Origin of the sequence: Virgibacillus ihumii (assembly GCF_902726655.1) — a bacterium.
Taxonomy (GTDB): Bacteria; Bacillota; Bacilli; order Bacillales; family Amphibacillaceae; genus Lentibacillus; species Lentibacillus ihumii.
The window spans coordinates 1441786-1557128 of sequence record NZ_CACVAN010000001.1 but is presented as its reverse complement, the minus strand read 5'-3'; the positions used below and the strand labels follow the sequence as shown (position 1 = coordinate 1557128).

Below are 115343 nucleotides of genomic sequence, written 5' to 3'. Positions count from 1 at the left end.
ATCGTCCTCCGGCAAACGGGAAGTACTTTGAAAACGTCAGCCCGGTAACAGGTAAAGTATTTTGTGAATTGGCCAGGTCAACAAAGGAAGATGTTGAAGCGGCTGTTGAAGCAGCGCATGCAGCTAAAGATGCTTGGGGGAAAACTTCCGTAGCGGAGCGGGCCAATATATTAAATAAAATTGCCGACCGGATGGAAGCGAATCTGGAAACACTTGCCGTTGCCGAAACGTGGGATAATGGAAAAGCGGTCCGGGAATGTTTGAATGCGGATATACCACTTGCAATCGATCATTTCCGCTATTTCGCGGGGGCAATCCGTGCACAGGAAGGCGGCATCAGCCAGATTGATAATGACACTGTTGCGTATCATTTCCATGAGCCGCTTGGGGTTGTCGGACAAATTATTCCATGGAACTTTCCGATATTGATGGCAACATGGAAACTTGCACCAGCTCTTGCAACCGGAAACTGTGTTGTGCTGAAACCGGCGGAACAGACACCGGTATCGATTCATGTTTTGCTTGATTTGATTAAGGATTTATTGCCAAAAGGTGTTTTGAACATTGTTAACGGCTTTGGTGTGGAAGCCGGGAAACCGCTGGCATCGAACAGTGGTATTTCCAAAATTGCCTTTACAGGTGAAACAACGACAGGCCGGCTAATTATGCAATATGCATCCGAGAACATCATTCCGGTAACATTGGAGCTGGGTGGTAAGTCGCCGAACATTTTCTTTTCAGATGTCATGGACAAGGATGATGGATTTCTGGATAAAACAATCGAAGGTCTCGTTATGTTTGCTCTGAATCAAGGAGAAGTATGTACGTGTCCTTCCAGGGCTCTCGTTCATGAATCAATATATGATGAATTCATGGAGCGGGCAATTGAGCGGGTAAATCAAATCAAAATCGGTCATCCGCTTGATACCGATACAATGATGGGTGCACAGGCGTCTATAGAACAGATGGAAAAAATCAAATCATATCTGGATATCGGAAAGCAAGAAGGTGCAGAAGTGCTTGTCGGCGGGAACGTGAACAAGCTTGACGGTGAGATGGCTGAAGGCTACTATATCGAGCCAACCATTTTTAAAGGTGACAATAAAATGCGTGTTTTCCAGGAAGAAATTTTCGGGCCGGTATTGTCGGTCACTACTTTTAAAGATGATGAAGAGGCTATGGAAATCGCCAATGATACGTTATATGGACTGGGTGCAGGCGTGTGGACCCGGAACATTAATACCGCATATCGTTTCGGACGCGGTATTGAGGCGGGACGTGTATGGACAAACTGTTACCATCAATATCCTGCACATGCTGCATTCGGCGGCTACAAAAAATCTGGAATCGGCCGCGAAAATCATCTGATGATGCTTGATCACTACCAGCAGACGAAAAACTTGCTGATCAGTTACAGTGAAGGTGCAGCAGGATTCTTTTAAGATTGGAATCTGATAATGTGGTATTGCATATACTGTAAAAATAAATAGAAAGGGTGTGAAAAATGGTTGAACGTGTAACAGCTACGGATGAAGCACTTCAACTAATCAACACGTTAATTGAAACACACGGACCGCTGATGTTCCATCAATCAGGCGGATGCTGTGACGGCAGCTCACCAATGTGTTATCCGCGAGGTGAATTTCGTGTTGGCGAATCAGATGTGCTTCTCGGAGAAATCGGCGAAACACCTTTCTATATGTCCAAAGATCAATATGAATATTGGAAACATACTCAGCTGATTATTGATGCTGTTGACGGCCGCGGCGGGATGTTTTCGCTGGAGGGACCCGAGGGAAAGCGGTTTCTAACCAGATCCAGGGTGTTTACCGAGAAAGAACGAGCGGAACTAGTATAAAAAAAAGAAAGCCATGCAGATGTGATGGTCTGTGTGGCTTTTTTAGTGTCAAAAACGGTCTGAAGAGATCATCAGTCCCAAGACGGAGAAGAAAAACATCAATTGACTGATGTATTATTCTGATAAGTCTATATAATGAAAGTAAGAAAGCAGGGAAGGGGCATGACAATGGAAGATATTATTAAAATTGACAGTGTAATGAAAAAGTATAAAAAACGAAAAGCAAAGGAAGAGTTTGTTGCCGTAAAAGGTGTTTCATTCAGAGTTGGAAAAGGTGAGATTGTAGGGCTGCTTGGACCAAATGGTGCCGGGAAGACGACAACAATCAAAATGATTTGCGGGCTCCTTGTACCAGACGAAGGATCTGTCACGATTAACGGATTTGACAGCATTAAAAACCGTAATAAAGCACTTAGGCATATCAGTGCTGTGCTGGAAGGTAACCGGAATCTATACTGGCGCATGACAGTCCTGGAAAATCTCCAATATTTTGCCGGTAATAGGGGAGTTCCCAAAAAAGAAATCAAATCACGTGTCGAGGAACTGCTGACACTATTTCAGTTGCAATCGAAAAAGCATGAACTTGTCAATAATTTATCTCGCGGTATGCAGCAAAAGCTGGCAATCTGTGTGGCAATGCTGGCAGATACAGACGTTATTCTTCTTGATGAACCGACATTGGGACTTGATGTGGAAACAGGTTATGAGGTAAGAGGCCTGTTGCGGAAAATTGCCAGCGAACAGGGAAAGACAATTATTATCAGCACTCATGACATGCCGGTTGTACAGGATTTATGTGAACGTACAATTATCATAAACGCCGGCAGGGTAATTGCCGATGAACGTGTGGATCAATTACTCCGTTTGTTCGAAACAAGCGCATACCAAGTACACCTGAAAGACGAACTGACAGATGAACAATTGGAAATGCTGAAGGTACAGTTCCCAATACATACCCTGGATGGGTCGAAATTGGAAGTGAGTTTTGAGCAGGAGCATGAGATCTATAGTTTGATGGACATTTTAAACAAAAATAAGACGTCCATTGAAGCGATAAGTCGCACGGAAATCAATTTTGAGCAGGTCTTTATGAAACTGGTAAAAGAGGAGGCAGCATCATGACCACATTTTGGAATGTATTACAGGTGAATACGATGTTGGAATATCTTGAATTGAAACGGTATAAAGCTAACACCATCAGTTTGCTGCTTACGTTTTATATTATTTTTGTTGGAATGATGTTCGGGATTCACATAATTGGTGATCCCGCCCAGGCAAGTACCAATACACAATATATCATTGTAAACTACATTTTCTGGTACTTAGGCATGATGACACTGCAGTCGATTGGCTGGACCATTTCGGATGAGGCAATGAAAGGGACACTGGAGCAATTGTTCATGTCACCAGTTAAACCATGGAAGATTTTACTTGCCAGATTGTTTGGATCAGTGTTTAATCACTTTGTTCTTGTTATCTTTCTATTGTTTCTTTCGATGGCAACAGCAGGGGAATGGCTTAACTTGAATCCGTTGGCAATTATCCCTATTCTGGTGTTGACTCTCGCCAGCATGATTGGAACAAGTTTTGTCGTGGCAGGCATGGCGCTTATTTTCAAGCAAATCAATGCATTTTTGCAAATCCTGCAATTTATCGTAGCCGGATTGACGTTTGTGCCACTATCTGTTGCACCGTACCTGGTGGTCGCCCCCTTTGTAAAAGGAGTCGACATGACACGGATGGTTATGATTAAAGGCTACACATTGTCGGACTTTACAATCGGGGATTACGCTTGGCTGATCGGAAACGCTGTAATTTACGGCATTATTGGTGTAACGGTATACATTGCTTGTGAACGGCACGCAATGAAAAAGGGGCTGTTGGGTCAATATTAAAAGTGTAGAGTACTGTTCAGTGTACATTCATTTAAATATTCACATTTCCTTTTCAGTTGAATATACTTAATTGGGCAGCAAGTATACTTAAAAAGGAAGTGTTTGCTATGTCTGATCGTAAGTATTATGTAACGGGCAACACTGCTGAGGGATTGGTTAATTTTTTGGATACAAACATGCAAGGGATTCAGAAAATTTACTTATTGAACCATTCGTCCCCATTTTTTAAATCAAAACTTTTACAAAATCTATTGAGTCACTTTAAGTCGGATGCAGAATTACTGTTAAGTCCGTTGGGCCATGAATATCTGGATGGATTCATTATTCGTGAAAAATCACTGGCTGTATTGGATGCAAGCATTACAGAGACAGGTACAGTTGTTGAATTGGAAAAACAGTATCCGGTAGGTCACGACACACAAGGGGCTGATCACGTGTTCAAAGCATATCAGTGTTTCGAGAATGGGTTACGTTTTCACGATGAGTTGGAAAAAATTTATATAGATGAAATGGATTTTGATCATGCAAATGCATTTGGCGATAAATATATTGATGACTTATTAAAGAGTGTGGAGAAGCGTGATTCTAAAGGACATATATATCACAGATTTTTTGGCACAAACACCCCCGATGGTATTGTAAATGAGGTGCCACATCTGATTAAAGACATAAAAAATGTTGATTACATCAAAGGACGTGCCGGAACAGGAAAGTCAACTTTTATGAAAAAAATCGCCAAAGCGTGTGCGAATCATGGTTTTGACACAGAAGTATATCATTGCAGTTTTGACCCGAACAGCCTGGATATGGTCCTTGTTCGTGACCTGGAATTTTGTATTTTTGACAGTACGGATCCACATGAATTTTTTCCGAATCGTGAGGGTGAAAGAATAGTGGATTTATATAAGGAATTTGTAACTCCTGGGACGGACGAAAAATTCGCCACGGAAATTGATAAATGGAACAACCGATATAAATCGTGTATGAAAGAAGGGGTTCAGTATTTGAAAAAGTCTGGTGAGATGTTTGACCAGGAAAAAATAAATAAATTTAATCAAAAGAATATCAAAGAAGCTACTGAACATGTACTGCAGGATTACATCCGCTGATCGTTACAGATTAGCGGATTTTCTTTTTTTTCAAAATTTCCACTTGTAATTTTGTACGTTATATAGTAAAATTAATTAACTGAAAATTACGATAAGGATTTCGGGAGGTGGAAATATGGTTACTGTAAAGATGTTAAAACCCTACTATATAAAAGCTGATAATGATTTTATCCGGGTGATTCTGGCCTACCAGTATTTTTCAGTGTTAATTGATGAGCAGGTTTATCAATTTGTTCCGACTGAAGCAAAGGAAATAAGAATTAATCGTAAAACACAAAAAGTGGAAAATATGGGGGCAAGATTTGCTTTTCAAAAAGGTAAAGACATCGTTTACCTGACTATGTCTGAGTTAATTTCCCTTCCGGATTTTCTGCTCCAGTTGGAAACTATTGCCCAACCGTATTACTTTAAAGGAGAAGAAAATACAAATAATCATAATAATGAAACCGCTGTCACAATTCGTAAGCTGGAGAAAATGAACCTGCAGAGGCTCATTGATAAATCACTCGATGAACGAGATGAGGAGCTATTTCATTCACTGACAAAATTGCTTTAAGAATAATAGTGGATGGGACTTCCGGGTCCCATCCACTTTAAGTTATTTGGACTGTTTTTTCTGCTGTTCCTGCATTTTTTGGAGCTGCTCCATTGATATTGTCTTAGCATTCTTCTTGATTTTTTGAGGGATAGTAATAGCCTTATCAACTTTTCCGGTGACTTCCATTGTCATATCCTGATCAATGGTCATTTTGATTTTGTTCATCGGCATTTCCATTTTCATTTGTTGCTCCATTTTTTGCTGTTCAAATGTTTCCTGATCAATGTAAAAAGTTTGTTTCAGATGTTTAATCTTCATGTTATTTAAAAATTTCGCAATACCCAATTGTTTTAGAGAACTCATTGAATTTTTAATTTGTTTCATTCCCTGTTCAAGTACCTTCTGTGAAGCCGTCTCATTTAAATCCATGGTGATAACATACATGCCATCCTCTTTTTTCATCGTAATGAATTTATCGGACTTTTCGTTACCGGAAAACTGGTTCAAAATATTTTTGAATTGATTCAGTGTTTTTGAAGGACTTTTGCTCTGACTTTGTTTTTGAAGTTGTTCCAGTTTCATTCCTTTTCATCGTCCGTTCTCCTCCCTGAGTGTAAATATTTTTCCAATAGTTCGTTCTACGGATAGACAACAAAATAGTTTCAAATTTGAAGCAAACTTTTTTGATTATCAATTGTAAAAAAATTTTAAATTGAAGAAGCGTTTATGATATTCTAGTGGCTGATAATGTTATGCAATAATATTGTCGATTTAGGGAAGTGTACATGTGAAGGGGGACACACTTCACAATCAACCAGAATATTCAAAAGGAAGGTGTTTATAGTGTCAAAGGAAAATCCGGATAACGGGTTTAAACCGTATATTCCGGCCTCCAAGAACCCGCCTGAATTTACAATTATCTCCATGATTGTTGGTGCATTTCTGGCCATTATATTTGGCGCTGCCAATGCTTATTTGGGGTTAATTGTAGGTATGACAGTTTCTGCATCGATTCCGGCTGCCGTTATTTCGATGGCGATACTGCGAATTATTATGAAACGTACATCGATATTAGAGAACAACATCGTTCAAACAATTACGTCAAGTGGTGAAGCACTGGCTGCCGGTATTATTTTTACGTTGCCAGCATTATTTATCTGGCAATTGGAACCAAGTTTGACCACTATTGCCATTATTGCGCTGGCCGGTGGTATTCTTGGCGTTGTTCTAATGATTCCGCTTCGCCGCGCGTTAATTGTTCAGGAACATGAAACATTGCCATATCCGGAAGGTACCGCTTGTGCTGAAGTTTTGCATGCTGGAGAAGAAGGCGGGAAAGGTGCAAAGCTGGTATTTGGCGGCCTTGGAATTGGTGCAGCATTCAAATTTTTAACGGATGCTGTAAAAGCGTTTCCGACGTCTGTGGAATGGGAAATTTATAAATTTAAAAATGCGGCGATTGGTATGGATGTAATGCCTGCATTGCTTGCGGTCGGATATATAATTGGCCCGCGTATTGCAGGAATCATGTTTGCTGGCGGTGTGCTGGGCTGGCTGGGGATAATTCCGTTGATCAGCTATATCGGAGAATTTGCCACGACACCAATTTATCCCGGTGAAGTTCCGATAGGTGAAATGGGCTATCATGACATTTGGAATAATTACTTACGTTATATCGGAGCCGGTGCCGTTGCGTTCGGGGGAATAGTGGGGCTGCTGAAAACGCTGCCGACCATTATTTCATCGTTTAGCGGGTCCATACGAGGATTTTCTTCTGCTGGTGATACAGCTGACCTGCGAACCGATAAGGATATTCCATATACATTAATTGTGGTGTTAATGGTTGTGTTTATGGGTATTCTGATGTTTTATCCTACGATAAATCTGGGGATTATTGGTGCCCTTCTGCTATTCATTTTTGGTTTCTTCTTTGTAACCGTGTCATCCAGAATTGTCGGTATCGTCGGAAGTTCATCAAACCCTGTATCCGGTATGACAATCGGAGCGCTGATTTTTATATCGCTTATTCTTGTTGCTATCGGGCATACAGGTGAGGCTGGAATGATAACAGCTATCACAATAGGCTCCGTTGTTTGTATCGCAGCTGCCATTTCAGGTGATACGTCACAGGACCTAAAAACAGGTTATATTGTTGGTGCTACCCCAAAATGGCAGCAGGTTGCCCAACTATATGGCGTTCTAATTACCAGTATTGTCATCGGATTCGTTTTGATTCTACTTGATAATGCATATGGTTTCGGGTCTGCTGAGCTGCCCGCACCGCAAGCAGTTCTGATGTCAATGGTAGTCGAAGGTATCATGGAAGGAAATCTTCCATGGAATCTGATCTTCATTGGAGCCGCTGCCGCTGCGACGGTTGAATTATTTGGAATTGGTTCATTGCCGTTCGCAGTTGGCTTATATTTACCGATCCATTTGACTTCCCCAATTATGGTGGGGGGAATTGTACAAGGCATAATCAAAAGAATTACGAAAAGTAAAGAGGAATTTAAAGCGAAAAATGAAAGAGGAATACTGATGGCATCCGGTTATATTGCTGGTGAAGCATTGATGGGCGTGTTTGTCGCAATTGCTGTTACCGCAGGAATTACCATGCCGACAGATGCATTCTTTGGGCCAATAGTATCATTGATTGCTTTTGCATTGGTTACCTGGTATCTATTCCGGACAGCTAATAAAAAAATAATGAAATAAGTGAGCTTGCTATACGATGAGTCATCCATTTATAGGGTGGCTCTTTTTTGTTGTTGGCAGTTAAGTAACTTTCTTACTGTATAAGTGCACCGGTAAGGTTGATTATTATTTATTGGGTTAAAAAAGTGGCTTGCAGACACCTGCAAGCCACTTTTAATCTTATTGTTTTACATCCATTAATATATTTGTGACCTTATCTACTACATAGCTGCTGCCGCCATTATCTTCGGTATGCTCAACCATCATGGAAATCAGAATGTCTTTGGATTTCGATGGATACCCGACAAACCAACCGTTTTCCGGACCTGATTCCACATCAAGTGATTTTTTCAACTCAGCGGTACCAGTTTTGCCAGCGATCGGTAAGTCAGCACGCTGGGCCCCATTTGCTGTTCCTTTCGGCGAAGAAACAACTTTACGCAATGCATCCTGCAGGAGGTTTGCCTGCTTCTTAGAGATCAAATTCTTTTTCCAAGCCTGACCATCCTTGGCATCAAGCAGAAGGGTAGGTTTGATCATTTTTCCTTTGTTCAGAATCGGTGTATAGGTCATTGCCAAATGCAGTGCGCTTACCTGCAATTCACCTTGTCCGTAGCTCGAATTAGCAAGCAGTACTTCATCATTTATGCTGCCGCTCGAGGAAACAGTTGACGACTGGATTGGATATTTAAACGGAAGTTTCTTCCCAAAGCCAAATTGTTTCATGCCGTTCACATATTTTTCAGCGCCCATTTCAACTGCCTTCATGGCAAAATAAATGTTGTCGGAGCGAATCAGGGCGTTGGTAACGTCAACGGGCTGGCTTGACGTGGATACACGCGTAACTTCATAGTCTCCCCAGCCCGCGCCTCCGCTCCATGTAAGACCATTGATTTTAACACCTTCACCAGGCTTGATAGTTCCATTATTTAAACCGATTGCCGCAGTTACTGGTTTAATAACAGATCCAGGTGTAAATGTTGCTGCAAACCGATTGATTAATGGTTTTTGCGGATCATTTTGCAATTCATCCAACTTGGATTGGGAAATGCCGTATAAAAAATCATTCGGATTAAAAGCTGGACTGCTGACCAATGCCAGTGTTTCACCGGTTTTTGGGTCTATTGCAGCGGCAGTTCCAGCTTTCCCCTCGTAACTTTGGAAAATTCGCTGCTGCAGTTCTGCATCAATTGTTGTTACAATATTTTCCCCGTCTTGGACAGGCTTTTCGGCAATTACCGTTGTTTCGCCACTTTCTTTTGTAACGGTTATCTTTACACCTTCTTCACCTTTCAGTCGCTTATCAAAGCGCTGCTCAAGTCCGCGTTTTCCGATCATATCATTTGGGCTGTATACATCTGAGTCAAGTTTCTCCAGTTCTTCTGCTGTGATTTTTCCGACATATCCGATAAGATGTGCAGTCGCTTTTCCATATGGATATACTCTTCCTGTTACATCCCGTTTAACGACAGAGCTTAGTTCAAAAAGTTGGTTCAGTACGCTTTCATTGGATGTCGGAACTTTTTTAACCGGTACGAACATGCCTGATTTTACCCAGTCTGCATTCAGGCTGTTGTTGATTGATTCAACTGATATGTTGAGCAGGTCAGCTATTTGTTGTTTTTGCTGTTTAGCGTTCGCTCCGAGTTTACCGGGAATAATACCAATCTCGTAAACAACATCATTAATGGCAAGAGGCATCCGGTTACGGTCAAGGATTTCTCCACGCCGGGGTTCTTCGGTTTCCAATCCGATTTTTCCGCCGTTTTTAATTGCCGGAAAAATAAAACCGGGATTCCAGTTAACATACCAGTTTTCCTTATCCTCTTCACCTTCTTTAACTAAAGTTGCTTTGTAATCAAATTTAATGGGACCTGCAATGCTGTCCATTTTTACTGTAAAGGGAATAGTAGCTTTACCTTTTTCCATCGCTTTTTCCGTTTGTTTCTCCGAAGGTTTCTTATAGGAAATTTTCACGTTGTTGATTTCCAAATCCTTGTAAATATCTTTGTATCGTTTCACATAATCCCCGGTCGGGTATTTTTTAGTGGATTTTTCCGATGACATCTCGTACATTTTACTGAATTCCTGCTGGTTCCAATGGCTTACATATTTATCAAATCGTTCCTGCGGGGTAGTTTCATCTTCCGAACATGCGGAAATGAGAAGTAACAATAATACAGGCAGCAACAGAATTAATTTTTTCATAAGGACCCCCCTCATTTTCTAATAATCTATTAGTATTATCATATCATTTTCCATTCTGAAATTACATGCGTTTTATCTATAGTTTCGTAAGGTATGTGTACGAACTGTTGCAGGTCGGACCGCAGTTAAAACTAAATTTTTTCAAAAGATGTTCTTAATAACGAATTTATGTTATAATAAAATTAAGTGTAAGTCATTAGACCTATGTCGGCAATAATTGATCTGACAAGCACAAAACTAGTTGGTTTTTGACAAAAGTAGACACCCAAAATATATTGCAACTGTTGTATAGTGGTATTATTGAACTAAATATTCTTATTAAAGAACAAACTTGTGGCAAATTTAGTTTTAAAAGTAGCGGGTATAAAGATTCATATAGCGGGATACTGTTTTGATATTTGTTAGGAGGAATGTTACATGCAAAATACAGTGAAACAAGTTTCTATGGATGATGAGTGGCTGCAGTTAATAAAATCGGCAAAAACCCTGGGGTTGACGGTGGATGAAATAAGGACGTTCCTTGCAGAAATGCAGCGGAAGGACTAATGATGGGAAAAACTGTACATTATATAGAACCATGCACCTTTTTGTGGTATAATCTGTTTGAAAGAAGGTGTGCGGCTTGATAGGTGAAACGATCAAACAATTACGAAAGACTAAAAAATTGTCTATTTCCGAACTTGCGGAGCGGGCTGGTGTTGCTAAATCATATTTGAGCTCGATTGAGCGGAATCTTCAGTCAAACCCATCGATTCAATTTATGGAAAAAATAAGTGCTGTACTGGGTGTGTCGGTGAATGAATTGATTGGTGAAGATGATCAGAAGAGCAAACAAGAGAAACTGGACGGTGAATGGATTGAAATTGTTCGGGAAGCAATGGAGTCCGGGGTTACCAAGGAACAATTTAAGGATTATCTTGAATTTACAAAATGGAGAAAAGAACAGGATAAGTAAGAGGTTACCGTACAGCTGATAGGCTTGCGGTTTTTTGATGTGCGGATACGTCGGATTTGGGAGTGGTAGTGGTGCGAAAATATTTATATTGGCTTTTGCCTTTGTTCTGGATGGGCGTAATATTTTATTCGTCTGCACAACCTTATGGGGAACAGGATATCAAGCCGTTTTTGGGGAATACGCTGAATGTAGCTTTTTTGAAACCGTATCTTGATTGGATTTCGTTTACATATCATCATTCTGAGGTCAGTGTGGAAACATTGGGTGTCGCTGGTCTGATTGAATTTTTTGTCCGAAAAGGAGCCCACTTTGGCGTTTATTTTATATTGCTCTGTTTGTTTTTCATTGCTTTTGTTAAAACGTCTAAATGTAAATTTTGGACTGTTATAGCCTTGTCATATATGCTAACTGTTACATATGCTGTTACAGATGAATTTCATCAAAGCTTTACGGCTAATCGGACACCGTATGCGGGGGACGTCGTTATTGATGGAATTGGAGCGGCATTTGCCGCGCTGTTTCTGATATTTTTGAAACGGAATAAAAAATAACGGCACAAAAACAGAAAATTAAGCAGAAAGTTCCGTTGAACGACATAATTCGACAGTCTTTTTCGAGTGAATATGGTATGATTGGCATATAATTTTAGAAAAGGCGGTATTGTAAATGGTAGAACAGGAACGTTTTAAGCATATGCTTAAAAAGCTTATTGAGGAAACAGAAAATGCCAAATTTCAATCGTCGGAAGAACTGATTAACGCACTTATTCATGAACTGAGTGCAGGGAATAATAACTTACAGACAAAGTAAAATAAAAGGATTGAATACGAATTGGATACCAGATTGTATATTAAAGACGCAGTTATCTATACAGAAGATCAGGGGATTGTCTCAGGATCCCTGTTTATTGAAAATGATAAAATCAAGGAAATACATGCAGAAACTGATCCGCCGCCCGGCGCTGAGGTTATTGACGGGATGGGGCTGCATTTGTTGCCAGGCTTTATTGATGGACACATTCACGGTGCGGCCGGTGCTGATGTAATGGATGCGACTGAAGAGGCACTTGATACAATGGCAAGTGTATTACCTGCTGAAGGTACAACCGGTTTTTTGGCAACAACGATTACACAGTCGCGGGAAAACACTGAAAAGGCACTTGAAAATATTGCGGCGTATCATTCGAAAACGGGACAAGCTGAAGTTATTGGCGTGCATCTGGAAGGTCCATTTATTGAGAAGAGTAAAAAAGGAGCTCAGCCACTTGAGTATATTTTGCAGCCGGATCTTGACCTGTTCAGAAAGTGGCAGACGCTTTCGGGCAACAGCATTAAGACCATCACGATGGCACCTGAACATGATGTAGATGGCGAGTTTATCCGGGCACTGTCAGACTCCGGGGTAAATGTTTCAGCCGGACATACAGCAGCAGAATTTGAAGGTATAAAAAAAGCTGTTTCGCATGGTCTTCGTCAGGTTACACACCTTTGCAACGCAATGACTGGGATTCACCACCGTGATGTTGGTGCGGTCGGTGCTGCATTCCAATTAGAAGAGCTGCGAGCCGAATTGATTGCAGATGGGATTCACGTTGCACCGGAAATGCTTGAACTGATTTATGCGAATATGGGCAGAGAGCGGTTGATTTTAATTACAGATGCAATGCGTGCCAAGTGTTTGCAGGCTGGTGATTATGAACTGGGCGGCCAGCCTGTTACGGTAACGGATGACCGTGCTGTATTAATGGATGGGACATTGGCAGGAAGCATTCTGAAAATGTATCAAAGTGTACAGCAAATGTTGCGCCTCAAGGGTGTTACCATCAGTGATATCACAGAAATGGCATCAGCTAATCCGGCAAAACAGCTGGGTATCTTCAACAGGAAAGGAAGCATTAAGGAAGGGAAGGATGCGGATCTTTTGCTCGTTGATGATAATGCAGCGGTCAAATATACCATTTGCCGGGGTGTTGTAGCGTACAGGGAGGAAGCATGAATGGAAATATTGAAATGTAAAGACTATACCGACATGAGTCAAAAAGCTGCTGAATTGGTAATAAAAACAATACACGGGATGCCAAAACCGGTTCTGGGCTTGGCTACAGGTTCTACTCCGGAAGGAATGTACCGTTATTTAATCAATGCGTACAACAGGAATGCTGTTTCATTTGCCAACGTAACAACATTTAATCTGGATGAATATGTCGGCCTTCGGGAAGATGATCCGAACAGTTATAAATTCTACATGCGTGAAAAATTGTTCGATGCAGTTGATATCCCAACTGGACAGGCACATGTGCCGAACGGAGATACGGCGGAACCCGAGAAAGAATGTGCAAGCTATGAAAAACAGATTCAGGATGCCGGTAATGCTGATTTACAGGTGCTGGGGCTCGGATTGAACGGCCATATCGGGTTTAACGAACCGGGAAGCAGTTTTAAAAGTATGACACATACCGTTGAATTGGACGAGTCAACGCGGAAGGCAAATGCACGTTTTTTCGATTCATTGGAACAGGTGCCGATTCAAGCAATTACGATGGGAATCGGTACCATTATGCATAGCAGAAAAATACTTCTGCTCGTTTCAGGTGTAAATAAAGCTGATGCGGTAAAAAAACTGGTACATGGTGAGGTCACCGAGGATTTTCCTGCGTCTGTACTGCAGTTGCATGATGACGTAATTGTAATCGGGGATGAAGCAGCACTATCCAAATTATAGAATAGTGCCGGCCTGTGGAAACGATGTTGATCAGACATCGATTTCCACATAGGCGCTTCCCTTTTTTGCCACCAATGCAGTGTCACTGGTCAGGTTTGTAATCCAGTCCAGGAAATCCTCCTCAACTCCATCTCTGACAAAAACATAAAACTCCACTTTCTCCAAATAATTAATTGACTCAAGAATATGATGAGAGTTACGCAGTTCGTTTTCCAATTTTCCCAGCATTGGATAATCAACGGTTACCGAAAAGCCGGTCATTAATCGGCGTTCCACTACACCTGCAGCTTCTATTGCCCGGGATGCAGCACTTCCATATGCGCGGATCAAACCGCCGGCACCCAGTTTAATTCCGCCAAAATATCTGGTGACGACAATTACTGTATCTTTCAGATCACGTTTTTTAAGAACTTCCAGCATCGGTACACCGGCTGTACCGCTCGGTTCGCCGTCATCGCTGGCTTTTTGTATTTGGTTATTTTCACCAATCATATACGCTGAACAGTTATGGTTGGCATCATGGTGCTTTTTCTTTGTTTGCTGGATAAAGGTCTGTGCCGCTTCTTCCGATTCAACTCGTTTCACATAACCGATAAATCGTGACTTTTGAATGATAATTTGATTTTTTTCTTCGTTTTTTACGGTATAATAAGTAGATAACATAAATAAATTTTGCCTCCTGTGAATGCCCGTATAATATAGGGAGATAACTACCCGCAAATTTAAAAAAGTTTTCGTAAAGCATGCTGAAAGACCCTATTAAAGAAAAATATGGATACGAATAATTATATCATAGGCTGGTGGAACTGTATGTCAGAAAAACTGGAACAGAAAACATTGGACTTTGTAATCGATGAAATGTTTGACGTAGTACAAAACAGTAAGGACGAAATATTCAATATCAGTGAAGAGACTAGAAATGAATATGAGACACTTACTGTTGAATTGAAAAAGACTAAAGAAGAGATGGCACAGCACATTACTGACGGTGACCAGCTTGAACAGAAAGTGCGTTATTCCAAGGAGCGTCTTTCAGAGGTCAGTGAATATTTTGACCGTTATTCTGAAACAGAAATCCGCGAAGTCTATGAAAATACGCATAAGATGCAAACACAATTAGCAGTGCTTCGACAGGAAGAGAAAGAATTAAGGAATAAGCGGGATGATCTGGAACGACGGCTGGTTGCGTTGGATCAGACCTTTGATCGTGCAGATGGGTTGGCGGGAAAAATATCTGTTATTCTCACATATTTAAATGACGACTTTCGGCAGGTCAACGAGATGATCGCCGAAGCAAAGGAAAAGCAAGAATTCGGGTTGAAAATCATTGAAGCACAGGAAGAAGAACGCAGAAAAATCTCCCGAGAAATCCATGACGGACCTGCCCAGATGCTGGCCAATATCCTGCTCCGATCTGAGTTGGTTGATCGGACATTTCGAAATGGTCCTGTGGAAGATGCAATTAAAGAAGTAAAAAGTATGCGTAAGATGGTACGTTCATCACTATATGAAGTGCGCCGGATTATTTATGATTTGCGCCCAATGGCTCTGGATGATTTGGGGCTGGTTCCAACCATCAGAAAATATATAGCTACCATCGCAGATTATAATGATGCTGAAATCACATTTTCATCAGCCGGCGAACAGAAACGATTGAACCAGAAATACGAAATCGCTATTTTCCGGCTCGTTCAGGAAGCAGTACAGAATGCAATCAAGCATGCTGATTCGACATGTATTAAGGTAAAAATAGAAATAAATGAGCAAAATATTTCGGTGGAAATTAAGGACAACGGAAAAGGTTTTGACCCGGACATGAAGCGTGATAAGTCATTCGGATTAATCGGTATGCGGGAGCGAGTAGAGATGCTCGATGGAAATTTGTCGATTGATACGGGGGTAGGGAAAGGGACAATGATTCAGATAAGCGTTCCTTATGATCCATCTTAAAGGCATACCATTTTTCAACAGATTTATGTATACTAATATTTAAATAGATATTTTGCCTTCATAGATAATGTAATAGGGTAACTTAACATAAACAGAAAATAATCAGGGAGGAACAATACCGATGAATACGAAACGAACAAGAATAGTATTGATTGATGACCACAAGCTTTTTCGCGAAGGGGTTAAAAGGATTTTGGAGTTTGAACCAGCTTTTGAAGTTGTCGCAGAGGGCGATGATGGACTGACAGCATCGAAAATTGTCAAGGAAAATAACCCGGATGTTGTGCTGATGGACATTAATATGCCGACAATGAACGGTGTGCAGGCAACAGCAGATTTGGTACGCCATTTTCCGGATACAAGCATTATTATTCTGTCTATTCATGACGATGAAAGCTATGTGACCCATGCACTAAAAACCGGTGCGCAAGGATACCTGCTGAAAGAAATGGATTCGGATTCGTTAATTGAAGCGATCAAAGTGGTTAGTGAAGGCGGTTCTTATCTTCATCCGAAAGTTACGCACAATCTGGTGCAGGAATATCGACGTCTCGCGCAGGAGAACATGTCGAGAGCAGCTGAAAATAATCTCGAATACCGCAAGCCATTACATTTGCTGACACGCCGCGAATGCGAAGTTTTGCAACTTCTAGCCGACGGTAAAAGCAATCGTGCAGTTGCAGAATCGTTATATATAAGCGAGAAGACTGTGAAAAACCATGTCAGCAATATATTACAGAAAATGAACGTTAACGATCGTACACAAGCAGTTGTATCGGCAATTCGCAAAGGCTGGGTCGAAGTAACGTATTAAGTTGGAGTTTTGTTCCTTAACACTGAATACTCTGTCACTGTGATTGGTGGCAGGGTATTTTTTATTTAGGAAAAGCTGAGGGCGAAGGGGAAATTGGCAGCAGAGTCCTTATATCGATTCAACAGGAAATATATTAAGAAAAGAATGGGAGAAGGATTAATTTAACGGGAGAAAAACGAATTTATCGGTAGAAGAGAAAATATATCAACAGATCAGGAGTAGCTCTATCATCGTCACCTCTCCAAAACAAATGCATTTTTCATAGTATTAATGTAAAATAGTAATACAAAATTAGAAGAGGAGAAGGGTAGATGATGAAGGTTGCTATAATGACTGACAGTACGGCATATCTTCCGGAAACGTTGCTGAAACAGCATGATATCCATGTTGTTCCGCTTAGTGTTGTATTTGATGATACTTCTTATCGTGAAGGAATTGATATAACAACGGAGGAATTCTATCAAAAGGTAAAAGCTGCCGATAAACTTCCCAAAACCTCCCAGCCTTCAATTGGAGAAATTTCTGAGAAACTTGAGGAGCTTGCCAACGATTATGATGCTGTCATCTCCATTCATTTATCCAGTGGGATCAGTGGAACATATCAGGCAGTTGCAAGTGCCGGTGAAATGGTGGTAGGCATTGATGTATTTCCGTATGACTCTGAGATCAGCTGTATGGCCCAGGGATTTTATGTTTTGGAAGCTGCCGAGATGGCTAATGATGGGAAAAACCCGGATGAAATTGTTAAACAGCTTGATCACATTAAAGAGAGTATCCGTGCCTATTTTATGGTTGATGATCTCAGTCATCTGCAACGGGGAGGCCGTTTAAACGGTGCTCAAGCAATTGTTGGAAGTTTGCTCCAGGTCAAGCCGATTCTGCATTTTGTAGATAAGGTAATTGTTCCCTTTGAGAAAATCCGTACACGGAAAAAGGCAATCAACCGGATTTTGGGATTGCTTGAAGAAGATGCCAGAAGAGGAAAGGATATGAAAGTTGTATTCATTCATGCTAATAATGAGCAATCGGCTGTTGAACTGAAAAACAGCATCGATCCTGAGTATCCGAATATGGACAGTATGATCAGCTACTTCGGCCCGGTAATAGGGACCCATCTTGGTGAAGGCGCAATTGGTGTATGCTGGTATATGAAATAGATATGATTTATTACCTATATTCTGCCAGTCATTCGGCTGGCAGCTTTCTATCATTTTAAAGGAGCATGAGGCGATGCAATTGGAACAAGACTTTATTGCCCGTTACGATGGAAAATTATTATTGCGACGGGAAATCCCCATAACGGAATCCACATTTAAACAACTACTAGATACTAAGTATTTTAACCCTGTACCATCTTTTCAAAAAACTTTCCATCAAACGAAATGCCAGCGTTGCGATAACTACAAAAAATCTCTATTGGGAAAAATACCATGCCAGACCTGTGATCAACTCCATGTATACTGCCGTAAATGCATTGAGATGGGTAGAGTAATGGAATGTGAATCACTATATGAATGGAGCGGTCCGCAGGTTGAGTGGACGACATATGCCAATGCATGTACATGGCATGGTGAATTGACAACGGTACAGCAAAAAGCGGCAGAACGTATTATATCAGCAATCACCGCCAAAGAATCTGAACTGCTTGTATGGGCAGTTTGTGGAGCTGGGAAAACGGAGATGCTTTTCCCGGGTATTACGGAGGCATTACGCTTAGGAAAACGTATTTGTATTGCTACCCCGCGAACGGATGTTGTAAGGGAACTGCTGCCAAGAATGCGTGCTGCTTTTTCGGATGTGTATATTCAAGGGATGTATGGCGGCAGCAGGGAAAGTGATGGAACAGCTCAAATGATAATTGCAACGACCCATCAATTACTTCGTTTTAAACATGCCTTTGATGTGATTATTATTGATGAGATTGATGCATTTCCATATCATGCGGATCCATCATTGGCGTTTGCATCCAACCGCGCCAAAAAAGTAACCAGCACCACGATTTATTTGACAGCCACCCCCCGTCCCGAGCACCGGAAACGTATTGCAATGAAAAGACTTCCACATATTTTTGTGCCCAGCAGGTTTCATGGACATCCGTTACCTGTTCCATCATACAGCATGACGTTTTCACTTCAAAAAGATCTTAGACAATCCACTGCTCCTAAAACTTTTCTGGACTGGGCGAAAAAGCGGGCAAATCCCAACAGACAGCTGCTCATCTTTGTACCCACCATTTCTTTAACTGAAAATCTCATACCAAACCTTATAACTGTCCTGAGGGATACGAATGTAACAGCAGTGCACGCATCCGATAAGGACAGAGAGGAAAAGATAAACCGGTTCCGGAATAAGCAAATCCAAACACTTGTAACAACCACGATTTTGGAGCGTGGCGTAACCTTTCCATCAGTCGATGTTGCCGTTCTGGATTCCGGACATACAGTGTTCGATGAAGCCGCGCTTGTCCAAATTGCCGGCAGAGCCGGGAGAAGTCCTGCCGATCCGACCGGTGAAGTAGTATTCTTTCATGATGGCAAAACGGAAGCAATGATTGATGCTGTACGCTCGATTAAGAAAATGAACAGACGCGGGGGTTTTAACTGATATGAACTGTTTGTGGTGTGATAATGAAATTATCCCTGTAATTAATTGGAGTAACTTGTTTCTGCTTCCTGAGCCGGAGAAATTATGTGAACCATGTCAGGGGAAGCTGATTGTATTGGACGGACAACGATGTAAAAAATGCAGCCGTCACAGCAATCAGTCCGTCTGCGATGACTGCCGATGGTGGGATAAGCATAAGGATCCGCTTATTTTAAATTATTCCATTTTCCAATATAATGATTTGATGCAGGAAATGATTGCACGGTGGAAATATCGGGGAGATTACTGTTTCGCAGAGGCTTTTCACAAACAGTTCCGGAAGGGATTTCAGCAAAAGTTTTCGTTTTTGTCAAAAAATGCTGTTGCTGTCCCAATTCCATTGAGTCCTGAACGGCTGATGGAACGGGGATTCAATCAGGCTGATCTGCTTGCCCGGTTTTTGCCACTTGAAACAAAAGAAGCATTATCAAGAGTTCATGGTGAAAAGCAATCCAAGAAGACCCGTCATGAACGGATATCCGCTGTCAACCCATTCAGAATACTGAAGCCTGTCGACAATCCGGTAGTATTAATCGACGATATTTATACAACAGGCACAACAATACGACATGCTGCTTCTATTCTGAAAGAAGGCGGCTGCACGGAGATTTATGCGCTCACACTTGTTCGTGGCTGACTTTTTTTTCCGGGATCAGTGACCAGCTTACGGTTAAAAAAATCGAATTTTGCAGAATGCTCGAATAGGTATTTTTCACTATTTTTTAAATTATTATAATTTCTGTAACGCGCCAGTGACAGCGCTTACACACCTGATTCGACATTCTTCGATATAACCTGACGGATTTTTTTAACGGTTTAAGCAGGAAAAGTGACGGGAAACGTAGTATAATATACGCATAAGGATGAAAGGAGGACACAATTTATGAAGTACAACATCCGTGGTGAAAATTTAGAGGTGACAGGGGCTATACGAGACTATGTTGAAAGAAAGATTAGTAAACTGGAACGATATTTCGATACACCACCAACTTCTGATGTACACGTAAATTTAAGTGTCTATAACGATGAACAAAGGATTGAAGTTACGATTCCGATGACAAATTTGCTATTGAGGGCGGAGGAGCAACATATTGACTTATATGCAGCTATCGATCTTGTAGTGGATAAATTGGAAAGGCAGATTCGTAAGTACAAAACAAAAGTGAATCGTAAATTTAGACAGCAAGGTTCTCCAAAACATGTTTTTGCTGAATTGGAAAAAGAGGCAAATATCCAAGTGGCAGAAGCGAATGAGGATGATATTGAAATTGTCCGCACAAAACGGTTTGACTTAAAGCCAATGGACTCGGAGGAAGCAGTCATGCAGATGGATATGCTCGGCCATGCTTTCTATGTCTTTACCAACGCACTTTCCGGCGATACCAATGTGGTTTACAGACGGAAAGACGGCAGGTATGGATTGATTGAGCCCAACAGCTGATGATGATAAAAACAATTTGGACGGCGCCGGTTTCCCGGGGCCGTCTTTGAATTTGTTTGAGAAGATTTTAAGAAAAAGCATCTGTCATAATTTGTCGAATGGATTGCCGAATTTTTATTTTAGGTCTGAAATACATATTAAAATTCCTTGTTGGTTCTGCAAAATATAAAAACAGGCGGATTTTTTAATCGAAAATTGTCGAAAGAATCGCCAAATAAGAAAAATAGCAATTCGCACATTTTACATGCTTCGTGGTATAACTGAATCATCAAAGCGAAAGGGGCTGATTATGTGAGTGAGTTAACCAATAATGAACTAGCGAAAAAGGTGCGGCAGCACGAAGAAACGATTACGCAACTCGTTGAGATAGTAGCTTCAACAAACCATAGGCTGACTGAATTGGATAAAAAGTTAAGCGAAAACACACATACTACTGTACTCACATAATGGTTGCTGTTCGCTTGAGTGTCCAATTTCCCACGGGTCTTCCTCACACTTACCTCATAAAAAGGATTGTCCACCCCCGGACAGTCCTTTTGCCTTTCCTCCGGTTTCATCCGCAAACAGTTGTCATACGTGTTTAGATAAGTTATTATTAATGTTGGATTATGGTAATTCAAGAGTGATTTTTCAATCATATGAGGAGCGTTTTAAATGGCAGGATTACTGACAAAGATATTTGGTGATGGTACGAAACGACAACTATCCAAACTTCAGAAAAAAGTTGATCAGATAGAAGCACTGGAAAATGATATAGAAAAATTGAGCGATGAAGAACTTAAACAGAAAACAGATGAATTTAAGGAGCGTTATGCAAACGGCGAAAGCCTCGATGATTTGATGGTCGAAGCATATGCAGTAGTCCGCGAAGGCTCGAAGCGTGTGCTTGGAATGCGTCCTTTTCCTGTTCAGCTGATGGGTGCGATTGCGTTGCATGAAGGTAATATTGCGGAGATGAAGACAGGTGAAGGTAAAACCCTTGCCTCAACAATGCCTGCATACCTGAATGCTATTGCTGGAAAAGGCGTTCATATTATAACTGTCAATGATTACCTTGCAGACCGGGACGCACGTGAAATGGGTGAATTATATGGATTTCTTGGTTTGACAGTTGGTCTGAACGGTAATGGCTTGTCAAAAGAAGAAAAACGGGAAGCATACTACAGTGATATTACGTATGGTACAAACAACGAATTTGGGTTTGATTACCTGCGGGATAACATGGTTCTGTATAAAGAGCAGATGGTGCAGCGTCCGCTTAATTTTGCCATTATTGATGAGGTGGACTCTATTCTTATTGATGAGGCGAGGACCCCGTTAATCATTTCAGGTTCTGCACAAAAATCTGCACAAATGTATATGCAAGCCAATTCTTTCGTAAACACGCTCAAACATGAAACCGATTATACGTATGATGAAAAGACCAAAGGGGTTCAATTAACGGAAGAAGGCATCAACAAAGCAGAATCCTACTTTAATATCGAAAATCTGTTTAACCTTGATCACGTTTCCCTGACACACCATATTAATCAGGCTTTAAAAGCACATGCGTCTATGCATCGTGACACCGATTATGTCGTGCAGGAAGGTGAAGTGATTATTGTTGACCAGTTCACCGGACGTCTGATGAAAGGGCGCCGCTACAGCGATGGTCTCCATCAGGCAATTGAGGCTAAAGAAGGACTGCAAATTCAGAATGAAAGCATGACACTGGCATCCATAACATTCCAGAACTTTTTCCGGATGTACAACAAACTGGCTGGTATGACCGGTACGGCGAAAACAGAGGAAGAGGAATTCCGTAATATTTATAATATGGATGTTGTTGCCATTCCAACGAATAAACCAATCGTTCGTGATGATAAAGCGGATATGATTTATAAATCAATGGAAGGTAAATTCCGGGCAGTTGTAGAGGATATTAAGGAAAGGTACCACAATGGTCAGCCGGTTCTTGTTGGTACAGTTGCCGTGGAGACTTCTGAACTGATCTCCAATATGCTGAAAAAAGCCGGTGTGAAACACAATGTGTTGAATGCGAAAAATCATTTTAGCGAGGCGGAAATTATCGAAAATGCCGGTCAGCCTGGTGTAGTGACTATTGCAACCAACATGGCTGGACGCGGTACCGACATTAAACTCGGTGATGGTGTAACAGAAGTGGGGGGACTGGCTGTTATTGGTACGGAGCGGCATGAGTCCCGCCGAATTGATAATCAGCTGCGTGGACGTTCAGGGCGTCAAGGAGATCCTGGTTTGACTCAATTTTATTTGTCCATGGAGGATGAATTGATGCGTCGCTTCGGTTCTGATAACTTGAGGTCAATGATGGAACGTCTAGGAATGGACGACTCCCAGCCGCTCGAAAGTAAAATGGTATCCAGAGCTGTCGAATCCGCACAAAAACGTGTGGAAGGAAATAACTTTGATGCACGTAAGACTGTACTTTCCTATGATGACGTACTCCGCCAACAGCGGGAAATCATATACAAACAGCGGTTTGATGTTATAGAAGATACCGAAAATCTTCGGGAAATTATTGAGGGTATGATTTTGTCATCCATACAACGCGTTGTGGGGGCAAACACGCAGGATGAACTCGATGAAAATTGGGAATTGGAATCCATTGTCGAATACGTACATGGAAATCTGCTTGATTACAATGACATTTCAGTTAATGACATTAAAGGTATAGAACCGGAAGAAATAACTGAATTCATTATGAATAAAGTAAAAGTACGCTATGATGAAAAAGAGGAAGAACTTTCACCGGAGCAAATGCGTGAATTTGAAAAAGTAATTGTACTCCGGACAGTGGACACCAAATGGATGGATCATATTGATCAGATGGACCAGCTTCGTCAGGGTATTCATTTACGTGCATATGGTCAAACCGATCCGTTACAGGAGTATCAGGCGGAAGGTTTCCGTATGTTTGAAGAGATGGTTGTTGCTATTGAAGAAGAAGTTGCTAAATATGTAATGAAAGCCCAAATTCGTGAGAACTTGCAGCGCCAGGAAGTTGCGAAAAATACGCAAGCTGTATCCGGTGACCAGGAAGAAAAGAAAAAGTCGCGTAAACCATACGTTAAAACGGAAGATATCGGACGTAATGATCCGTGTCCATGCGGAAGCGGCAAAAAGTATAAAAACTGTCACGGTAAATAAGAAGGGCCATCCTTTTCGAGGGTTCTTCCAGTGAAGAAGGCAACTATGAATTAAACAGGATTACCGCTAATCTGGTATGCCGATTGGCGGTTTTCTGAACAGTTAGGAATTATTTGTATTTTAGGAGTGGTGAATAATGGATCTTACAGAAATCGGACAGCAACTTGAAAATATGGAAACAAGAATTGATGATTTCAGGGGGTCTCTTTGACTTAGATGCCAAAAAGGAACGAATTCAGGAATTGGAACTGGAAATGGCTTCACCGGGTTTCTGGGATGATCAGGACAGCGCCCAGAAGGTGATCGGAGAAGTTAACGGACTGAAAGAGTATGTCGTTAATTTCGAACATCTGGTGGGACAACTCGATAACCTCCATGTATCGTATGAACTCGTTAAGGAAGAAAATGATCAGGAATTATTTGAAGAATTGGAAGCAGATGTAAAATCCCTGAAAAAAGACATTGGGAATTTTGAATTGCAAATGCTTTTAAATGAGCCGTACGATGCGAATAATGCAATTCTGGAATTACATCCCGGTGCCGGCGGGACTGAATCCCAGGACTGGGCAAGCATGCTCTTGCGAATGTATCAACGTTGGGCTGACGGCAAGGGTTTTTCGGTGGAAACGCTTGACTATCAGCCAGGTGATGAGGCAGGGGTGAAAAGCGTAACACTGTTAATTAAAGGTCATAATGCATACGGTTATTTGAAGGCGGAAAAAGGTGTGCACAGGCTTGTTCGGATTTCGCCGTTTGACTCTTCCGGAAGACGTCATACATCTTTTACATCATGTGATGTTATGCCGGAAATGAACGACGATGTTGATATTGAAATCAAAACCGAAGATATTAAAATCGATACGTACCGGTCAAGTGGTGCCGGCGGGCAGCATGTCAACACGACTGACTCTGCTGTGCGGATGACTCACCTGCCGACAAAAGTCGTGGTTACTTGCCAATCAGAGCGTTCCCAGATCCAAAACCGTGAACGGGCGATGAAAATGATGAAATCAAAATTATATCAATTGGAACTGGAAAGACAGCGTGAGGAAGTTGAAGCGCTCAGAGGGGAACAAAAGGAAATTGGCTGGGGAAGTCAAATCCGATCGTATGTTTTCCACCCGTATACGATGGTTAAGGACCACCGTACAAATGTTGAAGCAGGTAATGCACAAGGTGTTATCGATGGTGATTTAGGTCCTTTTATTGATGCATATTTGCATGCGCATATGAACTAAACAGCACACATGTCAAAAAGTTTTCAATAATTTGACACAAACAGCTTCATCTCAACCTCCTGATATGTTTATGGAATTTACAAGGTTAATTTTACCAGCGTCGAGAGTTTTAATATTTTTTAGTTGGGTTATACTAATTATGAATAATTCACATTTTACGTTAGGGGGATTTTAAGGATGAAGAAATTATTGTTCACAGTTATTTTCGGCACAGCGCTCGTGCTCGGCGCATGTGGCGGTGGCGGCAGTGATGAAGGTTCTTCTGGCGGATCATCTGACGGTGGTGAAACAACCGACACTGCTTCTGCTGATCAAATATTTCAAAATAACTGCGCTTCCTGCCATGGATCGGATTTGTCCGGCGGAATGGGACCTGATTTGACAAAAATAGGTTCTGAGTATTCTGCTGACGAAATTGCCGACATTATTCAAAACGGTAAAGGCCAGATGCCTGCCCAGAAACAGGTATCAAAAGAGGACAGACAGACTGTTGCTCAATGGCTCGCCAAAAAGAAATAAGGATACTTAATCCAAATCCAGGAACACTTCATTAATTGCAAGTGTTCCTGGATTTTTTGGCAAGTAAGAAAGTGTGAAATCCTTTCTTACTGCATAAGTGCAACTATGGTTGTCACCCAAAGGCTTGGTGACAACCAATTTTTTTATATGTACCTGATTATCATCTCCACTCCAATCACTCCTGCCGCCGTGTATATCATGATAAGCGGCGTATTACTCCTAAGCCTCTGAAAACTTCCGACGTGTTTATCAAAAAATAAAGAGGATTCAGTGAAAATAGTGATATTCCATCAGAGTCGACATTTTTAGAAGGTTTTCCTGTTGACTGATTCTCAAAAATAACAATAACACGACAAAATATTACAAAATAATGGGTTTTATACATAAATTGAAATGAAAACGTAATATAATTAAGTCTAATTTTTGTGCCGAAAAATGTTATAATTACTATTAATTCTTCAAAAAAGAACCTGCTTCTACAAAAAGAGAAAATGGTTGCAGGTAAGCTGCATCTTGCAGGGGAGATTCGACAACATGATCCGACAACAAATACGAGTAAAGGTGATACATTCATGATAAATATGAAGGACGTTTACAAAACGTATTCCAATGGGGTTACGGCACTGAATGGAATTAATATAGATATTGACCAAGGAGAGTTTGTTTACATAGTCGGCCCCAGTGGAGCTGGGAAATCCACATTCGTTAAACTGATATACCGCGAAGTAAAACCCTCAGATGGAACAATTATCATCAATGGAACGAATACCAAAACAATTAAAGAACGGAAAGTTCCTTTTTTGCGAAGGCAAATAGGGGTTGTTTTCCAGGATTTTAAATTGCTTCCAAAACTGTCAGTTTATGAAAATATTGCTTTTGCGCTTGAAGTAATAGAAGAGCAGCCAAGAAATATCCGTAAACGGGTTATGGATGTTCTGGAACTTGTTGGTTTGAAGAACAAAGCACGTTTTATCCCTGATGAATTATCAGGGGGGGAACAGCAAAGGGTATCCATTGCACGTGCAATTGTTAATCATCCAAAGATTGTAATTGCCGATGAGCCTACCGGTAACCTTGACCCGGAAACATCATGGGGAATCATGCGGACGTTTGAAGAGGTTAACGCGCGGGGGACGACTGTCATAATGGCCACCCACAGCAAAGAAATTGTTAACACCATTAAGAAACGTGTAATCGCTGTTGAAGACGGTTTGATTGCACGCGACGAACAGCGGGGTGACTACGGCTATGAAGTTTAGGACATTAAGACGTCATTTCAGGGAAGGAACCAAAAACATATTCCGAAACGGCTGGATGACAGTGGCTTCAGTTGGAGCGGTGACGACAACATTGATTCTTGTTGGTGCATTTCTGGCATTGATGTTGAACCTGAATAATATAGCCGAAAACATAGAGGAAGATGTAAAAATTGAAACGTTGGTTGATCTGACGGCAAGTGAAGATCAAATTATGGAGCTTGGGCAGAAAATCAAACAAATTGATGGAGTGGGAAGTGTTCAGTTTTCTTCCAAGGATGAACAGCTTCAGAATCTGATTAAAAGCATGGGTGAAGAAGGTGATGCATGGAAGTTATTTAAGCAGGATAACCCGCTTAACCATGCATATATCGTTCAGGCTGCAGACCCTGCCGATACGATGGACGTAGCGAAAGAGATTAAGTCTTTTGATAATGTTTACCAGGTCAATTACGGAAAAGATGTTGTGCAGCGTTTGTTTCAATTTAATGATTATGCACGCACCATCGGCCTGATTTTAATTGTAGGGTTGGTTTTTACTGCGATATTCCTTATTTCCAACACGATTAAACTGACGATAATGGCCCGGAGCACTGAAATCGGCATCATGAAGCTGGTAGGAGCCACGAACGGATTTATCAGATGGCCATTCTTCATCGAAGGGTTGCTGCTGGGGATACTTGGTTCAGTTCTGCCAATTGCGGCTGTGCTGACAGGATATTATTACCTTGCGAATAATATAAGTGAGCAAATAACATATAACTTTGTGACGATATTGCCGTTTAACCCATTTGCATGGCAACTTTCTCTAATCATTCTAGCAATTGGGGCACTAATTGGGGTTTGGGGAAGTGTTATGAGTGTCCGCAAATTCCTGAAAGTATGACACAACTTTTATATAAACAATGAACCAGTCTTATAGAGGGAAAGGGGAACGAGCATGAAGAAAATTGTTACGTATACCATAATGGCTGTCCTCGTTATGGGAACAGCAGCTATGAATTGGGATTATGTATCGGCTGCTTCTGTTGATGGTTTAAATAATAAAATCAATGAACTGGAAGAAAAGCAGGATAAAATAAACGAGAAGCAAGGGAATTTAAACAATAAAGAGGAAAATACGGAAGAAAAGATTGCCAAAAACAAGGACAAACAAGCCGAAGTCAATAATGATATCGATTCAATTGATCAGAAGTTGACGAATACCCGAAATAAAATTCAGGCAAAAGAAAATGAAATAGCGGAGACGAATCAGGAAATAGAAGATTTAACCGGTCAGATACAAGCGATGAAGAAAAAAATTGAACGCCTGAAAAAAGAAATTAAAGCCTTAAAAGAGCGTATTGAACAACGGGAAAAATTATTGAAAGACCGTCTTCGGGCAATTCAGTCAAATGGCGGAGACATGCGGTACATAGAAGTAATTCTTGGTTCTCAAAGTTTTGGCGATTTCATCAGCAGATCAACTGCCGTTAATACGATAATGGACCAGGATAAGGATATAATGGAAACACACATGGCAGAGAAGCGGGAAGTTCAGACTAAAAAATCTGAAGTTGAGAACAAAAAGAAACAAATTGAGCAAAAGAAAAAAGAAGTGGAGCAGAAAAAAGCATCCCTTCAAAATCAAAAACAGGACTTGGAATCATTAAAATCCAAGCTAAATGATCAAATGTCTGAAAAAGAGCAGCTCATGGGTGAATTGAAGAAGAAACATGACGAATTGGAACAATACAAGATGAGCCTTGCTGAAAAGCAAAAAACATTGAGCGATCAGGCTGCGGTTATCGCTGCTGCCAAAGAAAAAGCAGCGAATGAAAAAGAGCGATTGAAGCAGCTTGCTGAAAAAAGAGAACGTGAGGCCCAACAAGAGGCGCAGCAAGAAAGTAGCAGCTCATCGTCAGGATCAGCTTCTGCATCATCATCCGGCAATACATCTGCATCAACCGCAAGCGCTGGAGGCAGTGGAATATTCATTTGGCCGACTTCCGGAGGCATTTCATCCGGTTATGGCGGCAGAGATTTGGGGTATCATTATGGTATTGATTTAGCCCCAGGATATGGTGCACCTGTTCAGGCTGCAGCCAGTGGCGTTGTAACGCGATCTGCATATTCCAGCAGCTACGGAAATGTTATTTACATTTATCATCCGCAATACGACAAATCGACCGTTTATGCACATTTGTCAAGCAGATCGGTAAGTCTTGGGCAATCGGTTTCAACCGGTCAAACAATCGGTGCAGTCGGTAATACCGGTAATTCATATGGTGCACACTTGCACTTTGAAGTGCACAATGGACCGTGGAGCTATCACAGCGGTATCAATCCATTTCCATACCTGCCATAAAATGAACGAATGTATTTGCAATTTGATTGCATAAACTATAATATTAAAGGCATCGCACATACGGTGTGATGCCTTTTCCGTATTATTGGCGGTAATCGCCAATTAACACTTTTGATGTAGGGGTGAAACTATGAATCTCCGTAAACAGCATATCGTTCTTATTTTGCTTGCTGCACTAGTTCTTGGATTTGCAGGCGCTTATTTTGGAGTGCAATTGGCGCAGGATCAAACATCCGGTTCCGTTACCCAGGAATCAGCTGATTCATCCGGCTCTTCAGATAAACGGCAGGCTAATTTAATGGGGGACGTTAGTAAAGTTGCCAATGCTTACAATTTAATAAAAGATAATTATCTGCATGATGTGTCGGACAAGCAGCTTATTGAAGGTGCAATTCAGGGCATGCTCAATTCATTGGACGATCCATACAGTACATATATGGACGCCGAAACAATGGAGCAGTTCAGCAATACAATCGAATCCTCCTTTGAGGGAATCGGTGCTGAGGTAAGCATGATTAATGGCAAGGTAAATATTGTTGCCCCAATTAAAAATTCTCCCGCAGAAGAAGCAGGGCTACGGCCGAATGATAAAATCCTCAGTGTTGACGGAAAAAGTGTAGTCGGAATGGATTTATTTGAGGCGGTTGAGCTTATCCGTGGGGAGAAAGGATCTGAAGTTGTTCTGGAAGTACAGCGCGCAGGTGTTAAGGAGCCATTCAAAGTAACAATTGTGCGTGATGATATCCCGCTTGAAACGGTGTATTCGGAAATAAAAAATATTAATGGCCAGAAAACAGGAGTTATTGAAATCACTTCGTTTTCCGAGAATACTGCCCAGCATTTTTCCAAGCAGCTTAAAGACTTGGAGGAAAAAGGGATTGAAGGACTGGTTATTGATGTCCGGGGGAACCCTGGTGGTTTGTTGAGTGCTGTCGAAGGAATATTGAAGAATTTTATTCCTGAGGACACGCCAATGGTTCAAATTGAAAATCCGCAAGGGAAGACATCAAAGTCATTTTCGAACCTTAAAGAGAAAAAACCTTATCCTATCAGTGTTATTATCAACGAAGGCAGTGCATCCGCATCTGAAATCCTGGCTGTTGCCATGAAAGAAACTGGATATGAGGTTGTCGGTGTGACAAGTTTCGGTAAAGGAACTGTCCAGCAGGCTGTACCGCTTGGAGATGGGAGTACGCTGAAGCTTACCTTGTTCAAGTGGCTTTCTCCGGAAGGTACATGGATTCACGAGAAAGGTGTTAAGCCGACAATAAAAGTAAAACAGCCGGAATACTATTTCACCAATCCGGTTCAGGTAAAAGAACCAATATCGTATAATCATACGGGCGATAAGGTGGAAAATATGCAGGTTATGCTGAAAGGTCTCGGATATAATCCGGGACGAACGGATGGCTATTTTAATAAAGAAACCGAAGAGGCCGTCAAAAAGTTTCAGAAGAAAAATGATTTAAATGTAACCGGAAAAATTAATGCTAAAACTGCTGGTAAGATTGAAACAGCGATTGTTGAAAAAATCAGGGGTGGAAAAGAGGACCGGCAAATGGAAAAAGCATTATATGTATTATATAAATAAAGAGGCTGGAACAAAAAGGGTTTTATCAAAAGAAAAAACGAATGAAAGTTGGTGGGCTCAGCCGCTCCGGAAATATACTTCGCTTTCCGCGGGCGGCTGTTAAGCCTCTTCGTGCTACGCACTCAGAGTCTCATCTAGGCATGTCCTCCCGCAGGAGTCTACGTATATTTCCTCCGCTAGTCTCTGAATTGTTCGTTTTTGAATTACACTTTTTGATTTGTTCCAGCTTCTTCCAATCAAATCGTAAAATTTGATACGGAAGCAGGAAATAACCCTGCGAATATCGAATATTACTGTAATAGTTAAGGATTTGCTTCGATGGTGGAAGGTGATTATATGGCAGAATCATGGTTGATTGAATTGGCAAAAGGAGTGGGAAAAATATTTTTTAATCCACTTCTATATTGGATCATATTACTAATATTCCTTGCCGGGATAAAACGGATACAAAAGGAAAGGAATAATTTTGGATTTAAGCTGTTTGATGTATTTTCGGAATGGAAAAACACTTGGACTGTTGGTTTGTTATCCGGTCTTTTTATATCCATCATTTTTCTCGGCGCCGGGGTTGTTTTTTCATATGAAACCATTCTTGTATTAAGTAGTCTTGCAATTATACTTAGTATTACGTTACGGTTCACACTGTTGTCTGCTAGTTATACGGTTGGTATAGGCTATCTGATTCTGCTTGTGCTGCCGTTTATCCCGTCAAGTCAAAACGTAATTGACGGCGGGTTGTTCACGGAGACCAATTTTACCGGATTGGTATTTTTGCTTTCCATCATGCTGTTTACGGAAGCTGTATTAACAAAACGTGTTCAAAATAATACGTCATTCCCAGATATGATTTCGGGCCGGCGCGGAATGCTTGTTGGAGCTCATCATATAAAGAAATTGAGCGTTATTCCATTTTTTGTGCTGGTGCCATCCGGGCTGATTACATCGTTTGCCCCGTTTTGGCCTTATTTTTCCATGAACGGTGAAACGTACAGTCTGTTGCTCGTTCCGTTTCTGGTTGGATTTGATTATACGGTAAAAAGCAGTTTACCGGAAAAGGCTGCTGAGCGAATATCCAAGTCGGTCTTTATACTGGGATCTATGGTGTTTCTTTTAGCAGTCGGGAGTATTTATGTTCGATGGCTGTCTATTGCAGCGATTGTGCTTGGAATCATTGGAAAAGAGTTTATCAGTTACAGGCACCGGGCATTTGAAAACAAACACAACGCTTACTTCAGCCGTCAAACCAGAGGCTTTAAAGTGTTGGGTATCGTCCCTAATTCCCCCGCAGAGCGGCTGGGTGTGGTGGTTGGCGATTCCATCGTAAAAGTGAATGGACACCATGTAAACAGCCTCCATGATTTTTATTATGCATTGCAAAAAAATACGTTTTTCAAACTTGAAATTGTTGATGAACATCATGAGGTCAGGTTTGTGCAGAGTCCCTTATATGAGGGTGATCATCACGAACTGGGAATTGTAACAACAACTTTCCGGAATTATGAAACGGAGCAAAAGGTTAACCAATAGTAAGAAAAGGCAGTAAGGTGTCAAACCACCTTACTGCCTTTTATCTGCATTTATCTTAAAAACATTATGATAATGAATGTCGCCTTTTTTTACATGAACTTTTATCTTATAGGTTCCACTATTTTTAAATGTTGTCTTAGCTTGATAGGTTCCCGCATTTTGTTCAGTCATTGTAACCCAATCATGTTTTTCATCGCTTTCCTGCCAAATTTCCATGGTAACGGATGCAGCTGATAATGGTTCTTGTTTAGTCGAAACGGTTGCTGTAAACGCTGCACTTTCATCCGCAGTGATTTTTTCAGGGGGATGGAATTTTACAGTTGTTTGGGAATGGTGATGTCCCTGTTCTTTGTCGGTTTTATCCTTACTTGCTTGTGCATTGCCGATATTTATTTTCGCTTTCGGCATAGTGTGCATTTGTTTGGCGGTAACATGGGATTGAATATAATAGATGCCTTTTCCGGTAAATGTGTTCTCAACCGTGTATGCACCGTCCTTCATGTTGTTTGCCTCGATCATTTCACTGTCATCTTTAGAACCTTCGCGCCAGATTTCGAATTTGACTTCATCTGCATCTTTAACAGCTTTGCCATCTTGGGTAACAGTTACTTTGAAAGTAACGGTCTCGTCTGTATCACCTTTTTCCGGCACGTTTAAATCAGCTCTGATCGGCTGAACAACTTCACTATCGGAACTGCTGGTATCATCCGATTGCCCGCATGCTGCAAGTACAGTTGCTGTGAGAATCAGCATAATCATTTTTTTCATTGTCTACATCCTTTCCCATTCCTTCTAATTTGATTATAAGCGAGACCGGTTCGTGTATCAATCAGAGGAGATGCGTTCTTTTTGACGGATTTATGTCTGAATAGAATGGGTAGAATGTATATGTAAAAATGTTAAGCATATTAATCGAATATTTGTTCGCAAATCTGTTAAAATTACATTAAAACTATGGTAAACTGGAATGTAGACCGATGAACGGAGGATTGCCCTGTGAAAAATCAATTTGATCTTGTGGCACAGTACGAGCCAAGTGGAGATCAGCCGAAAGCGATAGAGGAACTTATTGAAAAAGTAAGGGCCGGACAGCGCCACCAGACACTGCTTGGTGCAACCGGAACCGGCAAAACGTTTACCGTATCAAATGTGATTACGGAAATTAACCGACCTACACTGGTGATTGCCCATAATAAAACTCTGGCTGGACAGCTGTACAGTGAGTTCAAAGAGTACTTCCCGAATAATGCAGTTGAATACTTTGTCAGTTATTACGATTACTATCAACCGGAAGCATATGTGCCGTCAACTGATACATTTATTGAAAAAGATGCTAGCATTAATGACGAAATCGATAAATTACGGCACTCTGCGACATCATCGCTGTTTGAGCGTCGTGATGTACTGATTGTTGCGAGTGTCTCATGCATCTACGGTTTGGGTTCGCCGGAAGACTATGAAAGCCAAGTCCTGTCACTAAGAATGGGCATGGAAAAAGATCGGGATCAGTTACTGAGGGACCTTGTGGATATTCAGTATGCCCGTAATGATATTAATTTTCAGCGTGGAACGTTTCGTGTCCGGGGTGACTCTGTGGAGGTTATCCCTGCCTCAAAAGAGGAACACTGTATGCGAATTGAGTTTTTTGGTGATGAAATAGATCGGATTCGTGAAGTCGATGCACTCACTGGTGAAATTGTCGGCGACCGTGAACATGTGGCTATTTTCCCGGCTTCTCACTTTGTTACCCGTGAAGAGAAATTAAAGCAGGCCATTAAAAACATTGAGCAGGAATTAGCTGATCGGCTGAAAGAATTGCGGGATGAAGATAAGCTTCTCGAGGCACAGCGGCTGGAACAACGGACAAATTACGATATCGAAATGATGCATGAAATGGGTTTTTGTTCTGGAATTGAAAATTATTCACGTCATCTAACATTTCGTTCACCAGGTTCAACGCCATATACACTGCTCGATTATTTCCCGGATGATTTTCTTGTCGTTGTTGATGAGTCGCATGTTACCCTGCCACAAGTAAGGGGAATGTATAATGGAGACAAGGCACGGAAACAGGTGCTTGTTGATCACGGATTCCGTTTGCCGTCAGCGCTTGATAACCGGCCGCTTACGTTTGGAGAGTTTGAAACAGCAACCAATCAATTGATTTATGTCTCAGCAACACCCGGACCGTATGAAAATGAGCATGCACCGGATGTAACAGAACAAATTATCCGGCCAACCGGGCTGCTTGATCCGAAAATTGATGTTCGGCCGATTGAAGGTCAGATAGATAACTTGATTGAGGAAGTCAATAAACGGTCCAAACGGAACGAACGTGTGCTTGTGACCACGCTGACGAAAAAAATGTCAGAGGATTTAACCGATTATTTGAAGGAGATAGGCTTTAAAGTTGCCTATTTGCATTCCGAGATTAAAACACTCGAGCGTATTGAAGTTATTCGGGATTTGCGGGTTGGTAAATATGATGTGCTTGTCGGTATTAACCTGTTGCGTGAAGGACTTGATATTCCGGAAGTTTCATTGGTTGCAATTTTGGATGCCGATAAGGAAGGCTTTTTGCGGTCTGAACGCTCGCTGATCCAGACAATGGGACGGGCTGCACGTAATGAAAACGGTGAAGTGGTCATGTTTGGAGACCGGATTACAAATTCCATGCAAGTTGCGATTGATGAGACGAATCGCCGCCGTGAGAAGCAGATGGCTTACAATGAAGAACATAACATTACACCAACCACCATCAAAAAGGATGTCCGTGATGTGATTCGAGCTACGGTTGCAGCAGAGGATACGGAAGAATATGAAAGTAAATCTGCCAGCCTTGCCAATCTGTCAAAACCAGAGAAAGCAAAAACGATAGAAAATATGGAAAAAGAAATGAAGGATGCTGCCAAAGCGCTTGATTTTGAGAAGGCAGCCGAACTTCGTGATATAATACTTGAATTAAAAGCAGAAGGTTAAATAACGATATTATTTGAGCAAAGACGATATCGAAAGTGGAAGGATGAGCCGTTCATGCCCAGTAAATCAATCAATATACAAGGAGCGCGTGCGCATAATCTGAAAAATGTTGACGTGACGATTCCAAAGAATAAACTTGTCGTGTTAACCGGGTTATCAGGGTCTGGAAAGTCATCGCTTGCCTTTGACACAATTTATGCAGAGGGACAGCGGCGTTATGTCGAGTCCCTGTCTGCCTATGCCCGTCAATTTTTAGGTCAAATGGACAAGCCTGATGTCGATGCAATTGAAGGGTTGTCACCGGCAATATCGATTGATCAGAAGACTACAAGCAGAAATCCGCGTTCGACAGTTGGTACGGTTACTGAAATCTATGATTATTTACGGTTATTATACGCCCGTGTCGGCCGGCCGACATGTCCGAAACATGGGATTGAAATTACGTCACAGACTGTCCAGCAGATGGTTGACAGGATTTTGGAGTACCCCGAACGGACCAAAATGCAAATCCTTGCCCCGGTTGTTTCCGGGCGAAAAGGAGAGCATGCAAAAACTTTTGAGAAATTGAAGCGTGAAGGCTATGTCCGGATCCGTGTAGATCAGGAAATGCGTGAAATTACCGAGGAAATCAATCTTGATAAAAATAAAAAACATTCCATTGAGGTGGTTGTAGACCGAATTGTTGTCAAGGAGGGTGTTGCTGGCCGATTAAGCGATTCGATTGAGACTGCCCTTGCATTGGGTGAAGGAAAAATTATTGTGGATGTAATCGGGGACGAAGAACTTATGTTCAATGAAAATCATGCCTGTCCGATTTGTGGATTTTCCATCGGTGAGCTTGAGCCAAGACTATTTTCATTTAACAGTCCATTTGGTGCCTGCCCAACGTGTGACGGGCTTGGGACCAACCTGGAAGTGGACTTGGATCTTGTTATTCCCGACTGGGACAGGACGCTGAATGAACATGCAATTGCGGCTTGGGAACCAATCAGTTCGCAGTATTATCCGCAACTGCTCAAAAGTGTTTGTGACCACTATGGAATTGATATGAACATCCCGGTTAAAAAAATTCCATCCAAACAAATAAATAAAATACTGTATGGCAGCGGAAATGAAAAAATTCATTTCTATTACAAAAATGATTTTGGCAATATCCGTGATAATGATATTTTCTTTGAAGGTGTTCTGAATAATATTGCACGCCGCTACAAAGAAACATCATCAGATTTTATACGGGAGATGCTTGGGAAATATATGGCACAAACCAAATGTCCTGACTGTAAGGGATACCGGCTGAAGGAAGGTGCGCTGGCAGTACTGATAAACAATATGCACATAAGCCAGGTTACCGATTATTCCATTGTGGAGGCGCACGATTTTTTCAACAATCTGGAATTGACGGAAAAAGAAGAGAAAATTGCCAGAATGATTTTGAAGGAAATCTCTGACAGGCTCGACTTTTTGAATAATGTCGGGCTGGAATATCTGACACTTTCCCGGGCTGCCGGTACATTATCCGGCGGAGAAGCACAGCGGATCCGACTAGCCACGCAAATCGGTTCGGCACTGACCGGCGTCCTCTATGTTCTGGACGAACCGTCGATTGGCCTGCATCAGCGGGATAATTACCGATTGATCAACACGCTGAAACAAATGCGTGACCTGGATAACACGCTGATTGTTGTGGAACATGATGAAGATACCATGCTTGCTGCTGATTATTTGGTTGATATCGGTCCAGGCGCCGGTGAGCATGGCGGTGAAATAGTAGCCAGCGGGACACCTGAAAAAGTGAAGAAAAACAAACAATCACTGACAGGAAAATATTTGTCCGGAGATGAGTATGTCCCATTGCCGGTTAAGCGGCGAAAACCATCGAAGCGGAATATTGAAATTGTTGGCGCTGAAGAAAATAACCTGAAAAACGTCGACGTTAAATTTCCGATTGGACTCATGACAGTAGTAACAGGGGTTTCCGGCTCGGGAAAGAGTACACTGGTCAATGAGATTTTATATAAATCCCTGTCAAAACAGTTGCACCGGAGTAAACTTAAACCGGGAAAATATGAAAAAATGAAGGGACTCAAACATCTTGAAAAGGTTATTGATATTGATCAGGCACCGATTGGAAGGACGCCACGCTCCAATCCGGCAACATACACCGGTGTGTTTGATAATATCCGGGATGTGTTTGCCCAGACAAACGAGGCAAAAGTCCGCGGATATAAGAAAGGCCGGTTCAGCTTTAATGTAAAAGGCGGACGCTGTGAGGCATGCCGCGGCGATGGCATTATCAAAATTGAGATGCATTTTCTGCCGGATGTATATGTTCCGTGTGAGGTTTGTCACGGTAAGCGGTACAACCGGGAAACACTGGAGGTAAAATATAAAGGCAAAAGTATTGCTGATGTGCTTGATATGACCGTTGAAGAAGCGCTGGACTTTTTTGCGAATATCCCGAAAATCAGGCGAAAAATTCAGACCGTCTTTGATGTGGGTCTCGGCTATGTGAGACTGGGGCAGCCAGCAACTACTTTGTCCGGTGGGGAAGCACAACGGGTTAAGCTGGCGAGCGAACTACACCGTCGTTCAAACGGCAAGTCATTTTATATTTTGGATGAACCAACGACAGGCTTGCATACAGACGACATCCGCCGGTTATTGAATGTACTGCAGCGGCTCGTGGAAAATGGTGATTCTGTGCTGATTATCGAGCATAATCTGGACGTCATCAAAACTGCCGATCATATTATTGACCTTGGTCCTGAAGGTGGCGACCGCGGCGGAGAAATCATTGCAACGGGAACACCGGAGGCAATTGCTGATACAGAACAATCGTACACCGGCCGTTATCTGAAGCCAATTCTTGAACGTGACCGAAAACGAATGGAAGCGGACCTTAAAGAGCACGAAAAAGTAGGCACGAAATAGAATGGAAGCAGTGAGTCTGAGAGTGGATTCACTGTTTTTTTGGCATATCAAAAAGTATAAAACTTTCTTACCGTATAAGTGCAACTAAGGCCGTGACCTAAAGGCTTAGTGACAATCAGGTTTTCTAAGCAGAAGAATGGCTATATCGATAGAACAGCAATTATATCGCCAGGTACGTGGGAAGCGGACAACACTCGTTTTCCGGACAGATTTTTTGACGCATGACGGGTGTTTCGGTAAGGTGAAAAGAGACGGGGAAGCAGGGAGGAACAAACTGATGAAACCAATTCAACAAACGGAAGTGCAGGAATGGCTGGAGAGTTTTGTAAATAAGGATGTATATGTTCATCTTGAAACGACAAACGGAGCTTATGCCAGTCATTTTGATGATAAAGCATATACAGTAGGAGCGTATATTCGTAATGCGAAAGTGAAATTTTCGCAGGCAAAGATCGTTGGAAATGGCAAAACATATCGAGCAGGGTTAAAAATGGATATCGGATGGATTTATGCGGAAGGTCTGACGGACTGGACGATTCATAATGATAATCAGTTATTGCTTGCAGGACATGATCGGGAAGGCCGGCTGATGGTATCACTCCAGGTTAGTGAAACACCATTTCGGTATTAATGTGAAGGGATAAGGTGATACAGGTGGAAAAACATGTTGTTGTAATCTATCCGCACCCGGACGATGAATCATTCGGAGCTGCTGGAACGATTACTAAATTTCGTCGGGAAGGTGTACCGGTGACGTATTTATGCGGGACACTTGGTGAAATGGGCAGAAATATGGGGAATCCTACGTTTGCCAACCGGGAAGTCCTTCCGGAAATCAGAAAAGAAGAACTTCTGGAAGCCTGCAATAAATTGGATATTGACTTGCGTATGCTCGGTTATCGTGACAAAACCATTGAATTTGAAGACAGGGATGAAGTCGCCAGACATTTAAGAAATATGCTGGAGGAAATTAAACCAAGTCTCGTTATTACACATTACCCGGAGCATGCGGTACATCCGGATCATAATGCGCTTGGAGCAGCTGCTGTAGAAGCTGTACGGCTGATGGATTCGGAAGAACGTCCGACTGTTTGGGCACAGGCTATAACCAACAGTTATTATGATGAAATTGGGATTCCTGAAGTTCAGAATGATGTTACCATGTTTTTTGATGAAAAGATGGAAGCGATTCTTTCCCATAAATCCCAGGCAAGCGGTGTGCTGAACAATATCCGAAACAGTCGCAATAAAAATGGTGAACTGCGTGAAGAAGCTAAAAAGCACTTGGGAAAAGAACATTTTTTCATATGGAACTATGAAAAATAACGTATAGGGAGCGTATTTGTATGTCTAAACGACTTTACCGGTCAGAATCGAAGCGAATACTGGCAGGTGTCTGTGCAGGCATCGCAGAATATTTTCGTATCAATCCGACTATTGTCCGGCTGTTGTTTGCAGCAAGTATTTTACTTGGTCCGTTGGGTATTATAATGTATATTATTTGCATTTTTGTTATACCAAAAGAGCGGGAGGTAAGTTGATGCTGCTTCGGTGGTTCATATCGATTTTACTTAATGCGGTTGCATTGATTGCCGTTGCTCAATTATTTGATGGCTTCCATGTTGATGGTTTTGGAACTGCATTGCTGGCGAGTGTCATTCTGGCCGTTTTGAATATAATCGTGAAGCCGATCCTGATTGTTTTGACGCTGCCGATTACGGTTGTGACACTTGGCTTATTTTTGTTTGTCATCAATGCAATCACATTAATGATTACACAGGGAATAATGGATGAATCGTTTGTGATAGAAGGGTTCTGGACTGCGTTATTTGCAGCAGTCATCATTTCCATACTGAATTTACTGTTGAACCGGTTAGTGCGGGATACAGTAACGGAACGATAAATCGCATGGCAGGGCCTGCGATTTATTTTTATCAAAAGAAAATACGAATTAACTTAATTGAGGAATTTAGCCGCTCCGGAAATATACTTCGCTTTCCGCGGGCGGCTGTTGAGCCTCTTCGTGCTACGCACTCAGAGTCTCATCTAGGCCTTTCCTCCCGCAGGAGTCTACGCATATTTCCTCCGCTAAAATAGAGTATTGTTCGTCTTTTCTTATACATATATTTGTTTTGTCCCAGCCCCTTACTGCATAAGTGCAACTAAGGCTTTCGCCATAATGGCTTGGCGATAAGCCAAGTTTCCTATTATTTTCATACCTTTTCTGCCCGAACAACATCCATCAGAACTTTGCCTGTATTGACATGACCAAAAATATGCTACAATAAACATCAGTATCTGGGAATCAACTGGAGGTTACAAAAATGGCAAAAGTTCGGACAAAAGATTTGCTGGAAAATTTTAATTTAACCCTTGTTGCAGGGGAAGATGGAATACATAGAGAGATTACCACAAGTGATATTTCGAGGCCGGGAATTGAGATGACCGGTTATATTGATTACTATCCGAAAGAACGTCTGCAACTAATTGGAAAAACGGAGATGGCGTATTTTTTGGATTTAAACGATGTACATCAAAAAGAGCGTATGGAACAGTTATGTACGGATGTTACACCGTGTATTGTTATTTCACGAGGTATGGAGATTCCACATGTTATGCTCGATGCGGCGAATGAATCCGGTGTACCCATTTTACATTCTCCGCGAACAACGACCCGCGTCATCAGCAGACTGACAAATTATCTTGAGGCAAAATTTGCACCATTTACAGCAATCCATGGTGTGTTGGTTGATATTTACGGTGTGGGCGTATTGATAACCGGACAAAGTGGCGTCGGTAAAAGTGAAACGGCGTTGGAATTGGTTAAACGTGGTCACAGATTGATAGCTGATGACAGTGTAGAAATTCGACAGGAAGATTATGACAGATTGATTGGGAATCCTCCGCCTTTGATTGAACACCTTCTGGAGATTCGGGGGCTTGGAATTATTAATGTTATGACTCTGTTTGGCGCAGGTGCGGTTCGCAGTCATAAGAAAATATCCTTGATTATTAATTTAGAACTGTGGGATTCGAATAAGCAATATGACCGGCTTGGTCTTGATGAGGAAACGATGAAAATAATGGATGTCAGCCTGCCAAAAGCAACCATTCCGGTCCGCCCGGGAAGAAACCTTGCCGTTATTATTGAAGTTGCGGCAATGAACTTCAGATTGAAGCGGATGGGAGTAAATGCTGCAGAAGAATTTTCCGAACGGCTGACAACTATGATCGATCAGGGAAAAGATGAAACGGAATAGGAGCTGGTTTTATTGAGTTGTAATGCACCTTCACTGGACCGCGTGTTTCTCGAACTCGGTCCATTAACTATTTACTGGTATGGCGTAATAATAGCTTTTGGTGTTTTTATAGGTTTGTATTTAGCAACTAGAGAATCGGATCGGCTTGGACTTGATAAAGATTTGGTTATTGATTTGATTGTGTTTGCCATTCCGGCTGCCATTATATTCGCGCGTATTTATTATGTGATTTTCGAATGGGACAGGTATGCCGGTGCACCATGGTGGGATGTTTTTGCGGTCTGGGAAGGCGGTATCGCGATTCACGGAGCACTGATTGGTTCTGTGTTAACGGCAATTATTTATACACGCGTTAAAAACGTATCATTCTGGCAATTGGCTGATATTATTGCACCAAGTCTGATTCTCGGTCAGGCGATTGGGCGCTGGGGTAATTTTATGAACCAGGAGGCACATGGTGGTCCGGTCTCAGAAGCGGTATATAATAATTTCCTTCAGTATTTGCCGGATTTCATTATGAATCAAATGTGCATTGAAGGTACGATGTATCATCCGACATTTTTGTATGAGTCACTTTGGAATGTACTGATTTTCGTATTTCTGCTCGTATTGCGCAGATACAATCCAGTACGTGGTGAAGTGTTCCTTAGTTATGTGATTGCTTATTCAGCTGGTCGTTTCTTTATTGAAGGAATGCGAATGGATAGCCTGTATGTTCCAGGAACCGATATACGCATGGCCCAACTTATTTCTATCGTTCTGATTATTTTTGCTGCCGGTCTGATGATTTACCGTCGTGCATCAGGAATGGCTAAACGTCGTTATGACGGCAAAAAAATCAAGAAATAAGCAATTACAGAAAGAAGGTTGATCACTTGAAAGGGATATTATTTCGTGGTTTACAGCAGGGAATAAAAGTGACATGGGCATTGGGAAAGGTTATTTTTCCGGTGACCCTGATAGTAACCATTTTACAACATACACCAGTATTGCCTTGGATGATTGAGCAAATAAGTCCTTTCATGGCGCTAATTGGGCTTTCCGGGGAAGCAGCTGTGCCGCTTGTACTGGGAAATGCATTAAACCTGTACGCAGGGATTGCAGCCATTGTTTCGTTTGATTTTACAGTAAAAGAAGTCTTCATTTTAGCTGTTATGATGTCATTTTCCCACAACCTGTTTATTGAGTCGACCGTGGCGTCCAAAGTGGGTGTCAATGGGTGGCTGATTACCGGAATTCGGATTTCATTGGCCATATTTTCTGCCATCGTGATTAATCTGTTTTGGAATGGCGGAAAGGAAATGGCGGAATATGGCTTGATATCCAAATCAGGAGTAGTCCCCGACGGATGGAGTGAAATTATCATTCAAGGGGTGCAGACAGCATTTCTTGCAGTGGTGCAACTCGCGCTTATTGTTATACCGTTGATGATGATCATGCAGTTTTTCCGGGAAATCGGCTGGCTTGATGTGATTTCTGATAAACTTGCGCCGTTTACAAAATTGCTTGGCATGGATAAGAATACTTCGATGACACTTGTGACCGGTCTGACGATTGGACTTGCCTATGGGGCCGGGATGATGATTCAGGCTGTTGAAGAGGATGGTGTTTCCCGCCGCGATATGTATCTGGCATTGATTTTTCTGGTCTCGTGCCATGCGGTTGTTGAGGATACACTTGTGTTTATACCCCTTGGAATACCTGTCTTGCCATTACTGCTGATTCGGCTGGTGACGGCTATTTTGCTGACGATGGTGGTAGCATATGTCTGGAAACGGATCGATAATCGAAAAAGGAAGGAAACATCACATGAACATTCGTACAATACTCTTTGATCTTGATGGAACATTGATCGATACAAATGAACTAATCATAGAATCCTTTATGCATACATTCAAACAATATGGAAAAGAACTCTCACGAACGGATGCAGCTGAATTTATCGGACCGCCATTACGGGACTCTTTTCTGCAGGTTGATGCGAACCGTGCTGACGAAATGGTTGCAACGTACCGGCAGCATAATCTGCATCACCATGATCATTTTGTAACGGCTTTTCCGAATGTTGCAGCAACGCTCGAAGCATTGCAGGAACGTAATAAAAAAATCGGTATCGTAACAACAAAAATGCGTCACACTGTTGATATGGGATTGAAGGTAACCGGTTTGGACCGTTATTTTGAAACCATTATTACATTGGATGATGTTACAAATGCCAAACCGGATCCTGAACCGATTAAAATGGCAATGCAGGAAATGAATGCAGATGCCGACTCAACGTTGATGGTCGGAGATAATCAACATGATATTGATGCCGGAAAAAATGCCGGTGCCCGGACAGCCGGGGTGGCCTGGTCAATAAAAGGCAAGGAGAAACTGCTGACGTACAATCCAACATACATGCTGGATGATATGCTGGATCTACTGAAAATTGCAGGAGTGTGACACATGCGTAAAACCGAGCGTTACCATGTCAAAAATGCCAATTCATTGTGGCAGATCTATAAGACGGTGCCATTTTTGAAAGTGGCCAAAAACTTTATTTTTATTCAGGTTGCCCGATACACGCCATTTCTTGCAGCCAAGAATTGGATCTACCGGACATTTCTGCGTATGGCAATTGGTCAAAAGACATCGTTTGCCTTGATGGTGATGCCGGATATTATGTTTCCCGAAAAAATAACTGTTGGCGCCAACAGCGTTATTGGCTACAATACAACCATTCTGGCACATGAATATTTGATAAAAGAGTATCGGATTGGTGAAGTTATTATTGGGAATGAAGTAATGATCGGGGCGAATTCGACAGTGCTCCCCGGAGTAACAATCGGTGACGGGGCAATTGTTTCGGCCGGAACACTGGTGCATAAGGATGTGCCAGCAGGTGCATTTGTTGGCGGTAATCCGATGAAACTAATTTATACAAAAGAGGAAATGGAAAAGCGGATGGAAGAAAATTCGCTGTAAGGTGGTTTTTAAAATGGATGTACCAGCGGGAATTATTCCGGCAATACGGAGGATGAAGGATTTCGAAAAAGCACTCGAATCCGAATATGAGTATGTCATTTTTCTGGAAACGCGGCTTTCACGTCTGCAAAGTCTGGTGGATTACACCAAGCGTGCGGGGAAGAAGGCGTTAATTCATGTTGATCTCATTCAGGGTTTGAAGGCTGACGAATATGGAATGGAATTTCTTGTCCGTGAAATCAAACCGCATGGTGTGTTGTCAACAAGAGGCAATATTATCAAGCTCGCCAGGAAACATAAACTTTTGGCGATTCAGCGTGTCTTTCTGCTGGATAGCCATGCACTTGAACAGAACATAAAAATGATCAACCGGTTTCAACCGGATTGTATTGAGGTATTACCCGGTATTATTCCGGATGCCATACAGGAACTATCAGGACAGACGGATAAACCAGTTATCGCCGGAGGGCTGATCCGCTCATCTGAAGAGGTGAAAAATGCGTTAACCCAAGGGGCTGTTGCTGTGACGACCTCGAATAATAAATTATGGAATTAGTTAAAAGCAGACTGCCGATTTGATTTTGGCAGTCTGTTTATTCTGGAAGGCACGGAAAAATTAAAGTTGACAGCGGTTACACTTTAAGATAAAATAGTTTTTACAAGTTAAGAACGTGGTGGAGATACGGAGACCCACACTTTAATAGAACCTCCAGGACGAGGTCTGTCTATTAAGTGTGGGTCTTTGTTGTTCTTGCTTGAATAATTGTCAGATTGAGAGAATTGAAGACAGCGTTCTGGATGAGATAGTCTCATGTTCTTTTCAATCGCATCATATTCTTAAGGGAGATGATCTGCTTGCCGGAGTTTTTAGCAGAATTAGTTGGAACCATGATTCTCATTATTTTAGGTGGAGGTGTTGTTGGAGGAGTAGCTCTTAATCAATCAAAGGCTCAAGGATCCGGATGGATAGTTATTACCATCGGCTGGGGCCTTGCTGTTACAATGGGGGTATATGCGGTCGGTAAATTTACCGGTGCCCATATTAATCCAGCTGTCACACTGGGCTTTGCTGCAGCCGGAGACTTTCCATGGTCGAAAGTTCCGATGTATATTTCTGCACAGATGATTGGTGCATTCATTGGGGCTTGTATTGTTTTTCTTAACTATTTACCGCATTGGAAAAAAACAGATGATCAAATAGCGATGCGGGATGTGTTTTGTACAACCCCTGCCATCCGCAGTCCTTTTTCTAATTTGGTTAGTGAGATAATCGGTACATTCATCCTGTTGTCAGGGCTGATGTTTATTGGTGCCAATGAATTTACAGAGGGACTTAATCCGTTAATTGTCGGTCTGTTGATTGTTGCCATTGGAATGTCACTCGGCGGAACCACTGGGTATGCGATTAACCCTTCCCGTGACCTTGGACCGAGGATAGCCCACGCTCTCCTGCCAATACCAGGGAAAGGCGGTTCTGATTGGGGATACAGCTGGATACCGGTTGTTGGTCCGATTCTTGGCGGTGTTTATGGCGGCGTTTTCTATAAGGCAATTTTTGAAGGAAATTATACTGTGTTTTTTTGGATAATGAGTGCAATTATGCTTATCATTATGATAGGTGCCGCAAATTCTGAGCTTAAAAAAGGCAGAACCGTAGCGGACAAAGTGGAAGAACAAATTAATTAAATGGGAGGAATTTGATTATGGCAAAACAGTACATTTTATCGTTGGATCAGGGTACGACAAGTTCACGGGCAATTTTATTTGATCAGAACGGATCAATTGTGGAAACGGCACAAACCGAATTTGAGCAGTTCTTCCAAAAACCTGGCTGGGTGGAGCATGATGCAAATGAAATATGGACCTCCGTCTTGTCATGTATTGCCGAGGTGCTGCGGAAATCCGATATTGACCCAACCCAAATTGCCGGAATCGGTATTACCAACCAGCGGGAAACAACTGTAGTTTGGGATAAACATACCGGAAAACCAATTTATAAAGCGATTGTCTGGCAGTCACGCCAGACCGAAGACATCTGTAAAGAGCTGCGTGCCCAGGATTATAACGATTTGTTCCGTGAAAAAACCGGGTTACTGCTTGATCCATATTTTTCCGGAACAAAGGTGAAATGGATTCTGGATAATGTGGAAGGCGCAAGGGAAAAGGCGGATAATGGTGAATTGTTGTTTGGTACCATGGATACATGGATTGTTCATAAGCTATCCGGTGGCAAAGCGCATATAACGGATTATTCAAATGCATCCAGAACACTGATGTTTAACATATACGACTTAAAATGGGATGATGAGCTGCTGGATATTTTGGGCGTGCCGAAAAGCATGCTGCCGGAAGTCCGTCAGTCATCGGAAGTGTATGCCAACACGGTTGATTATCACTTCTTTGGTCATGAAGTGCCGATTGCCGGAATTGCCGGTGACCAGCAGGCAGCATTATTTGGTCAAGCGTGTTTTGACGAAGGTATGGCCAAGAACACATATGGTACCGGCTGTTTTATGCTGATGAACACTGGCGAAGAAGGGGTTAAGTCCGACAACGGGCTGCTGACGACATTGGCATGGGGTGTTGATGGCAAAGTGGAATATGCCCTGGAAGGAAGTATTTTTGTTGCAGGTTCGGCGATTCAATGGCTTCGCGATGGCTTGAAACTAATTGACTCGACATCGCAAAGTGAAGATTATGCTGCAAAAGTTGACTCAACAGAAGGTGTTTATATGGTTCCTGCATTTGTTGGACTTGGTACACCGTATTGGGACAGTGATGCACGTGGGGCTGTATTCGGGCTCACACGAGGAACAACAAGGGCTCACTTTATTCGTGCGACCCTTGAATCACTTGCGTACCAGACGAAAGATGTGCTGGATGCGATGATCGCTGACTCCGAAATAAACCTGAAAACATTGCGTGTTGATGGTGGTGCTGTCAAAAATGACTTATTAATGCAATTCCAGAGCGATGTTCTCGGGGTTCCGGTTGAACGACCGGTTGTACAGGAAACAACCGCACTGGGCGCAGCTTACCTGGCAGGACTGGCTGTCGGCTATTGGAAAGATAAGAATGAGATTGCTGCACAATGGAAGACTGACCATACGTTTAAACATGAAATGGAAGAGGAAAAACGTAATGAATTGTATTCTGGGTGGCAAAAAGCGGTAGAAGCTACGCGGAAGTTTAAATAATACTTTATTTAAGAGGGAATGAATGAGGCTAATCAGGAATCCCCTCTTTCATATATCCGAAAGCGAGGGATGATATAATGAAGAAAATCATCAATAACGCCAATGAAGTTGTCCGTGAGATGGTGGCAGGTATTGCTGCTGCTTATCCTGATGCGGTAAAGCAGATCCCGGAGACATCGGTTATCGTCAGAAAAGATTCCCCTGTTGAGGGAAAAGTAGGCATTGTAAGTGGTGGAGGAAGCGGACACGAACCTGCCCATGCCGGTTATGTCGGTAAAGGGATGCTTGATGCAGCCGTATCCGGGGAAGTTTTCACCTCACCAACCCCTGATCAGGTATTGGAAGCGATTAAAGCTGTCGATAGTGGAAATGGCGTATTTTTAGTTATTAAAAATTACACAGGTGATGTTCTTAATTTTGAAATGGCTGCCGAACTTGCCGAAACGGAAGGCATTGACGTGGAACAAGTGGTGGTAAATGATGATGTGGCTGTCGAGGACAGTTCGTTTACAACAGGGCGAAGAGGAATTGCCGGCACTGTACTTGTCCATAAAGCTGTCGGTGCGATGGCTGAAAAAGGAGCCTCACTAAAGGAAGTCAAAGCTGTCGCGGATAAGGCAGTTGCAAATATACGTTCAATTGGCATGGCGCTGACATCATGCATCGTTCCTGAAGCAGGTAAGCCAAGTTTTGAACTAGATGAAAATGAAATGGAAATCGGTATCGGTATTCACGGCGAGCCCGGAATTGAGCGGGAACCTCTGAAATCTGCTGATGAAATTGCCGAGCGTCTAACGGGAAAAGTACTAAGTGATATGGATTATTCGGGATCTGAAGTTGCTGTCATGATAAATGGCTTGGGTGCGACGCCCGAGATGGAATTGTACATTGTAAATAAAAAAGTTCAGCAAATACTAAAAGATAAAGGTATTCATGTGTACCGGACATATATAGGTGAATATATGACCTCACTGGAAATGGCAGGATGTTCGGTTACGTTAATGAAACTTGATGATGAACTTAAAGCATTATTGGATGCAGAGACTATTGCATCAGCATTTCGCTCATGAAAGGATTAATGCAATATGGAACTGACCGTAAAAGAAGTTGTTGCATGGCTGGAAATATCCAATACGACTATACAGGAAAACAAAGCATATTTAACTGAACTTGACCAGGCAATTGGTGATGGTGACCATGGCATTAACATGGCCAGAGGTTTTCAGGAAGTGGTCAATAAAGTCACAGGACAGGAGTATCAGACAATAGCGGATGTATGGAAGGACACCGCGACGACATTGATATCAAAAGTTGGCGGTGCATCCGGTCCGCTTTTGGGAACTGCATTTCTGAAAATGTCCTCCGCTGTCAAAGGACAAGAGTCACTTGATCCTGCCGATTTTGCGTCAGCACTTGATGCGGCGGTAAGAGGCATTAAACAGCGGGGAAAAGCGACCGAAGAAGAAAAAACAATGCTGGATGTCTGGTCACCGATGAAGGATTATTTTTCAAGCGCGGAACAGTTTTTACCTGAAGCGATTACTGAAACTGCTGGACAAGCGATGGAGAAAACAGAGGATATGATGGCGACGAAGGGAAGAGCTTCCTACTTCAAGGAAAAGTCAATCGGACATATTGACCCTGGTGCTGCAACATCGTATTATATTTTTTCCGGTCTGGCGGAAGCAGTTAAAGGAGGCGAACAGTGATGGCCTACACTGGATTGGTGTTGATATCACATAGTCCGAAGATTGCAGAAGGGATTTATGATATGATTCGCCAGGTTATTCATGATGTGCCTGTTGAACTTGCCGGCGGGACTGAAGACAATGAAATCGGTACAAACGCCGGTAAAATTCAGGAAGCAATCGAACGGGCAGATCACGGAAACGGCGTTTTGCTTTTCTATGATATCGGCAGCGCCAAAATGAATGCGGAACTTGCAATGGAATTAGCCGAGATTGAAAATGTGCAGCTGATGGAAGCGCCAATTATGGAAGGTGCTTATCTTGCTGCTGTTGAATCCGGCATGGGAAAAGGATTTGCGGATGTATCGGCCGCCGTTGTAAAAAAGTATGGTGAGGGAGTCAAATAACTTTACGGGCTTAAGCAGCTGTGATATCGTAGAGCTAAGTTAATAAATGTGTCGGAGAAATGGAGAAACCACAAATTGCTGAGGACCAAACTGTGTCATCAGTCCTGTTTGTGGTTTTTTTGTTGTGAAGACTAGGTGTTGCGATCTTAAATCAGCAGTTAGAAGGTGTTCTTTTTTGCATAAGCACAATTAAGCTACAGGCGAAATATCAACCGTACGGGACGAACATCAACCGTACAGGCAAAACATCAACCATACGGGGTCGAACATCAACCGCACAAGTGAAACATCAACGATATGTGTATGAACATCAACCGATACAATATAAGGGGTTCCAAGAAAACGAAAGCCGCTTTCATCAGAACCCCTTTCAACGAAAAACCACGTTACAAAGGAGCCAAGCTCCAATGACACATGAATCAAGCAAGAAATGGGTATTGATATTAAGGGAGGTCTGAACGGAATATGACTATTTTTTCAAGCTATCACAGAGATAAGATTTATCAAAATTTAACCGACAAACAGTTGGATGTACTGGTAATAGGCGGCGGTATCACTGGTTCCGGGATTGCACTTGATGCGGTTACCCGCGGGCTGAATACCGGAGTGATCGAAATGCAGGATTTTGCAGCGGGGACATCGAGCCGCTCAACAAAACTTGTGCATGGAGGACTGCGTTACTTGAAGCAATTTGAAGTAAAAATGGTAGCTGAGGTTGGCAAAGAGCGTGCGATTGTTTATGAGAACGGACCACATGTGACCACACCCGAGTGGATGATGCTGCCATTTTATACAGGAGGTAACTTTGGCCCGTTTACAACAAATGTCGGTCTGCGTGTCTATGATTTTCTGGCAGGCGTGAAAAAAGAAGAACGTCGAAAAATGCTCAGTGCCGATGAAACCTTGAAGAAAGAGCCACTTGTAAAATCAGAGGACTTAAAGGGAGCAGGTTACTATGTCGAGTATAAAACGGATGACGCCAGACTGACAATTGAGGTTATTAAGAAAGCTGTTGAACGCGGCGCGCATGCCATTAACTATGCAAAGGCTGTTGATTTAGTCTATGAATCGGGTAAAGTTGTCGGCGTGGTTGTGGAAGATCAGCTAACCGGAAAACAGCATACGATTTACGCCAAAAAGATTGTCAATGCAGGCGGACCCTGGGTGGATGATTTGCGGGAAATTGATGGTTCCAAGACCGGAAAATCACTGTACCTGACGAAGGGTGTGCACCTTGTATTTTCCAAGGAACGTTTTCCGCTGAAGCAGGCGATTTATTTTGATGCTCCGGATGGCAGAATGGTTTTTGCCATTCCACGTAATAAAAAAACGTATGTAGGTACAACGGACACAAGTTATGACGGTAATATTGCCCATCCGGTAATGACCGAAGCTGATCGTGACTATTTGATTGATGCGATAAAATATATTTTTCCGTCCCTGGAAATAACGACGAGCGATGTGGATTCGAGTTATGCCGGATTGCGGCCGCTGATTGCTGAAGAAGGAAAAGATGATCCGGATGAAATTTCACGAAAGGATGAGATCTTTATTTCTGATTCCGGCCTGATCTCCATGGCAGGCGGCAAGTTGACCGGATATCGCAAAATGGCTGAAGATGCGGTAGATACAGTCGTTGGGCAGTTGAAAAAAGAGGAGGATATTCTCTTTTCCGAATCGGTGACAGAAAATCTGCCAATCTCGGGCGGTGAAGTAGGCGGATCACAAGGGTTCCGGAAATTCAAAGAAGCCAAAATTTCCGAAGCGGCCGAGCTGGGAATTAACGAAGAAGCTGCCATATTCTTAGTTCAGAAATATGGTGCCAATACTGATAAAATTTTTCAGCTGTATCAGGAAGAAAAGGTCAATGCGGAAAATGCAGGGATTGATCCGACTGTGTTTGCGGAATTGACATATGCCATTGAATATGAATTGACGTACAAACCGGTTGATTTCTTTATCCGGCGGACCGGAGCACTGTTTTTTGACATTGGCTTTGTGCGCACGCATAAAGATAAGGTGATTGCTTACATGTCGGATAGACTTAAGTGGAGCGATGAACAAATGAAAAACTATTCTGACGAGCTTGAACAACTGCTTTTTGAAGCAGTACATCCGGTGGAAACAAATAATGGCTAATCGCTGTGTGCGATTAGCCTTTTCCATTTAATCATCTGTTCTGGTTTTCCTGAAGCAAACGTACATAAAGAGCGCTGCAGCAAGCAGCCAAGTCAGGACGATTCCCAATGGCAGCCATGACTCTGTTTCATGCATCTTAATCAACTGTGGGAGCGGGAATACTTCAATCATTTTTGTTATAATACTGTCTTCGTCAATCCCCAGCATTGTAAACATTGGCGTGAATCCGAATAAGAACATCACTGGCATCATGTATGCAGATGTAGATGCGACGGTCTTTGCAAAAAGTCCAATCCCAATTCTGAGGAATAAAAAGAATAGGAATAAAAGTGCCAGACCTATAATTGGTTTAATTGTCAGAAATGGTTCAATTCCGACAATCAGGAGTGAAATGACCAATGTAATCATTGTCACCAACCCTGTTACAAGGCTTTTTCCCACCAGAATATCAATAAATGACGCGGGTGACAGGATAAGTCCGCGTAACGTTCTCTTTTCGTTTTCCTCCGCTATCATCGTCATCATAGCAGTAGATGTTACCGTCGAAAATACTACGCCAACAATTACGTACAGCATAAACAGTGGAAGTTGCTCTTCACCACCAAGACGGGAGTACAATAATGCCAGGATAACTGAAATAACAGGCATCATTAACAACATCATATTTTTCATAAAATCTTTAATATCTTTTTCAAAAATTGCCTGGATACGCTGAACATTCATTATACAAGCTCCTTTCCGGTTACTTTCAAAAAGATCTGCCCGAGCGTAGGCTTATCAGTATGCATAGACCGGATTTGCTTATCCGTAATTAGAGTTCTGATCTGATCCGCATTTTCGGGGATATTTTCGATGATTAACTTTTCACCATCAATTGTTTCCACATGAAAAGCATGAGTCGAATATTTATGGCGAAGTGCTTCCGGTTCATCCAGCTCCTGCAGTTTTCCATTGTTTAAAAAGGCGACCCGATCACACAATTCAGTAGCTTCCTCCATGTTATGCGTGGTTAAAAAAATGGTCGTACCGGCTTCGTTGAGTGCTTGAAGCCCCCGATGGATTTGTGCCATATTTCCCGGATCAAGCGCTGAAGTCGGCTCATCCAGAAAAACAAGCGCAGGTTTATGAATAAGTGCCTTGGCAAGCAGAATACGCTGTTTCATGCCTTTTGATAACTTTGAAACAGTTTTGGTTCGTTCCTCTTCCATGTTTACATCCTGCAAAATCGCATCAATTTGTTCAAGTGGTGCATGGTACAGTTTGCAGAATAGTTTCAGATTGTCATAGACTGACAGCCGTTCATATAAAGCGCTGTTATCTGACAGAATGCCAATTTTTGATTTGAAGTGTGATGAATTAAATTCCGATGACGGTTCACCTAAAACGGAAATATCTCCATCCGTTTTGTTCAGTTCTCCGGTTAAAATTTTGATGGTCGTTGTTTTACCGGATCCACTCGGTCCAAGCAATCCAAAAATTTCCCCTTTTCGGACATGGAAACTTAAATCATTAATGGCGGATTTCTGTCCGAAATTTTTGTGTAAATGGTCTGCTTCAATCACATTTTCCACTGTAATACCTCCTTGTTCGTGTCTGGATTCATATTATCCTGAAATGCCTGTAATTGCAGCAATAATACGGTGAAATGAGTCACAGAAAAGCTGAAATGTACCAATATCGCATTGAAAAATTATACGCTGGACAGTTTATTACATGCTTTTTGCGATGAATTGTACCGTTTTGATATTGAATGCAATGGTGTTTTGGCAAAATGTACTTATTTCAGGTTAAAAATATGCTGGATCTCCTGCACCTTTGTCCGTGAAAGTGGGATAGTCGATTGACTTTTATTGTTAATGCGAAGTGAATATGTATTTTTTGACCAGGTTATGATCTCACGTACTTTTTGCAGATTTACAACGTAGGAACGGTGACATCGGTAAAAACCGTAAAATTCCAGCCGTTTCTCAATTTCAGCTAATGTGGAATCCATCGTATATGATTCATTATTGATTACAATTTGGGACTTTCCATCCTGACTTTCAATATAATCGATTTCCGGTGGGTCAAATAATATAACCTTATCATCAATCTTTGCAGGAACTTTGAATAATTTTTTTACCGATGGAGATGCAGATGAATTATCTTCAACAACATCCATCTCCTCGGTTTCCATCTGGACCTTATGTAACCCGTGGTCGCGCAGACTGTATGGAGAATTACTGAGCAAAATCGCATGCTCCATGTTTGAAACCAGGATAAGTACCGGTGTTCGATCGCCAACCAGTTCCTGCAGCATATTCATAAACGTATTTATGGTCAACAGGTTAACTCCCTGAATTGGTTCCCGGAAAACGATAAGAGCTGCAGACATCATATATTGTTTGGCAAAATAAACGCGCCGCAATTCTGAAACTGAACATGTTTTAAGTGGATGGCTGGCGGAACGGTGCAGTTCAAACATGACCAGGATCTCCGGAAGCGGCTTACTGCATCCGAACCATTTATGGAAAAAGGAGACATTTTGTTCTACAGTCAATCGTTCGTATAACCCCTCGCCCATATCAAAAATAGTTACATCCCTGTTTTGTTGTAGCCTGCTAATAAGCTGCCCCTGCATTTCGGAATCACTATGTACAACAGCCGGATTCGTACCTTCAATTGTAAGGGAAATCCCGGGCAGGGACTCATTCTCTCCGCCAACCATATCAATTTTATACTTTGTCATAATCATACTCCCCAGTTTATGAATAATTCCAAGGTATAGTATATCATGATTTAACCGGGGGAGGATTTGTTGATTAAAATTTAGGATTTTTCATCTTTAAGAGATGAAGGTACAGCTTCAAGAGTTAGCTCTGCATATTCGAGAGAGTTTGAAGCATAACCTCGAAAGTTAGCCTGGCATATTCGAGAGTTTGAAGCCCAACTTCGAAAGTTAGTCTGGCATATTCGAGAGTTTGAAGCCTAACTTCAAGAGTTAGCCCTGCACATTCGAGAGTTTGAAGTCTAACTTCAAGATTCAACCCATCACATTCGACAGATGAAGGCACAACTTCAGGAGTTTGCACAACGACCCATAGTTCGGGAATCAATAGTAGCCTTCAGAATGTTGTTGCTGTATATATTTCGTTACCTTTTTCGGAATGTAAGACTTTTGTGGAAAACCTGTCAGACTCGGGGAGAGATATTTTCGTGAGCTAGTATTTCCGATTACCTCAAGGTTCATGGATTTCAACAGAGAGTTGCAAGTTATGGATGAGTCGATTTTTAAATAATTTCAGCATTGTTTATTAGTAATCGTATCCCCATACAGTAGGAAGTAATCAAGAATGTCTTGTATGTGCGCTTTTGAATCACTTGCATTACAGCGGGGACAAGTCCAGCCATGATATGTCCGTTCCATCGGACAGAAATGGCACTTCTTGCAAATAACGCCTTTGACTAGGTGATGATCCTGGATATTCAATTTTCCACGGACATCGGTACGGAGTGGATCATTTTTTTGGTGGATGATCGAGGCAATCTTTCTAATGGTGGAATTATTCAGGACAGCCCGTTGGTATTTGTTTTCGATCATTTGAATGCGCTGGTGCAGGCTGGCAGTGTGGATGATTTTCTCATATGCAATTGGATCCTGATGAATATTTTCGATTATAGTGGATGGATAAGCTATCACAACGAGGGTTTCAATTGGAATGCCAGTAATTCCAAACTGCTGGAACCACGTTTGCAAATGCAACTTCTGGGCTTCTGCCTGCATGATCGGATCTTTGTAAGCCTTGATCTTTCCATCAACCACTTGTGTTAATTGCTTCTGTTTCGAATCATACTGCAGTGTTCCCATAACGTTTTTAGTCTCGAGAATCAGGAAAAAATTTATGGACAGGATAAGAGTATCAATCTGGAAGTGAAATGGGGGATTTTTCAGTCGCAGGCCCCGTATAATAACAAAATTATCCCGGGGAAAGGTGGAAAGAGCATAGTCTACATTTCTTTCGCCGTCATACCCGGCCTTTTCTTTTCGTTAAACCAGTATTTTTCCTGAATCCTCCGCAAAATTGCTTCTAGAATAAGTAAATCATAAGTTTTTGATCTAAAATCATTCAACAGTGGAATCACCTCTTTATAAAAGTTTAATTTATATATTCGACAAATTTTGTAAAAATCCTGCTTAAATCAATTTAAATTACTTCTGCACAAAATATCGTGATTACGGGTAAACTAATACTAAGTAAAAATCATCATAAAATGTACACACACTTTTTGTTTTTCATGTATGATTGTTCCAGTATTTATGATATACTTTTGTCGATATAAATCGAGTTAAGGGGGATAAACATGCATCAGAATAAAACATATCAGCAACAGGAGAATGTTTTCCCTCTTATTCCGGAAGGCGATTTTTATTTTCAAAAAGGTGTTGAAGCGTTCCAAAAGCGGAAGTTCGAAGGGGCTATTAAATGGCTGCGGAAAGCAATTGAAATGGCACCCGACGACCCGCTTTATCAGTGTCAGATGTCCATTATTTATACAGAAATTGGTGCGTACCATACGGCAAATCAATTGTTGACAAAAGTTCTGGAATCGTCCGGCAGTGATTACACAGATTGTTATTATTTGCTGGCAAATAATTATGCACATCTTGGTCTGTTGAATGACGCTAAAAAGTATGCCAAATCCTATCTTGATAACGAACCGGATGGCGAGTTTCAGGAAGCGGCAGAACAGCTGATTGAAATGGTTGATATTGATGAAGATGATGAATGGCTGAATGATGAGGAAGATGAGCTTCTTGTTTATCAGGAGACCGTTTTTTATCATATGGAAAACGATGATTGGGAGAAGGCCCTTCCATTACTTGAAGATATGATTAAACTGTTTCCAGGTCATCCGTTAGTAAATCATGACTATTCGCAGGCATTATTCTATTCCGGATACGAGGAAGACGCAGTTGCGATGGAATCGGAGTTGCTGGAACAGGATGCGGATTCCTTGTACAGTCATATAAATCTTGCTATATTTTCGTATGAATTGGGAAATATAACGAAATACCAACGCCATATTCAGGCACTGGAAAATGTATATCCGCTTCATGAACAGCTGCAGCTGCGGATTGCCATCACCTTTGCGAGAACGGAAAGGTATCAGGAAGCTTATACAAGATTTCGCCGCTTAAATAAAAGTACGGCCAAAAATTACTTATCCTATTACAAGTACTACAGTATTGCTGCTTACCGGCTTGGCGAACCATCCAAAGCACTTTCATTGTGGGAGGAAGGATGTAAGCGGCATCCGGGATTATCCGATCAGGATGGTCCTTGGGTATAATCAAGCAGAAAAGTAGACTTCATTCGGTAATTTTAATACGATGAATGTGGTTTGAATAATTGTTAAAGAAAGGACTGAGAATCATGTCCGAAGAGCGTATGTATGATGTAATTATAGCAGGTGCAGGCCCTGCTGGAATGACCGCTGCAGTTTATGCATCAAGGGCAAACTTGGATACCCTGATGATTGAACGTGGGATTCCGGGCGGTCAAATGGCCAATACGGAAGATGTTGAAAATTTCCCCGGTTTCGACCATGTACTGGGACCGGATTTATCCAATAAAATGTTTGAGCATGCAAAAAAATTCGGCGCGGAATATGCGTATGGTGATATAAAAGATGTTGTTGATTATGGTGATTACAAAACCGTTATTGCCGGGTCAAAAGAATATAATACACGGGTGCTCATTATAACTACCGGTGCACAATATAAGAAACTCGGTATTCCTGGTGAAGAAGAACTGGGCGGACGTGGTGTATCTTATTGTGCTGTTTGTGATGGTGCATTTTTTAAAGAAAAAAATCTTTTCGTCATTGGTGGTGGAGACTCTGCTGTTGAAGAAGGAATATATTTAACACGCTTTGCTGATAAAGTGACGGTTGTACATCGTCGTGATAAGCTGCGTGCGCAAAAAATTATCCAGGATCGTGCGTTTGACAATGAGAAAATTGAATTTATCTGGGACACAGAAGCGAAAACTATCAACGGCCCAGATGGAAAAGTCAGCAGTGTATCCTTGTTCAATAATAAAACAGGTGAGGAGATGGAAAAACCAATTGACGGGGTTTTCATCTATATTGGAATGGTTCCGCTTAGTGAGCCGTTTAAATCACTTGGAATTACGAATGAAGAAGGATACATTCCGACAAATGAAAATATGGAGACATCGATCCCAGGCATTTATGCTGCCGGAGATATTCGGGATAAAACGCTGCGACAAATTGTGACAGCAACCGGAGATGGCAGTATAGCAGCTGAAAACGCACAGAAATATATTGAGAACCTGATGGAAGAGTTGAAGGCCGCCAAATCGTGATTATGTTATTGAAAAACTGAATTTATTCAGAAAGTAATTGCTTTTTAACCCTGTTGTAACACGCATGCAATAAAGTTTGGGTATAATATAATTAACTAATTGACCCCCTTTTAATAAATAAATTAGTTCTTGTGCAGGTGAATGTTATTTCACCTGCATCTTTTTGATGTCTTTGAAAACCCCTGGCTATGCCGGGGGTTCCAGAGAGCTTCCAGCGTGGGATCAAAAAAATGCCTCTCTTCATGGTAAGATAAGGTTGGTTTCCCGACCACCAAATCTCGCCATATAGGGAGGCATGTCCAATGAAGGACAAGAATAGTTTAGCACATACCCAGTGGAGATGTAAGTATCATCTTGTTTTTGCACCAAAATATAGAAGGCAAATTATATATGGAAAATATAAAAAAAGTATAGGAGAAATAATAAGGGAGCTTTGCGAAAGAAAAAATGTTGAAATCCATGAAGCAAATGCATGCAAAGATCACATTCATATGTTAGTCAGTATACCACCAAAGTTGGGTGTGTCCCAATTTATGGGATATTTAAAAGGGAAAAGTAGTTTAATGATTTTTGACCGTCACGCCAATTTAAAATATAGATATGGCAACCGCAAATTCTGGTGTCGAGGCTTCTTTGTAGATACGGTGGGAAGGAATAGAAATCAAATTCAAGAATATATACGGAATCAGCTCAGAGAAGACTATATGAGCGATCAGTTAACTTTATTTGAAGAATACGACCCTTTCACGGGGAAGAAAAATAAAAAGAAATAAGGGATTCTTTTAGAATCAGCGAGTGAGTGTGGTGCAAAAGGGAAAACCATTCAGTGGGCCTTTTAGGCCGAGGCCGGTAATAGAGGCTTTCAGCCGCAGAGCAAACCACCAGTTCACACTGGTGGTTTTGATTTTTTTGTCTTGTCCAAAGGTGTCGAACTCAAACTGATTTCATGCAAAAAGAAAGCAGATATTTTCGCATCGAAGACTTTGGGTTTAAAGATTGGCGATAAGCCAAGATTTTTAATATAATAGTAATGATGGTGAATAATCCCTCTTCAATGAGAGGTGAAACAGGAATGCAGCGTGTAACGAATTGCATATTAATAAATAATAATCATATTTTACTGTTAAAAAAACCGCGTCGGGGCTGGTATGCAATACCCGGCGGCAAGATGGAACAGGGTGAATCAATTAAAGGGTCGGTGATCAGAGAATTTTGGGAAGAAACTGATTTAAGACTGAAAAACCCTGAACTTGCCAGTGTATTTACCTTTACAGTATACAATGATATTGCATTGGTTCAGGAATGGATGATGTTTACGTTTGTATGCAGGGAATTCTCCGGTGAATTGACCGATTATTGCAATGAAGGAGAGCTGGAATGGATTCCATTTGAAGAAATCGGCAACATTCCAATGGCGGAAGGAGACCGGAAAATATTCCACCATGTATTATCATCTGATGAATTGCTGTACGGGTCATTTGTTTATACGGAGAACTATGATCTGATTGAGTATCATTTGGACCAGTAGTTTTAGGGAGGGGGAAACATGATGGCAGCAAGTGAACAGGAAACAAAATTGGTCGTTATAACAGGAATGTCCGGTGCTGGAAAAACGGTTGCAGTACAGAGTTTTGAGGATTTGGGGTATTACTGTGTTGATAATCTTCCCCCGGCATTACTTCCCAAGTTTCTGGAATTAATGCGCGATTCAACCAATAATATCCACAAAGTGGCGTTAGTGATGGATCTGCGCGGCCGCGAGTTTTTTGATTCATTGTTCGAAGCGCTTGACATTTTGGGTGAAGAAAGCTGGCTTCATGAACATATTTTGTTTCTGGATGCGAAGGATGAAGCACTTGTTACAAGATATAAAGAAACAAGACGCGCACATCCACTTGCGGTGGGCGGTCTGCCGCTCAATGGGATTCAGCAGGAGCGTCATATTCTAGATGAACTAAGGGGACGTGCGCAGCGGATTATCGATACGACTAATTTGAAGCCGAGGGAACTGCGGGATAAAATCCTCAAGGCATATACAGAAGACAAGCAGGAAATTTTCTCTGTTCATACCGTTTCATTTGGATTTAAGTACGGCATACCGATTGATGCCGATCTTGTATTTGATGTGCGTTTTTTACCAAATCCACATTATGTGCCGCATATGCAGCCTTTGACCGGGCTGAATCCAGAGGTGTCCTCTTATGTGTTTAAATGGTCTGACACCCAGAAGTTTAACGAGAAGGTTCTAGATATGCTTCAGTTTATGCTGCCGCAATATAAAAAAGAAGGTAAATCACAACTGGTAGTGGCAATCGGCTGTACGGGCGGTCAACACCGGTCAGTCGCACTTGCTGAATATTTTGCCAAGCAGCTGTCGGCAAACTACATTACCCATGTAACACATCGTGATATTGACAAAAGAAAGGGACATTTATAATGCAGAACAACGGTAAACCCAGGGTTGTCGTAATCGGTGGGGGTACAGGCATGCCAGTACTGCTAAGGGGATTGAAAAATTTACCGATTCATCTTACTGCACTTGTGACAGTGGCAGATGATGGCGGAAGTACCGGCAGGCTCCGCAATGAAATGGCAATTCCGGCACCTGGTGATATTCGTAATGTGATTGCTGCTTTATCAGATGCTGAACCAATGCTCCTGGAACTTTTTCAACATCGGTTTGCCTCAGGAAATGGTTTGTCCGGCCATTCAATGGGAAATTTATTGCTGGCTGCGATGACATCAGTTACCGGTGACTTTTATAACGGAATAAAGGAAATTTCCCGGGTATTGAATGTGAAGGGTAAAATTTATCCTATTTCCAACGAAAATATGTCCCTGCATGCAGAAATGGCAGACGGCTCGATTATTTCCGGTGAGTCAAAAATTCCGTTAGCCAATAAACGGATTGAGCGTGTATTTTTAAGCCCTCAGCCTGTGCAGCCGTTTCCGAATGCGTTGAAAGCAATCAGAAATGCGGATTTGGTTGTAATCGCACCTGGCAGCTTATACACAAGTATTTTGTCAAATTTGATTATACCGCAAGTAGATCAGGCACTGCAGCGTACAAATGGAAAAGTAGTATATGTCTGTAATGTCATGACCCAAGCGGGGGAGACAACCGACTATACAGCATCAGACCATGTGCAGGCGATCTGTAACCACATAGGTAATGAAGCGGTTGACTCGATTATTGTGCATAATGAACCAATTAATAAAAGTGTCCGGGATGTGTATGCAGAGGAAAATGCTGAACCGGTTGTCTATGATACAGACCGGTTATTGGAGATGGGGCTCCAGATTATTGAAGGAGACATCATCAATCATTCCAAATCGACACTCAGGCATGATACACATAAAATAGCAAAACTGCTTTATTCGATTATTGAGCAATAATGGTTTGACAGAAGGGGGTGGCAACTTGTCATTTGCATCGGAAATAAAAAAAGAACTTACCGGGATCGAAACGGATACTTGCTGTCAATACGCGGAACTGTCAGCACTTATTCGAATGAATGGCGTAATATCTATGTCACAGCGAAAATACACATTGGATGTACAAACGGAAAATGCTGCGATTGCCCGCCGCATTTATACATTAATCAAGAATCTGTATGATTTGCCAGTTGAATTACTTGTTCGAAAAAAAATGAAGCTGAAGAAAAATAATGTGTACATCGTACGTATAAAAGAAGGTGTAGAAAACCTTTTGACAAAGCTGGAAATTTTGCAGCAGCCGCACACGTTTGTACGGACGATTTCCAAACAGTATTTGAAAAAATCGTGTTGTCAAAAATCTTACCTGCGGGGAGCGTTTCTGGCAGGAGGCTCCATTAATAATCCGGAGACATCGTCCTATCATCTGGAAATTTTTAATGCATATGAGGAACATAATAATGCTTTGTGTAATCTATTGAACAAGTTTGATCTGCGTGCACGAAAACTGGAACGGAAAAAAGGCTATATCACATATTTGAAGGAAGCGGAGAAAATTACGGAGTTTCTGAGCATCATTGGTGCACATAACGCGTTATTTAAATTTGAGGATGTACGGATTGTTCGTGACATGCGGAATTCTGTAAACCGGCTGGTAAATTGTGAGACAGCAAATTTGAACAAAACAATTGGAGCGGCATTCCGGCAAATTGAGAATATTAAGCTGATTGAGCGGACTGTCGGACTTGAAGCATTACCGGAAAAACTGCAGGAAATTGCTGAGTTGCGTGTTAAACATCAGGATGTTTCCCTGAAGGAACTCGGTGAACTTGTATCCACCGGAAAAATATCCAAGTCGGGTGTCAATCACCGTCTGAAAAAGATAGATGAATTTGCCGATAAAATCCAATTTGACACAAAATCTTTGAAATACAAATAGGCTGGCGTATTACGAAAAATTTTTCTTTAGCAGTTAAAAAAGTATAAATACTTTCTTACTGCATAAGTGCAACTAAGGTCGTCATCTAAAGGCTTGGTGACAATCAAGTTTTCTAATGATATACTAGCGTTAATTAAATTCGAATTCATTATTATATGATAAAAGGCTACCATTATATTATATTTGGATGGCAGCCGGATTTTTAATATAATCTGTAAACGATTTCAGCAAGAAAGGATGAGGAGATTGATTGAGAAATCAGTTAAAGTTGAACTGGAAAGTGGGCTTCAGGCAAGACCGGCAGCAATGTTTGTACAGGAAGCAAACAAATTTGCATCACATATATTTCTCGAAAAGGATGGAAAACGTGTCAATGCCAAAAGCATTATGGGGTTGATGAGTTTGGCGGTAACTACTGGCGAAACAATTACACTAATGGCGGAAGGTTCCGATGAAGAACGAGCACTCGACAGCTTAACTGAATTTTGTGTGAATGATTAAAAATGTCTCTGACGTGAAGAGGCATTTTTATTTTGGTTTCAGATCATTATATGTAACGGGAGAGGATCGAATTTATCGACAGAAAGATTGGATATATTGATGGTACAGTGGCCCACAGAAGAAAATTATCGCTGTACATTAAAAAGGCTATCCCAAAACGGAATAGCCTCTGAAACATAACATTATTTCTTTTCTTTATTGTTGGTCAGGATTTTATCAATCAAGCCGTATTCCACTGATTTTTCGGCAGTCATGAAATTATCCCGGTCTGTATCACGGTCGATTACTTCCATTGGCTGACCGGTGCGCTCAGATAGAATCTGGTTGATTTTTTCACGCATTTGAATGATACGTTTTGCATGGATTTCAATATCTGTTGCTTGGCCTTGTGTACCGCCTAATGGCTGGTGAATCATTACTTCACTGTTTGGCAGTGCATATCGTTTTCCTTTTTCACCGGCGGCAAGCAGGAATGCCCCCATTGATGCTGCCATACCTGTGCAAATGGTTGATACGTCAGGTTCAATGAATTGCATCGTGTCGTAAATTGCCATACCGGCTGTAATCGAGCCACCCGGAGAGTTGATGTACAGGGAAATATCCTTATCAGGATCTTCTGCTGCCAGGAAAAGCAATTGTGCAACAATGGAATTGGAAACATTGTCATCGATACCGCTGCCCAGCATAATAATGCGGTCTTTTAATAGACGTGAGTAAATATCATATGCGCGTTCTCCACGGTTTGTCTGTTCAATGACTGTAGGTATTAAATTCATAACGTAGGGTCCTCCTTATTTCATCTTAAAATAATCCAGTTATTTTTTGGATAGTTTCATCATAACTAATAGGTCAAAAAAGGTCAAACAAAAACGTTCAACAAATTCCGCACAAAAATCACATTCTCCATCATTCCCTTTCCGTGATAATATAAACCTGCTGTCAAACAAGTTTATACGTATTTGTCGGACGGCCCTGTTTACCGTATTGTGAAATGATTTCGACTTCCCCCTGGTTTTCAAGATAGTATAAATACCGGTGGACTGTCTGGTAGGCAATGGGCAATGCCTGTTGAATTTCCTTAATCGATGACGGAGCATCCTGATGTACAAGATAATTTTTAATCGAGTTCAAGGTAGTTTTCCGTATACCTTTTTCAACAAAAACATTCTCTTTTTCGGCTGTCAGCCTGGCGATTTTTAAATTAATGCGGATCCGTGAAATAAGATCAGGTGCTTTAATTGGTTTGAGGGCAAAGTCGGTGGCCCCCGCCTGCAAAAATGTGTTGGCAATTTCCTGTCGTTCATCAACTGTTAAAATAATGATTGGCGTATTTTCGTCAATGTTGCGCAGTTCTTTCGTTGCTTTTAATCCATCCCAATCCGGCATATGATAGTCAAGCAGAACAAGGTCAGGCTGCATCTTTTCGAATAATTCCGCCCCCTCTTTTCCGGTGCTTCCTTCGACGACGTCCCAGTCAGCCGATTTGCAAATCTCTGTGAGTGTGAAGCGAATGTCTTCATTATCATCAACTATTAATATGGTAATACTCATCGGTATTTTCACCTGCTTTACTGATAGGTAATTTAATATTCAGTTGTGTATGGTTTCCAGGAATACTTTTGATGTCAATTGTGCCATGATGGTTTTCTATGACGCGTTTCACAAATGAAAGTCCCAATCCGGATGAATTTCTGGTACTGAATCCTTCTTTCCAGATTTCCTTCAAATGGGCCGAATCGATACCAGGTCCATTATCCTGGATTCTTATTAAAATTCTTGTATCTATACTTTTGACAGTGATGTGGATATATCCTGCTTTTCCGTCGAATGAATGGATGGCATTTTCCAGTATGTTGGAGATCGCCCTGGAAAAACGGATTTTGTTCACAACAATATACGGTAAACTTTCATCCAGATCGATAATTAATTCTACCTGCTGCTCATTCATATTAAGGTGGCTTGTTACATACTCGAGCAATTCTTTGACAGATAACTTCTGTTTCATTTGATCATGAAGAATTTCGGAAATCATGTCCTTCATCTTTGAAATGGAACGATCAATTCTGTTGACATAATTTTTCAGTGAATGGTCATTTTTTGCCTGCATTTTCATCTGAATGAGTGAGATTAACCCTTCGACCGTAACCAGTGGTGTTTTCAAATCGTGAACCAGCATATTTACTTCCTCATGAACTTTAGAGTCGACAAGTGCGGAGCGTGTTTTCTGCAATACCTCTCCCTGAACCTGAAATTTCCGCAATGTATCAATCTGTTTATTAAAAAGGTGACTCAGCAATGTAACGGAAATTGCAATTGTTAGAAACACACTGAAAAAGACGGTTGCCAAAGTGTTGAACAAGTTGTTTCCTGTGAGATAACTGTCAGCAATTTTAATGCTTGCCGCCAAATCATTCGAACCGGCTCCAAATCCCGTCAGTGCCGGAATAAGCTGCATCCACTGTACAGCCAGCAGAACCAGAAATAATATAATGGAAAAAATAAAATAAAAATGTTTATGCTTTGGTATATATTGCAGCAGGAAAATAATGATGCCGATTGTCAGGAAATACCCCAAATATGAAAAGTGCTCTAAATAAATTTGATTAAAGATTGTTAAACTCAGCAAGACAGTACCAATGTAGGCAAAGGACCATGACAAGGTTGTCAACTTTTTCCGAAAGGGCTGTAAAATAAGCATGGAACCGAAATAGATCAGATAAAAGGTCAGCATGTATTTAGCGATATAAATAAAAGAAGTAATCAGGAGTAATCCACTGTCATGATCGATAATGCTGGTCTGGATATTAGTGGTAATTAATTCCGACCAGTCATTCAGAAAGGATGGAAGAATCAGTCCGTAAAAAATCAGTAATGTGCCAATGCAAGCCGTTAACACGTATTGTTTTTTTCGGATCATTGGAGAATCAGCCTTTCTATCGAAAAATGGCATTGAATGGTACTGACAAATCTTCCAAATCATTTACAAGTGTGACAGGAATATGATGTTTTCGCAGTTTACGAATCTGTTTTGCTTTATTTTTCGTGTTTTTTAACCCAATGAAGTAATCAGCGTATGGTGCGGTCATCTCAAATAATTTTATCGTTCGGTTATCATCACGAAATAATCCGGAAATGTTGATCAAAACAACAGGGAGGCTGTTGTTCTCAGCTGCGTTAAGCAGTTTCTTTGTCCGGGCGATTTCCTCCTGAAATGATCGGTTGGTTTGTGTTAAACCGTTTGCACTGTACCCGAGCATGATAACCACACTGTTGTAGTCATACAGGTCTGACCCTAATGCCCTGGGGCGGTAGTCCGCTTCAAGGTTCAGGCTGTCAGCTATTTTTAGGAGAATACTTCCCTCTGGTGCCTGTCCGGTGGAAGTAATCAGTATTTTTTCCGTACCGATTGGTGCAGGCAGATTTGGATACGTATTAAAATGTTCCGATTGTGTTTCATTGATGGAGATGAAGCATAATACGAATACAAAGGTTAAACAGACAGCTATAGGAATGTACCGTTTCACTGCAAATCGCTCCCTGGCAGAAGGATTGGAAAAACTCGGCATTTGCCAAGCTAAAAAAGATAAGGCAAATACAACTGCATTTACCTTATCTTACTACACTTTTTTAAAATTGTAATTATTCCTTTAATCGTGGGTCTAAAGCATCACGTAATCCATCGCCAAATAAGTTGAACCCGAGCACCACGAGAAAAATTGCAATTCCGGGGAAGGCTACGACCCATGGAGCATTCTGCAATGCCGCGCGTCCGTCACTGAGCATCGCACCCCATTCGGGAGTAGGCGGCTGAGCTCCGAGCCCTAGAAAACTTAATCCGGCTGCATCAAGTATTGCTGTACCTACACTCAGGGTAGCCTGGACAATAATCGGTGCCAGACAATTAGGCAGCACATGCTGCATCAGTACCCGGCCATTTTTTGCACCGATTGCTTTGGCGGCCTCAATGTATTCGGTTTCTTTGACCGACAGAACCGCTGACCGGACAATTCTTGCAAATTGCGGGATTCCAACAATCCCGACGGCAATCATCGCATTCTGGAGGCTTGGTCCCAAGACGGCAACGAGTGCAATTGCCAAGAGGATACTTGGAAAAGCCATTAGGATATCAACGAGACGCATGATAATCTGATCAATCCATTTTCCGAAATAACCGGCAATTCCGCCAAGAAGTACACCGATGATCATCGAAATAGCTACGGTAAACACGCCAATCTGGATGGAAATGCGTGTACCGTATACGATTCTGCTGAAAATATCCCTGCCGAGTGCATCTGTCCCCAGGAAATGCTCAGCAGATGGCGGCTGATAGCGATCGGTAATGGATTCATAGGACGTTGGGCTGTGTGTCGCGATTAAAGGTGCAAAAATAGCAGTTACAATTAAAAGAAGGATGATACACAGCCCGATTAGTGATGTTTTACTTTTTATGAGCCGGAAAAAAACGTCTTTCCATAGGCTGCTTTTCTTTTGCTGCACAAGTTCATCGGCAGGTACTGCATCGGTATCCCGGACAGAGTTTGGCTGCAATTCCATTGAAAGCACATCCTTTCATTAAAGTATCAATCATAGCTGATTCTCGGATCAAAATATTTGTAAAGCAGATCGGTGATCAGATTCACTAATACAAAAATCGTTGCAATTACTAAAATAGTGCTCTGAACGACGGTAAAGTCACGGCCCAAAACGGCCAGATACACATAGCGCCCGACACCAGGCCATGAAAAGATGGTCTCAGTCAGTACGGCACCGCCAAGCAATAGGCCAAATTGCAGGCCGATGACGGTTAGAACAGGCAGAAAGGCGTTTTTTAAGGCATGCTGAAAAATAATTAAATGTTTTTTCAACCCTTTTGCATCTGCTGTCCGGATATAATCCTGTTTCATTACTTCCAGCATGCTTGACCGCGTCATACGCGCAATGATGGCCATCGGAATAGTTCCAAGTGCAATTCCTGGCATCAGCAGATGGAAGAAGGCATCTTTAAAGGCAACCCAGTTCCAGGTTAAAATGCTGTCCAGCAAAAAGAAGTTTGTAATGGTATTCAGTTCTATACCAGAAGATAATCTTCCGGATGGCGGCATAAGCTGAAGCTGAACGGAAAAAAATAAAATCATCATCAGACCCAGCCAGAAAATCGGCATCGAAACACCAAATAGGGCTCCCGTCATACTCAGATTGTCAAACCATGAATATTGTTTGACTGCCGCAATTACTCCGGCTGTCACACCTACAACTACCGCAAGAATCATCGCGAAGATGGTCAGTTCAATTGTAGCTGGCAATTTGTGCATTAATTGAATGGCGATATCTTCTTTTGATTGTATGGACTGACCGAGATCCCCCTGTAAAATATCGCCTAAAAATCGGCCATATTGTACAACGTAAGGGTCATTCAATCCCAGTTCCGCTCTGAGTGCTTCCAGTTGTGCTTCGGTTGCTTTATTGCCAAGCATACTTTTAGCCGGATCACCGGGGATAAGATGAATCAGGGAAAAGGTAAGGATGGAGACACCGAGCAGCACGGGAATAAGCATGAATATTCGTTTTACAATGTATTGGAGCATCAGTATACCTCCCGTCTTATATGTACAAAAATGGAGTGATTACCGGGAACTGCTGTATCAAGTCAGCCCCCGGTATTATTTTTACTTCTTAATATCCAAAAGATTAAATGGCTCACTTCCGGTAGGGTGTGGTGTATAATTGACAACTTTCTTGCTTGCTGCAAGCGGTGGTGTCGTATGTGCAATCGGGAACCATGGTGCATCTTCATGAATGATTTCCTGTGCCTTCATGTAGTACTCAATCCGTTTCTCCTGGTTCATTTCGGTTTGAGCAGCTTTTAACAAGTCATGAACTTCATCATTTTTATAGAAAGCAATATTTCCTGCAGAGCCTTTTTTCGCATTGTCTTTATCAAGTAATACATACAGGAAATTATCAGGATCACCATTATCACCGGTCCAGCCTAAGAATGCCATATCATGTTTGCCGTCTTCGGTCAGTGCCAGGTGTGTATCCCAGTCACTTTCAATAATTTCAACATTAATGTTCACTTTTTTAAGCATCTGCTGAATTGCTTGTGCAGTCAGTTTCGGCTGTGGTAAATATGGTCTCGGATTTGCCATGATGTGCAAAGAAGTGTCAAAACCATCCGGATAGCCTGCTTCAGCTAGCAGTGTCTTTGCTTTTTCGACATCATAGCCGTAATCTTCAATTTCATCATTGTAACCCCAAAGTGAAGGCGGAATTGGATTTTTAGCCGGCTTTCCAATGCCTTCAAATAAAGTCATCAATTCTTCCTTGTCGATCGCCCAGTTAATAGCCTGACGTACTTTCTTGCTGGACATTGGTCCTTTTTTGCTCGTATTCATCGCCATGTAGCTTATATTCATGGAAGGTCTGCGGATAATTTTCAGGTTTTCATCATTTTCCGCTGTTTCAATGTCCTGCGGATTCAGACCGGTCATCAGATCAATTGAGCCTGCCTGCAACTCCAGGAATCGTGCTCCATTATCCGGGATGGTCCGGAAAATCACCTTATCCACGTTGGCTACTTTACCAAAATAGTCCTCATTTTTTGTTAAGGTAATCGTGTCATCCGGAATCCACTCTTGAAATACAAACGGACCTGTTCCAACCGGATTTTTAAAGTAATTTTCACCATGTTTTTTAATGGCGTCCGGACTTGCAATACCAAATGGCGGCATTGCTAGTGTCTGAAGGAATGGTGCGTTAGGTTCTGAGAGAGTGATTTTTATTTCGTATTTATCGGTTGCTTCGACTTTTTCAATAATTCCTCCAAGGTCATCTTTGGTTGCACCGAACATGTAGCCGTAGTAAATATATTCCCCTGACGATGCCCAGCGCTCAAAATTGAACACGACATCTTTTGCTGTGAAATCTGTTCCATCATGGAATTTGACACCTTCACGAAGCTGGAATGTCCAGACGAGTCCATCCTTGCTGACTTTCCATTCTGTCGCCAGGGCAGGCTGAACTTCGGTTCCTTCCACTTTATATCTTACAAGCGGATCATAAATCTGGTTGGTGACATAGATTGATTCGCCGTCGGTAACTTTAGATGGGTCCAATTGAATGGAATCGGCACCACGACCAAAGACAAGTGTTTTTTCATCGTTGGATTCATCAGCGGATGATCCACTGTCACCGGAAGCGCTGCTGCTGGATCCGGTACCGGCATCCTGTGTACATGCAGCCAGAACAAACATTACCGTAAAAAGCAAAGATAACAGAAACAATAACTTACGATTTTTCACAATAAATCCTCCTTCAGTTAAGTAGTTGTTTGGCCGGTATTTTCTTCCATCACCTCCTTAGCGAAGTGACAGGCGGCCATTTGCCCGTTTTCAGACACTTGTTTCAGCGCCGGTTTCTGTGTCCGGCAAATTTCTTCAGCAAATGGACAGCGTGTATGGAATTTACAGCCCTCAGGCGGATTTGCAGGTGAAGGCAAGTCACCTGACAATATAATTTGTTTCTTTTCCCGATGAGGATTTGCCTCCGGAACAGCTGATAATAATGCCTGTGTATATGGATGTTTTGGATTTTGGTAAACCTCATCCACTTTACCGATTTCGGCGAGTTCACCGAGATACATGACGGCAACGCGATCACTGATATGGTGAACAACACTTAAGTCATGCGCAATGAAAATATATGTCAGGTTGAATTCGTCCTGCAGGTCCTCCATCAAATTGATGACCTGAGCCTGAATGGAAACGTCCAGTGCGGAGACAGGCTCGTCACAAATGACCAGTTCCGGATCAAGCGCGAGGGATCTGGCAATCCCAATCCTTTGGCGCTGACCACCGCTGAATTCGTGTGGATAGCGTTGTTTGTGATAGGAACTGAGTCCAACAACATCAAGCAGCCTATTCAGCTTTTTCTGCTGTTCCTTCCTGGGTATTTGGAAAATTTTCATCGGTTCTGTTATTGTTTGCTCAATCGTTTTACGCGGATTTAACGATGCGTATGGATCCTGAAAAATAATCTGCATATCCCGTCGCAGTTTACGCAGTTTTTCACCACGAAACGAGGTGATATTTTCCCCTTTGTAGTAAATTTCGCCGTCTGTTGGTTCCAACAATTTCAGCATAACTCTTCCGGCAGTTGATTTACCGCATCCGCTTTCTCCGACAAGTCCGAGGGTTTCCCCGGATTGGATGGAAAAAGATACACCATCCACAGCTTTTAAGACGGGTTGCGTTCTTGATAAGGGATTTTTCTTTTTTAATGGAAAATGTTTTTTTATGTTGTTGACTTCCAGTAATGTACTCATGTTGATACCGCCTTTTTGGAATCTTCGTAAAGCAAACAGCGAACATAATGATCATCCTCGACTTCCCGCAAATCAGGATCGATTGTCAGACAGCTTTCCATCGCATGCCTGCATCTCGGGGCAAAACTGCATCCTTTGGGAAGTGCCCTTAAGTCCGGCGGATTTCCATCAATTGCCTCAAGTTGCTGTTTCTCAGCAGTTATTTTCGGTATTGAATTCATCAGTCCCAAAGTATACGGATGCTTCCCATAATCAAATAAGTGCTTGGTTTCTGCGTATTCCGCAGGTTTACCGGAATACATAACCATGACACGGTCACATACCTCCGCAACTACACCAAGGTCATGTGTAATCATGACAACTGCCATGTTGAGTTCTTTTTGCATGCGTTTGAACAGATCAAGAATCTGTGCCTGAATCGTCACATCAAGTGCTGTTGTAGGTTCATCCGCAATTAAAAGGGAAGGGTTGCATGATAATGCCATTGCAATCATAACCCGCTGTCTCATGCCGCCGCTGAACTCATGCGGGTAGTTCCGTAACCGTTTTTTAGGGTCGGGGATGCCGACAAGCTCCAATAGTTCCAGGGCTCGATCTTTTGCTTGCCGCTTGTTCATTTTTTCATGCGCCAGAATGGTTTCAATCATTTGTTTTTCAACGGTAAAGACAGGATTCAGTGAGGTCATCGGATCCTGAAATACCATAGCAATTTCTTTACCGCGGATTTGGCGCATCTCCCTGGTTGATTTGTTGAACAGGTTTTCACCTTTAAAATTTATTTCACCATCCACAATTTTTCCTGGCGGGGAAGGGATAAGACCAAGTATAGACAATGCTGTGATGCTTTTCCCTGAACCGGATTCACCTACAATTCCGAGTGTTTCGCCGGGGTTGACGGTAAAATTAACACCATCAACAGCTTTAACAACACCGGACTTGGTGAAGAAATGTGTATGCAGATTTTTTACTTGAAGGAGTGGTTCATCCTTGTCCATTTGCAGCCTCCTTTTTGCTGTATTAAAAATAATTTGACTGTTTTGAATTCATGTACAGTATACATTGTTAAAATAATTTTTGGGGTTTTTCTCTTTTTTCTCAAAAATAATAAAATTGGAAAATAATATTTTGGGGAATATATTTTGATAAAAAGCTTGTTTATCTGAAAAAGTGACGTTATAATATTCATTGTGTGATTTTGTTTGCGCCCATAGCTCAGCTGGATAGAGCACTGGTTTCCGGTACCAGGAGTCGGGGGTTCGAATCCCTCTGGGCGCGTTAATTTATTTAAAAATAAGGTTTTTAAATGAATAAGCCATTCGGAAAGCTCACGGTTTTAACCACGGTTTTTAATTGTATATACTTGACGCATCAAGCCCTCTTTTCGTTACTTTACGGTAGCGGGAAGGGGGTTTTTGTATTGGCAGGTTATTAACTTTGTCTAATTGGTTCATTGCACGGTATTACTTATTTATATTAATAATTTCAGGAACAGAGATATATAATGCAGTAATTAATCTGATAAATAGTTCTGGGAAGGGAATGACTTTATGGCTAACCCAAAAAACATTTTTAATAGCAACTCACCCATCGTAACAGTCGAAGTTAATAAGTGTTGTGATTGGCTGGGTTTTTCTTATTCAAATAAAGGTTGGCATTACTTATGTGCAACAATAAAGAAATTTATTAATAATCCGAATATTAAATACAATAAATCTTTACTAAAAGCATATTACCAAGCCTCCAATCCTAAGTATATTCAAACAATATGGGGAGTGGGCTACCGGTTTAAAAAATAATATGGGATTATAAAAGCGAAGTTCATAAAGAGCTTCGTTTTTTTACATCTAAAAATATTTTTTAACTGAACTGCCTTTATTATATACCCTCATGATGGAAAATAATGTGATATTTATCAATACATGACGGCATGATGAAAACATTTATATATGGGATGAGTTTTTCCGGATTATATGGCAAAATAGAAAGAGGATGGAGGGATCAGGATGAAGCAGAAGCTGAATTTAGAACAATCATTAAAGATGAAGATGAATCAGTCCTTGTTACAGTCGATTAATCTGCTTCAGTATACAGGACTGGAAATGGTTGAGTATATCAGCCAGCTTTCCAAGGAAAACCCTCTGATCGAAGAAGTGAATTATGACTATGAAATATATAACTATCAAACTTCCAATGCCGGACAGACATCCATTGGGGAAATGAACGCCAAAACACTGACAATGTATGAACAATTAAAAAGTCAATTGTACACGCTGGAAATACCCGAAGATCTGAAAGATGCAGTTTTATTTGGTATTGATTCTCTGGATGAGGATGGATATCTTGATATTGATCTGTCGTTATGGGCTGAACAATGCGGTATGACTATAGATGAAACTAGTGAGGCTTTGAGGTATATCCAGGCACTTGAACCGGCAGGAATAGGTGCGCGGAGCCTGAAGGAATGTATTCTGCTGCAACTGAATGATTCAACCAGTGTTGCATATAAATTGCTGGACGAGTATATGGAGTTGGTGGCAGGCGAGGATATCACTGAAATTTGCAGCGCGTTGGGGACCACGGAAGAAGAAGCGGTTCAGGCCATCGAGCAGATAAAATTGTGCCATCCCAGGCCGGGTCAGCTTTTGTCGGATAATAGAGCCGATTATATCATACCGGAAGCAACCATTTATGAAGAAGAAGGTACTTGGAAGATCTCTTTCTTTAAATGGAATTCCCCTGTTATCGAGGTGAATCAGGAATATGTGAATTTTCAAACGGAGGAAAAAGAAGCAGCAGCATTTCTGAAGGAAAAATTAAATCAGGTGAACTGGTTGAAAAAAGCGATTTCCTATCGATCAGACACGTTGGAAAGGGTTATTAGCAAGATTGTCGAGAAGCAGCAGTTATATCTCGAGCATGGACCGTTTATGATGCAGCCATTGACATTGAAAGAGATAGCAGTCGAGCTTGACTTGCATATATCAACGGTAAGCCGTGCCATCACCAATAAATATGTACAGACAAAGCATGGTGTGCTGCCGTTGAAATTCTTTTTGCAATCCGGAGTCAGACAACAGGACGGAAATCAGACATCATCATTTGTCATAAAGCAAATCATTCATGAACTTATTCAGCATGAAAGTAAAAATAAGCCATTGTCTGATCAGAAAATAAAGGATCGGCTGCAGAAGGAATTTGGAATTACCGCAGCTCGCAGAACGATTATGAAGTATCGTGAACAACTCGGATTCCCTTCTTCCAACAAGCGAAAGGGGTAGAAACATGCGAAAATTAATATTTTATACAAAAGAAAACTGTCCATTATGTGAAAATGCCGAAGTGTTGTTGGATTTATTGCGAAGTGAGTATCTGTTTGAACTGGAGGAAAGGGATATCTATACGAATGATGCGTGGCTGGAAGAATATCAGTTGGCGATACCAGTTGTGCAAATAAATGATATCACGCTTGTTTGTGAACAAATCAACTATGAATCGCTTGAGAAAGCATTACAGGAAACAAAATAATTGAATAATGCGGAATGTATGATACAATAATAGTTGATGAAGTTGTTTATATTTTTTTGACAGCTGCGGGACATAATTTATATACGCGGGACAAAATCGTCCGGAAAAGGAGTTTTTTTGGATGTGGGACTTAATCGAAATACAGAAGAAATTATATCCTGATTTGCTGGAAATTATGCAGCGGCGCTATATAATCCTGCAGCAAATTGAACTGCTTCAGCCGATTGGCCGGCGGAGTCTTGCTGATAACACGGAATATACCGAGCGTTTTGTGCGCGGTGAAGTGGATTTTCTTCAGGACCAGGGTCTGATTAATGTGACCGCAAAAGGAATGCAAATAACAAAAGCGGGAAAATTAGTAACTGACCAGTTGTCGATATTTATGCATGAAGCAATGGGGCTGAGTGTTTTAGAAAAACAACTAAGGGAAAAATTACAACTGAATGAAGTAATCATCGTCCCCGGAAACAGTGATGAGCAGGAATGGGTAAAACAGGAGATGGGTAAAGACTGTATTTCCCGCCTGAAGGAAAAAACGCAGCCGGGTATGACAATTGCAGTCACCGGTGGAACAACGATGGCTGCAGCAGCGGAGATGATGACCCCGTTTGACTATGCAAAGGATTGCCAGTTTGTACCGGCCAGGGGAGGGATTGGTGAGAAAGAAGAAAATCAGGCCAATACGATTGCCGCGAGAATGGCGAGGCAGGCAAATGGTTCGTACAGGCTGTTATACGTACCCGATCCCATAAGTGAATCTTCTTATCAGACTATGATAGAAGAACCGTCAATTAAAGGGACATTGCAGCTGATTAAGAGTGCCGGCATTGTTTTGCATGGAATCGGTGACGCGTTGACGATGGCTGAACGCCGGAAGACACCAAAAGATGTTTTTAAAAAACTGCAAGCTGCGAACGCAGTAAGTGAAGCATTCGGTTATTATTTTGATAAGCAGGGTGATGTCGTCCATAAAGTCCGTACAATCGGTATTCAGCTGGATGATCTTACCGAAGCTGAGCAGGTAATCACTATTGCCGGCGGAAAGTCAAAAGCCAATGCAATCGCGTCTTATTTTAAAAAAGGAAACAGTGATTTACTGATTACGGATGAGGCAGCTGCAGAGGAGATTTTGAAGGATTAAAAGAGAGTTTAAACGTAAGGCACTAAGATTGTTGTAAAACCTTGGTGATATGCCAAGTTTTCAAATAGATTAATTCAACTATAAATTCTGGGAGGAATTATAAATGGCTGTAAAAATTGGTATAAACGGTTTTGGACGAATTGGACGTAATGTGTTTCGTCAAGCACTAAAGAATGATGAAGTAGAAGTGGTTGCAGTAAATGATCTGACGGATGCTGAAATGCTTGCACACCTGCTAAAGTATGATTCCGTTCATGGTATTTTGGATGAAGAAGTAAGTGTAAATGGATCAAACATCGTTGTCGGTGGAAATGAAATTAAAGTGCTGAGTGAACGTGATCCGGCAAATCTTGGCTGGGGCGATCTCGGTGTGGAAATTGTCATTGAATCAACCGGACGTTTCACGCAGCGTGACGATGCCAAGAAACACCTGGATGCCGGTGCGAAAAAAGTAATTATTTCAGCACCTGCAAAACAGGAAGATTTAACAATGGTAATGGGTGTCAACGAGCAGGACTATGATCCGGCTGAACATCACATTGTTTCCAATGCATCATGTACAACAAACGGTATTGCACCGCTTGCTAAAGTACTGCATGACAAATTCGGACTGAAACGCGGCTTGATGACAACCGTACACTCTTATACGAATGACCAGCAGATTCTTGATCTGCCGCACAAAGACTATCGCAGAGCACGTGCAGCTGCACAAAATATTATTCCAACAACAACCGGTGCTGCCAAAGTCGTTGGAAAAGTAATGCCAGATCTGGATGGAAAACTGAACGGAATGGCTATGCGCGTCCCGACTCCGGATGGTTCTATTATCGATCTTGTTGCAGAACTTGATCAAAATGTAACCGAAGAGGAAGTTAATCAAGCATTTAAAGAAGCCGCGGAAGGTGAGCTTAAAGGCATTCTGGAATATACCGAAGCGCCACTGGTTTCTTCCGATATTGTCGGAAACACCCATTCATCCATCTTTGACAGCATTTCGACTATGACAATGGAAGATAACATGGTTAAAGTTGTTTCTTGGTATGATAATGAAATGGGCTATTCTTCCCGTTGTGTAGACATGGCAGTATATATGCATAAACAAGCACAATAATGGAAGGCGCTGCTTTTTATAGGAAAGCTAGCTGCTAAAGGAGGGGGAGATTCCTCCTCCTTTTGTGGTTGTATGCTCTCTTTGAAAAAAGGAATCGCGCATATCCGTCCCGAGTTTGAAGTTCCTTCAAATAGGCGATATGTATTCTTATGTTTCGATTTCTAGTATAATGATTAACGGATAAAAGATTTGGGAAAATCTAAAATGGTACATATGTAATGTAGCGGGAGGTTATGACATGAACAAAAAAACACTTCAGGATTTGGATGTTGCAGGTGAAAAGGTGTTTTGCCGTGTTGATTTTAACGTTCCAATGAAGGATGGCGAGGTTACCGATGATACGCGCATTAAAGCTGCATTGCCGACAATCCGTCAACTGACAGACAATGGAGCGGCAGTCATCCTGGTGAGCCATCTCGGACGTCCAAAAGGAAAGGCAGTCGATGAACTTCGGCTGGATCCTGTTGCAGCACGATTAAGTGACCTGCTTGGTAAAGAAATCATCAAAACTGATGAAGTGGTCGGAGAAGAAGTAGATGAAGCAATTTCACGTCTTGGTAATGGGGATATTTTGCTGATTGAAAATGTTCGGTTTGAAGCAGGCGAGGAGAAGAATGATCCAGAACTGGTACAGGCGTTCGCTAATATGGCTGATCTGTACGTGAATGATGCGTTTGGTGCGGCACACCGTGCACATGCTTCGACCACCGGTGTTGCGGAACACCTTCCATCAGCAGCGGGATTATTATTGGAAAAAGAAATTGAGGTATTGGGAAAAGCACTGGAGAATCCTGAACGTCCATTTACGGCAATCATCGGCGGCGCAAAAGTGAAGGATAAAATTAATGTGATTAATCATCTGCTTGATAAGGTGGACAATTTGATTATCGGCGGTGGTCTTGCTTATACCTTTGTCAAGGCACAGGGGCATGAAATTGGTAAATCATTGCTGGAAGAGGATAAGGTTGATATGGCAAAAGAATTTATGCAAAAGGCCAAAGACAAAGGGGTCAACTTTGTGTTGCCTGAGGATGCTGTTGTGGCCGATAATTTTTCTGAAGATGCCAACACGAAAATCACTGCGATTGATAACATTCCTGCTGATTGGGAAGCATTGGATATTGGCCCGAAAACACGCGAGACATATGCACAGATTGTTACTGACTCCAAGTTGGTTATCTGGAACGGGCCAATGGGTGTTTTTGAAATGAATGCTTTTGCCGGCGGGACAAGAGCTGTAGCGGAAGCACTTGCTGAAACAGAAGGATATACTGTCATCGGTGGTGGTGATTCCGCGGCAGCTGTTGAAAAGTTTGGCTTTGCTGATGATATGAACCACGTTTCAACTGGTGGCGGTGCATCACTTGAATTTATGGAAGGCAAGGTTCTTCCAGGCGTACAAGCACTGGATGAAAAATAATAGATGAGGTGAGACGATGCGAAAGAATGTAATTGCTGCAAACTGGAAAATGAACAAAGTACTTTCTGAAGCAAATCAATTTGCTGACGCTGTCGTAAATAAAGTGCCGGCTGATGAACATGTGGAAGCAGTTGTCTGTGCTCCATTTCCATTTTTGCCGGCACTTGTTGAAAAAACGAAAGGATCACCAATTAAGATTGGTGCTCAGAACATGCATTACGAAGAGAGCGGGGCATTTACTGGTGAAGTCAGCCCGGTCATGCTTAAGGATCTTGGTGTTACACATGTCGTCATCGGTCACTCGGAACGCCGTGCATACTTTGCAGAAACCGATGAAATGGTGAATAAAAAAACACATGCAGCATTTAACCATAATCTGCTACCAGTTATTTGTGTAGGAGAAACGCTCGAACAACGTGAAGCAAATGAAACAATGAATCATATCGAGACCCAGGTACAAAAAGCATTGAAAGGGTTGTCCAACGCACAGACTGCTTCTGTCATCATTGCCTATGAACCAATCTGGGCAATCGGTACAGGCAAAACAGCATCAAGTGAGGATGCCAACGAAGTCTGCACACACATCCGCAACGTTATGAAAAAAATCACATCAGAGGAAGTTGCTGAAAAAGTAGTTATTCAATATGGTGGAAGTGTTAAACCAGCCAATGTTGACGAATTGCTGGCACAATCAGATATCGATGGTGCATTAGTTGGCGGAGCAAGTCTTGAACCTGATTCTTTTCTCAAACTTGTGGAGGCTGGAACGAAATGAACCAGGAAAAGCTAGCTGCGCTAATCATTCTGGATGGGTTTGGCATTCGGGGTGAGGAAAAGGGCAACGCTGTTAAAAAAGCAAACACACCGAATTTTGATCGGTATTGGAATGAGTATCCGCATAACCAGCTGAATGCATCAGGTGAAGCTGTCGGTCTTCCGGAAGGCCAAATGGGTAACTCGGAAGTCGGACATTTAAATATCGGTGCCGGCCGTATTGTCTATCAAAGCTTGACCCGCGTCAACCTATCGATTAAAGAAGGCGACTTTTTTGAAAAAGAAGCATTTTTGAAGTCAATTAAGAATGCAAAAGAGAATGGAAAGGCACTGCACATTTTCGGACTCCTGTCAGATGGTGGTGTGCACAGTCATATTCGTCACCTGTTTGCACTGCTGAAATTGGCCAGGGACAATGATTTGCATGATGTATATGTCCATGCGTTCTTGGACGGACGTGATGTCGGACAACAAACCGCAAAAAAATATATCAAAGCAACACAGGACAAAATGAACGAATATGGTGTCGGTAAAATAGCGACCATCTCCGGCCGGTATTACTCGATGGACCGGGATAAACGGTGGGAGCGAGTCAAAAAGGCCTATGATGCAATGGTTTATGGCAAAGGTCCAAGCTATCAGGATCCCTATGAAGTTATCGATGATTCATATGAAAATGGCATTTATGATGAATTCGTTATTCCGTCGGTGCTGACCGATGAAAATAATGATCCAGTAGGGAAAGTCCAGGATGGGGATTCGATTATTTTTTACAATTTCCGGCCTGATCGGGCAATCCAAATTTCCCGTACATTTGCCAATGAAGATTTTCATGATTTTGACCGAGGGGAAAGTGTACCAAAGAATCTGGACTTTGTAATGCTGACGAATTTCAGTGAATCGGTTGACGGCTATGTTGCTTATGAGCCGGTTAATCTGGATAATACAGTTGGTGAAGTACTGTCACAAAATGATTTGAACCAACTGCGCATCGCGGAAACGGAAAAGTATCCGCACGTTACGTTTTTTATGAGCGGCGGACGCGAACAGGAATTTCCGGGTGAGAAAAGGGTTCTGATTGATTCGCCAAAGGTTGCAACGTATGACCTGAAGCCGGAAATGAGTGTGTACGAAGTGACAGATGCACTGCTGCAGGAGCTCGATTCCCAACAGCACAATGCGATTATTTTAAATTTCGCCAATCCGGATATGGTTGGTCATTCCGGTAAACTTGAACCAACTATTAAGGCGATTGAAGCGGTTGATGAATGTCTCGGAAAAGTCGTCGATAAAATTCTTGAACTTGGCGGAAATGCAATCATTACAGCGGATCATGGCAACTCGGATGAAGTGGTTACAGTCGAAGATGAACCGATGACCACCCATACAACAAATCCGGTTCCGGTAATTGTCACGAAAGAAGACGCTGAACTTCGTAATGGAGGCATTTTAGCTGATTTGTCACCAACATTATTGGATTTACTGGATGTGAGAAAATCTGAGGAAATGACTGGTGAATCATTAATTAAGAAATAATTCATGGTAAACTATATTAAAGTAAACTAAGGGAGCGATTGTGATGCCATACATTACAGACGTATACGCACGAGAAGTATTAGATTCACGGGGGAATCCAACAGTAGAAGTAGAAGTATCCACTGAGTCCGGTGCTTTCGGAGCTGCACTGGTGCCAAGTGGTGCATCAACAGGTGAATATGAGGCAGTTGAACTCCGTGATGGTGATAAGGACCGTTATCTTGGCAAAGGCGTTGAAAAAGCAGTACAAAATGTCAATGACGTCATTGCACCTGAATTGCTTGGTGTTGACGTAACCCGCCAGAATATCATAGACCAAATTATGCTGGAACTGGATGGCACAGATAACAAGGAAACCCTTGGTGCCAATGCTATTCTCGGTGTCTCCATGGCAGTTGCCCATGCAGCATCAAGCCATCTGGGACTGCCGTTGTACAACTACCTAGGCGGATTTAATGCAAAAACGCTGCCAACCCCAATGATGAACATCCTGAATGGCGGCGAGCATGCTGATAACAATGTGGATATTCAGGAATTTATGGTCATGCCGATTGCTGCTCCAACATTTAAAGAAGCGTTGCGCACCGGTGCGGAGATATTTCATGCACTGAAAAAAGTATTGAAATCAAAAGGATATAATACCGGTGTCGGTGATGAAGGCGGGTTTGCACCAAACTTGAAGTCAAATGAAGAGGCACTGCAAACGATTGTGGAAGCGATTGAAGCTGCTGGTTATAAACCTGGTGAAGAAGTGAAACTTGCTATGGATGTTGCTTCATCCGAAATTTACGAGGACGGTAAATACAACTTAAAAGGTGAAGGTGTTGTCCGCACATCAGCTGAGATGGTTGACTGGTATGAAGAGCTTATTAACAACTATCCAATTATTTCAATTGAAGATGGACTCGATGAAAATGACTGGGAAGGCCATAAGCTGCTGACGGATCGCATCGGTAATCGTGTGCAGTTGGTTGGTGATGATTTATTCGTGACCAACACAAGCAAATTAGCACAAGGCATCGAACAAGGTGTCGGCAACTCCATTCTTGTCAAAGTGAACCAGATTGGAACACTGACTGAAACGTTTGCAGCGGTCGAAATGGCCAAGCGTTCCGGCTATACCGCGGTAATTTCACATCGCTCCGGCGAAACAGAAGATGCAACGATTGCGGACATTGCAGTAGCAACGAATGCCGGACAAATCAAAACCGGCGCACCATCCCGGACTGACCGTGTAGCCAAGTATAACCAGCTGCTCCGGATTGAAGACGAACTTGCCGGTATGGGCGAGTATGGCGGTTTAAATTCATTTTATAATTTAAAATAAGGAAAAAACGTACAGTGTTGTCAACTTTATAAATTGATACAGGAAAAAGAGCGGAACCTTCCGCTCTTTTTTATTCGACAAAAATTCGGTTGGTGCCTGGCACCAACCGAATTTTCAAACGTGCGAACGCAGCGTCAAACGTGCGAACGCAGCGTCAAACGTGCGAACGCAGCGTCAAACGTGCGAACGCAGCGTCAAACGTGCGAACGCAGCGTCAAACGTGCGAACGCAGCGTCAAACGTGCGAACGCAGCGTCAAACGTGCGAATCGAACGCAGTTACGTTTCCCACTTCAAAATAGCTGGATCACAGCTATAATAGCCTCTTTAACAAGGTAAACATACACGGAACAACCCCCTTCCGGAATATTGTGTAGATAATACTGTATAATTAGGGGCGTTATCATGACGAAAAAAGTTCTCGTGTTTGGGGATATCGGTATTGATGACACGATTTCACTCATTTATGCCTACTTTAATGATAAGATTGATATTGTTGGTGTTGTGGCTGATTATGGCAATATTCCGAGGGAAAATGCACTGGCTAATGTCAACTATATACGGAATCTGCTGGATATCGAATCAGATATTCAGGTGATTGGCGGTGCAGAAAAGCCAATGACAGGTGAGACTCCGGCATATTTCACTGAAATTCATGGGGAGTATGGGCTCGGACCGATTATTCCACCGGAAGTTGAAGATAATGGAATTGTGGAAAACTTTTTTGAAGTGGTTGATATAATAAATGAATATAAGGATGACCTGATTATTGTTAATATTGGCAGGCTTACCTCGCTTGCAACATTGTTTATTCTGTATCAGTCATTAATGACTAATGTCAGCCGGTATTTTTTCATGGGTGGTGCATTTTGGGTTCCGGGAAATGTTACAGCGGTATCAGAGGCAAATTTCTACGGAGACCCCATTGCTGCTCAAATTGTGTTAAAATATGCTCAAAATGTTACGATCCTTCCATTGAATGTAACGCAAAAGGCAATCGTTACACCAAAAATGATTGATTATATTGATCGGGTAGGCGGATTGAATATTATTAAACCGATGCTGAATTATTACTATAATGCTTACAAAGAAATCTATCCTAACCTCCAGGGTGCACCGGTGCATGATGTTCTTACCATGATGGCTGTTATCAAGGAGGATATGTTCACGTATCAAACATTACCCGTTAAAATTGTTCAACTGGAAACCGGACCTGCACGCGGGCAGAGTATTGCTGATATCCGGCCAAGTGGAACGATGAGCGAAGCATCGGCAGTAAAACCGCACCGGATTGCTTTTAATCTGGACTACAAAAAATTTTATATGGATTTTATGACGACGATGACCGGTCAATAGTTCGGCAAATGATTTTTGAAAAAAGGGTGATAACCATCGAATTATTGGATGCAATTAAACAAAGGAGATCCATTCATAATTTTAAAAATACCGAAGTCGATTTGTCGATTTTAAAGGAAATTTTCACGTATGGCACATATGCCCCTACGCATTACATGAAAGAGCCCTGGAACATTAAACTTTACCAAGAGGAAGGTAAACGTGTATTAATTGATGCAATTCTAAAAAGCTATCAGCGGATTGGGATGCTTAAGACTGATAACAATCCTAAGACGGTGAAGATGACTGAATCCATGAGGTACTTTCTTATGAAAATTCCGCATCATGCCGTGATTTATTTTGAAAAAGAGGAAGATCCCGTTCGTTATGAAGAAGAGTATGCATCGGTTTGTGCATTCATTCAAAATGCACAACTTGCAGCCTGGGAATATGGGATCGGCATGTTGTGGACAATCACCCCGTACATGCATGACAGCGGGTTTTTAGAAGATATCGGATTGGATAATGATAGATTTAAGATAGCAGCAGTCATGCAGATTGGATATCCTGAGAAGGTTCCCCGGGATAAGGGACGCACACCGATTGATGGGAAACTGGAGGTCGTATCGGGACGCCCAGTGTAAATCATGTGGCTGGCCATGTGGAACTATAAAACCAAAACAGCAGGGAAATTAATAGAAAACAATCAGCCCGGACATGATTATGTCCGGGCTGATGCAGTAATTTTTATTCCGTCTTCTCCTTCACAAACTCAACAACTTCTTCAGCGGTTCCCATTAATAAGAGCTTGTCTTTATAAGATGCCATTTTTTCCTTCGACAGTCCGCGGATTTGTGTGCGGGCTGGAAGAATGGATGTTGCGCTCATGCTGAATTCGTCCAGGCCGAGTCCGAGCAGTATCGGAATGGCAATTGTATCGCCGGCCATTTCGCCGCACATGCCGACCCATTTGTTCTCCGCATGTGCTGCTTCGATAACATTGTTAACCAGGTTCAGTATGGCCGGATGGTATGGCTGATACAAGTATGAGACGCGTTCATTCATACGGTCGGCTGCCATTGTGTACTGAATCAGATCATTCGTTCCAACGCTGAAAAAGTCCACTTCTTTGGCGAATTGTTTTGCCGTTACAGCAGTGGATGGAATTTCGACCATAATGCCGACTTCGATTTGATCGGAAACTTTTACATCTTCCCGTGTCAAATTATCTTTTTCATCCAATAGTATGGCTTTAGCTTGGCGGAATTCTTCAAGTGTTGCAATCATTGGAAACATAATTTTTAAGTTGCCATGTACACTTGCGCGTAACAACGCACGTAATTGCGTGCGGAATACATTTTCATTTTCCAGGCAAAACCGGATTGCCCGGAAGCCAAGGAATGGATTTAGTTCCTTGGGCAAATCAAGATAGCTTAATTCTTTGTCGCCGCCGATGTCCAATGTACGGACAACAACCGGTTTATCATCCATCTGTTCGAGTACGGACTTATAGGCGTCGTATTGTTCTTCCTCTGTCGGCAGTTCACTCTTGCCCATATATAAAAATTCTGTCCTGTAAAGTCCGATTGCTTCACCGCCATTGCCAAGAACACCCGCTACATCTTCGGGCGTGCCGATGTTTGCACCGAGTTCAACCTGCTCTCCGTCAGCTGAAATGGTTGGCTCATCTTTCAGCTTGGCCCATTCTTCTTTCTGTTTTGCAAATGACTCCTGTTTTTCTTTATAGGTAGTCAGTTCATCCTCTGATGGATTAACGATAACATTTCCTTCAATACCATCAACAATAACCAAGTCGTCTTTGTTAATATCACTGGTGACTTTTTTGGTTCCGACAACAGCCGGAATTTCCAGTGACCTTGCCATGATGGCCGAATGTGATGTGCGCCCGCCAATGTCGGTTGCAAAGCCTTTCACATATTCGCGGTTCAGCTGTGCAGTATCAGATGGCGTGAGGTCATTTGCGATGACGATAACTTCTTCATCGATTAGCGCGGGATCCGGGAAAGTTACACCGAGCAAATGGGCCATTACCCGTTTCGTTACATCCTGTATGTCCGCAGCACGCTCCCGCATATATTCATTATCCATATTTTTGAACATATCGATAAACATGTTGGCTGTTTCGTCCAGTGCCGCTTCAGCCGTGGCATTTTCGGAATTGATCTTTTCTTTCATCGGGTTTATCATTTCAGGGTCACTTAAAACGAGCAAATGCGCTGAAAAAATTTCCGCATGCTCGTCCCCGATTTCCTTTTTCGTGTGTGCTTTTATTTTTTCCAGTTCGTTTTTAGAAACTTCCAGTGCCTTCTCCAGGCGTTCGACTTCTATGTTAGGATTATCGCTTGATTTCTTCTCAAAAGATAAATCCGGTGCAGTAAGCAAGTATGCCTTGGCAATTGCTATACCGTTCGAAGCTGCTATTCCTTGAATCATTACATTACCAACCCTTCAAATTCAGTTTGTTCCACCTTTTATTTTACCTTTTTTCTGCTGAATGGTTCAAGCATTGTGACCCATTCGCGCTTCAACCCAGTTCAGTATGTCGTTATAAACAAGATCACGATTTTTTTCGTTCAATAATTCATGTCTTCCATGATCAAATAACATGACAATGGCATCATCGATTCCAGCATCCAGATACATATTTGCTGTTTTCCAGACACCTTTTCCATAGTTTCCAACCGGATCATCACTGCCGCTGATGAACAGCATCGGCAATTCGGAGCGGACCGATGTGATGCTTTTCCGGCTGTGAATCAGAATAAGTCCTGTCATCAGGTCATAGAAAAATCGTGCTGTCGGAATATGGCCGCACAATGGATCCTCCATATACGTTTGAACGATTTTTGCATCATTGGACAGCCAGTCAAAGTTGGTCCGTTTATTTTTAATCTGCCTGTTGTACGAACTGAATGCCAATGAATTCATTAAAGGTGATTTTTCTTTCGGTGGAAGGGTGGAAGCAATCAGTTTGGCTGCCAGACTCGTTGTCCGGGAAAAATATCCGGTGCCTGATAAAATTACACCGTCAATCATACTGCTTTGATTGTTGATATAGTTTCGCGCCAAAAATGATCCCATGCTGTGACCAAGCAGGAACAAGGGGATATCCGGATAATCTTGTTTAATTCGTTTTGTTACTTCCAAGAGATCTTCGGTAGTCCGCTCAAAACCATTTTCGTCAGCCAGATAACCAAACAGCCCTTGCTTTTCTGCAGTTTTGCCGTGTCCCCGATGATCATTTCCATAGATGAAAATATCATGTGACAGTAAAAATTCAGCAAATTCCTTGTACCTGTTTATGTGTTCGACCATGCCATGTGCAAGCTGGACAATGGCTTTCGGTTGTTTTGAAGGATCGAACCATTTCTTAACATAAACCTGTACATTATCATCCATTGTTATCCAAAACGATTCCTCCATATTTAACCCATCCATTTCGTATATAGTCTGTTTTCTATGTTAAAATGAAATCAGTGAAACGTCCAAAAATAAGGTGAAATAACTTGCGGTTCGGTATGTGATTATGCTACATTATTTGTAGGTATTTGTCCGTTACAGGGGGTGTCATTTGATTATGGCAGGAATCGTAAATATTTTATTGGTAATTGATGCAATTGTAATGATTGTGCTTATTTTATTGCAATCTGGTAAGAGTGAGGGACTTTCCGGAGCAATTTCCGGCGGTGCCGAACAGCTCTTCGGAAAACAGAAAGCCCGCGGTGCAGATCTTGTGCTGCACAGAGGAACAGTTGTAACCGGGGTGCTGTTTTTCGTGTTTGCTTTTCTAAGTGCATATATAGTTTAAAGAAAACCCTTATCGCAAATCATGTGATAAGGGTTTTTTAATAGGGTATGGTATTTGTACCAGGAATTACTGAAGGAGATGTAGCAGAATGAAAATAAAACTACCAAAACCATTTACGTTTGAAGCCGGCCCGCGTGCGGTATTATTATTACATGGGTTTACCGGACATTCGGCAGATGTTCGCATGCTGGGGCGTTTTTTGGAAAAAAAAGGCTATACCAGTCATGCACCGATTTACCGGGGGCATGGAAAAGAACCGGAAGCGTTGATTGAGGCAAATGCGGCACAATGGTGGGAAGACGTTGAGAATGCTTATAATCATTTGAAAGAGCTGGGTTATAAAGAAATTGCCGTCGCAGGGTTGTCGCTTGGTGGAGTGCTCAGCTTAAAACTTGCTTATTCCAATCGGGTAAAGGGGCTTGTTACGATGTGTGCCCCAATGTTTTTTGACAATGAAACGGAACTCACAAAAGGTTTTCAGGCAAAAGCAAAAGAATTCAAGCAGCTGGAAGGAAAAGATGCGGAGACGATTGATCAGGAAATTGGTGAATTGCTTGATAATTCGTCTGAAATGTTCCGGGACCTGGGGAAATTTATTACAGAAGTAAAAAATAATGTTGATATGATTTATTCGCCGGCCTTGATAGTGCAGGCTGGTCAGGATGAAATGATTAACACAGACAGTGCGGATTATATATATGAAAATATCCAATCCGATCAAAAAGACATTAAATGGTATAAAAATTCCAGCCATGTGATAACGATGGATAAGGAAAAAGAACAATTGCACGAGGATATTTATGATTTTCTCGAGTCACTTGACTGGAGTGAATGATTATAATGTTGAAAAAACGTGAACAATACTAGGGAAAGAAGGTGAACGTATGAGTGAAACAATTAAAGACAGATTACGTGATTATTTTAATGAACATCGGGAAAAACCTTTATCCGTGAATGAATTGGAACAGGAATTGGAATTGACCGAATCAGAAGATTTTAAAGAACTTATTAAATCACTTAATGAATTGGAAGAAACAGGCGAACTTGTCCGGACCCGGAAAAATCGTTTCGGACTTCCGGAAAAAATGAATTTGATCCGGGGAAGAATCCAGATGCATGCGAAAGGATTTGCATTTTTAATTCCGGATAATGAAAATCAGGCCGATATTTATATCCATCATTCTGATATGGGTTCGGCAATGAATAATGATACAGTGCTGGTTCGGCTTGAAAAGCAGAGCAATGATGGCAATAGACCTGAAGGCACTGTCATCCGGATTTTGGAGCGGGCGACACATCAGATTGTCGGAACGTTTGAAAATAACAAATCATTTGGGTTTGTTATTGCTGATGATAAACGGATTCCAAATGATATATTTATCTCAAAAGGAGCTTTTGGCGGTGCTGTCACTGGACATAAAGTAATCGTTCATATTACCAAATATCCGGAAGCCGGCAAGAGTGCGGAAGGAGAAATCATTTACATTCTCGGACATAAAAATGATCCGGGTATCGATATCATCTCCATCATTCATAAGAACGGAATTAAAATAGATTTCCCCGAGGAGGTGCTTGAGCAAGCGGCTAACACCCCGGAAGAAATTGAGGAAGCAGAATTGAAAAATCGGGTTGACCGCCGGGATGAAACAATTGTCACAATTGACGGTGCAGACGCGAAGGACCTGGATGATGCGGTTTCCGTTAAAAAACTGGACAACGGCAATTACATGCTGGGCGTATATATCGCGGATGTCAGTTACTATGTGGAACAGGATACTCCAATTGATAAGGAAGCATTTGAGCGCGGAACAAGTGTGTATTTGGTTGACCGGGTCATTCCAATGATTCCACACCGTCTGTCCAACGGAATTTGTTCGTTAAATCCACAGGTGGACAGGCTGACACTCGGTTGTGAAATGGAAATTAGTTCAAAAGGTGAAGTTGTGAATCACGAGATTTTTCAAAGCGTTATTAAAACGAACGAACGCATGACATACCGGGATGTTAATAAAATATTAGTTGACCATGATGAAGAAGTTCGCGATAAATACCAAGAGCTTGTCCCGATGTTTGAGCAGATGGAAAGTCTCGCTGCAATACTGCGTGGCAAGCGAATGGGCCGCGGAGCAATTGATTTTGACTTTAAAGAAGCACAGGTACTCGTTGATGAAAATGGAAAAGCGAGTGATGTCGTGTTACGCGAACGGTCAGTTGCAGAACGGTTGATTGAAGAATTTATGCTTGCTGCCAATGAAACAGTTGCGGAACATTTTCATTGGATGGATGTTCCGTTTATCCACCGTATCCACGAAGATCCGGACGAAGGAAAGCTGCAGCATTTCTTTGAGTTTGTCGCAGGGCTTGGTTATGCTGTTAAAGGAAAAGCAAACGAGGTTCACCCGCAGGCATTGCAGAAAATAATCGAAGGGGTGAAAGGAAAGCCCGAGGAAATGATCGTATCCAAGTTGATGCTGCGTTCGATGCAGCAGGCAAAATATGATCCGCAAAGTGTTGGACATTTCGGACTGGCAACCGACTTTTACACCCATTTCACCTCACCGATCCGCCGTTATCCGGACTTAACCGTTCATCGGCTGATTCGAACGTATCTGATTGACAAAAAAATGGATCCGAAGACACTCAAATACTGGAAAGACCATATGCCGGAAATTGCTCGTCATACGTCCGGAATGGAGCGGGCGGCAGTTGATGCCGAACGTGAAACGGACGACTTGAAAAAAGCCGAATTCATGCAGGATAAAATTGGTGAGGAATTTACTGGTGTTATCAGTTCCGTTACTAATTTCGGTTTGTTTGTCGAATTGGAAAATACCGTTGAGGGACTTGTTCATGTAAGTTATCTGACGGATGATTACTATCATTTTGATGAACGCAGTTATGCTATGATCGGGGAGCGAACCGGGAATATTTACCGAATTGGTGAAGAGGTTGATGTGCGAGTCGTCAAAGTAAATCTCGATGAACGTGTTGTTGATTTTGAATTAGTGGATAATCAGCCTCCACGAAAAAAAGCAAAATAGAACAAAGGTTAACATTTTAATTGTAACAGAAAGCTAATGCGGGCCATCACTCGAATTTTTATTCAAAATTTGAGTGATGTGAGGAACCTGCATTAGTTTTTTTATACAATTTTACAGTTGCATTTTGTGAATAATTGGAATAGAATATAACTGTTACTATAAAAGTTGACCAAGGTAAACATTTGTTAATTGGGACAACACGAGGGGGCAAATGCGATGTCACATGATGTTATGTTAGCTTTCCTGTTCACGCTGGTTGCCGGGTTGGCAACAGGGATAGGAAGTTTACTGGCATTCTTTGCAAAAACAACCAATACGAAATTTTTATCATTTGCGCTGGGGTTTTCAGCGGGTGTGATGATTTATGTATCGTTTATTGATATTTTTACAAAAGCGCAGGAATCGCTTGTAGGAAAACTTGGCGAGACGGGTGGAACATGGCTTACGGTTGGATCCTTTTTTGGCGGAATAGTATTAATAGCCTTGATAGACCGTTTCATACCAAAGAATTCCAACCCGCATGAGTTAAAGAAAATAGAAGATATGGGAAAAAACGGGAGTAAAGTAAAAGACCCGGATTTACTGAAGATGGGGGTGTTTACTGCACTGGCCATCGGAATTCATAACTTTCCGGAAGGTATTGCCACGTTTATGTCCACATTGCAGGATCCGGCACTTGGTTTGGCAATTGCGATAGCAGTGGCAATCCATAACATCCCTGAAGGAATTGCAGTGTCTGTACCGATATACTATGCTACAGGTGATAAGCGCAAAGCATTTCGGCTTTCGTTTTTATCAGGGATTGCTGAGCCAGTTGGAGCAATTGTCGGCTTTTTGATTCTTATGCCATTTTTGAGTGATATCACATTTGGTGTTATTTTTGCTGCAGTTGCCGGAATTATGGTGTTTATTTCACTTGACGAACTGCTTCCCGCTGCCAAAAAATATGATGAAGCACATGTTTCGATTTATGGTTTAATCAGCGGTATGGCTGTTATGGCACTGAGTTTGCTGTTGATTATTTAAGTTGAAGGATCGGCAGATGAAATAGGAGTGTTTAGAGGATGTTCGAGAGTTTGCGCAGAGACTTCAAGAGTTTCCCGGAATTTCAAGGGTCCGGAATTCATCTTGACTTGTCATATCAAGGGCCTATAAAAACACATTCAGCATCAAAAACAATTGGAATTCTGGGAGGTTTTTGATAGAATAAGGTTCATGCAAGTAGTAGGAGGAAGCACGCTATGCCAAAGGGAAACGGAAAAGCAATCGCACAAAACAAAAAAGCCCGGCACGATTATTTTATTGAGGATACGTATGAAGCAGGAATTGTTTTGCAGGGAACTGAAATCAAATCGATTCGAGCCGGACGGATAAATTTGAAGGACTCGCACGCAAGGATTAACAAAGGTGAGGTCCATCTGATCAATATGCATATCGCAACATATGAGCAGGGAAACAGGTTTAACCATGATCCAACTCGTACACGTAAACTGCTGCTTCACCGCAAAGAAATTGATAAACTGGTTGGGCTGACACAACAGCAAGGGTATGCATTGGTACCGCTAAAAGTCTATATTAAAAATGGTGTTGCTAAAGTGCTGATTGGACTTGGAAAAGGGAAAAAGAAATATGATAAACGTGAAGACTTGAAACGTAAACAGATGAAACGTGATGTTGATCGTGCTATCAAGGAAAATATGCGGTAAAACCTTCCAGGGATTGATTTCAGCAGTCCATATGTTATAATAAAATTATCAATTGAATATTGCTCGTTCTATTCCGAGCGATTCTCCTTACATGGGGACGTTACGGATTCGACAGGGATAGATTGAGCTCAAGTTGCGCGTCGAGGTTACGGCTCGTAAAACGTTATCGCCTATAATAACTGGCAAAGAAACAAATCAACCTGCTTTAGCAGCTGCGTAAGTAGTTCTAAAGCGATCCTTCCTGCCATCGCCCGTGTGGCAGATTGAAGGGTCTCAAATGAAGCGGGCTATACTGTCATCCACCGTCTGAGGATGACAGTTGAAACGAATCAGACTAGCTGCTCTGAAGCCTGTTGGTAGGCTGAAGATGCAGTGAAAGATAATATACCAACTATGCGTGTAGATGCTTGAGTGGCGATATCTCTGGACGTGGGTTCGATTAGTAAATAGTCGCCTTTTGTGGCAACGCAAAAGTGAAAATCCGGCTTTATCGGTGAAACCTAAGTCGCCTTAAGCGATACGGCAATGCCGAGCGGTATGTGGAGCAATCCAACAGCCGTGTATCGACTCATAGGCTGCCATCATGGTAGTACTAGGATGTGGAAACTATACCAAGAAAGGTAAATCAATGTTCCGCATAAGACGCCGGAGTACCTGGCAAAACAGGTTCAAGATATAGTCAGTGCCATGTCGAAAGCATGGAAGAGCACGTCCCACCGTCTCCACCAATACATAATGTTGGTGGTTTTTTATTTTGACTTAACCCAAATGTTTTTTCATTTTATTTGGGTTGATTTTGTATTACTCTGAAAAAACAGGCAGTCTATAATAAAATAAAGTTCAAATCATTAACATCAAAGCTTTGAAAAACAGTAGTAGGTATATATAGGTTAAAAAATGAAATAAATATCATTTTAAGTTATCTAAAGATTAAAAAATTATTTTCAAAAGTAATTTTTTGGTTCAATAATTCCTCATTATACTTTCCATTTCTTACAGTTACTAAATCATATTCATCAAGAATCCATTTTGCACGTTTTCGTTTTTGTTCAATTCTTAAAAACGGTTGAATTACTCTTAGGATATTAAAAACTTCTTTTTTCGTTTTAATGTATAGTGTATATGAGTTTTGATGCTTCGCTGGATTATAATTTTTTTTATTATAAATACTACCACCAGCTAAGTTCTGGATATATAATAGTAATTCCTTGTCATTTGAAGAAATCGAGATGCATGGTCGTCTGTGTTCTCTGACATGCATTTTTGTTAGCGTAATACTTCCTTCACCATCAATAATCCCAGCTATGTAAGAAGCCTCCCAATCTTTCATTTATATTCAACTCTTTTCCTTTTCAGGAACTTATGTTCCCTTTTTTAAATTATACACTATGTATTAATGAAGTTACAAGTTAAATGTACATAAAAATCCTCCCATTATTGATAGGACACCAAGAATGACTACCCGGTAATAATATGGTTTTAACGAATATAATTAAGAAGCTAACTGCTAACTATAACGATGTCAATTCAGGTAACAAAAATCAGCTGAAAATATATTGTGATTAGCCCAGCAATATTTTAGACAGTTGTTTAAATTGAAGAGAAGGATAAGATTGTTTATTTATACGGTCAATTCCGGTAATTCGCTGTATTCGATTAGTCAAAAATATAATATTTCAGTTGATATTATTCGGTTTGTCAATGGGTTGATCACACCACAGATTGTTCCCGGTCAGGCTTTATTGATCGATAAAATGACATAACGGTTCAATCGGGAGACACGTTATATGAGATTGCACAAATGGCTTACGTTTCTTTAGACAGGTTAATGGAGGTGAATCCGGCGTTAGACCCGAACAATTTGCAACCAGGAATGGAAGTGCTTATTCCGGAACTTCCGGAATATTTAGTCTCCACTTTAAGTTATATTTATATTACTGGAACGGATAATGATGTTGCATTAATCAATGATTTCGCTCCCTATTCCAAGTATGATTCTTTTTTGAATACCACCTTTCAAGTGACGGTTCTTTTAGTCAATTAAATGAACTGGAGGCTATCGAAACAGCATGGCGATGTGATACGGCTCCGCTTGCCAAGATTACCAATTTAACGCCAATCGGATTTAATTCCGAATTGGTCAGCCAAATATTAAACAATCCTTCAACTAGACAAAATCTGATTAATAACATTTATAACCTAGTTTCGGCTAAAAGATATTCAGGTATAAATATCGACTTTGAAGGTATCTTAAAGATCACGATGTTTTTTCGACCTTTTCAAGAACCCTTCAAGACCGGCTTAGTCTAGAGGGGTTTTTACTTACAATAGCTGTTCCACCAAAAATCAGTGAAGATATTCTTTGGTGTCGTAGAAAAGAACGATCGAATCTTATATCCGTTTATTTTCAAAACAAATTCCAGTAGAATGAACAAAAAAGATGTTAGCGAAAGGAAACCTAAAATGGAAAATGTATTTTACTTAAGTACGAATAAACATTCTGACATGATCGATATTACTTCCTCTATTGAACAATGGATTCGAAACAATAATGTGAAAGACGGTATTGCAGTTGTATCATCTCTGCACACTACTGCAGGGATTACTGTGAATGAAAATGCAGATCCGGATGTAAAAACGGACATGCTGATGCGGCTTGATGAGGCCTACCCGTGGGAGCATCCGTCGGACAGGCATGGAGAAGGAAATACAGCTGCTCATTTGAAAACAAGTACCGTCGGACATGAACAGACTTTGATTATTTCCGGTGGCGAACTGGTACTTGGAACGTGGCAAGGTGTTTACTTCTGTGAATTTGATGGGCCGAGAGGCAGCAGAAAATATATGGTAAAGGTGATTGAAGGGTAAGCTCGCAAGGAATTCTCACAATTTAGCAAAGAAAATGCTGCAAAACATAGATAAATAATTTACGAACGATAACGGTATGGTATCAATCGATTTTAAGCTCAAAATTATCCCCATAGTGTTATAATGAAATGGTAACTACATAGAAGGGGGAAGCGTTTCATGACAACATATCCAAATATTGATGAAACAAAGGAATTGCTGCAACAGCTTGTTTCCATCCCAAGTCCATCCGGCAATACCGGTAAAGTTATCAGCTTCGTGGAAGACTTCTTAAAGGATTTGCAAGTGGAAACAAAACGCAATCGGAAAGGCGGTCTGATTGCAACACTGCCCGGCAAAAAAACGGATGAACACCGTATGCTGACAGCGCATGTTGATACATTGGGAGCAATGGTTAAAGAAGTGAAAGATAACGGGCGGCTTCGCATTGATTTGATTGGCGGCTTCCATTTTAATGCTGTTGAAGGGGAGTATTGTGAAATACAAACCTCGGACGGTAACGTTTTCACAGGGACGATTCTGATGCATCAGACTTCCGTTCATGTGTATAAAGATGCCGGTAAAGCTGAACGTAATCAGGAAAATATGGAAGTGCGGATTGATGCGGAGGTGGAAAGTGCTGACGACATACGTGCACTCGGAATTGAAGTTGGCGATTTTGTAGCATTTGACCCGCGGGTACAGCTCACAGATACCGGCTTCATTAAATCGCGCCATCTCGATGACAAAGCAAGTGTTGCAGTTCTCTTACAGCTGATTAAGCGGCTGAAAGAGGAGAACGTGACGCTGCCATACACCACGCATTTTTTGATTTCTAACAATGAAGAAATTGGCTATGGCGGTAATTCGAATATTACCCCGGAAACAGTGGAATATATGGCAGTGGATATGGGTGCCATGGGTGATGGGCAGTCAACGGACGAGTATACCGTTTCCATTTGTGTAAAAGACGCAAGCGGTCCGTACCATTATGGATTGCGAAAGCATCTTGTAAATCTATCAGAAACCAACGATATCAAGTACAAGCTGGATATTTATCCATATTACGGTTCTGATGCATCTGCAGCAATGGGGGCCGGTCACGATATCATTCACGGATTGATTGGTCCGGGAATTGATTCTTCACACGCCTATGAACGAACCCATGAAAAGTCGCTGCATCATACGGAAGAACTTCTTTATCACTACATTCAATCCGATTTGGTGGAATACTAGAAGAACTCTGGAATGATCCGGCATACACCGGATCATTTCTTAAAAAATATAGTTTGTATACGAATTATATTTACACAAACTTTATTTTGGTGTATACTAGTAACAGATTGAATGAAGGGAGCATCTGCCATGTCCATGAGTATGGATAAAGCCATAGGTTCTGCCTCAGTCCGGCTCAGCAAAAAAATATCGAGGATTGTGAATCATCACTTGAAGGAGTTTAACATTACGACTGAACAGTGGGCAGTGCTTCGAACATTACATGAGTATGGTCTGATTACGCAAAAAACATTATCCGACCGTGCGGATAAAGATAAGGCTACCTTAACGAAAATCCTTGATCTGCTCGAAAAACATCACTATACCGAGAGGGTACGGAATCCGGAAGACCGCCGTTCATTTTTTATTCAGATTACGGAAAAAGGATCAAGTCTGGTAGAAGAGGTTGGGCCTTATTTGGATACGGTATATAGTGAAATTATTGAAGGAATTGACAGGGATAAGCTTTCACTTTACCAGGAAGTGTTAAATTCACTGGAAAAGAACATTGACACATTATTAATGTACGAACCGAATAGAAAGAAGGAATAGTTTTATATGAGAAATGCACCTAAGTTATGGACGTTACAGTTTTTGGCCATTATTGTAATGGCTTTTTTATTTTTTCTTTGTTTACAGTTGTTGACTGCCGGATTTCCGGCATACATTACATCAATTAAAAATAACCCTGCCCAGGCTGGTTTAATGACCACTGTATTTATGGCTGCAGCGATTTTAACACGGCCGCTGATTGGCTATGTGATGCAAAAGATTAATATGAAATTGATCAGTACTGCTGCGCTATTATTTATTATCTTGTCAATTTCACTGAGTTATGGACAGGATTCAGTTTCCTTATTGCTTTGTTTGCGGGTGCTGCATGGGATTGGTTTTGGTATTGTGTCAACTATTTTTGCAACGATGGCTACAACCATTATTCCTGTGAAGCGGCTGGGCGAAGGAATTGGTTATTACGGCATGGCTACAAGCATTGGAACAAGTGTGGCACCAATGTTTGCCCTGGCAATTTTGCAGTTTTTTTCCTATAATGCAATGATTATCTTATCGGTGTTGCTGACAGTAATTGCACTGATTCTCTGTTTTTTGGTAAAAACACCTGAAATTCCTGCTGCAGAAAGTGGCAGTTCAAAAAATATCACATTAAAAGAATATGTTTTTGACAAAAAAGCATTACTTCCGTGTATTTTGACCGTATTCTTCACGATTACATTAGGCGGAGTTATCAGCTTCCTGAGCGGATTGGGTAATGAAGCAGGTCTCAAATCTGTTTCATTGTTCTTTCTCCTGATGACAATCATGATGACCATAATCCGGCCTTTCTCCGGAAAATGGTATGATAAGTACGGACATAAAGTTGTTATATATCCTGCAGCAATTTCGGGTATGATCGGATTATTTCTGTTATCGGTAACCCATCATACGGTAACGCTTCTTGCTGCCGGAGTGTTTTATGGTATTTCCTATGGAATTGTGACACCAACCTTTCAGGCAATCGCAGTGGGTCTGGTGGCAAGGGAAAAACAAGGCACAGCAAATGCGATGTTTTTCTCTGCAATGGATTTAGGAATGGCGATTGGATCAACCGGATTGGGAATGCTTGCTGCGGCTACAAATTATCATTTCATCTATGGTTTTTCGATATTAAGTATTGTTATTTTGCTTGCTTTATATAGTTTGTTTTTTACAAAAGAAGAAAAGAAGGCATTCGACGCGGTTGAAAGTCAATAAAAAAAGCAGCTTAACAGGCTGCTTTTTTATAAGACATATCCATATATACAAATAAAGTGAAACAGGCTTCCGGCTAATATAAACAGATGAAAAATTTCATGAAAGCCAAAATGTTTAAATGAAAGGTATTTTGGTTTTTTCCAGTAAATAAGAGCGCCAACAGTGTAAAACATTCCGCCAAGAATGAGCATGAACATTCCTTCCCCGCCGATTATTGGCAGCAGATGTGAACTGTAAAAAATCGCAATCCAGCCCATTGCAACATATAGAGCGGTTGATAACAGTCTTGGTGCATGGAACCAGATTAATTTAAACGTTACTCCCGCGATGGCGATGGCCGTAATGACTCCGAACAGTATCCAGCCGGTGGTTCCCTGCAGACTAATCAGACAAAGCGGGGTGTATGTCCCGGCAATCAGCACGAAAATCATGGAGTGGTCAATACGCCTGAGAAACGCGATTACCCGGTCTTTTGCGATGACCATGTGATATGTCGCTGATGCACTGTACAAGAGGATCATGCTGATTCCGAAAATGGCTACTGAAATCACGGCAAGTACTGAGTCCGAAGTTTCTGCGGCTTTAAGAATCAGAGCGAGTAACCCCGCTACCGAAAGAATTGCCCCGAATAAATGTGTCAGTCCATTGACTGGTTCACGAATATAAACACCCAAGATATTCATCTCCTTCACACGTAGTTTTAAAAACTATATAACAATAATATACGTATAACCATATGTAGTCAACATTTACTTGCCTGATATATTCACGTATAATGTACAAAAAAGAAAATTGGGGTTTTACTATGAATAAGGTTGATCAATTCATTAAAAATATGCACCTGGATTGGCAATTATCGTTGGAGGATATTCCGGAATTGAATTTGTACATGGACCAGGTCATCCAACTTTTTGAAAATAAATTTGCAGATACCAAGCGGAATGAAAATGAAAAAGTGCTGACAAAGACGATGATTAATAATTATGCAAAGGGTAAGTTATTTTTCCCGGTCAAAAATAAAAAGTATTCCAGTGACCATTTGATGCTGATTAGTATGATTTATCAGATGAAAGGTTCACTATCCATCAATGATGTGAAGCAGACACTGCAAAAATTAAATCAAAAACTGACAGAGGAAGACTTTAATCTGCAGGACTTTTATCAAAGTTATCTGAAATTGGATGAGGATAATGTTGATCTGTTTAAAAAAAATGTTCATGACCATTTGGATGCTGTCCATCAGGAAGTGCAGCGGGTGGACGATAACGATCAGGACTATGTTGAGCAGTTATTGATGATTGCGGTTATGACAAATATGAGTAATTATTACCGGCGGGCTGCCGAGAAAATGGTGGATGCCATCGGTAATGAAACCAATGATCAAAAGGGGCAACAGAAATGAAACTCAGTATTTTGGATCAGTCACCCATTTCATCCGGAAAAACAGCTAAAGATGCGCTGAATGCGTCGGTTGAACTGGCTGTTCAAGCAGATGCGCTCGGATTTACGAGGTATTGGATTGCTGAACACCATGATATGACCGGGCTTGCCTGTTCCAACCCTGATGTCATGCTTGGCATCATCGGGTCGCGGACGAAACGGATTCGAATTGGCGCAGGTGCTGTGCTTTTGCCGCATTATAAACCATTTCGTGTTGCGGAGACATATAATTTGCTGGCGACGTTATTTCCGGACCGCCTCGACTTGGGAATCGGCCGTGCCCCTGGTGGATCGGCTGAAGCATCCATTGCACTTTCCGGTGATTTTTTGCAAAATGTACGCCGGATGCCTTACTCATTGGATGACTTGTTGCATTTTTTACATAACGATTTTCCAAAAGAACGGATGTATTCCAAAATTAAGCCATCTCCTGTTCCTGATACATCGCCGGTAGTATGGCTGCTTGGAACGAGTGAAAAAAGTGCCGCATTGGCTGCCGAAAAAGGTTTGCCGTATGTATTCGGGCACTTTATGAGCGATACAGACGGACCGGCGGTTGTAAAAAAATACAAGGGACAGGGATCGCGGACAATTGTGACTGTTTCAGTTATTTGTGCCGAAACAACGACGGAAGCGGAACAATTGGCATTAAGCAGCATGTTATGGAGTATTCAGAAGACTAAAGATGAAGGCGATGGGAAGGTGCCGTCGATTGATGCCACGCAAATCTATAATTTTTCAGGTGAGGAGCAGGAGACAATCCGGAACATGCGCCGGAAAATGATTGTTGGAAATCCGCAAGAAGTGAGAAAGCAGTTGGAGGACTTGCAGGAATCCTACCATGTTGATGAATGGATGATAGTGACGATTACCCACAGTTATAAAGCAAGGCTGAAATCGTACCGGCTGCTGGCAGAGGAATTGCAGCTAAGTCAATAGTATATCTCTCTAATAAGGTGTTCCGCCTAATAGATGCGGTGCACCTTATTTTATTTTTTCTATAATACGCCTTCAGACCTAGTTCAAAATATGGCTGGGGATCATTACGCGCGAGCATTCTATCCGATAAGATTGAGTTAAGAAAGGAGGCGGAATGTATGAAGAAATTTATGTTGTTTGTCGGAGGGCTGGTTGCCTTTTTCATCCTGTTGGCAAATCTCGGTCCGATGATTTTACTGGGTGTCAGTGTTTGGCTGCTGTATGTGATTTTCAAAAAGTTTGTTAAAAGTGATTCAACGGCAGCTAAAATCGGCTGGGTCATTGCCGGGCTGATCGTACTTAGTATCGGCCTTTCCAACATATATGCAGTTATTGGAGTTGCGGCAGCGTATGTGCTGTATCTGATTTATAAGAATTGGAAAGAAGATGATGTTGAACCTGCAGGACAATTTGTGGAAAGTGATGATCCATTTCAGAACTTTGAACGCCAATGGGCGGAAATAAATCGATAAAATCAAAAGGAGCGAATAATCATGACGAACATTTTTACACGGATTAAGGATTCGGTTTCGGCAGATCTCCATAATATGATGGATCAAAAGGAGCAAAAGAATCCAATTGCAGCGTTAAACCAGTATTTGCGGCAAAGTGAATTGGAAAAAGAAAAGGTGCGGAAGCTGGTTGACCGTCAGCACAAACTGAAAGACGAATTTACCAGGGAGTATCATAAAGCACAGGACATGGCTGATAAGCGGCAGCGTCAGGCTGGTATTGCCGAAAAAGCCGGGGAAGACCAGATGCACGAGTTCGCAGTAAGGGAGTATGAAGAATATCAGGCACGTGCCGATCGCATGAAGGCTTCCCGTGAAGAAGCAGTCCAACAGTTGGAAGAGCTGGAACAGAAATACGAAGATATGAAGCATAAATTGAAAGACATGCATTTGCGCCGGATGGAACTGATGGGCAGGGAGAATATCGCCCGCGCCAATCATCAGATCAATCTGGTAGTGGATGATTCCACCGAAAAACCGTTCCACCGCTTTGCTGAAATGGAAAAGTATATTGAAGGATTGGAATACAAAGTGAACAGTTCTTACTACCGAAGCACATTTGACAGCAAAATTGCCAAGCTGGAAAAAGAGATGCAGGAAGAGGCAAACTAGCGGTATCTAAAATTTTCGCATAGAGCACATTTCCAAATCGTGGTATACTGAACAGGCGCAGTTCTTCTGCGTCTGTTTGATTTAACAGGTGGCAGCATAAAATCGTTTTACTGAAATGTGCAACACTATTAAAGAAAGGGGCTCACTTCATGTTTCAACGTTTGTCGACAGATACATTAAACTGGATACTGATTATTGGAGTGATCCTCTTTGTCATAGAAATCGCTTTTTTTCACGGCGGGATGATCGTATCGGCACTGTTCTCCGGGTTTTTCATCTATATTGGCTGGAAAAACTTTACTAAACTATGGGGGAAAATCTTTTTCTGGCTTGGTTTAATCAGCCTTGTTTTTTCTATTCTGAATATGCTTGCCGTACGCTTCTTGATCATCGCAGCGATTGTTCTGTTTTTGGTGAATTATTCCAAGTCAAAACAGGAAGCTGAAAAAATCAATCCTGAACTGCCGGGAGCTGAAGAAGCAGATGAGCAGCCAATCGTACAGCAAAAACCGTTATTTGATCATAAAATTTTTGGCGATCAGCATACAACGGAAACCGCATATCAGTGGCGTGATGTTAATATTCACGGTGCATTCGGTGATAGAGTAATCGATTTGAGCAATACTGTTCTCCCGAATGATACAGCGGTAATATCAATCCGTCACCTTGTCGGGAATATAACGATATATGTACCATACGAAGTGGAAGTAAGCGTGCATCACAGTTCAGTTTTCGGCAGAGTGCATATTTTGGGAAACCATCATTGGAAATTAATGAATCAATCACTTTTTTACCGGACAGAACGATATGATACTGCAGCTTCCAGAGTAAAGATTGTTACATCACAGCTTTCCGGCGATATCGAGGTGAAGCGTATATGAGCACGATGTTACGGCACGTCTTTACCGCGATATTTTTCAGTGTGTTCATTACATTGGTTGTTGCTGGGTTGACGTTCGCAGCGTTTCCACCCGAAAAGTGGTCCGATATTATGCAACGAACACTCTATGATATACCATACTTTTTATACGTAATCGGGACTTCTATTACAGCTGGTGCTGTTATCGGAATTATGACCGGCTGGTATTGGCGGCAAAGGGTCCAGCGGGTTGAAAAACATCTCGATGAAGTAGTTAAAGGACAAAAGCTCTCTGAGGATGAGGAACCTTATAAGGAGCTGGAAAAAATTCAGTATCACGTTGGACAGATTCAGGAAAAAATCCGACTGCAGACAGAGCATGCACAACGATTAGTCTCTGAACGCGCACAGGAACGGGAAAAGAGTTTGCAGGAAATAGTGGTTCAGGAACGTAACCGCCTGGCAAGAGAACTGCATGATTCTGTCAGTCAGCAGTTGTTTGCTGCTTCCATGATGGTATCGGCAATTAATGAAACAAATCCTCCAGATGATACATCAATCCGCAAGCAGCTAAAAATGGTCGAAAAAATGATACATCAGTCACAACTGGAAATGCGGGCATTATTGCTGCACCTCCGTCCGGTACCTTTGAAAGGAAAGTCACTGCAAGAAGGTGTCGAAGAACTGCTTGTTGAACTGACCCAAAAAGTACCGATGACCATTGAATGGAAGGCGGAAGATTTTACAATCGAAAAAGGCGTGGAAGACCAGCTGTTTCGTATTTTACAGGAATCAGTTTCGAATACATTGCGGCACGCTAAAGCTTCTTCCCTAAATGTAATGCTGATTGAACGGGATGACATGATCATTATGCGTGTTGTTGACGATGGAATGGGGTTTGATCTGGAGAAGGTGAAAACAAGCTCATACGGATTGGAAAACATGCGGGAACGGGCTTATCAAATCGGAGGTACCTTTAAGGTGGTTAGTCTGCCCGATGAGGGAACACGTTTGGAGGTTAAAGTACCAAGCTACAAAAAAGAGGGTGAGCAGCTTGATTAATGTATTATTTGCTGATGATCATGAAATGGTGCGGATCGGTGTATCAGCTTATTTATCCGCACAGCACGATATCGAAGTTGTCGCAGAAGCGGATGATGGCGGTGAAGCAGTACGGTTGGCACTTGAACTGAAACCGGATATCATTCTGATGGACCTGGTCATGCCTGAAATGGGCGGAATTGAGGCGACCAAACAGATTATCGAACAGTGGCCGGAAGCTAAAATTATTGTTGTGACGAGCTTTTTGGATGATGAAAAAGTTTATCCGGCGCTTGAAGCAGGTGCAACAAGCTATATGCTGAAGACATCGAAAGCGGATGAAATCGCAGGAGCAATACGAAAGACGTATGAAGGAGAATCGATTCTGGAACCGGAAGTCACCGGCAAGATTATGAACCGGATGCGAGAGAAGCCTGCCGATGTGTTGCATGATCAGTTGACAGACCGTGAGATGGAAATATTGTTGCTGATTGCCCAGGGGAAAACCAATCAGGAAATTGCTGATGAATTGTACATCGCCCTGAAAACAGTAAAAGTCCATGTCAGTAATATTCTCGGAAAACTGGAAGTGCATGATCGTACGCAGGCAGTTATTTATGCGTTTAAAAATGATTTAGTTTAAAAAATTTATCGAAAAAGCGTGCGTGGCGAATATCGCGCAAAACCCGGCCAAAACGTGCGAACCTCCCCTAAAGCCTCATGTCATTGGGGCTTTTTGTGATAATTGGCTGCCAGATTGTAGATGGAAACCAGTTCATAGAGCATGACGTATTCTTCCGGAAAATTTGTTGTTTCTCCCGGTATGCGCTTATCAACCTTCCAAAAAATTTCCGTAATTTGTTTCAAATGTTTTTGATGCATTGCAGCATTATAGGTGTTTTTATGAATCAGTGCATCTGACAACTTATCCACAGCCTGAAAGATAATGGAGCGTTCCTCGTCAGTCCAGGTAATAGTAGTTGATGGAAGTCGAATGACATTTCTTGCGTGATAATGAATCAAACGCAACCGAATTAATTGCTTCTCCGCATGATCAAATTTCTGTTTATCACTGCCGGCCAGTGGATGATATTTGGATTCTTCTGTTTGAAACCGGACAAGTTTTTCTGCACTGTGGATGATGGTGTCCAATTGATCTGAAGCATGTTCTACATTATTGTCAGTTACATTTTGATTCCCCAGTATATTTTGGTAAACCTTCCTTATGACAATTCCTGTTTGTTTTGCCGTCTGCTGTAATTTACGGGTAATTTCATCTGTATAATCGGGCGGAAAAATAATTAGATTGACAACGGTCGATACGAGCAATCCGGTTGTAGTCGTTCCCAACCGAATGAAAAATGAAATGAGATAATTGCTGTGAATGACTTCGACCATCGCGACAGCGGTCAATGTCGCCACAAGCAGCCCAGCGTAAAGTCTCAGCCTGTAGCAAGTGGCAATGGTCATAACGGCAGCAAGTGTATAAGTCAACGGTGAATTCCCAAATAAGGAAATGAACAATACCGCGTATGCTGAACCGATTGCAGATGCCGGGAAACGCACAATTCCTTTTTTGATGGAGTCCGAAACAGTTGGTTCAATGGTTACAATCGCGGTAATAACAGCAAATACGGGCGGCCAATCCAGCAAAACACAGATCCAAGCCGTAACAAATACGGACAGCCCGGTTTTAACTGTACGGCTGCCGGCAATTTTAAATCGGGTCATACAAAGTCATCTCCAATGATTTAATATCATTTTCTATTTTTCCAGTAACTGTGGCTGTTTTCAACCTTTTATTATTCGCACTTTCTTAAATTTAAACATTTTTTAAAAAAGGGGTTGCAATTTATTTTCCTTTCGCATAAACTGTATTATAACAATAAAATAAATTAATAAACTGTTATACAAAAGGAGGATTAACAAATGAAAACCCCTACTTGTCCTGAATGTGGAAAGCGAATTGATGAGCGAAGTATGGTACTGGAATGTGATTATTGTCTGTCTAAAAAGGAAGAGTAATTTTTTTTACCATCATTGTTATATAACAAAGATCATTTTATTTTTTTGTATTATAACAATGTATTCCAACATTATCTGTGTACAATTATTAATCGAAAGGGGACACGAAAATGTCAAAAAAACGTATGGAACAGATTCAAAATGAATGGGAAAATCATATGCGCTGGATGAATGTAGAGCGGCCTTATTCGGCAGAGGATGTCATACGATTGCGAGGTTCGATTGATATTGAACATACATTGGCCAAAAGGGGAGCGGAGAAACTGTGGAATCTGATAAATGGACCGGAATATATAAATGCGCTCGGTGCGTTGACTGGAAACCAGGCAGTTCAACAGGTGAAGGCAGGATTGAAGGCAATTTACTTAAGCGGTTGGCAAGTAGCAGCTGATGCGAATCTGGCCGGACAAATGTATCCCGACCAGAGCCTGTACCCGGTTAATAGTGTACCAAATGTTGTGAAGCGGATTAACCAGGCACTGCAGCGTGCTGATCAGATCCATTATGCGGAAGGTAACGATTCGATTGATTGGTTTGCACCGATTGTTGCGGATGCTGAAGCTGGGTTTGGCGGACAGCTGAATGTTTTTGAGCTGATGAAATCCATGATTGAAGCGGGTGCGTCTGCCGTTCATTTTGAAGATCAGCTGTCATCGGAAAAGAAATGCGGACATCTGGGCGGAAAAGTGTTACTTCCGACACAGACAGCAGTTCGAAATCTGATTTCTGCCCGGTTTGCCGCAGATGTGATGGGAACCTCAACAATTATTATTGCCAGAACGGATGCCAATGCGGCTGACATGATAACAAGTGACGTTGATCCATATGATGCAGATTTTATTACAGGTGAGCGGACAGCGGAAGGATTTTTCAAAACGGAATCCGGACTGGATCAGGCGATTGCACGCGGTCTTGCATATGCACCATACGCTGATATGATTTGGTGCGAAACTTCCGAACCAAATTTGCAAGAAGCAAAACGGTTTGCTGACGCGATTCATGAGAAGTATCCAAATCAACTGCTTGCATACAATTGTTCACCGTCATTTAACTGGAAAGGAAAGCTGTCGGATGAAGAAATTGCCTCCTTTCAAGATGAACTCGGCAAAATGGGTTACAAATTTCAATTCGTTACATTAGCAGGATTCCATGCACTGAATCACAGCATGTTTGATCTTGCCCGCGGCTACAAAGATCAGGGAATGGCAGCATACTCCAAATTGCAGCAGGCGGAATTTGCCAGTGAGGTGGCCGGTTACAGTGCAACCCGGCATCAGCGTGAAGTTGGAACCGGTTATTTTGATGAAGTAGCGCAGGTGATATCCGGAGGTACTTCATCAACCGGGGCATTGGCTGGTTCAACCGAGACGGAGCAATTTACATCATAAATATTCGGCACCTCACATTGATGGGGTGTCTTTTTTGTTGAATTCGATAGAACTGTCTTTTTCACTGATAGAACGGCCGAATTCGCCGATAGGAATCACTGACAAAGCTTCACCTTCTACAGTTTATCCCAGAACTATATTAACGATTTTTGGTTTAATCAAAGAAGGATTGGGAAAAAGTAAGTATCATGAAAGAAAGGATAATGACATGATGCGTATTGTGGCACAGACAGATGACAACAGTATCGTTCATAATTTGGAAATAAAAGACCTGAATAAACAAAACTTTTCCTGGGTCTGGGTTGATTTAGAAGCACCATCCCAGGATGAAATTATGTTACTGGAGTCATATTTTCATTTCCATCCGCTGGCGGTGGAAGATTGTATGCATGATCTGCAACGGCCAAAAATGGATTATTACGATAATCATTCTTTTTTTGTGATTCATGCGGTTGATAAAGAGGATTTGTCCAAAAAAGAAATTGATATTTTTCTTGAAGATAACAGGATCGTAACGTATCATAAACACGCTTCGGGATCGGTTGATGCTGCATTTCGTCTGGTGGAGCGGACGAAGAAAAAGGATATGCTGGATGAATATTTCGTGTTTCATCAGTTATTGGACAATGTTGTCGACAAATATTTCCCTATTGTTTATGACATTGAGGATCATATAAATGAAATTGAGGAGAATACCAAACGTTTATCGATGGAGCAATTGCTTGAACATTTGTTTGACCGTCGGGGTGAATTGCTGAAGTTGCGGCAGACAGTTCATCCGATGCGTGATCTTTTATATCGTATGCTGAACACGCACAAACTGGAGGGGATTCATGACCGGCGGGAATATTTTGTAGATATCCACGACCATTTGATCAAAGTTGCCGACATGATTGCTTCAAACCGGGAAATGACACAGGATATTCGGGACAGCTATTTATCATTAAATGCGCACCAGACAAATCGAACGATGCAGATTTTGACAGTCATTTCGGTTATTTTTATGCCATTGACGTTTATTGTCGGAGTATATGGAATGAACTTCGTGTATATGCCGGAATTGGACAATAAATATGGGTACTTTATCGTATGGTTTGTGATGCTGGCGATCAGCGGATTGATGTTTTTCTGGTTTAAAAAAAAGGGATGGTTTGATTAAAAGTGCAGGTATACTGCGCTTTTTTAATGTGAAAACCCCGCTTTCATTATTGAAATACAATTGTAATACTATTATTACAGTCATGTCATTTTTACATGATATAATGCGAATTGCCTAAGATAATAAGTTACATAATCTATTATAAATTATCACATTACTGCAAATTACCCAGAAAATCAGGAACATACATAGACAGATTTTGCGGTTGTGAAAGGGAAGCGGGGAATAGAAAGTTGAAGAAAACAATTAGTACAATTGCCACTGCAGGTGTGGTTGTCTTTGGCAGTGCAATTTTTGGAACAACCGTTTACGCTGAAACACCAAGTAATTTACAGGAAGTACAATCCGAACGGTCAGATATAAAAGAAGATTTGTCGAAAGCTGAGTCTAAAATTGCCGATGTAATGGTAGAGTTGGAAGAATTAAATGAAAAGATTAAGAAGGTTGAAAATGCACTAAAGCAAAATAAACAAAAAATGAATGAAACGAAAGCTAAAATTTCCGATACAAAAAAGGAAGTTGCTGCTTTTGAAAAAGAAATAAAGGAATTGGAAGAAGATATTGAAAAACGTTATGAAATATTGAAAGACAGAATCAAATCATATCAGCGGAGCGGCGGAGATGTCAGCTTTCTGGAAGTTGTTTTCGGTTCTGAAAGCTTCAGTGATTTGATCAGCCGGGTTTCTGCAGTTTCAAAAATTGCCGAAGCAGATGAAAAGCTGATGGAACGTCAGAAGGAAGATAAGGCAAAGCTTGAAAAGAAACAGGACAAGGTTGAGAAAAAGCTGAATAATTTAAAAGATATGAAGGCAGAGCTTGAATTTACACAGAAAACGATTTTATCACAAAAAGAACAAGTGGAAGCTGACAAGAAAAAATTGAAGAATAAAGAAGAAGATTTACGCCAGATGAAAGCAGAACTGGAAAATAAGGATGACAGTCTTGCTTCAGTTGAACAGGAAATCCGCGAGCGTCAGGCACGTGAAACTTCAGCCCGTAGTAATAACACGGGTTCAGCGTCAGACAGCAATAGTTCTGGTGCGTCAGCGAGTTCTTCAAGTGATGGTGGTGACTTAACACAATTAAGCAGCAACTCATCCAATGTCTCGTCGGGAAGCTTTAGTTCAGCAATTGCGGCCGGGTACACTGTAACAGGAACTCCATATGTAATGGGAGGAAAAACACCTGCAGGATTTGACTGCTCCGGATTTGTGTCATGGGCATTTGCGCAGGCTGGCGTATCCATTCCATCAAGTACATCAGCATTACAGTCTGTTGGAACCAAAGTTTCATACAGTAATGCACAGCCTGGGGATCTTATCTTCTTCAACACGTATAAAACAAATGGACATGTTGGAATCTACTTGGGTAACGGTAAATTTCTCGGTTCGCAAAGCAGTACGGGCGTAGCAGTTGCCAGTGTGAACAATGTTTATTGGAGCAAACACTTCAGCGGTCACGTCCGCCGTATTCAATAAAAAATATAGCTATGCTTTAAAAAGATCTATCCTTATACTAAAGAATCATTTATTTTAGAAGGCTTACTTAAAGAAAAATTATAATATCTATAATTAATCTTTCCGGTTGGAAGGGTTGATAAATAGAATGCAGCAGCTGACAGAAGTGTTCTGTCAGCTGCTTTTTTTCGTAATGACGGATGTGGTCAATCCAATAACACCAACCATCAGACTGGAATAAAAAATAGTTGTTTCCTTAATAACGGTTGACCCTATCAAAATGACGAGGCCATCAATGAAAAGAATAACCATCCCAACGTTGAGTGAAGTACTTTTTGAAATCATTAAAGCAAGGAGGTCAGTCCCCCCCGTGCTAATCTTTGTGTACAGCATAATTCCAATGCCTGCCCCGATCACGACTCCTCCAGTCAACGCACTAATCAGAATAGGTACTGTATTCAACGTGGATAATGGGTGAAAATAATCAATAAGACACGATGAAACCAGCAGACCATGCATCCCATTATAAAAATAGGTGCGAAAATGAAACCAGGCATAGATGTATAGTGGCAGGCTAAGGATAATAATGGTTAAACCAGGCTTGAGCCCGAATGTATATTTGGCGATTAAACCAAGTCCGATAATACCGCCATCCACTAAATGGTGCGGGATAACAAAGCAATTAATCCCAATCGCAATCAGGCAGCTGCCAAATAGTGTTGAAATTATTTTATTTAACATGGAAGCATTCACCACATATCTCGTCCAAATTTTTTCTTTATATAAAGGTATGAAACTGCAACGGGAATTATCCGTACATAGAAAGGTTGACCGGAAAAGAATTATTGGCTATACTGTCATTATTAAAGTCTTCTAGGGTTCCGCAGCGTTTGGCTGGACTGGTCCGAGAGAAGACGCACGGTATGTGTTCACGGCGGGAGAAAAGCCCGGGAGGATATCAGCGCGATATCGTCCCGGGCTTTTTGTTTTGGATAGCTATTAGTGTAATAAGTGGAACATCAACCTTACGGGGAGAACATCAACTGTACGGGGAAAACATCAACCGTACGGGGAGAACATCGACCATACGGGAAAAACATCAACCGTATCAGGCAAACATCAACCATACGGGAAAAACATCGACCGTACGAGGCAAACATCAACCATACGGGAAAAACATCAACCGATCGTGACACAACATCATCACCATCATTTGATCTGAATAAATATCACCCTCCCTAATAGGAGATATTAACATTTCAGGAGGCAGGAAAATGAACAAAAGCTGGAACATTGTATTTTTGGCAGGGTTATTTGAAATTGGCTGGGTAGTTGGATTAAAACATGCTTATAATGTTGGAACCTGGCTTTTAACAGCATTTGCGATTTATTTTAGTATGCATTTGCTAATAATTGCTTCAAGAAAATTGCCGGTTGGAACTGCATATGCAGTTTTCGCCGGAATGGGAACAGTAGGGACGACAATCCTGGGCTTTACGATTTTTGGTGAACCCTTCAGCCTGGCAAAAACTATCCTGATTGCAATTCTGTTAACAGGAGTTGTCGGGTTAAAAATGATTACGTCTGAAGAGCAAGGGGAGCACGCAATATGAGTTGGGTATTTCTACTAATCGCAGGAGCCGGTGAAATTGTCGGTGTAATGGGGATAAATAAAATAAATAATGAAAAAAGTATCAATTCGTTTGTTTGGCTGCTGGGTGGTTTTATAAGCAGTTTTATTTTCCTGAGTATTGCCATGCAAACTATCCCGATGAGCACTGCATATGCGGTTTGGACAGGGATTGGAACAGTTGGCAGCGCACTTGCAGGAATTATTTTCTATAAGGAATCCACCGATTGGCGCAGGGTGCTGTTCATCAGTATGGTTCTGTCAGCCGCAGTAGGATTAAAGCTCATCTCCTAGCATGTTTACAAACAGATAATATCGGAAACTGAAACAGTAACAATTATTTTAAAGGGGTGCCGATATTACATGGAATTGATTGAACAGATTAAGCAACTGGAAAATGTAAAAAAAGACGGTACAAATAAAGTATTATCAATGTATTTGAACACAGATCCATCTGATCCGGAGCAGCAAGCTGGTGAGTGGAAAATTCATTTTAAGAACGGGTTACGGAATTTTGAAAGTTATCTGGAACAATCCGATGATAAGGAAGAACTGAAAAACTTTCAACTTGTTAAGCAGAAAGCGGAAAAATATATTCATTCGAATGAACAGCATCTGCAAAGAGGGGTCATTTTGTTTGCCTCTGCTGATGAAAGTGTATGGTATGCAACCCGGGTTCAAATGCGGTTAAAAACAGAATTTTACTGGGAGGAAACACCACAGCTCGAGCAGTTGAAAAAACTTCATGATGAATTTCCGAAGTCCGGTATTATTTTGGTGCAGCAGGATCAGATTAAAGTGATGGAAACAGCGTTAAATGAAATTTTGGATACGTCCTATTATCAATTCGATTTGGATACAGACCATTGGCGTCAGTTTACCGGACCGCATAAAGCGGATGCATCAATGGGGTCTGGTGGTAAAAGTTCACAGCAGGACGAATTTAAAGAACGCTATCAGGCCAATAGGCAACGCTGGTATAAAAAAATCGCTCCAAAAATGGATAAGTTGGCGAAAGATCATGACTGGGAAAAAATATATGTTATCGGTGAATCAGACGGATCTCATGAACTGGAAGAACAGATGAATAAACCAGCAAACCAGATCATTCATAAGAATATGCTCGATCATGAGGAAACGGAAGTTTTGCAAACGGTATTTGGTTAAATGGATTAAAAGCGGCAGCATCTGAAGAGGTGCTGCCGCTTTTTAATCAATAACTTGCCAGTTCACTTTCCGGTGTCTGAATAATTACCGGGTTTTTGGCTGGATCAAGCCACTGCAAAATTTTTACGACATTGTTCTTTGAAACCCCCGTACATCCAAGTGTATAACTGTTTGAAATATGAAAGAAAATAGCGCTCCCGGCACCTGGTGTTTGTTGTGTATTGTAATTTATGACAAAACCATACGTGTATGCCGGAATGTCCATGTTTTCTGCACTATTCCACTGCTGCTTAGTTTCCTGTCTTGATTGCCATGTATTGTATAACGAAGAATTCGAGTCATTGACCCAAACATGGTCAGATGTTATTGCCCGAAATGGAAGTTTTGTACCCGGATTCCCGCTTCGTCCAAAGGCAAAGCCAATGGAGTACTTGCCTGTTGGGCTTTTTCCGTCACCTTCCACTTTATTTACAGCAAACCCATTTTTACCGATGTGTCCTGGTATCGACAGTATACGCGCCCAAGCTCCCTGTGAGTTCCGTTCAAAAGTCTGAACGGTTGCCGAACTCGTTCCATAACCATTGGTTGTCACTAAAATTAATTGGTTGTTTGCATCAATGGTGTTAAGCTTTTGTGCGTCGTTGTTTGGAACAGTTGGTTTCGGTTCATTGGAATTATTATTCGTTCGGTCCCGCTCTTTCTGAATATTTGTGTCCTTTTGTGTTGAATCCTTTTGCTGGTTTGAATCTTCACTTTGGGTGCCATTATTTTCTTCATCGTGATTGTTAGTATTGCTGTCTCTGGGGGCATTAGAAACAACTTTGGTTTTCTCACCGGAAAGATAGTTTCCATTTACATAGCCTTGGATGTTTGTACCATTTACTTTCACCCACCCATTGATTGTGTTTTCCATCGCCACTTTAATAGTTTCGTTTAGACTCAAAATACCAATCACCTCATGGTCAACACCCGGCCCGCTCCAGACATTCAGTTCAGAAACTGCTATGTACTTGGTAACATAGGTTTCAGATTTTTGCTTGTTTCCCAGTGTCGTTTTTTTGGTTTTTTCTTTGTCGTCAACTTTGAACACTATCGATTTTTCTTTTGCCAGATTATCCATGGGACTATGTAATTTTGCTTCAAGGTGTTTTTTCTTCTCATTTGCATTTATAGTTATAACCAAAATAAGTGCTGTCAGTGAAAAGATAATGACTCCCAGCGTGGCGGACTTTCCCTTGGACATTTATACAACCTCCTTTGTTGTATCAGTATACAGGAAAAAAGGGGTGATTTTGTATAAATAAGGTAAATTATTAGCCACGCAGCAGTTAAGGCGATTGCTAATGAACAAAAAACGTATATCACTGCTGCTGTTAAATAATAAAAGGATTGTTTCTACATCGAAAGCAGATAAAAACATTTGCTTTTTATATCGTTATAACCTATGGCTTAGGTGTTTTTCTTGCTTTCTTGGAATATGTGATGGGGGTATGATTGTGTATACTTTCCAAAAAGGCAATTAAATAAGTTGTTTTCCTTATAATAAGAGCTAAAGGCATTGATGAAAAATTAAATCAGGATAACCGTTATGACTAGTGTAATCCCAATAATACTGGTGAACAGAAGGGCATTAAGTCGTGATGTGTTCGCGTCCTTAATGTCCTTCCAGTTCACGGGCTTTATACCGCTTATCCAGAAGACAACAATGGCTGATAAAAGAATGGCGTTTACATTGATTAGCAGGAGCAGCAATGGGGTCAGGGCATCTTCCCACCTTGCTGCACCAGCCATCATACCGAATACAACTGCTGTTGGCAGGACAGCCAGGGAAACCATCACACCAACTAATTGCCCCTTTGACCTTTTAACAAATGATAATGCTCCTGCGCCACCAGCGGAAATTGCAACCAGTACATCTAGCATATGGACGTTTGTTTGCGCAATAAATTCACCACTATCGGTTGGAAGTGGAAAAAAATATCCGAACAACCCAGCGATTACGATGGGAATAAAGATTGCATACAAGGCAGTGACAATAGTTTTCTTAGCTAATTTCCCTTCACCTATTACACAAGAAAAGGCGGTTCCGATGATTGGTCTGAACGACGGATCAATTACATTTGCGCCAAGTACCAGGGTAGGGCTGTTTTGTATAATGCCAACTGCAGCAACAAGCGCTGCAAAAATAGTGAACCAGGAAAAACTTGTGTTAAATTCTCCTGATGTCTTAACAACGGAATATAACTCATGTTTACTGGCCCGCTCAAATTCTTCTTTACCATCATCAGGGATATTTTTTTCATTAAGCCTGCTTGGGATGTAAGCTTTTATGGTGTAAAGTACAGCGTCAAATTCATGATTTTTCTGCTGCGCCAGCTTTTCCAGATAGTTCAGTATGTTTTCGGAATCCTCTTTTTTTACAAGAATTCGTATTAATGTTTGGTTATTTTTGGCAGGGTAAGTCCAATGGGAGATGGAGGAAAAGTTTGTAATCAGTTCCTTTTTATAGTCAAAATTATTTGGTGCATAAACCTCAATCATCTGAAGCTCCATTGTTATTCCTCTCAATTTCTTCTAAGATATTATTCATTCTATCCGATTCGATATGCACTCATTCCTAACAGTAAGGGAAGTTAGTATGTGTTTAACAACCTATTATTCAAGAAAGAGTGCAATCCTCGAATAACAAGGATTAAAGTTCAGTGCTCGAAAATGTTTAGCGGAATACAAGTCGGGTAAATTATAATATATTTTAATCTTCTCCTCACAAAAAAATCACCTAAAACGGGAAAGGATATGTTATGAAGAATAAAGATACTTATAAAAATCCAGTATTTTTTATTTCAGCAATTAT

The 115343-nt window shown here is 41.6% G+C and carries 114 protein-coding genes, 1 tRNA gene, 1 other RNA gene, 1 pseudogene and 1 riboswitch (2 of these 118 only partly in view); of the genes and pseudogenes, 92 read left to right on the top strand and 25 right to left on the bottom strand.

Annotated features, from left to right (window positions below):
- The 6 genes from adh to HUX68_RS07785 all read left to right on the top strand — a co-directional run.
- Positions 1–1442, top strand: the 3' portion of a protein-coding gene (gene adh, locus HUX68_RS07810) for an aldehyde dehydrogenase (protein WP_174614298.1). The gene continues 79 nt to the left of window position 1, outside the view; the window shows 1442 of its 1521 coding nt (coding positions 80–1521); the start codon falls outside the window, past its left edge; it ends in the stop codon at positions 1440–1442.
- A 62-nt stretch (positions 1443–1504) separates the two neighbouring features.
- The gene (locus tag HUX68_RS07805; RefSeq protein WP_174614297.1) at positions 1505–1858 is read left to right on the top strand and encodes a DUF779 domain-containing protein; all 354 of its coding nucleotides are present in this window, start codon (positions 1505–1507) and stop codon (positions 1856–1858) included.
- A 162-nt stretch (positions 1859–2020) separates the two neighbouring features.
- Positions 2021–2980 (top strand): ABC transporter ATP-binding protein, encoded by a 960-nt coding sequence (locus HUX68_RS07800; protein ID WP_343033625.1) that lies wholly within the window; start codon positions 2021–2023, stop codon positions 2978–2980.
- Positions 2977–3753 carry an ABC transporter permease gene (locus HUX68_RS07795; RefSeq protein WP_174614296.1) on the top strand — a complete coding sequence of 259 codons (777 nt, stop codon included), beginning with the start codon at positions 2977–2979 and terminating at the stop codon, positions 3751–3753. Before HUX68_RS07800 ends, HUX68_RS07795 begins: the two co-directional genes overlap by 4 nt.
- Before the next feature lie 107 nt (positions 3754–3860).
- Positions 3861–4862 (top strand): hypothetical protein, encoded by a 1002-nt coding sequence (locus HUX68_RS07790; RefSeq protein ID WP_174614295.1) that lies wholly within the window; start codon positions 3861–3863, stop codon positions 4860–4862.
- Positions 4863–4977: 115 nt separating this feature from the next.
- The gene (locus HUX68_RS07785; protein WP_174614294.1) at positions 4978–5418 is read left to right on the top strand and encodes an IDEAL domain-containing protein; all 441 of its coding nucleotides are present in this window, start codon (positions 4978–4980) and stop codon (positions 5416–5418) included.
- Between the two features lie 42 nt (positions 5419–5460).
- Here the strand turns inward: HUX68_RS07785 and HUX68_RS07780 are convergent, their stop codons facing one another.
- Positions 5461–5982: a DUF6612 family protein gene (locus HUX68_RS07780; protein WP_174614293.1), complete on the bottom strand. Its 522-nt coding sequence runs from the start codon at positions 5980–5982 to the stop codon at positions 5461–5463.
- Between the two features lie 261 nt (positions 5983–6243).
- Between HUX68_RS07780 and HUX68_RS07775 the strand changes: the two genes are divergently transcribed.
- The gene (locus tag HUX68_RS07775) at positions 6244–8115 is read left to right on the top strand and encodes an OPT family oligopeptide transporter (RefSeq protein WP_246206628.1); all 1872 of its coding nucleotides are present in this window, start codon (positions 6244–6246) and stop codon (positions 8113–8115) included.
- A gap of 159 nt (positions 8116–8274) precedes the next feature.
- Here the strand turns inward: HUX68_RS07775 and HUX68_RS07770 are convergent, their stop codons facing one another.
- A complete protein-coding gene (locus tag HUX68_RS07770) occupies positions 8275–10302 on the bottom strand; it encodes a penicillin-binding transpeptidase domain-containing protein (RefSeq protein WP_174614291.1) in 2028 nt (675 codons plus the stop codon).
- Between the two features lie 417 nt (positions 10303–10719).
- Here HUX68_RS07770 and HUX68_RS07765 point away from each other — a divergent pair, with 417 nt between their 5' ends.
- From HUX68_RS07765 to nagB, 6 genes are all read left to right on the top strand, one after another.
- The gene (locus HUX68_RS07765; protein WP_174614290.1) at positions 10720–10848 is read left to right on the top strand and encodes an anti-repressor SinI family protein; all 129 of its coding nucleotides are present in this window, start codon (positions 10720–10722) and stop codon (positions 10846–10848) included.
- Positions 10849–10924: 76 nt separating this feature from the next.
- Positions 10925–11257, top strand: coding sequence for a helix-turn-helix domain-containing protein (locus HUX68_RS07760; RefSeq protein WP_174614289.1), 333 nt, complete (start codon positions 10925–10927; stop codon positions 11255–11257).
- A gap of 71 nt (positions 11258–11328) precedes the next feature.
- Complete coding sequence (locus tag HUX68_RS07755; protein WP_174614288.1) at positions 11329–11808, top strand: VanZ family protein; 480 nt, start codon at positions 11329–11331, stop codon at positions 11806–11808.
- A 115-nt stretch (positions 11809–11923) separates the two neighbouring features.
- The gene (locus HUX68_RS07750) at positions 11924–12067 is read left to right on the top strand and encodes a hypothetical protein (protein ID WP_174614287.1); all 144 of its coding nucleotides are present in this window, start codon (positions 11924–11926) and stop codon (positions 12065–12067) included.
- Between the two features lie 21 nt (positions 12068–12088).
- Positions 12089–13252: an N-acetylglucosamine-6-phosphate deacetylase gene (gene nagA, locus HUX68_RS07745; RefSeq protein WP_174614286.1), complete on the top strand. Its 1164-nt coding sequence runs from the start codon at positions 12089–12091 to the stop codon at positions 13250–13252.
- Positions 13253–13978, top strand: a complete 726-nt coding sequence (gene nagB / locus HUX68_RS07740) for a glucosamine-6-phosphate deaminase (RefSeq protein WP_174614285.1) — start codon at positions 13253–13255, stop codon at positions 13976–13978.
- A 30-nt stretch (positions 13979–14008) separates the two neighbouring features.
- Here nagB and HUX68_RS07735 read toward each other — a convergent pair whose 3' ends face one another.
- The gene (locus tag HUX68_RS07735; protein ID WP_174614284.1) at positions 14009–14641 is read right to left on the bottom strand and encodes a YigZ family protein; all 633 of its coding nucleotides are present in this window, start codon (positions 14639–14641) and stop codon (positions 14009–14011) included.
- Positions 14642–14788: 147 nt separating this feature from the next.
- Here HUX68_RS07735 and HUX68_RS07730 point away from each other — a divergent pair, with 147 nt between their 5' ends.
- From HUX68_RS07730 to HUX68_RS07660, 15 genes are all read left to right on the top strand, one after another.
- The gene (locus tag HUX68_RS07730) at positions 14789–15928 is read left to right on the top strand and encodes a sensor histidine kinase (protein WP_174614283.1); all 1140 of its coding nucleotides are present in this window, start codon (positions 14789–14791) and stop codon (positions 15926–15928) included.
- 121 nt (positions 15929–16049) lie between these two features.
- Positions 16050–16742: a response regulator gene (locus HUX68_RS07725; RefSeq protein ID WP_174614282.1), complete on the top strand. Its 693-nt coding sequence runs from the start codon at positions 16050–16052 to the stop codon at positions 16740–16742.
- A gap of 314 nt (positions 16743–17056) precedes the next feature.
- Positions 17057–17899 carry a DegV family protein gene (locus tag HUX68_RS07720; protein WP_174616383.1) on the top strand — a complete coding sequence of 281 codons (843 nt, stop codon included), beginning with the start codon at positions 17057–17059 and terminating at the stop codon, positions 17897–17899.
- Between the two features lie 334 nt (positions 17900–18233).
- Entirely contained in the window at positions 18234–19346 is a 1113-nt protein-coding gene (locus HUX68_RS07715) for an ATP-dependent helicase ComFA (RefSeq protein ID WP_246206627.1), read from the top strand.
- 1 nt (position 19347) lies between these two features.
- Positions 19348–20022 (top strand): ComF family protein, encoded by a 675-nt coding sequence (locus HUX68_RS07710; RefSeq protein ID WP_174614280.1) that lies wholly within the window; start codon positions 19348–19350, stop codon positions 20020–20022.
- A gap of 246 nt (positions 20023–20268) precedes the next feature.
- Positions 20269–20826 carry a ribosome hibernation-promoting factor, HPF/YfiA family gene (gene hpf, locus HUX68_RS07705; protein WP_174614279.1) on the top strand — a complete coding sequence of 186 codons (558 nt, stop codon included), beginning with the start codon at positions 20269–20271 and terminating at the stop codon, positions 20824–20826.
- A 291-nt stretch (positions 20827–21117) separates the two neighbouring features.
- Positions 21118–21273 carry a hypothetical protein gene (locus HUX68_RS07700; protein ID WP_174614278.1) on the top strand — a complete coding sequence of 52 codons (156 nt, stop codon included), beginning with the start codon at positions 21118–21120 and terminating at the stop codon, positions 21271–21273.
- A 207-nt stretch (positions 21274–21480) separates the two neighbouring features.
- Positions 21481–23994: a preprotein translocase subunit SecA gene (gene secA / locus HUX68_RS07695; RefSeq protein WP_174614277.1), complete on the top strand. Its 2514-nt coding sequence runs from the start codon at positions 21481–21483 to the stop codon at positions 23992–23994.
- A gap of 136 nt (positions 23995–24130) precedes the next feature.
- Positions 24131–25232, top strand: a protein-coding gene (gene prfB / locus HUX68_RS07690) for a peptide chain release factor 2 (RefSeq protein ID WP_217424791.1) whose coding sequence is annotated in 2 segments (ribosomal slippage) — positions 24131–24202 and positions 24204–25232 — 1101 coding nt in all. Because the reading frame shifts where the segments join, the coding sequence is not laid out codon by codon here.
- Between the two features lie 177 nt (positions 25233–25409).
- Positions 25410–25751, top strand: coding sequence for a cytochrome c551 (cccB, locus tag HUX68_RS07685; protein WP_174614276.1), 342 nt, complete (start codon positions 25410–25412; stop codon positions 25749–25751).
- A gap of 572 nt (positions 25752–26323) precedes the next feature.
- Positions 26324–27010, top strand: coding sequence for a cell division ATP-binding protein FtsE (ftsE, locus tag HUX68_RS07680; protein ID WP_174616381.1), 687 nt, complete (start codon positions 26324–26326; stop codon positions 27008–27010).
- Positions 27000–27893 carry a permease-like cell division protein FtsX gene (gene ftsX / locus HUX68_RS07675; RefSeq protein ID WP_174614275.1) on the top strand — a complete coding sequence of 298 codons (894 nt, stop codon included), beginning with the start codon at positions 27000–27002 and terminating at the stop codon, positions 27891–27893. Before ftsE ends, ftsX begins: the two co-directional genes overlap by 11 nt.
- 54 nt (positions 27894–27947) lie before the next feature.
- Entirely contained in the window at positions 27948–29354 is a 1407-nt protein-coding gene (locus HUX68_RS07670) for a murein hydrolase activator EnvC family protein (protein WP_174614274.1), read from the top strand.
- 130 nt (positions 29355–29484) lie between these two features.
- The gene (locus HUX68_RS07665) at positions 29485–30945 is read left to right on the top strand and encodes a S41 family peptidase (protein ID WP_174614273.1); all 1461 of its coding nucleotides are present in this window, start codon (positions 29485–29487) and stop codon (positions 30943–30945) included.
- A gap of 336 nt (positions 30946–31281) precedes the next feature.
- On the top strand, positions 31282–32472 hold the full coding sequence (locus tag HUX68_RS07660; RefSeq protein ID WP_174614272.1) for a PDZ domain-containing protein: 1191 nt from the start codon (positions 31282–31284) through the stop codon (positions 32470–32472).
- A gap of 30 nt (positions 32473–32502) precedes the next feature.
- Here the strand turns inward: HUX68_RS07660 and HUX68_RS07655 are convergent, their stop codons facing one another.
- Entirely contained in the window at positions 32503–33240 is a 738-nt protein-coding gene (locus HUX68_RS07655; RefSeq protein ID WP_174614271.1) for a FixH family protein, read from the bottom strand.
- A 228-nt stretch (positions 33241–33468) separates the two neighbouring features.
- Here HUX68_RS07655 and uvrB point away from each other — a divergent pair, with 228 nt between their 5' ends.
- From uvrB to HUX68_RS07565, 18 genes are all read left to right on the top strand, one after another.
- Positions 33469–35451 carry an excinuclease ABC subunit UvrB gene (uvrB, locus tag HUX68_RS07650; protein WP_174614270.1) on the top strand — a complete coding sequence of 661 codons (1983 nt, stop codon included), beginning with the start codon at positions 33469–33471 and terminating at the stop codon, positions 35449–35451.
- Between the two features lie 54 nt (positions 35452–35505).
- Positions 35506–38382 (top strand): excinuclease ABC subunit UvrA, encoded by a 2877-nt coding sequence (gene uvrA, locus HUX68_RS07645; protein WP_174614269.1) that lies wholly within the window; start codon positions 35506–35508, stop codon positions 38380–38382.
- Positions 38383–38659: 277 nt separating this feature from the next.
- Positions 38660–39013: a YojF family protein gene (locus tag HUX68_RS07640; RefSeq protein WP_174614268.1), complete on the top strand. Its 354-nt coding sequence runs from the start codon at positions 38660–38662 to the stop codon at positions 39011–39013.
- Positions 39014–39036: 23 nt separating this feature from the next.
- A complete protein-coding gene (bshB2, locus tag HUX68_RS07635; RefSeq protein ID WP_174614267.1) occupies positions 39037–39708 on the top strand; it encodes a bacillithiol biosynthesis deacetylase BshB2 in 672 nt (223 codons plus the stop codon).
- Positions 39709–39728: 20 nt separating this feature from the next.
- Positions 39729–39923, top strand: coding sequence for a PspC domain-containing protein (locus tag HUX68_RS07630; RefSeq protein ID WP_174614266.1), 195 nt, complete (start codon positions 39729–39731; stop codon positions 39921–39923).
- Positions 39923–40285 carry a phage holin family protein gene (locus HUX68_RS07625; protein ID WP_174614265.1) on the top strand — a complete coding sequence of 121 codons (363 nt, stop codon included), beginning with the start codon at positions 39923–39925 and terminating at the stop codon, positions 40283–40285. The genes HUX68_RS07630 and HUX68_RS07625 overlap by 1 nt, the downstream gene beginning before the upstream one ends.
- A gap of 421 nt (positions 40286–40706) precedes the next feature.
- Complete coding sequence (hprK, locus tag HUX68_RS07620; protein WP_174614264.1) at positions 40707–41642, top strand: HPr(Ser) kinase/phosphatase; 936 nt, start codon at positions 40707–40709, stop codon at positions 41640–41642.
- A 12-nt stretch (positions 41643–41654) separates the two neighbouring features.
- Positions 41655–42491: a prolipoprotein diacylglyceryl transferase gene (gene lgt / locus HUX68_RS07615; protein ID WP_174614263.1), complete on the top strand. Its 837-nt coding sequence runs from the start codon at positions 41655–41657 to the stop codon at positions 42489–42491.
- A 26-nt stretch (positions 42492–42517) separates the two neighbouring features.
- Entirely contained in the window at positions 42518–43477 is a 960-nt protein-coding gene (locus HUX68_RS07610; protein ID WP_174614262.1) for a nucleoside recognition domain-containing protein, read from the top strand.
- Positions 43452–44087, top strand: coding sequence for a pyrophosphatase PpaX (gene ppaX, locus HUX68_RS07605; RefSeq protein ID WP_174614261.1), 636 nt, complete (start codon positions 43452–43454; stop codon positions 44085–44087). The genes HUX68_RS07610 and ppaX overlap by 26 nt, the downstream gene beginning before the upstream one ends.
- 3 nt (positions 44088–44090) lie before the next feature.
- Complete coding sequence (locus HUX68_RS07600; protein WP_174614260.1) at positions 44091–44609, top strand: acyltransferase; 519 nt, start codon at positions 44091–44093, stop codon at positions 44607–44609.
- A 13-nt stretch (positions 44610–44622) separates the two neighbouring features.
- Positions 44623–45165 (top strand): glycerol-3-phosphate responsive antiterminator, encoded by a 543-nt coding sequence (locus HUX68_RS07595; protein ID WP_174614259.1) that lies wholly within the window; start codon positions 44623–44625, stop codon positions 45163–45165.
- A gap of 299 nt (positions 45166–45464) precedes the next feature.
- Complete coding sequence (locus HUX68_RS07590; protein WP_174614258.1) at positions 45465–46295, top strand: MIP/aquaporin family protein; 831 nt, start codon at positions 45465–45467, stop codon at positions 46293–46295.
- 17 nt (positions 46296–46312) lie between these two features.
- Entirely contained in the window at positions 46313–47806 is a 1494-nt protein-coding gene (glpK, locus tag HUX68_RS07585; protein ID WP_174614257.1) for a glycerol kinase GlpK, read from the top strand.
- A gap of 77 nt (positions 47807–47883) precedes the next feature.
- Positions 47884–48876 carry a dihydroxyacetone kinase subunit DhaK gene (gene dhaK, locus HUX68_RS07580; protein ID WP_174614256.1) on the top strand — a complete coding sequence of 331 codons (993 nt, stop codon included), beginning with the start codon at positions 47884–47886 and terminating at the stop codon, positions 48874–48876.
- Positions 48877–48891: 15 nt separating this feature from the next.
- Positions 48892–49515 carry a dihydroxyacetone kinase subunit DhaL gene (gene dhaL / locus HUX68_RS07575; protein WP_174614255.1) on the top strand — a complete coding sequence of 208 codons (624 nt, stop codon included), beginning with the start codon at positions 48892–48894 and terminating at the stop codon, positions 49513–49515.
- Positions 49515–49901 (top strand): dihydroxyacetone kinase phosphoryl donor subunit DhaM, encoded by a 387-nt coding sequence (gene dhaM, locus HUX68_RS07570; RefSeq protein WP_174616380.1) that lies wholly within the window; start codon positions 49515–49517, stop codon positions 49899–49901. Before dhaL ends, dhaM begins: the two co-directional genes overlap by 1 nt.
- A 465-nt stretch (positions 49902–50366) precedes the next feature.
- Positions 50367–52040, top strand: a complete 1674-nt coding sequence (locus HUX68_RS07565) for a glycerol-3-phosphate dehydrogenase/oxidase (protein WP_174614254.1) — start codon at positions 50367–50369, stop codon at positions 52038–52040.
- 27 nt (positions 52041–52067) lie between these two features.
- Here the strand turns inward: HUX68_RS07565 and HUX68_RS07560 are convergent, their stop codons facing one another.
- The 4 genes and pseudogenes from HUX68_RS07560 to HUX68_RS07545 all read right to left on the bottom strand — a co-directional run.
- Positions 52068–52763, bottom strand: a complete 696-nt coding sequence (locus HUX68_RS07560) for an ABC transporter permease (RefSeq protein ID WP_174614253.1) — start codon at positions 52761–52763, stop codon at positions 52068–52070.
- The gene (locus tag HUX68_RS07555) at positions 52763–53611 is read right to left on the bottom strand and encodes an ABC transporter ATP-binding protein (protein ID WP_174614252.1); all 849 of its coding nucleotides are present in this window, start codon (positions 53609–53611) and stop codon (positions 52763–52765) included. The genes HUX68_RS07560 and HUX68_RS07555 overlap by 1 nt, the downstream gene beginning before the upstream one ends.
- 206 nt (positions 53612–53817) lie before the next feature.
- Entirely contained in the window at positions 53818–54768 is a 951-nt protein-coding gene (locus HUX68_RS07550; RefSeq protein WP_174614251.1) for a LytTR family transcriptional regulator DNA-binding domain-containing protein, read from the bottom strand.
- 552 nt (positions 54769–55320) lie between these two features.
- Positions 55321–55995: pseudogene (locus tag HUX68_RS07545) on the bottom strand (nuclease-related domain-containing protein); the annotation flags it as partial.
- Positions 55996–56381: 386 nt separating this feature from the next.
- On the opposite strand from HUX68_RS07545, the gene HUX68_RS07540 reads away from it, so the two are divergent.
- From HUX68_RS07540 to HUX68_RS07505, 8 genes are all read left to right on the top strand, one after another.
- Positions 56382–57371: a tetratricopeptide repeat protein gene (locus HUX68_RS07540; RefSeq protein WP_174614250.1), complete on the top strand. Its 990-nt coding sequence runs from the start codon at positions 56382–56384 to the stop codon at positions 57369–57371.
- A gap of 83 nt (positions 57372–57454) precedes the next feature.
- Positions 57455–58408 carry a thioredoxin-disulfide reductase gene (trxB, locus tag HUX68_RS07535; RefSeq protein WP_174614249.1) on the top strand — a complete coding sequence of 318 codons (954 nt, stop codon included), beginning with the start codon at positions 57455–57457 and terminating at the stop codon, positions 58406–58408.
- Positions 58409–58710: 302 nt separating this feature from the next.
- Positions 58711–59181 carry an IS200/IS605 family transposase gene (tnpA, locus tag HUX68_RS07530; protein ID WP_174613099.1) on the top strand — a complete coding sequence of 157 codons (471 nt, stop codon included), beginning with the start codon at positions 58711–58713 and terminating at the stop codon, positions 59179–59181.
- A gap of 299 nt (positions 59182–59480) precedes the next feature.
- Positions 59481–59936 (top strand): 8-oxo-dGTP diphosphatase, encoded by a 456-nt coding sequence (locus HUX68_RS07525; RefSeq protein ID WP_174614248.1) that lies wholly within the window; start codon positions 59481–59483, stop codon positions 59934–59936.
- A 21-nt stretch (positions 59937–59957) separates the two neighbouring features.
- Entirely contained in the window at positions 59958–60845 is an 888-nt protein-coding gene (gene rapZ, locus HUX68_RS07520; RefSeq protein ID WP_174616379.1) for an RNase adapter RapZ, read from the top strand.
- Positions 60845–61804, top strand: coding sequence for a gluconeogenesis factor YvcK family protein (locus HUX68_RS07515; protein WP_174614247.1), 960 nt, complete (start codon positions 60845–60847; stop codon positions 61802–61804). Before rapZ ends, HUX68_RS07515 begins: the two co-directional genes overlap by 1 nt.
- 25 nt (positions 61805–61829) lie before the next feature.
- Positions 61830–62783, top strand: a complete 954-nt coding sequence (whiA, locus tag HUX68_RS07510) for a DNA-binding protein WhiA (protein WP_174614246.1) — start codon at positions 61830–61832, stop codon at positions 62781–62783.
- 246 nt (positions 62784–63029) lie between these two features.
- The gene (locus HUX68_RS07505) at positions 63030–63284 is read left to right on the top strand and encodes an HPr family phosphocarrier protein (RefSeq protein WP_174614245.1); all 255 of its coding nucleotides are present in this window, start codon (positions 63030–63032) and stop codon (positions 63282–63284) included.
- A 182-nt stretch (positions 63285–63466) separates the two neighbouring features.
- Here the strand turns inward: HUX68_RS07505 and clpP are convergent, their stop codons facing one another.
- The 9 genes from clpP to HUX68_RS07460 form a co-directional block, all read right to left on the bottom strand.
- Complete coding sequence (gene clpP / locus HUX68_RS07500; RefSeq protein WP_174614244.1) at positions 63467–64060, bottom strand: ATP-dependent Clp endopeptidase proteolytic subunit ClpP; 594 nt, start codon at positions 64058–64060, stop codon at positions 63467–63469.
- Between the two features lie 163 nt (positions 64061–64223).
- Entirely contained in the window at positions 64224–64835 is a 612-nt protein-coding gene (locus HUX68_RS07495) for a response regulator (protein WP_217424790.1), read from the bottom strand.
- Complete coding sequence (locus tag HUX68_RS07490; protein WP_174614243.1) at positions 64810–66201, bottom strand: HAMP domain-containing sensor histidine kinase; 1392 nt, start codon at positions 66199–66201, stop codon at positions 64810–64812. The genes HUX68_RS07495 and HUX68_RS07490 overlap by 26 nt, the downstream gene beginning before the upstream one ends.
- A 16-nt stretch (positions 66202–66217) precedes the next feature.
- A complete protein-coding gene (locus HUX68_RS07485; protein ID WP_174614242.1) occupies positions 66218–66808 on the bottom strand; it encodes a DUF6305 family protein in 591 nt (196 codons plus the stop codon).
- A 115-nt stretch (positions 66809–66923) separates the two neighbouring features.
- On the bottom strand, positions 66924–67838 hold the full coding sequence (gene nikC / locus HUX68_RS07480; protein WP_174614241.1) for a nickel transporter permease: 915 nt from the start codon (positions 67836–67838) through the stop codon (positions 66924–66926).
- A 26-nt stretch (positions 67839–67864) separates the two neighbouring features.
- Positions 67865–68869 carry an ABC transporter permease gene (locus HUX68_RS07475; RefSeq protein ID WP_174614240.1) on the bottom strand — a complete coding sequence of 335 codons (1005 nt, stop codon included), beginning with the start codon at positions 68867–68869 and terminating at the stop codon, positions 67865–67867.
- Positions 68870–68950: 81 nt separating this feature from the next.
- The gene (locus tag HUX68_RS07470) at positions 68951–70537 is read right to left on the bottom strand and encodes an ABC transporter substrate-binding protein (RefSeq protein ID WP_174616377.1); all 1587 of its coding nucleotides are present in this window, start codon (positions 70535–70537) and stop codon (positions 68951–68953) included.
- A gap of 65 nt (positions 70538–70602) precedes the next feature.
- Positions 70603–71607 carry an ABC transporter ATP-binding protein gene (locus HUX68_RS07465; RefSeq protein ID WP_174614239.1) on the bottom strand — a complete coding sequence of 335 codons (1005 nt, stop codon included), beginning with the start codon at positions 71605–71607 and terminating at the stop codon, positions 70603–70605.
- The gene (locus HUX68_RS07460; RefSeq protein WP_174614238.1) at positions 71604–72602 is read right to left on the bottom strand and encodes an ABC transporter ATP-binding protein; all 999 of its coding nucleotides are present in this window, start codon (positions 72600–72602) and stop codon (positions 71604–71606) included. Before HUX68_RS07460 ends, HUX68_RS07465 begins: the two co-directional genes overlap by 4 nt.
- Positions 72603–72808: 206 nt before the next feature.
- Here HUX68_RS07460 and HUX68_RS07455 point away from each other — a divergent pair.
- From HUX68_RS07455 to HUX68_RS07405, 11 genes are all read left to right on the top strand, one after another.
- A tRNA-Arg gene (locus tag HUX68_RS07455) sits at positions 72809–72882 on the top strand.
- Positions 72883–73610: 728 nt separating this feature from the next.
- Positions 73611–74885 (top strand): RNA polymerase factor sigma-54, encoded by a 1275-nt coding sequence (gene rpoN, locus HUX68_RS07450; protein WP_174614237.1) that lies wholly within the window; start codon positions 73611–73613, stop codon positions 74883–74885.
- Between the two features lie 4 nt (positions 74886–74889).
- A complete protein-coding gene (locus HUX68_RS07445) occupies positions 74890–75132 on the top strand; it encodes a glutaredoxin family protein (protein WP_174614236.1) in 243 nt (80 codons plus the stop codon).
- A 121-nt stretch (positions 75133–75253) separates the two neighbouring features.
- Entirely contained in the window at positions 75254–76273 is a 1020-nt protein-coding gene (locus HUX68_RS07440) for a sugar-binding transcriptional regulator (RefSeq protein ID WP_174614235.1), read from the top strand.
- A gap of 103 nt (positions 76274–76376) precedes the next feature.
- A complete protein-coding gene (gap, locus tag HUX68_RS07435) occupies positions 76377–77384 on the top strand; it encodes a type I glyceraldehyde-3-phosphate dehydrogenase (RefSeq protein ID WP_174614234.1) in 1008 nt (335 codons plus the stop codon).
- A 238-nt stretch (positions 77385–77622) separates the two neighbouring features.
- Positions 77623–78804 (top strand): phosphoglycerate kinase, encoded by a 1182-nt coding sequence (locus tag HUX68_RS07430; protein WP_174614233.1) that lies wholly within the window; start codon positions 77623–77625, stop codon positions 78802–78804.
- A 16-nt stretch (positions 78805–78820) separates the two neighbouring features.
- Positions 78821–79579 (top strand): triose-phosphate isomerase, encoded by a 759-nt coding sequence (tpiA, locus tag HUX68_RS07425; RefSeq protein WP_174614232.1) that lies wholly within the window; start codon positions 78821–78823, stop codon positions 79577–79579.
- The gene (gpmI, locus tag HUX68_RS07420; RefSeq protein WP_174614231.1) at positions 79576–81114 is read left to right on the top strand and encodes a 2,3-bisphosphoglycerate-independent phosphoglycerate mutase; all 1539 of its coding nucleotides are present in this window, start codon (positions 79576–79578) and stop codon (positions 81112–81114) included. Before tpiA ends, gpmI begins: the two co-directional genes overlap by 4 nt.
- Positions 81115–81157: 43 nt before the next feature.
- Complete coding sequence (eno, locus tag HUX68_RS07415; protein WP_174614230.1) at positions 81158–82441, top strand: phosphopyruvate hydratase; 1284 nt, start codon at positions 81158–81160, stop codon at positions 82439–82441.
- Positions 82442–82844: 403 nt separating this feature from the next.
- Positions 82845–83795, top strand: coding sequence for a nucleoside hydrolase (locus HUX68_RS07410; RefSeq protein WP_174614229.1), 951 nt, complete (start codon positions 82845–82847; stop codon positions 83793–83795).
- A gap of 8 nt (positions 83796–83803) precedes the next feature.
- Entirely contained in the window at positions 83804–84418 is a 615-nt protein-coding gene (locus HUX68_RS07405; protein WP_174614228.1) for a nitroreductase family protein, read from the top strand.
- 103 nt (positions 84419–84521) lie between these two features.
- Here HUX68_RS07405 and ptsP read toward each other — a convergent pair whose 3' ends face one another.
- Entirely contained in the window at positions 84522–86228 is a 1707-nt protein-coding gene (gene ptsP / locus HUX68_RS07400; protein ID WP_174614227.1) for a phosphoenolpyruvate--protein phosphotransferase, read from the bottom strand.
- 66 nt (positions 86229–86294) lie between these two features.
- Positions 86295–87218, bottom strand: a complete 924-nt coding sequence (locus HUX68_RS07395) for an alpha/beta fold hydrolase (protein ID WP_174614226.1) — start codon at positions 87216–87218, stop codon at positions 86295–86297.
- Positions 87219–87372: 154 nt separating this feature from the next.
- On the opposite strand from HUX68_RS07395, the gene secG reads away from it, so the two are divergent.
- The 6 genes from secG (at position 87373) to ssrA (ending at position 92792) form a co-directional block, all read left to right on the top strand.
- Positions 87373–87603: a preprotein translocase subunit SecG gene (gene secG, locus HUX68_RS07390; RefSeq protein ID WP_174614225.1), complete on the top strand. Its 231-nt coding sequence runs from the start codon at positions 87373–87375 to the stop codon at positions 87601–87603.
- Positions 87604–87691: 88 nt separating this feature from the next.
- On the top strand, positions 87692–88438 hold the full coding sequence (locus HUX68_RS07385) for an alpha/beta hydrolase (protein WP_174614224.1): 747 nt from the start codon (positions 87692–87694) through the stop codon (positions 88436–88438).
- A gap of 49 nt (positions 88439–88487) precedes the next feature.
- Entirely contained in the window at positions 88488–90644 is a 2157-nt protein-coding gene (gene rnr / locus HUX68_RS07380) for a ribonuclease R (RefSeq protein WP_174614223.1), read from the top strand.
- Between the two features lie 216 nt (positions 90645–90860).
- The gene (gene zupT, locus HUX68_RS07375) at positions 90861–91670 is read left to right on the top strand and encodes a zinc transporter ZupT (protein ID WP_174614222.1); all 810 of its coding nucleotides are present in this window, start codon (positions 90861–90863) and stop codon (positions 91668–91670) included.
- Between the two features lie 215 nt (positions 91671–91885).
- A complete protein-coding gene (gene smpB / locus HUX68_RS07370) occupies positions 91886–92350 on the top strand; it encodes an SsrA-binding protein SmpB (RefSeq protein ID WP_174614221.1) in 465 nt (154 codons plus the stop codon).
- Between the two features lie 101 nt (positions 92351–92451).
- Positions 92452–92792, top strand: a transfer-messenger RNA (tmRNA) gene (gene ssrA / locus HUX68_RS07365).
- Between the two features lie 477 nt (positions 92793–93269).
- Here ssrA and HUX68_RS07360 read toward each other — a convergent pair.
- A complete protein-coding gene (locus tag HUX68_RS07360) occupies positions 93270–93680 on the bottom strand; it encodes an LAGLIDADG family homing endonuclease (protein WP_174614220.1) in 411 nt (136 codons plus the stop codon).
- Between the two features lie 283 nt (positions 93681–93963).
- On the opposite strand from HUX68_RS07360, the gene HUX68_RS07355 reads away from it, so the two are divergent.
- From HUX68_RS07355 to HUX68_RS07330, 6 genes are all read left to right on the top strand, one after another.
- Positions 93964–94113, top strand: coding sequence for a LysM peptidoglycan-binding domain-containing protein (locus HUX68_RS07355; protein ID WP_174614219.1), 150 nt, complete (start codon positions 93964–93966; stop codon positions 94111–94113).
- 38 nt (positions 94114–94151) lie between these two features.
- Positions 94152–94394, top strand: coding sequence for a hypothetical protein (locus HUX68_RS07350; RefSeq protein WP_174616376.1), 243 nt, complete (start codon positions 94152–94154; stop codon positions 94392–94394).
- A 419-nt stretch (positions 94395–94813) separates the two neighbouring features.
- The gene (locus HUX68_RS07345; protein WP_174614218.1) at positions 94814–95218 is read left to right on the top strand and encodes a secondary thiamine-phosphate synthase enzyme YjbQ; all 405 of its coding nucleotides are present in this window, start codon (positions 94814–94816) and stop codon (positions 95216–95218) included.
- A gap of 159 nt (positions 95219–95377) precedes the next feature.
- A complete protein-coding gene (locus tag HUX68_RS07340) occupies positions 95378–96433 on the top strand; it encodes a M42 family metallopeptidase (RefSeq protein WP_174614217.1) in 1056 nt (351 codons plus the stop codon).
- A 129-nt stretch (positions 96434–96562) separates the two neighbouring features.
- Positions 96563–97024 carry a MarR family winged helix-turn-helix transcriptional regulator gene (locus HUX68_RS07335; protein ID WP_246206626.1) on the top strand — a complete coding sequence of 154 codons (462 nt, stop codon included), beginning with the start codon at positions 96563–96565 and terminating at the stop codon, positions 97022–97024.
- Between the two features lie 6 nt (positions 97025–97030).
- A complete protein-coding gene (locus HUX68_RS07330) occupies positions 97031–98221 on the top strand; it encodes an MFS transporter (protein ID WP_174614216.1) in 1191 nt (396 codons plus the stop codon).
- A 26-nt stretch (positions 98222–98247) separates the two neighbouring features.
- Here the strand turns inward: HUX68_RS07330 and trhA are convergent, their stop codons facing one another.
- Entirely contained in the window at positions 98248–98895 is a 648-nt protein-coding gene (gene trhA / locus HUX68_RS07325) for a PAQR family membrane homeostasis protein TrhA (RefSeq protein WP_174614215.1), read from the bottom strand.
- Positions 98896–99026: 131 nt separating this feature from the next.
- Between trhA and HUX68_RS07320 the strand changes: the two genes are divergently transcribed.
- From HUX68_RS07320 to HUX68_RS07290, 7 genes are all read left to right on the top strand, one after another.
- A complete protein-coding gene (locus HUX68_RS07320) occupies positions 99027–99623 on the top strand; it encodes a DUF1836 domain-containing protein (protein ID WP_174614214.1) in 597 nt (198 codons plus the stop codon).
- Positions 99620–100600 carry an LLM class flavin-dependent oxidoreductase gene (locus tag HUX68_RS07315; protein WP_174614213.1) on the top strand — a complete coding sequence of 327 codons (981 nt, stop codon included), beginning with the start codon at positions 99620–99622 and terminating at the stop codon, positions 100598–100600. Before HUX68_RS07320 ends, HUX68_RS07315 begins: the two co-directional genes overlap by 4 nt.
- A 158-nt stretch (positions 100601–100758) precedes the next feature.
- Positions 100759–101112 carry a lmo0954 family membrane protein gene (locus tag HUX68_RS07310; protein ID WP_174614212.1) on the top strand — a complete coding sequence of 118 codons (354 nt, stop codon included), beginning with the start codon at positions 100759–100761 and terminating at the stop codon, positions 101110–101112.
- 21 nt (positions 101113–101133) lie between these two features.
- Positions 101134–101763: a PspA/IM30 family protein gene (locus HUX68_RS07305; RefSeq protein ID WP_174614211.1), complete on the top strand. Its 630-nt coding sequence runs from the start codon at positions 101134–101136 to the stop codon at positions 101761–101763.
- Between the two features lie 149 nt (positions 101764–101912).
- Positions 101913–102644: a cell wall-active antibiotics response protein LiaF gene (liaF, locus tag HUX68_RS07300; RefSeq protein WP_174614210.1), complete on the top strand. Its 732-nt coding sequence runs from the start codon at positions 101913–101915 to the stop codon at positions 102642–102644.
- The gene (locus tag HUX68_RS07295; RefSeq protein WP_174614209.1) at positions 102641–103684 is read left to right on the top strand and encodes a sensor histidine kinase; all 1044 of its coding nucleotides are present in this window, start codon (positions 102641–102643) and stop codon (positions 103682–103684) included. The genes liaF and HUX68_RS07295 overlap by 4 nt, the downstream gene beginning before the upstream one ends.
- On the top strand, positions 103677–104306 hold the full coding sequence (locus HUX68_RS07290) for a response regulator transcription factor (protein ID WP_174614208.1): 630 nt from the start codon (positions 103677–103679) through the stop codon (positions 104304–104306). Before HUX68_RS07295 ends, HUX68_RS07290 begins: the two co-directional genes overlap by 8 nt.
- An 80-nt stretch (positions 104307–104386) precedes the next feature.
- On the opposite strand, the gene HUX68_RS07285 is transcribed toward HUX68_RS07290, so the two are convergent.
- Positions 104387–105394: an aromatic acid exporter family protein gene (locus tag HUX68_RS07285; protein WP_174614207.1), complete on the bottom strand. Its 1008-nt coding sequence runs from the start codon at positions 105392–105394 to the stop codon at positions 104387–104389.
- Between the two features lie 404 nt (positions 105395–105798).
- Between HUX68_RS07285 and aceA the strand changes: the two genes are divergently transcribed.
- The 3 genes from aceA (at position 105799) to HUX68_RS07270 (ending at position 109713) form a co-directional block, all read left to right on the top strand.
- Complete coding sequence (gene aceA / locus HUX68_RS07280; RefSeq protein ID WP_174614206.1) at positions 105799–107076, top strand: isocitrate lyase; 1278 nt, start codon at positions 105799–105801, stop codon at positions 107074–107076.
- Between the two features lie 34 nt (positions 107077–107110).
- Positions 107111–108235 (top strand): magnesium/cobalt transporter CorA, encoded by a 1125-nt coding sequence (corA, locus tag HUX68_RS07275; RefSeq protein ID WP_343033618.1) that lies wholly within the window; start codon positions 107111–107113, stop codon positions 108233–108235.
- 233 nt (positions 108236–108468) lie between these two features.
- On the top strand, positions 108469–109713 hold the full coding sequence (locus HUX68_RS07270) for a C40 family peptidase (protein ID WP_174614205.1): 1245 nt from the start codon (positions 108469–108471) through the stop codon (positions 109711–109713).
- Between the two features lie 153 nt (positions 109714–109866).
- On the opposite strand, the gene HUX68_RS07265 is transcribed toward HUX68_RS07270, so the two are convergent.
- Positions 109867–110433 carry a YitT family protein gene (locus HUX68_RS07265; RefSeq protein ID WP_174614204.1) on the bottom strand — a complete coding sequence of 189 codons (567 nt, stop codon included), beginning with the start codon at positions 110431–110433 and terminating at the stop codon, positions 109867–109869.
- A gap of 121 nt (positions 110434–110554) precedes the next feature.
- A riboswitch (guanidine-I (ykkC/yxkD leader) is annotated at positions 110555–110648 on the top strand.
- Between HUX68_RS07265 and HUX68_RS07260 the strand changes: the two genes are divergently transcribed.
- From HUX68_RS07260 to HUX68_RS07245, 4 genes are all read left to right on the top strand, one after another.
- The gene (locus HUX68_RS07260; RefSeq protein ID WP_246206625.1) at positions 110616–110885 is read left to right on the top strand and encodes a hypothetical protein; all 270 of its coding nucleotides are present in this window, start codon (positions 110616–110618) and stop codon (positions 110883–110885) included. It overlaps the preceding riboswitch by 33 nt.
- An 81-nt stretch (positions 110886–110966) precedes the next feature.
- Positions 110967–111305, top strand: a complete 339-nt coding sequence (locus tag HUX68_RS07255) for a DMT family transporter (RefSeq protein WP_174614202.1) — start codon at positions 110967–110969, stop codon at positions 111303–111305.
- The gene (locus HUX68_RS07250; protein WP_174614201.1) at positions 111302–111616 is read left to right on the top strand and encodes a DMT family transporter; all 315 of its coding nucleotides are present in this window, start codon (positions 111302–111304) and stop codon (positions 111614–111616) included. The genes HUX68_RS07255 and HUX68_RS07250 overlap by 4 nt, the downstream gene beginning before the upstream one ends.
- Positions 111617–111685: 69 nt before the next feature.
- Complete coding sequence (locus HUX68_RS07245) at positions 111686–112489, top strand: VLRF1 family aeRF1-type release factor (protein ID WP_174614200.1); 804 nt, start codon at positions 111686–111688, stop codon at positions 112487–112489.
- 46 nt (positions 112490–112535) lie between these two features.
- Here HUX68_RS07245 and HUX68_RS07240 read toward each other — a convergent pair whose 3' ends face one another.
- Together HUX68_RS07240 and HUX68_RS07235 are read right to left on the bottom strand one after the other, a co-directional pair.
- Positions 112536–113732, bottom strand: coding sequence for an SH3 domain-containing protein (locus HUX68_RS07240; RefSeq protein ID WP_246206624.1), 1197 nt, complete (start codon positions 113730–113732; stop codon positions 112536–112538).
- A 326-nt stretch (positions 113733–114058) separates the two neighbouring features.
- The gene (locus HUX68_RS07235; RefSeq protein WP_174614199.1) at positions 114059–115042 is read right to left on the bottom strand and encodes a TIGR00341 family protein; all 984 of its coding nucleotides are present in this window, start codon (positions 115040–115042) and stop codon (positions 114059–114061) included.
- Positions 115043–115290: 248 nt separating this feature from the next.
- On the opposite strand from HUX68_RS07235, the gene HUX68_RS07230 reads away from it, so the two are divergent.
- Positions 115291–115343: the 5' end (the start) of a BCCT family transporter gene (locus HUX68_RS07230; RefSeq protein WP_174614198.1), read on the top strand. 1459 nt of this gene lie beyond the right edge of the window; 53 of the gene's 1512 nt are visible here — the first part of the coding sequence; it begins with the start codon at positions 115291–115293; its stop codon lies beyond the right edge, outside the window.

Excerpts from the sequence above, each read along its gene's own strand:
- rnr (WP_174614223.1), top strand. The coding sequence starts at position 88,488 with ATGAGTGAAACAATTAAAGACAGATTACGTGATTATTTTAATGAACAT.
- HUX68_RS07790 (WP_174614295.1), top strand. The coding sequence starts at position 3,861 with ATGTCTGATCGTAAGTATTATGTAACGGGCAACACTGCTGAGGGATTG.
- eno (WP_174614230.1), top strand. The coding sequence starts at position 81,158 with ATGCCATACATTACAGACGTATACGCACGAGAAGTATTAGATTCACGG.
- rapZ (WP_174616379.1), top strand. The coding sequence starts at position 59,958 with ATGGCAGCAAGTGAACAGGAAACAAAATTGGTCGTTATAACAGGAATG.
- smpB (WP_174614221.1), top strand. The coding sequence starts at position 91,886 with ATGCCAAAGGGAAACGGAAAAGCAATCGCACAAAACAAAAAAGCCCGG.
- ftsE (WP_174616381.1), top strand. The coding sequence starts at position 26,324 with ATGATAAATATGAAGGACGTTTACAAAACGTATTCCAATGGGGTTACG.
- hpf (WP_174614279.1), top strand. The coding sequence starts at position 20,269 with ATGAAGTACAACATCCGTGGTGAAAATTTAGAGGTGACAGGGGCTATA.
- gpmI (WP_174614231.1), top strand. The coding sequence starts at position 79,576 with ATGAACCAGGAAAAGCTAGCTGCGCTAATCATTCTGGATGGGTTTGGC.
- secG (WP_174614225.1), top strand. The coding sequence starts at position 87,373 with ATGGCAGGAATCGTAAATATTTTATTGGTAATTGATGCAATTGTAATG.
- HUX68_RS07240 (WP_246206624.1), bottom strand. The coding sequence starts at position 113,732 with ATGTCCAAGGGAAAGTCCGCCACGCTGGGAGTCATTATCTTTTCACTG.
- secA (WP_174614277.1), top strand. The coding sequence starts at position 21,481 with ATGGCAGGATTACTGACAAAGATATTTGGTGATGGTACGAAACGACAA.
- HUX68_RS07260 (WP_246206625.1), top strand. The coding sequence starts at position 110,616 with ATGTGTTCACGGCGGGAGAAAAGCCCGGGAGGATATCAGCGCGATATC.
- HUX68_RS07540 (WP_174614250.1), top strand. The coding sequence starts at position 56,382 with ATGCATCAGAATAAAACATATCAGCAACAGGAGAATGTTTTCCCTCTT.
- HUX68_RS07660 (WP_174614272.1), top strand. The coding sequence starts at position 31,282 with ATGGCAGAATCATGGTTGATTGAATTGGCAAAAGGAGTGGGAAAAATA.
- HUX68_RS07405 (WP_174614228.1), top strand. The coding sequence starts at position 83,804 with ATGATTTTTGAAAAAAGGGTGATAACCATCGAATTATTGGATGCAATT.
- aceA (WP_174614206.1), top strand. The coding sequence starts at position 105,799 with ATGTCAAAAAAACGTATGGAACAGATTCAAAATGAATGGGAAAATCAT.
- HUX68_RS07440 (WP_174614235.1), top strand. The coding sequence starts at position 75,254 with ATGTGGGACTTAATCGAAATACAGAAGAAATTATATCCTGATTTGCTG.
- HUX68_RS07345 (WP_174614218.1), top strand. The coding sequence starts at position 94,814 with ATGGAAAATGTATTTTACTTAAGTACGAATAAACATTCTGACATGATC.
- HUX68_RS07525 (WP_174614248.1), top strand. The coding sequence starts at position 59,481 with ATGCAGCGTGTAACGAATTGCATATTAATAAATAATAATCATATTTTA.
- HUX68_RS07515 (WP_174614247.1), top strand. The coding sequence starts at position 60,845 with ATGCAGAACAACGGTAAACCCAGGGTTGTCGTAATCGGTGGGGGTACA.
- trxB (WP_174614249.1), top strand. The coding sequence starts at position 57,455 with ATGTCCGAAGAGCGTATGTATGATGTAATTATAGCAGGTGCAGGCCCT.
- HUX68_RS07720 (WP_174616383.1), top strand. The coding sequence starts at position 17,057 with ATGAAGGTTGCTATAATGACTGACAGTACGGCATATCTTCCGGAAACG.
- HUX68_RS07780 (WP_174614293.1), bottom strand. The coding sequence starts at position 5,982 with ATGAAACTGGAACAACTTCAAAAACAAAGTCAGAGCAAAAGTCCTTCA.
- ftsX (WP_174614275.1), top strand. The coding sequence starts at position 27,000 with ATGAAGTTTAGGACATTAAGACGTCATTTCAGGGAAGGAACCAAAAAC.
- HUX68_RS07465 (WP_174614239.1), bottom strand. The coding sequence starts at position 71,607 with ATGAGTACATTACTGGAAGTCAACAACATAAAAAAACATTTTCCATTA.
- HUX68_RS07350 (WP_174616376.1), top strand. The coding sequence starts at position 94,152 with ATGGCTTACGTTTCTTTAGACAGGTTAATGGAGGTGAATCCGGCGTTA.
- hprK (WP_174614264.1), top strand. The coding sequence starts at position 40,707 with ATGGCAAAAGTTCGGACAAAAGATTTGCTGGAAAATTTTAATTTAACC.
- HUX68_RS07315 (WP_174614213.1), top strand. The coding sequence starts at position 99,620 with ATGAAACTCAGTATTTTGGATCAGTCACCCATTTCATCCGGAAAAACA.
- HUX68_RS07410 (WP_174614229.1), top strand. The coding sequence starts at position 82,845 with ATGACGAAAAAAGTTCTCGTGTTTGGGGATATCGGTATTGATGACACG.
- dhaK (WP_174614256.1), top strand. The coding sequence starts at position 47,884 with ATGAAGAAAATCATCAATAACGCCAATGAAGTTGTCCGTGAGATGGTG.
- HUX68_RS07625 (WP_174614265.1), top strand. The coding sequence starts at position 39,923 with ATGCTGCTTCGGTGGTTCATATCGATTTTACTTAATGCGGTTGCATTG.
- HUX68_RS07600 (WP_174614260.1), top strand. The coding sequence starts at position 44,091 with ATGCGTAAAACCGAGCGTTACCATGTCAAAAATGCCAATTCATTGTGG.
- HUX68_RS07800 (WP_343033625.1), top strand. The coding sequence starts at position 2,021 with ATGACAATGGAAGATATTATTAAAATTGACAGTGTAATGAAAAAGTAT.
- HUX68_RS07475 (WP_174614240.1), bottom strand. The coding sequence starts at position 68,869 with ATGCTCCAATACATTGTAAAACGAATATTCATGCTTATTCCCGTGCTG.
- ppaX (WP_174614261.1), top strand. The coding sequence starts at position 43,452 with ATGAACATTCGTACAATACTCTTTGATCTTGATGGAACATTGATCGAT.
- HUX68_RS07235 (WP_174614199.1), bottom strand. The coding sequence starts at position 115,042 with ATGGAGCTTCAGATGATTGAGGTTTATGCACCAAATAATTTTGACTAT.
- HUX68_RS07550 (WP_174614251.1), bottom strand. The coding sequence starts at position 54,768 with ATGACAAAGTATAAAATTGATATGGTTGGCGGAGAGAATGAGTCCCTG.
- nagB (WP_174614285.1), top strand. The coding sequence starts at position 13,253 with ATGGAAATATTGAAATGTAAAGACTATACCGACATGAGTCAAAAAGCT.
- HUX68_RS07565 (WP_174614254.1), top strand. The coding sequence starts at position 50,367 with ATGACTATTTTTTCAAGCTATCACAGAGATAAGATTTATCAAAATTTA.
- tpiA (WP_174614232.1), top strand. The coding sequence starts at position 78,821 with ATGCGAAAGAATGTAATTGCTGCAAACTGGAAAATGAACAAAGTACTT.
- HUX68_RS07255 (WP_174614202.1), top strand. The coding sequence starts at position 110,967 with ATGAACAAAAGCTGGAACATTGTATTTTTGGCAGGGTTATTTGAAATT.
- HUX68_RS07470 (WP_174616377.1), bottom strand. The coding sequence starts at position 70,537 with ATGTTTGTTCTGGCTGCATGTACACAGGATGCCGGTACCGGATCCAGC.
- rpoN (WP_174614237.1), top strand. The coding sequence starts at position 73,611 with ATGAAGCAGAAGCTGAATTTAGAACAATCATTAAAGATGAAGATGAAT.
- HUX68_RS07735 (WP_174614284.1), bottom strand. The coding sequence starts at position 14,641 with ATGTTATCTACTTATTATACCGTAAAAAACGAAGAAAAAAATCAAATT.
- HUX68_RS07305 (WP_174614211.1), top strand. The coding sequence starts at position 101,134 with ATGACGAACATTTTTACACGGATTAAGGATTCGGTTTCGGCAGATCTC.
- HUX68_RS07665 (WP_174614273.1), top strand. The coding sequence starts at position 29,485 with ATGAATCTCCGTAAACAGCATATCGTTCTTATTTTGCTTGCTGCACTA.
- HUX68_RS07460 (WP_174614238.1), bottom strand. The coding sequence starts at position 72,602 with ATGGACAAGGATGAACCACTCCTTCAAGTAAAAAATCTGCATACACAT.
- HUX68_RS07730 (WP_174614283.1), top strand. The coding sequence starts at position 14,789 with ATGTCAGAAAAACTGGAACAGAAAACATTGGACTTTGTAATCGATGAA.
- HUX68_RS07495 (WP_217424790.1), bottom strand. The coding sequence starts at position 64,835 with ATGAGTATTACCATATTAATAGTTGATGATAATGAAGACATTCGCTTC.
- HUX68_RS07490 (WP_174614243.1), bottom strand. The coding sequence starts at position 66,201 with ATGATCCGAAAAAAACAATACGTGTTAACGGCTTGCATTGGCACATTA.
- HUX68_RS07765 (WP_174614290.1), top strand. The coding sequence starts at position 10,720 with ATGCAAAATACAGTGAAACAAGTTTCTATGGATGATGAGTGGCTGCAG.
- HUX68_RS07335 (WP_246206626.1), top strand. The coding sequence starts at position 96,563 with ATGTCCATGAGTATGGATAAAGCCATAGGTTCTGCCTCAGTCCGGCTC.
- HUX68_RS07630 (WP_174614266.1), top strand. The coding sequence starts at position 39,729 with ATGTCTAAACGACTTTACCGGTCAGAATCGAAGCGAATACTGGCAGGT.
- HUX68_RS07715 (WP_246206627.1), top strand. The coding sequence starts at position 18,234 with ATGGAATGTGAATCACTATATGAATGGAGCGGTCCGCAGGTTGAGTGG.
- HUX68_RS07595 (WP_174614259.1), top strand. The coding sequence starts at position 44,623 with ATGGATGTACCAGCGGGAATTATTCCGGCAATACGGAGGATGAAGGAT.
- HUX68_RS07785 (WP_174614294.1), top strand. The coding sequence starts at position 4,978 with ATGGTTACTGTAAAGATGTTAAAACCCTACTATATAAAAGCTGATAAT.
- zupT (WP_174614222.1), top strand. The coding sequence starts at position 90,861 with ATGTCACATGATGTTATGTTAGCTTTCCTGTTCACGCTGGTTGCCGGG.
- clpP (WP_174614244.1), bottom strand. The coding sequence starts at position 64,060 with ATGAATTTAATACCTACAGTCATTGAACAGACAAACCGTGGAGAACGC.
- HUX68_RS07725 (WP_174614282.1), top strand. The coding sequence starts at position 16,050 with ATGAATACGAAACGAACAAGAATAGTATTGATTGATGACCACAAGCTT.
- HUX68_RS07385 (WP_174614224.1), top strand. The coding sequence starts at position 87,692 with ATGAAAATAAAACTACCAAAACCATTTACGTTTGAAGCCGGCCCGCGT.
- gap (WP_174614234.1), top strand. The coding sequence starts at position 76,377 with ATGGCTGTAAAAATTGGTATAAACGGTTTTGGACGAATTGGACGTAAT.
- HUX68_RS07670 (WP_174614274.1), top strand. The coding sequence starts at position 27,948 with ATGAAGAAAATTGTTACGTATACCATAATGGCTGTCCTCGTTATGGGA.
- HUX68_RS07560 (WP_174614253.1), bottom strand. The coding sequence starts at position 52,763 with ATGAATGTTCAGCGTATCCAGGCAATTTTTGAAAAAGATATTAAAGAT.
- dhaM (WP_174616380.1), top strand. The coding sequence starts at position 49,515 with ATGGCCTACACTGGATTGGTGTTGATATCACATAGTCCGAAGATTGCA.
- HUX68_RS07295 (WP_174614209.1), top strand. The coding sequence starts at position 102,641 with ATGAGCACGATGTTACGGCACGTCTTTACCGCGATATTTTTCAGTGTG.
- HUX68_RS07285 (WP_174614207.1), bottom strand. The coding sequence starts at position 105,394 with ATGACCCGATTTAAAATTGCCGGCAGCCGTACAGTTAAAACCGGGCTG.
- HUX68_RS07310 (WP_174614212.1), top strand. The coding sequence starts at position 100,759 with ATGAAGAAATTTATGTTGTTTGTCGGAGGGCTGGTTGCCTTTTTCATC.
- tnpA (WP_174613099.1), top strand. The coding sequence starts at position 58,711 with ATGAAGGACAAGAATAGTTTAGCACATACCCAGTGGAGATGTAAGTAT.
- HUX68_RS07395 (WP_174614226.1), bottom strand. The coding sequence starts at position 87,218 with ATGGAGGAATCGTTTTGGATAACAATGGATGATAATGTACAGGTTTAT.
- HUX68_RS07360 (WP_174614220.1), bottom strand. The coding sequence starts at position 93,680 with ATGAAAGATTGGGAGGCTTCTTACATAGCTGGGATTATTGATGGTGAA.
- dhaL (WP_174614255.1), top strand. The coding sequence starts at position 48,892 with ATGGAACTGACCGTAAAAGAAGTTGTTGCATGGCTGGAAATATCCAAT.
- HUX68_RS07430 (WP_174614233.1), top strand. The coding sequence starts at position 77,623 with ATGAACAAAAAAACACTTCAGGATTTGGATGTTGCAGGTGAAAAGGTG.
- HUX68_RS07640 (WP_174614268.1), top strand. The coding sequence starts at position 38,660 with ATGAAACCAATTCAACAAACGGAAGTGCAGGAATGGCTGGAGAGTTTT.
- HUX68_RS07320 (WP_174614214.1), top strand. The coding sequence starts at position 99,027 with ATGAATAAGGTTGATCAATTCATTAAAAATATGCACCTGGATTGGCAA.
- cccB (WP_174614276.1), top strand. The coding sequence starts at position 25,410 with ATGAAGAAATTATTGTTCACAGTTATTTTCGGCACAGCGCTCGTGCTC.
- liaF (WP_174614210.1), top strand. The coding sequence starts at position 101,913 with ATGTTTCAACGTTTGTCGACAGATACATTAAACTGGATACTGATTATT.
- uvrA (WP_174614269.1), top strand. The coding sequence starts at position 35,506 with ATGCCCAGTAAATCAATCAATATACAAGGAGCGCGTGCGCATAATCTG.
- HUX68_RS07250 (WP_174614201.1), top strand. The coding sequence starts at position 111,302 with ATGAGTTGGGTATTTCTACTAATCGCAGGAGCCGGTGAAATTGTCGGT.
- HUX68_RS07795 (WP_174614296.1), top strand. The coding sequence starts at position 2,977 with ATGACCACATTTTGGAATGTATTACAGGTGAATACGATGTTGGAATAT.
- HUX68_RS07655 (WP_174614271.1), bottom strand. The coding sequence starts at position 33,240 with ATGAAAAAAATGATTATGCTGATTCTCACAGCAACTGTACTTGCAGCA.
- HUX68_RS07770 (WP_174614291.1), bottom strand. The coding sequence starts at position 10,302 with ATGAAAAAATTAATTCTGTTGCTGCCTGTATTATTGTTACTTCTCATT.
- HUX68_RS07750 (WP_174614287.1), top strand. The coding sequence starts at position 11,924 with ATGGTAGAACAGGAACGTTTTAAGCATATGCTTAAAAAGCTTATTGAG.
- HUX68_RS07330 (WP_174614216.1), top strand. The coding sequence starts at position 97,031 with ATGAGAAATGCACCTAAGTTATGGACGTTACAGTTTTTGGCCATTATT.
- HUX68_RS07710 (WP_174614280.1), top strand. The coding sequence starts at position 19,348 with ATGAACTGTTTGTGGTGTGATAATGAAATTATCCCTGTAATTAATTGG.
- nikC (WP_174614241.1), bottom strand. The coding sequence starts at position 67,838 with ATGGAATTGCAGCCAAACTCTGTCCGGGATACCGATGCAGTACCTGCC.
- HUX68_RS07805 (WP_174614297.1), top strand. The coding sequence starts at position 1,505 with ATGGTTGAACGTGTAACAGCTACGGATGAAGCACTTCAACTAATCAAC.
- HUX68_RS07445 (WP_174614236.1), top strand. The coding sequence starts at position 74,890 with ATGCGAAAATTAATATTTTATACAAAAGAAAACTGTCCATTATGTGAA.
- HUX68_RS07265 (WP_174614204.1), bottom strand. The coding sequence starts at position 110,433 with ATGTTAAATAAAATAATTTCAACACTATTTGGCAGCTGCCTGATTGCG.
- glpK (WP_174614257.1), top strand. The coding sequence starts at position 46,313 with ATGGCAAAACAGTACATTTTATCGTTGGATCAGGGTACGACAAGTTCA.
- HUX68_RS07245 (WP_174614200.1), top strand. The coding sequence starts at position 111,686 with ATGGAATTGATTGAACAGATTAAGCAACTGGAAAATGTAAAAAAAGAC.
- HUX68_RS07340 (WP_174614217.1), top strand. The coding sequence starts at position 95,378 with ATGACAACATATCCAAATATTGATGAAACAAAGGAATTGCTGCAACAG.
- ptsP (WP_174614227.1), bottom strand. The coding sequence starts at position 86,228 with ATGATTCAAGGAATAGCAGCTTCGAACGGTATAGCAATTGCCAAGGCA.